The 115343-nt window shown below is 64.3% G+C and carries 113 protein-coding genes, 1 tRNA gene and 2 pseudogenes (1 of these 116 running past the window's edge); 83 read left to right on the top strand and 33 right to left on the bottom strand.

The genetic code is table 11. The features are described from left to right. From E3T31_RS16520 to E3T31_RS16470, 11 genes are all read left to right on the top strand, one after another. On the top strand, positions 1–99 hold the 3' end of the coding sequence (locus E3T31_RS16520; protein ID WP_134470353.1) for an ABC transporter ATP-binding protein. The gene continues 603 nt to the left of window position 1, outside the view; only the last 99 of its 702 coding nucleotides appear in the window; its start codon lies beyond the left edge, outside the window; its stop codon occupies positions 97–99. Next, positions 96–812, top strand: coding sequence for a flavodoxin family protein (locus tag E3T31_RS16515; protein WP_134470351.1), 717 nt, complete (start codon positions 96–98; stop codon positions 810–812). Before E3T31_RS16520 ends, E3T31_RS16515 begins: the two co-directional genes overlap by 4 nt. 1 nt (position 813) lies before the next feature. Beyond that, complete coding sequence (locus E3T31_RS16510; protein WP_206750328.1) at positions 814–2064, top strand: ABC transporter permease; 1251 nt, start codon at positions 814–816, stop codon at positions 2062–2064. 49 nt (positions 2065–2113) lie between these two features. Beyond that, positions 2114–3514, top strand: a complete 1401-nt coding sequence (locus tag E3T31_RS16505; RefSeq protein WP_134470347.1) for a carotenoid oxygenase family protein — start codon at positions 2114–2116, stop codon at positions 3512–3514. Positions 3515–3561: 47 nt separating this feature from the next. Continuing rightward, positions 3562–4461: an ABC transporter ATP-binding protein gene (locus E3T31_RS16500; RefSeq protein WP_134470345.1), complete on the top strand. Its 900-nt coding sequence runs from the start codon at positions 3562–3564 to the stop codon at positions 4459–4461. Beyond that, positions 4458–5336 (top strand): ABC transporter permease, encoded by an 879-nt coding sequence (locus E3T31_RS16495; protein ID WP_134470343.1) that lies wholly within the window; start codon positions 4458–4460, stop codon positions 5334–5336. Before E3T31_RS16500 ends, E3T31_RS16495 begins: the two co-directional genes overlap by 4 nt. Before the next feature lie 2 nt (positions 5337–5338). Continuing rightward, a complete protein-coding gene (locus tag E3T31_RS16490; protein ID WP_134470341.1) occupies positions 5339–7396 on the top strand; it encodes a GNAT family N-acetyltransferase in 2058 nt (685 codons plus the stop codon). Between the two features lie 121 nt (positions 7397–7517). Beyond that, positions 7518–7883 (top strand): hypothetical protein, encoded by a 366-nt coding sequence (locus tag E3T31_RS18805; RefSeq protein ID WP_134470339.1) that lies wholly within the window; start codon positions 7518–7520, stop codon positions 7881–7883. After that, a complete protein-coding gene (locus E3T31_RS18540) occupies positions 7819–8136 on the top strand; it encodes a hypothetical protein (protein ID WP_255454073.1) in 318 nt (105 codons plus the stop codon). Before E3T31_RS18805 ends, E3T31_RS18540 begins: the two co-directional genes overlap by 65 nt. A 718-nt stretch (positions 8137–8854) precedes the next feature. Continuing rightward, positions 8855–9529 carry a hypothetical protein gene (locus E3T31_RS16475; RefSeq protein ID WP_134470335.1) on the top strand — a complete coding sequence of 225 codons (675 nt, stop codon included), beginning with the start codon at positions 8855–8857 and terminating at the stop codon, positions 9527–9529. Continuing rightward, positions 9529–10413, top strand: coding sequence for a hypothetical protein (locus E3T31_RS16470; RefSeq protein ID WP_198417044.1), 885 nt, complete (start codon positions 9529–9531; stop codon positions 10411–10413). The genes E3T31_RS16475 and E3T31_RS16470 overlap by 1 nt, the downstream gene beginning before the upstream one ends. 295 nt (positions 10414–10708) lie before the next feature. Here the strand turns inward: E3T31_RS16470 and E3T31_RS18440 are convergent, their stop codons facing one another. Beyond that, entirely contained in the window at positions 10709–11008 is a 300-nt protein-coding gene (locus tag E3T31_RS18440; protein WP_241978057.1) for a VOC family protein, read from the bottom strand. A 517-nt stretch (positions 11009–11525) separates the two neighbouring features. Between E3T31_RS18440 and E3T31_RS16455 the strand changes: the two genes are divergently transcribed. Continuing rightward, entirely contained in the window at positions 11526–14303 is a 2778-nt protein-coding gene (locus E3T31_RS16455; protein ID WP_134470333.1) for a response regulator, read from the top strand. Further along, entirely contained in the window at positions 14303–15208 is a 906-nt protein-coding gene (locus E3T31_RS16450; protein WP_134470331.1) for a response regulator, read from the top strand. The genes E3T31_RS16455 and E3T31_RS16450 overlap by 1 nt, the downstream gene beginning before the upstream one ends. Here the strand turns inward: E3T31_RS16450 and E3T31_RS16445 are convergent. The 4 genes from E3T31_RS16445 to E3T31_RS16430 form a co-directional block, all read right to left on the bottom strand. After that, positions 15203–15910 (bottom strand): TetR/AcrR family transcriptional regulator, encoded by a 708-nt coding sequence (locus E3T31_RS16445; RefSeq protein WP_134470329.1) that lies wholly within the window; start codon positions 15908–15910, stop codon positions 15203–15205. The genes E3T31_RS16450 and E3T31_RS16445 overlap by 6 nt on opposite strands. A gap of 43 nt (positions 15911–15953) precedes the next feature. Further along, a complete protein-coding gene (locus E3T31_RS16440) occupies positions 15954–17246 on the bottom strand; it encodes an ABC transporter permease (RefSeq protein ID WP_134470327.1) in 1293 nt (430 codons plus the stop codon). Next, positions 17243–17989 (bottom strand): ABC transporter ATP-binding protein, encoded by a 747-nt coding sequence (locus E3T31_RS16435; RefSeq protein ID WP_134470325.1) that lies wholly within the window; start codon positions 17987–17989, stop codon positions 17243–17245. Before E3T31_RS16435 ends, E3T31_RS16440 begins: the two co-directional genes overlap by 4 nt. A 100-nt stretch (positions 17990–18089) precedes the next feature. Beyond that, on the bottom strand, positions 18090–18740 hold the full coding sequence (locus E3T31_RS16430) for an MBL fold metallo-hydrolase (protein WP_134470323.1): 651 nt from the start codon (positions 18738–18740) through the stop codon (positions 18090–18092). Between the two features lie 143 nt (positions 18741–18883). Here E3T31_RS16430 and E3T31_RS16425 point away from each other — a divergent pair. Continuing rightward, positions 18884–18956, top strand: a tRNA-Glu gene (locus E3T31_RS16425). Positions 18957–19010: 54 nt separating this feature from the next. On the opposite strand, the gene E3T31_RS16420 is transcribed toward E3T31_RS16425, so the two are convergent. Beyond that, complete coding sequence (locus E3T31_RS16420; protein WP_134470321.1) at positions 19011–20144, bottom strand: class I SAM-dependent methyltransferase; 1134 nt, start codon at positions 20142–20144, stop codon at positions 19011–19013. 276 nt (positions 20145–20420) lie between these two features. Here E3T31_RS16420 and E3T31_RS16415 point away from each other — a divergent pair, with 276 nt between their 5' ends. The 8 genes from E3T31_RS16415 to E3T31_RS16380 all read left to right on the top strand — a co-directional run bounded on the left by E3T31_RS16415 (position 20421) and on the right by E3T31_RS16380 (position 28932). After that, on the top strand, positions 20421–21446 hold the full coding sequence (locus E3T31_RS16415; protein ID WP_134470319.1) for a TerC family protein: 1026 nt from the start codon (positions 20421–20423) through the stop codon (positions 21444–21446). A gap of 35 nt (positions 21447–21481) precedes the next feature. Beyond that, positions 21482–22273, top strand: a complete 792-nt coding sequence (locus E3T31_RS16410) for a PP2C family serine/threonine-protein phosphatase (RefSeq protein WP_134470317.1) — start codon at positions 21482–21484, stop codon at positions 22271–22273. Between the two features lie 151 nt (positions 22274–22424). Beyond that, on the top strand, positions 22425–23882 hold the full coding sequence (gene leuC / locus E3T31_RS16405; RefSeq protein WP_134470315.1) for a 3-isopropylmalate dehydratase large subunit: 1458 nt from the start codon (positions 22425–22427) through the stop codon (positions 23880–23882). Positions 23883–23887: 5 nt separating this feature from the next. Continuing rightward, positions 23888–24514, top strand: a complete 627-nt coding sequence (gene leuD / locus E3T31_RS16400) for a 3-isopropylmalate dehydratase small subunit (RefSeq protein WP_134442494.1) — start codon at positions 23888–23890, stop codon at positions 24512–24514. Between the two features lie 161 nt (positions 24515–24675). Next, positions 24676–25998 carry a UDP-N-acetylglucosamine 1-carboxyvinyltransferase gene (gene murA, locus E3T31_RS16395; protein ID WP_241978075.1) on the top strand — a complete coding sequence of 441 codons (1323 nt, stop codon included), beginning with the start codon at positions 24676–24678 and terminating at the stop codon, positions 25996–25998. 55 nt (positions 25999–26053) lie between these two features. After that, positions 26054–26794 (top strand): 1-acyl-sn-glycerol-3-phosphate acyltransferase, encoded by a 741-nt coding sequence (locus tag E3T31_RS16390; RefSeq protein WP_241978074.1) that lies wholly within the window; start codon positions 26054–26056, stop codon positions 26792–26794. Next, positions 26784–27935, top strand: coding sequence for an NAD(P)H-dependent glycerol-3-phosphate dehydrogenase (locus tag E3T31_RS16385; RefSeq protein WP_241978056.1), 1152 nt, complete (start codon positions 26784–26786; stop codon positions 27933–27935). The genes E3T31_RS16390 and E3T31_RS16385 overlap by 11 nt, the downstream gene beginning before the upstream one ends. Next, positions 27835–28932, top strand: a complete 1098-nt coding sequence (locus E3T31_RS16380; protein WP_134470313.1) for a D-alanine--D-alanine ligase family protein — start codon at positions 27835–27837, stop codon at positions 28930–28932. The genes E3T31_RS16385 and E3T31_RS16380 overlap by 101 nt, the downstream gene beginning before the upstream one ends. Before the next feature lie 400 nt (positions 28933–29332). Here the strand turns inward: E3T31_RS16380 and E3T31_RS16375 are convergent, their stop codons facing one another. Next, a complete protein-coding gene (locus E3T31_RS16375; RefSeq protein WP_134470311.1) occupies positions 29333–29857 on the bottom strand; it encodes a DUF3515 family protein in 525 nt (174 codons plus the stop codon). Positions 29858–30034: 177 nt separating this feature from the next. Here E3T31_RS16375 and thiL point away from each other — a divergent pair, with 177 nt between their 5' ends. Continuing rightward, on the top strand, positions 30035–31036 hold the full coding sequence (gene thiL, locus E3T31_RS16370; RefSeq protein ID WP_134470571.1) for a thiamine-phosphate kinase: 1002 nt from the start codon (positions 30035–30037) through the stop codon (positions 31034–31036). 50 nt (positions 31037–31086) lie between these two features. Here the strand turns inward: thiL and rsmD are convergent, their stop codons facing one another. Continuing rightward, entirely contained in the window at positions 31087–31668 is a 582-nt protein-coding gene (gene rsmD, locus E3T31_RS16365) for a 16S rRNA (guanine(966)-N(2))-methyltransferase RsmD (protein ID WP_134470309.1), read from the bottom strand. A gap of 80 nt (positions 31669–31748) precedes the next feature. On the opposite strand from rsmD, the gene E3T31_RS16360 reads away from it, so the two are divergent. The 9 genes from E3T31_RS16360 (at position 31749) to mutM (ending at position 41939) form a co-directional block, all read left to right on the top strand. After that, positions 31749–33992: an ATP-dependent DNA helicase RecG gene (locus E3T31_RS16360; protein WP_134470307.1), complete on the top strand. Its 2244-nt coding sequence runs from the start codon at positions 31749–31751 to the stop codon at positions 33990–33992. A 64-nt stretch (positions 33993–34056) separates the two neighbouring features. Beyond that, positions 34057–34545: a pantetheine-phosphate adenylyltransferase gene (gene coaD / locus E3T31_RS16355; protein WP_092449249.1), complete on the top strand. Its 489-nt coding sequence runs from the start codon at positions 34057–34059 to the stop codon at positions 34543–34545. A 134-nt stretch (positions 34546–34679) separates the two neighbouring features. Beyond that, a complete protein-coding gene (locus E3T31_RS16350; protein ID WP_134470569.1) occupies positions 34680–35729 on the top strand; it encodes a MoxR family ATPase in 1050 nt (349 codons plus the stop codon). Positions 35730–35732: 3 nt separating this feature from the next. After that, complete coding sequence (locus E3T31_RS16345; RefSeq protein WP_134470305.1) at positions 35733–37109, top strand: DUF58 domain-containing protein; 1377 nt, start codon at positions 35733–35735, stop codon at positions 37107–37109. Further along, positions 37102–39483, top strand: a complete 2382-nt coding sequence (locus E3T31_RS16340; RefSeq protein ID WP_134470303.1) for a DUF3488 and transglutaminase-like domain-containing protein — start codon at positions 37102–37104, stop codon at positions 39481–39483. Before E3T31_RS16345 ends, E3T31_RS16340 begins: the two co-directional genes overlap by 8 nt. A 37-nt stretch (positions 39484–39520) precedes the next feature. Then, positions 39521–40090, top strand: a complete 570-nt coding sequence (locus tag E3T31_RS16335; RefSeq protein WP_241978055.1) for a DUF177 domain-containing protein — start codon at positions 39521–39523, stop codon at positions 40088–40090. A 2-nt stretch (positions 40091–40092) separates the two neighbouring features. Next, positions 40093–40296 carry a 50S ribosomal protein L32 gene (gene rpmF / locus E3T31_RS16330; protein WP_092108959.1) on the top strand — a complete coding sequence of 68 codons (204 nt, stop codon included), beginning with the start codon at positions 40093–40095 and terminating at the stop codon, positions 40294–40296. A 33-nt stretch (positions 40297–40329) separates the two neighbouring features. Beyond that, complete coding sequence (gene rnc / locus E3T31_RS16325) at positions 40330–41022, top strand: ribonuclease III (protein ID WP_134442479.1); 693 nt, start codon at positions 40330–40332, stop codon at positions 41020–41022. A 5-nt stretch (positions 41023–41027) separates the two neighbouring features. Then, on the top strand, positions 41028–41939 hold the full coding sequence (gene mutM, locus E3T31_RS16320; RefSeq protein WP_134470301.1) for a bifunctional DNA-formamidopyrimidine glycosylase/DNA-(apurinic or apyrimidinic site) lyase: 912 nt from the start codon (positions 41028–41030) through the stop codon (positions 41937–41939). A 29-nt stretch (positions 41940–41968) separates the two neighbouring features. On the opposite strand, the gene E3T31_RS16315 is transcribed toward mutM, so the two are convergent. Further along, entirely contained in the window at positions 41969–43054 is a 1086-nt protein-coding gene (locus tag E3T31_RS16315) for a GNAT family N-acetyltransferase (protein ID WP_134470299.1), read from the bottom strand. Between the two features lie 233 nt (positions 43055–43287). On the opposite strand from E3T31_RS16315, the gene E3T31_RS16310 reads away from it, so the two are divergent. Then, the gene (locus E3T31_RS16310) at positions 43288–46998 is read left to right on the top strand and encodes an AAA family ATPase (RefSeq protein WP_134470297.1); all 3711 of its coding nucleotides are present in this window, start codon (positions 43288–43290) and stop codon (positions 46996–46998) included. A 40-nt stretch (positions 46999–47038) separates the two neighbouring features. Then, positions 47039–47596, top strand: a complete 558-nt coding sequence (locus E3T31_RS16305) for a HutD family protein (protein ID WP_134470295.1) — start codon at positions 47039–47041, stop codon at positions 47594–47596. Here the strand turns inward: E3T31_RS16305 and E3T31_RS18535 are convergent. Genes E3T31_RS18535 through E3T31_RS16260 form a run of 10 tightly spaced genes read right to left on the bottom strand, consistent with a single transcriptional unit; the run spans position 47593 to position 57153 of the window. Further along, positions 47593–47721 carry a hypothetical protein gene (locus tag E3T31_RS18535; RefSeq protein ID WP_255454070.1) on the bottom strand — a complete coding sequence of 43 codons (129 nt, stop codon included), beginning with the start codon at positions 47719–47721 and terminating at the stop codon, positions 47593–47595. The two genes, E3T31_RS16305 and E3T31_RS18535, sit on opposite strands and share 4 nt — an antisense overlap. Positions 47722–47763: 42 nt before the next feature. Beyond that, on the bottom strand, positions 47764–48081 hold the full coding sequence (fdxA, locus tag E3T31_RS16300; RefSeq protein ID WP_105036402.1) for a ferredoxin: 318 nt from the start codon (positions 48079–48081) through the stop codon (positions 47764–47766). Continuing rightward, positions 48078–49478 (bottom strand): FAD-dependent oxidoreductase, encoded by a 1401-nt coding sequence (locus tag E3T31_RS16295; protein WP_134470293.1) that lies wholly within the window; start codon positions 49476–49478, stop codon positions 48078–48080. Before E3T31_RS16295 ends, fdxA begins: the two co-directional genes overlap by 4 nt. A 44-nt stretch (positions 49479–49522) precedes the next feature. Then, complete coding sequence (locus E3T31_RS16290; RefSeq protein ID WP_134470291.1) at positions 49523–50443, bottom strand: ABC transporter permease; 921 nt, start codon at positions 50441–50443, stop codon at positions 49523–49525. Continuing rightward, positions 50433–51218 carry an ABC transporter ATP-binding protein gene (locus E3T31_RS16285; RefSeq protein WP_134470289.1) on the bottom strand — a complete coding sequence of 262 codons (786 nt, stop codon included), beginning with the start codon at positions 51216–51218 and terminating at the stop codon, positions 50433–50435. Before E3T31_RS16285 ends, E3T31_RS16290 begins: the two co-directional genes overlap by 11 nt. Further along, positions 51215–52642: a sulfate adenylyltransferase subunit 1 gene (locus E3T31_RS16280; RefSeq protein WP_134470287.1), complete on the bottom strand. Its 1428-nt coding sequence runs from the start codon at positions 52640–52642 to the stop codon at positions 51215–51217. The genes E3T31_RS16285 and E3T31_RS16280 overlap by 4 nt, the downstream gene beginning before the upstream one ends. A gap of 2 nt (positions 52643–52644) precedes the next feature. Continuing rightward, positions 52645–53706: an ABC transporter substrate-binding protein gene (locus E3T31_RS16275; RefSeq protein ID WP_134470285.1), complete on the bottom strand. Its 1062-nt coding sequence runs from the start codon at positions 53704–53706 to the stop codon at positions 52645–52647. Beyond that, entirely contained in the window at positions 53706–54617 is a 912-nt protein-coding gene (gene cysD / locus E3T31_RS16270; RefSeq protein ID WP_241978054.1) for a sulfate adenylyltransferase subunit CysD, read from the bottom strand. The genes E3T31_RS16275 and cysD overlap by 1 nt, the downstream gene beginning before the upstream one ends. After that, complete coding sequence (locus E3T31_RS16265) at positions 54614–55399, bottom strand: phosphoadenylyl-sulfate reductase (protein WP_134470281.1); 786 nt, start codon at positions 55397–55399, stop codon at positions 54614–54616. The genes cysD and E3T31_RS16265 overlap by 4 nt, the downstream gene beginning before the upstream one ends. Further along, positions 55396–57153: a nitrite/sulfite reductase gene (locus tag E3T31_RS16260; RefSeq protein WP_370304630.1), complete on the bottom strand. Its 1758-nt coding sequence runs from the start codon at positions 57151–57153 to the stop codon at positions 55396–55398. The genes E3T31_RS16265 and E3T31_RS16260 overlap by 4 nt, the downstream gene beginning before the upstream one ends. A gap of 301 nt (positions 57154–57454) precedes the next feature. Here E3T31_RS16260 and ftsY point away from each other — a divergent pair, with 301 nt between their 5' ends. Together ftsY and E3T31_RS16250 are read left to right on the top strand one after the other, a co-directional pair. Further along, complete coding sequence (gene ftsY / locus E3T31_RS16255) at positions 57455–58330, top strand: signal recognition particle-docking protein FtsY (protein WP_104132582.1); 876 nt, start codon at positions 57455–57457, stop codon at positions 58328–58330. Positions 58331–58352: 22 nt separating this feature from the next. Next, complete coding sequence (locus E3T31_RS16250; RefSeq protein ID WP_134442455.1) at positions 58353–58856, top strand: DUF2004 domain-containing protein; 504 nt, start codon at positions 58353–58355, stop codon at positions 58854–58856. A gap of 119 nt (positions 58857–58975) precedes the next feature. Here the strand turns inward: E3T31_RS16250 and E3T31_RS16245 are convergent, their stop codons facing one another. Next, a complete protein-coding gene (locus tag E3T31_RS16245) occupies positions 58976–60451 on the bottom strand; it encodes an MFS transporter (RefSeq protein ID WP_134470279.1) in 1476 nt (491 codons plus the stop codon). Positions 60452–60495: 44 nt separating this feature from the next. Here E3T31_RS16245 and E3T31_RS16240 point away from each other — a divergent pair, with 44 nt between their 5' ends. The 3 genes from E3T31_RS16240 to E3T31_RS16230 all read left to right on the top strand — a co-directional run bounded on the left by E3T31_RS16240 (position 60496) and on the right by E3T31_RS16230 (position 63875). After that, positions 60496–61110, top strand: coding sequence for a TetR family transcriptional regulator (locus E3T31_RS16240; protein WP_166788540.1), 615 nt, complete (start codon positions 60496–60498; stop codon positions 61108–61110). 79 nt (positions 61111–61189) lie between these two features. Continuing rightward, entirely contained in the window at positions 61190–62779 is a 1590-nt protein-coding gene (gene ffh, locus E3T31_RS16235; protein ID WP_134470275.1) for a signal recognition particle protein, read from the top strand. 307 nt (positions 62780–63086) lie between these two features. Continuing rightward, positions 63087–63875, top strand: coding sequence for an LLM class F420-dependent oxidoreductase (locus E3T31_RS16230; protein ID WP_134470273.1), 789 nt, complete (start codon positions 63087–63089; stop codon positions 63873–63875). A 137-nt stretch (positions 63876–64012) separates the two neighbouring features. Here E3T31_RS16230 and E3T31_RS16225 read toward each other — a convergent pair whose 3' ends face one another. Continuing rightward, positions 64013–65149 (bottom strand): glutamate--cysteine ligase, encoded by a 1137-nt coding sequence (locus E3T31_RS16225; protein WP_134470271.1) that lies wholly within the window; start codon positions 65147–65149, stop codon positions 64013–64015. Between the two features lie 201 nt (positions 65150–65350). On the opposite strand from E3T31_RS16225, the gene rpsP reads away from it, so the two are divergent. The 3 genes from rpsP to rimM are packed head-to-tail and all read left to right on the top strand — an operon-like array spanning position 65351 to position 66656. Further along, the gene (gene rpsP / locus E3T31_RS16220; RefSeq protein WP_134442443.1) at positions 65351–65755 is read left to right on the top strand and encodes a 30S ribosomal protein S16; all 405 of its coding nucleotides are present in this window, start codon (positions 65351–65353) and stop codon (positions 65753–65755) included. A 3-nt stretch (positions 65756–65758) separates the two neighbouring features. Then, the gene (locus tag E3T31_RS16215) at positions 65759–65995 is read left to right on the top strand and encodes an RNA-binding protein (protein ID WP_035879344.1); all 237 of its coding nucleotides are present in this window, start codon (positions 65759–65761) and stop codon (positions 65993–65995) included. A 4-nt stretch (positions 65996–65999) separates the two neighbouring features. Beyond that, complete coding sequence (gene rimM / locus E3T31_RS16210) at positions 66000–66656, top strand: ribosome maturation factor RimM (protein ID WP_241978053.1); 657 nt, start codon at positions 66000–66002, stop codon at positions 66654–66656. Between the two features lie 260 nt (positions 66657–66916). Here rimM and E3T31_RS16205 read toward each other — a convergent pair whose 3' ends face one another. From E3T31_RS16205 to nirB, 3 genes are read right to left on the bottom strand one after another with little or no spacing between them, the layout of a single operon-like run. After that, on the bottom strand, positions 66917–68155 hold the full coding sequence (locus E3T31_RS16205) for a uroporphyrinogen-III synthase (RefSeq protein ID WP_134470267.1): 1239 nt from the start codon (positions 68153–68155) through the stop codon (positions 66917–66919). Then, on the bottom strand, positions 68155–68964 hold the full coding sequence (cobA, locus tag E3T31_RS16200) for a uroporphyrinogen-III C-methyltransferase (protein WP_134470265.1): 810 nt from the start codon (positions 68962–68964) through the stop codon (positions 68155–68157). The genes E3T31_RS16205 and cobA overlap by 1 nt, the downstream gene beginning before the upstream one ends. Positions 68965–68968: 4 nt before the next feature. Then, the gene (gene nirB, locus E3T31_RS16195) at positions 68969–71683 is read right to left on the bottom strand and encodes a nitrite reductase large subunit NirB (protein ID WP_134470263.1); all 2715 of its coding nucleotides are present in this window, start codon (positions 71681–71683) and stop codon (positions 68969–68971) included. Positions 71684–71898: 215 nt separating this feature from the next. Here nirB and nirD point away from each other — a divergent pair, with 215 nt between their 5' ends. From nirD to E3T31_RS16150, 9 genes are all read left to right on the top strand, one after another. Then, a complete protein-coding gene (gene nirD, locus E3T31_RS16190; protein WP_241978052.1) occupies positions 71899–72312 on the top strand; it encodes a nitrite reductase small subunit NirD in 414 nt (137 codons plus the stop codon). 32 nt (positions 72313–72344) lie between these two features. Further along, complete coding sequence (locus tag E3T31_RS16185; protein WP_241978051.1) at positions 72345–73163, top strand: sirohydrochlorin chelatase; 819 nt, start codon at positions 72345–72347, stop codon at positions 73161–73163. 9 nt (positions 73164–73172) lie between these two features. Continuing rightward, a complete protein-coding gene (gene trmD / locus E3T31_RS16180) occupies positions 73173–74051 on the top strand; it encodes a tRNA (guanosine(37)-N1)-methyltransferase TrmD (protein WP_134470259.1) in 879 nt (292 codons plus the stop codon). Between the two features lie 9 nt (positions 74052–74060). Next, a complete protein-coding gene (locus E3T31_RS16175; protein ID WP_134470257.1) occupies positions 74061–74603 on the top strand; it encodes an MFS transporter in 543 nt (180 codons plus the stop codon). Between the two features lie 175 nt (positions 74604–74778). Then, positions 74779–75120 (top strand): 50S ribosomal protein L19, encoded by a 342-nt coding sequence (rplS, locus tag E3T31_RS16170; protein WP_092108884.1) that lies wholly within the window; start codon positions 74779–74781, stop codon positions 75118–75120. A 149-nt stretch (positions 75121–75269) separates the two neighbouring features. Continuing rightward, positions 75270–75998 (top strand): signal peptidase I, encoded by a 729-nt coding sequence (gene lepB / locus E3T31_RS16165; RefSeq protein ID WP_134470255.1) that lies wholly within the window; start codon positions 75270–75272, stop codon positions 75996–75998. Then, positions 75998–76642 (top strand): ribonuclease HII, encoded by a 645-nt coding sequence (locus tag E3T31_RS16160; RefSeq protein ID WP_134470253.1) that lies wholly within the window; start codon positions 75998–76000, stop codon positions 76640–76642. Before lepB ends, E3T31_RS16160 begins: the two co-directional genes overlap by 1 nt. A gap of 12 nt (positions 76643–76654) precedes the next feature. Next, on the top strand, positions 76655–76978 hold the full coding sequence (locus tag E3T31_RS16155) for a DUF2469 family protein (protein ID WP_092449218.1): 324 nt from the start codon (positions 76655–76657) through the stop codon (positions 76976–76978). A 75-nt stretch (positions 76979–77053) separates the two neighbouring features. Beyond that, positions 77054–78529: a glyceraldehyde-3-phosphate dehydrogenase gene (locus E3T31_RS16150; protein ID WP_134470251.1), complete on the top strand. Its 1476-nt coding sequence runs from the start codon at positions 77054–77056 to the stop codon at positions 78527–78529. Positions 78530–78734: 205 nt separating this feature from the next. On the opposite strand, the gene E3T31_RS16145 is transcribed toward E3T31_RS16150, so the two are convergent. Beyond that, positions 78735–79178 carry a nitroreductase family deazaflavin-dependent oxidoreductase gene (locus E3T31_RS16145; protein ID WP_134470249.1) on the bottom strand — a complete coding sequence of 148 codons (444 nt, stop codon included), beginning with the start codon at positions 79176–79178 and terminating at the stop codon, positions 78735–78737. Between the two features lie 39 nt (positions 79179–79217). Between E3T31_RS16145 and E3T31_RS16140 the strand changes: the two genes are divergently transcribed. The 15 genes from E3T31_RS16140 to E3T31_RS16080 all read left to right on the top strand — a co-directional run bounded on the left by E3T31_RS16140 (position 79218) and on the right by E3T31_RS16080 (position 90600). Continuing rightward, on the top strand, positions 79218–80357 hold the full coding sequence (locus E3T31_RS16140; protein ID WP_134470248.1) for an alcohol dehydrogenase catalytic domain-containing protein: 1140 nt from the start codon (positions 79218–79220) through the stop codon (positions 80355–80357). A gap of 150 nt (positions 80358–80507) precedes the next feature. Next, positions 80508–80864 (top strand): YraN family protein, encoded by a 357-nt coding sequence (locus tag E3T31_RS16135; RefSeq protein WP_134470246.1) that lies wholly within the window; start codon positions 80508–80510, stop codon positions 80862–80864. After that, positions 80864–81802: an ATP-binding protein gene (locus E3T31_RS16130; RefSeq protein ID WP_134470244.1), complete on the top strand. Its 939-nt coding sequence runs from the start codon at positions 80864–80866 to the stop codon at positions 81800–81802. The genes E3T31_RS16135 and E3T31_RS16130 overlap by 1 nt, the downstream gene beginning before the upstream one ends. 403 nt (positions 81803–82205) lie before the next feature. Beyond that, positions 82206–83108 carry a hypothetical protein gene (locus tag E3T31_RS16125; RefSeq protein WP_134470242.1) on the top strand — a complete coding sequence of 301 codons (903 nt, stop codon included), beginning with the start codon at positions 82206–82208 and terminating at the stop codon, positions 83106–83108. 124 nt (positions 83109–83232) lie between these two features. Then, positions 83233–83655, top strand: a complete 423-nt coding sequence (locus tag E3T31_RS16120) for a hypothetical protein (RefSeq protein WP_134470240.1) — start codon at positions 83233–83235, stop codon at positions 83653–83655. 108 nt (positions 83656–83763) lie between these two features. Further along, entirely contained in the window at positions 83764–84345 is a 582-nt protein-coding gene (locus E3T31_RS16115; protein WP_134470238.1) for a hypothetical protein, read from the top strand. Between the two features lie 8 nt (positions 84346–84353). Then, positions 84354–84521, top strand: coding sequence for a hypothetical protein (locus E3T31_RS17940; protein WP_166788539.1), 168 nt, complete (start codon positions 84354–84356; stop codon positions 84519–84521). Between the two features lie 439 nt (positions 84522–84960). Next, positions 84961–85221: a helix-turn-helix transcriptional regulator gene (locus E3T31_RS16110; protein ID WP_134470237.1), complete on the top strand. Its 261-nt coding sequence runs from the start codon at positions 84961–84963 to the stop codon at positions 85219–85221. Between the two features lies 1 nt (position 85222). Beyond that, on the top strand, positions 85223–85363 hold the full coding sequence (locus tag E3T31_RS17935; protein WP_166788538.1) for a hypothetical protein: 141 nt from the start codon (positions 85223–85225) through the stop codon (positions 85361–85363). Beyond that, the gene (locus tag E3T31_RS16105; RefSeq protein ID WP_206750327.1) at positions 85356–86315 is read left to right on the top strand and encodes a bifunctional DNA primase/polymerase; all 960 of its coding nucleotides are present in this window, start codon (positions 85356–85358) and stop codon (positions 86313–86315) included. The genes E3T31_RS17935 and E3T31_RS16105 overlap by 8 nt, the downstream gene beginning before the upstream one ends. After that, positions 86312–87526 (top strand): AAA family ATPase, encoded by a 1215-nt coding sequence (locus tag E3T31_RS16100; RefSeq protein ID WP_166788537.1) that lies wholly within the window; start codon positions 86312–86314, stop codon positions 87524–87526. The genes E3T31_RS16105 and E3T31_RS16100 overlap by 4 nt, the downstream gene beginning before the upstream one ends. 921 nt (positions 87527–88447) lie before the next feature. Beyond that, positions 88448–88768: a hypothetical protein gene (locus tag E3T31_RS16095; protein ID WP_134470231.1), complete on the top strand. Its 321-nt coding sequence runs from the start codon at positions 88448–88450 to the stop codon at positions 88766–88768. Then, positions 88761–89054 (top strand): hypothetical protein, encoded by a 294-nt coding sequence (locus E3T31_RS16090; protein WP_134470229.1) that lies wholly within the window; start codon positions 88761–88763, stop codon positions 89052–89054. Before E3T31_RS16095 ends, E3T31_RS16090 begins: the two co-directional genes overlap by 8 nt. A gap of 2 nt (positions 89055–89056) precedes the next feature. Next, on the top strand, positions 89057–89722 hold the full coding sequence (locus tag E3T31_RS16085; protein ID WP_206750326.1) for a recombinase family protein: 666 nt from the start codon (positions 89057–89059) through the stop codon (positions 89720–89722). Further along, complete coding sequence (locus E3T31_RS16080; protein WP_134470225.1) at positions 89719–90600, top strand: site-specific DNA-methyltransferase; 882 nt, start codon at positions 89719–89721, stop codon at positions 90598–90600. The genes E3T31_RS16085 and E3T31_RS16080 overlap by 4 nt, the downstream gene beginning before the upstream one ends. Here E3T31_RS16080 and E3T31_RS16075 read toward each other — a convergent pair. From E3T31_RS16075 to E3T31_RS17930, 4 genes are all read right to left on the bottom strand, one after another. Continuing rightward, the gene (locus tag E3T31_RS16075; protein ID WP_134470223.1) at positions 90565–91206 is read right to left on the bottom strand and encodes a hypothetical protein; all 642 of its coding nucleotides are present in this window, start codon (positions 91204–91206) and stop codon (positions 90565–90567) included. The genes E3T31_RS16080 and E3T31_RS16075 overlap by 36 nt on opposite strands. A 179-nt stretch (positions 91207–91385) precedes the next feature. Next, on the bottom strand, positions 91386–92063 hold the full coding sequence (locus E3T31_RS16070; protein WP_134470221.1) for a hypothetical protein: 678 nt from the start codon (positions 92061–92063) through the stop codon (positions 91386–91388). Between the two features lie 141 nt (positions 92064–92204). After that, positions 92205–92954: a hypothetical protein gene (locus E3T31_RS16065; RefSeq protein ID WP_134470219.1), complete on the bottom strand. Its 750-nt coding sequence runs from the start codon at positions 92952–92954 to the stop codon at positions 92205–92207. Positions 92955–93077: 123 nt separating this feature from the next. Then, positions 93078–94652: a recombinase family protein gene (locus tag E3T31_RS17930; RefSeq protein WP_166788536.1), complete on the bottom strand. Its 1575-nt coding sequence runs from the start codon at positions 94650–94652 to the stop codon at positions 93078–93080. Between the two features lie 43 nt (positions 94653–94695). Between E3T31_RS17930 and E3T31_RS18530 the strand changes: the two are divergent. From E3T31_RS18530 to dprA, 3 genes and pseudogenes are all read left to right on the top strand, one after another. Then, positions 94696–94959, top strand: a pseudogene (locus E3T31_RS18530) (ATP-binding protein); the annotation flags it as partial. Beyond that, entirely contained in the window at positions 94936–95307 is a 372-nt protein-coding gene (locus E3T31_RS18525; RefSeq protein ID WP_255454072.1) for a hypothetical protein, read from the top strand. The pseudogene E3T31_RS18530 and the gene E3T31_RS18525, both read left to right, overlap by 24 nt. Further along, positions 95304–96815, top strand: a complete 1512-nt coding sequence (dprA, locus tag E3T31_RS16050) for a DNA-processing protein DprA (protein ID WP_241978050.1) — start codon at positions 95304–95306, stop codon at positions 96813–96815. The genes E3T31_RS18525 and dprA overlap by 4 nt, the downstream gene beginning before the upstream one ends. Before the next feature lie 309 nt (positions 96816–97124). On the opposite strand, the pseudogene E3T31_RS16045 reads toward dprA, so the two are convergent. Beyond that, positions 97125–98083, bottom strand: a pseudogene (locus E3T31_RS16045) (aspartate aminotransferase family protein); the annotation flags it as partial. An 83-nt stretch (positions 98084–98166) separates the two neighbouring features. On the opposite strand from E3T31_RS16045, the gene E3T31_RS16040 reads away from it, so the two are divergent. Together E3T31_RS16040 and E3T31_RS16035 are read left to right on the top strand one after the other, a co-directional pair. Continuing rightward, positions 98167–99111: a phosphodiesterase gene (locus E3T31_RS16040; RefSeq protein WP_370304629.1), complete on the top strand. Its 945-nt coding sequence runs from the start codon at positions 98167–98169 to the stop codon at positions 99109–99111. A 126-nt stretch (positions 99112–99237) separates the two neighbouring features. Next, positions 99238–100266, top strand: a complete 1029-nt coding sequence (locus E3T31_RS16035) for a tyrosine recombinase XerC (protein ID WP_134470213.1) — start codon at positions 99238–99240, stop codon at positions 100264–100266. A 47-nt stretch (positions 100267–100313) separates the two neighbouring features. On the opposite strand, the gene E3T31_RS16030 is transcribed toward E3T31_RS16035, so the two are convergent. After that, positions 100314–100850: a murein hydrolase activator EnvC gene (locus tag E3T31_RS16030; RefSeq protein WP_134470211.1), complete on the bottom strand. Its 537-nt coding sequence runs from the start codon at positions 100848–100850 to the stop codon at positions 100314–100316. Positions 100851–101189: 339 nt separating this feature from the next. On the opposite strand from E3T31_RS16030, the gene rpsB reads away from it, so the two are divergent. The 9 genes from rpsB to E3T31_RS15985 all read left to right on the top strand — a co-directional run bounded on the left by rpsB (position 101190) and on the right by E3T31_RS15985 (position 108056). Next, positions 101190–102134, top strand: coding sequence for a 30S ribosomal protein S2 (rpsB, locus tag E3T31_RS16025; protein ID WP_134470209.1), 945 nt, complete (start codon positions 101190–101192; stop codon positions 102132–102134). A gap of 10 nt (positions 102135–102144) precedes the next feature. Continuing rightward, positions 102145–102972, top strand: a complete 828-nt coding sequence (tsf, locus tag E3T31_RS16020; protein ID WP_134470207.1) for a translation elongation factor Ts — start codon at positions 102145–102147, stop codon at positions 102970–102972. A gap of 122 nt (positions 102973–103094) precedes the next feature. Further along, positions 103095–103856 carry a UMP kinase gene (pyrH, locus tag E3T31_RS16015; RefSeq protein WP_134470205.1) on the top strand — a complete coding sequence of 254 codons (762 nt, stop codon included), beginning with the start codon at positions 103095–103097 and terminating at the stop codon, positions 103854–103856. 30 nt (positions 103857–103886) lie between these two features. Continuing rightward, the gene (frr, locus tag E3T31_RS16010; protein ID WP_092108831.1) at positions 103887–104441 is read left to right on the top strand and encodes a ribosome recycling factor; all 555 of its coding nucleotides are present in this window, start codon (positions 103887–103889) and stop codon (positions 104439–104441) included. An 11-nt stretch (positions 104442–104452) separates the two neighbouring features. Beyond that, positions 104453–105466 (top strand): phosphatidate cytidylyltransferase, encoded by a 1014-nt coding sequence (locus E3T31_RS16005; RefSeq protein ID WP_134470203.1) that lies wholly within the window; start codon positions 104453–104455, stop codon positions 105464–105466. Between the two features lie 46 nt (positions 105467–105512). Continuing rightward, the gene (locus tag E3T31_RS16000; RefSeq protein ID WP_134470201.1) at positions 105513–106232 is read left to right on the top strand and encodes a DivIVA domain-containing protein; all 720 of its coding nucleotides are present in this window, start codon (positions 105513–105515) and stop codon (positions 106230–106232) included. 54 nt (positions 106233–106286) lie between these two features. After that, a complete protein-coding gene (locus tag E3T31_RS15995; RefSeq protein WP_134470199.1) occupies positions 106287–106946 on the top strand; it encodes a lytic transglycosylase domain-containing protein in 660 nt (219 codons plus the stop codon). Between the two features lie 52 nt (positions 106947–106998). Next, positions 106999–107301, top strand: coding sequence for a hypothetical protein (locus E3T31_RS15990; protein ID WP_166788535.1), 303 nt, complete (start codon positions 106999–107001; stop codon positions 107299–107301). After that, the gene (locus E3T31_RS15985) at positions 107298–108056 is read left to right on the top strand and encodes an alpha/beta hydrolase (protein WP_134470197.1); all 759 of its coding nucleotides are present in this window, start codon (positions 107298–107300) and stop codon (positions 108054–108056) included. The genes E3T31_RS15990 and E3T31_RS15985 overlap by 4 nt, the downstream gene beginning before the upstream one ends. Before the next feature lie 14 nt (positions 108057–108070). Here E3T31_RS15985 and E3T31_RS15980 read toward each other — a convergent pair whose 3' ends face one another. Further along, a complete protein-coding gene (locus tag E3T31_RS15980) occupies positions 108071–109120 on the bottom strand; it encodes an AI-2E family transporter (RefSeq protein WP_134470195.1) in 1050 nt (349 codons plus the stop codon). Between the two features lie 23 nt (positions 109121–109143). Then, a complete protein-coding gene (locus E3T31_RS15975; protein WP_134470193.1) occupies positions 109144–110751 on the bottom strand; it encodes a hypothetical protein in 1608 nt (535 codons plus the stop codon). Between the two features lie 244 nt (positions 110752–110995). Between E3T31_RS15975 and E3T31_RS15970 the strand changes: the two genes are divergently transcribed. The 3 genes from E3T31_RS15970 to E3T31_RS15960 form a co-directional block, all read left to right on the top strand. Further along, complete coding sequence (locus E3T31_RS15970) at positions 110996–112822, top strand: hypothetical protein (RefSeq protein WP_134470191.1); 1827 nt, start codon at positions 110996–110998, stop codon at positions 112820–112822. Beyond that, a complete protein-coding gene (locus tag E3T31_RS15965; protein ID WP_134470190.1) occupies positions 112819–113796 on the top strand; it encodes a tetratricopeptide repeat protein in 978 nt (325 codons plus the stop codon). Before E3T31_RS15970 ends, E3T31_RS15965 begins: the two co-directional genes overlap by 4 nt. A 506-nt stretch (positions 113797–114302) precedes the next feature. Further along, on the top strand, positions 114303–115343 hold a 1041-nt coding region (locus E3T31_RS15960; RefSeq protein WP_134470188.1), incomplete at its 3' end, for a DUF222 domain-containing protein.

Here is a 115343-nt window from a genome sequence, read left to right as displayed (position 1 = left end):
GCGCGGGTGATCGCCGCGGCGCGGCGGGTCGTGCACCTTGTCGACGGTTTGGTTTTTTCCGACACCCGTGCAAGCGAGCTTCTCGAAAATCTCACGTGAAGATAATAGCAATCCACTCCAGCCCGCGACCAAAGAACCTCAGTCATACGGCGGTCATGCTTAGCGCGCTACGTGAGCACCTCACGACTCGCCGCCCTGAGTGGGACTACGAAGAGGTGGCATTGTGGGGTCTTGACATCAATGTCTGCGATGGTAACGGGAGGTGCTTCCGCCGTGACGATTGCGTCTTCGAGGATGAAGCCGAAACGCTCATCCAACGGATGCTCGAGGCGGACGGGGTCATTCTGGCAAGTCCCAACTACTGCGCCAACGTCAACTCAACGATGATGAAATTCGTTGAGCGCACCACGAGGCTGAGCCATCGTCGACTTCTCGCTGGCAAAGGAGCTCTCGCGCTGTCCACATCGGCGAGCCCATTCGAGTCTTCGCACGCCGCAGATTACCTCCGCCGGCTGCTCGGCAGCTATGGTGCGAGCGTTGTCGATGCCTGCAACATCGGGAGCCCTATTGTGGTCTACGACTATGGCGACACCAACCACGGCGTTGCCCTCCGCGCGCACGTTGACTCCTTTATTGAGGCGGTCGAAGCGCCACAGGACCACATCCCAGACGGAACCTTCGGTATCGATATCCGGGCGTCGTTGCGAGACCACCCGGAGTTCGCGCGACGGCTGTTCCGCAGCGATGATCGGTATTTCGCCACTCAAGACCGCGAGCAGCAGGAAGCCCAAAAACATGAAGCGAGTGAATGACATGACTCGAGTCACCAAGGCCCCAGAATCTGAACGAGGTGACGGCCTGACATTCGTTTATAAGGTCCACATGGCGACTGCGATGATTCGCACCAACCCACGCAGCGTGCGAACTTTCGTGAGCGTCGCCATCGCAACTTTCGGCCTGCTGCTCTCATTCGCCGCCATCAACGCCATGGCGACGATGATGAGCCAGTCGGCACGCGACATCATTAGTGGCGATGTTTCCGCATTCGCGGAGGGATACCAATACTCGATGCTCAGCCCGCAGTCTGACGTGGTCTACTACCTCGGCGATGCAGACACCTTCGTGTCAGACTTGCAGCAGAGCGAGGATGTGGCTGATGTGCGTCCGCGGATCACTGCCGGAGCGCTACTGTCGACAGTCGATCACGACTCGGGGGTTGTTGTGGTCGGCTCCGATTTCCAAGCCGAAGGGTATTTGCCGCTCGAAGGTGAAGCTCCGCAAGGGTCGGGGCAGATTTGCGTGAACCCGGACCAGGTTGAAGAACTCGGAATTGGCGTGGGGGACACGGTATCTCTTTCCGTGGCTGGGGCGCCTACAGCTACTGCCGTCACCTCCGCCAAGGTGTCCTGCGTGTATGACAACTCGCGATTCGGCTTGTTCCGGTCGAGCTTCGTCCTCATGGACGTGGTCGGGATGCAGGGCATCCTAGACCGACCCGATTCGCTGACCCAGGTACTCATCACCTTGGATCACGGGGTGGACTCAGAGGATGCCGCGACGCACTTGACCGCGCAGTTCCCTGATAGTCGGTTCTCTACTGCTGAGAAGACCGCAGACCTGATTTTCACCATCCAGACAGCGCAACAGGCCGTCATGTGGACGTTTGTCGTGGTTACGGCACTCATCTGCGCTGTCTTGATTGGCAATGTCGTCTTCTTTGGATTGCGCCGCGAACGCGGTGAGATCGCCACGATGCGAACGATGGGATTCGATGCGCGCGCGGTACGTCACGTCTACTCACTCCAAGTAGTCATCATCGGGTCGATTATGGTCGCCCTTGGCACCGTTACTGCTCTCCTCTCGGTTTGGATCGTCGGATCCATCGGAATTCCAATCGGCGCAGGCCAACAGCTCTTCGGTGACGACACTCTGTATCCCCGGCTTAGCGTCTCAAATGTTGTAGTCACTGCCCTTCTGTTGCTGGGTTCCCTCGTCGCGGCCAACGTGCTCTCGACTCGGGCGATGCTCAAGAGATCACCCATCGAGATGTCTCGGGACGATTGAATCTACTGGGGGAGCAAGCCTGAATCAAACGGAATGAAAGGGGGGAATCGTGACCAGACTCGGTGCATATGGCAAGGGAGCATTTACGCGGGTACGTGAAGAGGTCACAGCAATTGACCTCCAGGTGACCGGAGTGATTCCGAACGATCTTGACGGTCGATACCTGCGCAACGGTCCAAACCCTGTTGGAGTCGAACACGCGCAATTTCATTACTACCTCGGCGCCGGCATGATCCACGGGGTGAGGCTGAGGAGCGGCCGAGCTGAGTGGTACCGTAACCGCTGGGTTCGGCAATCCGCGGTTTCGTCTGCGCTCAAAGAGAAGCCCCCCGCATACTTGGTTCTCGGGGGAATGGATGGAGCTTCGAACACTAACGTCATTGGCCATGGCGGACGTATCCTTTCCCTAGTGGAGGGAGGGACCCTTCCCTTCGAGGTCGGCGGCGACCTCAACACGATCGGGGCCCACGACTTCGATGGCGGCCTCCGAAGCGGAATATCAGCGCATCCGAAGCTCGACCCCTCGACTGGCGATCTCCATACCCTCGGCTATTTCGCTGGGTCTCAAGTCGCCGACTACAACGTGATCTCTGCAGCGGGCCAAGTCGTTCGATCCGAACCGATCGATCTGCCCAATCGCCCGATGATGCATGACTTCGCGCTAACGCCGCGCTACATCGTGGTACTTGATCTCCCTGCCGTCTTTAGTCCACTGGCCGCGGCGACTCGGGACCCATTCCCTTTCCGATGGAACGCGAAAAGCAAAGCCCGGCTGGGCTTGATGCCTCGGGATGGCGCCGCGAAGAACATCACTTGGTTCGAAATCGAACCGGTGTGGATCTACCACACGGTCAATGCCTTTGACCTTCCGAACGGTGTGGTCATGGACGTCATCACGCACCCATCAATGTTCGCCAAAGGGCGTGGCTTGATCGAAGGACACGGCATGCCGTCGCTTGAGCGCTTCACCATCGATCTTGTGAAGGGCAGAGTTGAGCGGGCCAGACTCGACGCCACTCCGCAGGAATTTCCCCGGATCGATGAGCGGCGTGTTGGGCTGCCACATCGATTCGTCTACACAGCGAGCGCGCCCGATCTCGTGCAGAGCTGGTCTGCCGGTCCCGAGGATTTCGCTCAGCTCGACGACTCACGGTTCGACAATATCGTGTACAAGCATGACTTGGACCAGGCGCGCTCGACCGGCCGCCGTTTCGGGCGAGACGCCGCAGTGGGAGAAGCGATCTTCGTGCCTCGACGTGAGGGGACAACGGTTGAAGACGACGGCTATCTGCTCTGCTATGTGCACGACCCCGACCGGGGTAGCAGCGATCTGGTGATCCTGAGCGCCCAAGATTTCGAGGGTCCGGAACTCGCCCGCGTTCACATTCCGGTCAGGGTTCCGCTCGGGCTTCATGGCAGCTGGATTCCCGCGGGAGTCGGCGACGAGTGACTATCGAAATTGCATTGTGCCTCAATTAATCGAAAGAAAGAGACCACGTGTCTGTCAAAGTCTTTAATCTAACCAAGTGCTTCGGCGATATCGTCGCCGTACGCAATCTCTCGTTGAGCGTGGAATTGGGATCAGTTTTCGCCTTCTTGGGCGAGAACGGTGCGGGGAAATCTACCACGATCGGGTGCATTACAACCATCCTTAGCGCTACGTCGGGCGAAATTGAGGTGAATGGGCTTAACGTTCGACGAGATTCGCTGAACGTACGGAAAACCATTGGTGCTGTCTTCCAGTCGTCGCTGCTCGATCCGTTGTTGACCGTGCGAGAGAACCTCATGGTTCGCGCCGGCTTCTACGGTCTCAGTAAACATAGAGCCCGGGAGCGCGTCTTAGAGCTCTCCAGTCTGGTCGGCCTGGATTCCTACCTTGATCGGCGTTACGGACCACTTTCCGGCGGGGAGAAGCGTCGCGCCGATATCGCCCGGGCTCTCCTTCACGAACCTGGCGTTTTGTTCCTTGATGAGCCGACCGCAGGCCTCGACCCACAATCGCGTGAGCAGATTTGGTCGGCAATCCATGAGTTGCGTGCGTCTCGCGGCACCACGATTTTCCTGACCACGCACTACATGGAGGAGACAGAGAACGCCGACAAGGTATGCATCATCAACAAGGGCGAGATTGTGTCCGAGGGTACACCGGCCGAGTTGCGAGCTGGGTTCAGTAACAGCATTCTGACCATTCGGGTTGATGCCCCCGCAGAAGCCATCCGGTTGTGCCAAGAACGCGGACTTCGGGTGGAGATGAGCGGCGAATCGCTCGAGATTCCGGTGCACTCGTCGCATGAGGCCTTGGAGCTGCTCAGCATCCTGAGCGTCCGAGACTTCGAATTCCGGCACGGCACCATGGACGACGTCTTCTTGTCACTCATTAAAGGAAAGACAGTATGACGAGCATTATCCTGCTGACGCAGCGCAACCTCCGATTGTTCTTTCGAGATCGTGTCGGAGTCTTCTTCTCTCTGCTGTCTGCTCTTATCTTGATTGCCCTCTACGCTTTGTTCCTCGGTGGCTTGCAGGTGAGCAGCCTAAAGGACCAGCTTCCCGGCGCTTCTGACCACGACATCGGTTGGTTCGTAAATGCTTGGGTTTTCGCGGGTATCACCATGATCACCACGCTCACGACAGCTCTAGCCGCCATGGGGGTGTTCGTGGACGATAACGTCTCGGGGCGATTCAGGGACTTCATCGTTTCGCCAATTCGTCGCACGCACCTTGTTCTCGGCTATCTGATTGCAAGTTTCATCGTTTCCGTGACTATGTCAGCGGTTATCATCGTGATCGGGCAACTCTATATGCTGACGCAGGGAAATGAGCTTCTATCGCTCCCTAACCTGCTGCAAACCGCGGGCTTCGTGCTAGCTTCCAGCGCGGTATTCGCGGCTTTTGCGGCATTTGTCGTAACTTTCCTGAACTCTGCCGGTGCATTCGCGGCCTTCTCCACTGTCGTCGGTTCCCTTATTGGCTTCTTGTCCGGAGCTTACGTTCCGTCGGGAACGCTACCCGAAGGCGTGGTTAGTGGAATGAATGCCCTACCGTTTGCGCAAGCCGCAATGTTGATCCGGATGCCCTTCACCGAGTCTGCGTTGGGGGCCTTGCTCACGGGCGAGGGGCAAGCCTTGTCCAGTCTCCAGGAGTTCTATGGAATCACTGCGTCCGTCGGCAGCTTCGCTATCACCCCCAACATTGCACTCATTGAGTTGGCACTGCTCTTCGTAATCTTCATCGCACTTGGCGTCTGGCGCCTCTCGCGAAAGATTCGCTAACGATGGCTACAATCCGCTCGTTCGAAACCAGCGACGCCGAGAATGTAGCTCAGTTTTACAACAAGCATGGTCTGGGCTCGGTAACCCATGGCATTCCGCTTACCGGTGCGACGCTTCTCGCGACCATCCGCGAAGAAGATGTTCGTCTTCTGGTCATTGCTGAACAATACGGCTCGATCGTCGGCACTCTCGGCTATGCGCGGATGTCCGGCAGGCGCGTATCCGGGCCGGCCGAGTTGTTTGCCACGATGTTCCTCGTCGAGCCATCGCTCAGAGCCGGATTCCTTGTGGGACAGCTCTTCGCCGATTCTTTCGCGAGGTTCTCGCAGTTGGGTGTGCGGACCTTAAGAGTCGAAGTTGACCCAGCAAACAGACGAGCCTTCCCGCTCTATGTGCGAATTGGATTCAGGAACATTGGCTTTTCACGTGCTGACGAGGACGGTTATATGGAGCTGGTGAACCACCTCCCGGGAGTAGCGTCAACTCTCTCTAATCTTGAACTCAGTCCACAGAAGAGCGAGGCCCCTAATCCGCAATACACAGCCCGCACGCTCAAAGATGCACGACGACAAACGCTCACGAGTGGCGTAGTTACAACAGACTCTGGCCAAACGACCATCACCTACGAACTCCAGATCGACTCCCATGCCATCCTTGCTACGGTCGACGCGGTGACTGGCCAGATTATGTCCATAAATGTTGACGGGACTTCCGACCCGCGATACACGGACCAGACGAAATTCTCGGTGTGTGACACACCAACTGTACTGTCGCGAACGATGGGGGAGTTCACAGTTTCGCTAGTGGAGTCGCAAGGTGCATTGAGCGTCTGGCATCCGCGGCACCTCGGCCCGTTAATGATCGATCCGTTTCCGGTTGCCGATTCCGTGCCAGCAGGCTCGAGACGACCGGCCGCATCGTTGGTGACTACTACGGTGACGACTTCGGGGTGGATCTCGACTGACGGAAGGGTGACTCGGGTCATCGAGGTAGGGAACGGCATGGTGACAGCGTCCGTAAGTCACTGCTTTGGTGCGGACGTTACCGTGTACCCCTGGTCGGGTTTCCGCTCGGCAGAGCTTTCACTCCATATAGATGGACAACAGGTCCGTTCTGCTCACTCGATTCGAGGCATATGGCCACCCGATGTAACAGACTTCGAGTCTGCAGCCGATGAAGACTTCGCTTACCGCGCCGACGGTCTCCGGTTGCAATGGTTTGATCGACGAACCGGGATCGGTCTAGAATTCGAAGCTGGATCACCCGGGTCGATTCGAATTGAAGGTCCGCACCTGGCGAGGATTGCCGGTGCTTCAGTCCATTCTTATAAATTCATCCCATTTGTAGAAGCGGAACTGTCCCCTCGAGATCTCACTGTGGTTCCAAAATCGATTGCATCCGGGAACTGGGAACGCGCACGCGTTAGTGGTCTAGATAACCTGCGGATGCAGGACAAGTCCTCCGATTCTTCAGTTGCGGTTTCCCCATCGATTGGGATGACTCGCTGGCGATATCGCGGCAGAAACGTGCTGGCGTCACAAGGCAAACACACTGTTGGGCCCCTCACTGACATCGCCAGCGCTCTTTGGGTAGCCGAACAACACGACAGAACCGATCCTGACCAGGGCGTCGAGTGGGCACAACACGATTCTGACTTCGCCTTTGGGGAAAGGCTTATACCTGGTTGGAGTGTTATTCCGTCAGACGACTTCATGTCACTTGACATTGAGGTGCACGGTAGAAACGAATCGAGTATTGCAAGAGAACTAGCCGTGTACCTGTTGTCGCCGTGGAGTTCAAACCACGTGGAGGTCATGGTTGCGGACAACGAATGGCTCCTCGTCGACTACGTGGGAACACCGTGGAGAACCTGGGTGCGAGCCTTCCGTGTCCCCACGGCCGCTGGATACCTCGAAGTGTGGCCGCTGGAGGCAAGTCATCCGGAAATACTTCTTCGTGCTGACGCATACGGTGTTCTCGCGACGATGCTGGGAAGGATTTCGGCGTCATCTGAAACGACCGTGCGCTGGCGTTTGACGCTCAATGAGATCACCCATTAGCCCTTCAGCGTTCAGTTGTCGAAACAGCATTTCGAGTGGATCCACACCGTCAACGAACTCAGCCTGCATTCGGTTTGCCAATTTTTGGGTGACCGTGAGCTGACCCAGCTCATCCGGTTCGGTGGGGTTCTGGTTCTCCCTCGGGCATTCCACAGTGGTGGTTGGCACAGTCGCGACGCTGGCGGCGGGGATGCACTTCCTGGTCTCGGCCATCGAAGACGACACGTCTCCCGTGCGCCAGGCCACTGGACTCTGGGGCGTTAGCATCTCGGTCGTCTTTGTGCTCGCATTCGGCATGGTGAACCTGCACTCCTTGGTGCGGCTGGTGCAACGTCGCCGAGCAGAGATCGACGGCATCGACGTACCGGTGGCAGGCGGAGGACCGACCGGGCTGCTGTTTCGCCTGTTCCGCCCCATCGCATATCCACCTTGTCGACCGACCGAAACGCATGTATCCGCTGGGCCTGCTGTTCGGCCTCGGCTTTGACACTGCCGCGACCATTGGCATGTTCATCACCGCCGGCACCGCCTCATTCCAAGTGTCATGGGCACTCGCCCTAGCGCTCCCGGTTCTCTTCACTGCCGGAATGTGCCTCTTCGCTACCCTCGACGGGGCCTTCATGGCTCGCCTCTATGGGTGGGCCGCGCAGCACACCGGGCGTAATTTTCGTTACAACGTGGTCATCACCGCGCTGTCGGTCGCCGCTGCCTTACTCATTGCGAACGTAGGATTCTCATAAATCCTCAGTCAAGCCACGTCGTCGGACCTCACTCTCCCCATCGATACCACCTACTTTGGATTCCTTGTGGTCGGTGTTTTCGCGGTCGTGGCCGTGGTGGCCGCGGCCACCCGGGTGCGCGGGCAGCAAACAGACACCGTCAAGGTGTACGTGACCACAAACGAACCATAAACCCCTAAATCTGACCAGATTCAGGCCGTATCTCGCCGTACAGCGCGGACACTAAAGTCCATGAGAACCGCGGAATTCCGCGGAAGTCTGCCCCATATGCAGGTGCGCACCACCACCCCGACGCCTATCATTTGTTCTTGGTTCGAGTCCAGGTACCCCAGCACTAGCCCCTGAGTTTCCGCGGAAACCAGGGGCATTTCTTGTTTCCAGACACCGCACGCTCGAGGAGTGGCGGCAGACTCGCTCGGGACCGCCATATCGGCGCATATGCGTCGTCGCGTGAGATACCTGCGGTACGGAGTCAAGCGTGGACGTTTGAGCAGGTCCTAACCTGGCAGCGTTGAGGATCGAAAGCGGCTAATTTTCCGGACGCGAATCCTGAGCAACGTGAACGGACGCCCCAGCTTTGAGACCTGGTGACCCTCATGTTGTCCATAGGTTGCCCGCAAGCCAGTCTGGGGGGATACTCACAACATCAGTGGCGTTCCGGAGTGAACGCGGCCGGCATCCGCTTCGCTTCGTCGTCACCCTCCACGGGGAGGTTGTCATGGATGCACGACGGACATTTTCAGTCATCGGCGTCGTTCTCGTCGAGATCGCCCTCGTGGGGGCGGCCCTGGCGGGGTGTGCCGTCGCCCAGCCCCAGCCCGAGGTCACCCCGAACGCCCCCAGCGTGTCAGGGCCGAGCACATCGTCGCCGGCGCCGCCTGCTGCGCCGCCTCCCGACACCGGCGGAAGCAAAGTATCGGTCGAGCTCGCGCAGCTCCCAATCGGCGGCAATGTGAGTTTTGACGAAAATACGTTTGCCGACAATTGCGTAACGGTGAACTGGATCGTCGAACAGGATAACTCCAGGATTCCGGAGAATGTGCAGATCTGGATCAGCGGTGCCACCTTCACGGACGACGTCTACGCGCTCGCCGATTCTGGATGCAGCGGCGAGAATCCGCCGTGCATCGGGTTCATCTTCGACGTCGCCAACCAGACCTGCGATCTGGCGATCGCGCCGACCGGCAAGCAGCCGAGTTCGCCGGATGTGCAGCTGGACGTGAGCATCGCCGGCGAGGTCACCTGCACTGAGGGTGAGACCTTTGAGTGCGCGAAATTCCTGTCCGCGTTAGTCACCGAGAGCAACCTCAGCATCCCCCTCGACACGCCTCCCGTCGCCGATGCACCTCCCGCGGATGAGAGCTTGGGAGCGACTATGAGCGGACCCGCCTGATGCCCGAACCGGGGGAGAGGGAGGGTGGTGCACAGTTCGAACGCGGGTTGAACGTTCTCGGCAGCATCATCGCTCCGGCGACGCTTCTGGGCGCCCTGCTTTTCTATTTCGGCTACGTTTCGTCTCGGGCCCAGTACGACTACTTCGGCATCGACGTCGACGTCATCGGCCTGAGCACGCAAGACTACGTGATGCGCAGCCCACAGCCGCTCTTGGTGCCGCTTCTCGTGTTCGCGCTGGTCGGCGCAGCCCTGATCGCCTGGCACGCGCAGATCCGACGCCGCTCGAGCCGAGCCGGCTTCGCGGCTGCGGTGAGGCGGGGCGTCGTCGTCGGCCTGGTCATCCTCGGCGTAGGGGTCGTCCTGCTCCTCGCCTATCCGATCCTGGCTGGATGGGGCTACTACCCGCTCGTCACTCCGCTCGTCCTGGCGTTGGGCGGCGCGATCGCAGCGTACTCCCTGGGTACCGTGCGGTTCCTGGCTCGCACAGTCGGTGCGAGTCACCGCCCGCCGACGGGCGTCGTCGTGCTGCTCTGGGCTGCGGTCGCCGCCTGCGTGTTCTGGGCGACGGCCACGGTCGCGCAGTGGTCGGGCCTGGGTCTCGCCCAGCAACAGGCGCGGCGCCCTGACAACCTTCCCAGCGTCATTGTCGACACCGAGGAGCGGCTCTTCCTCCCGGACGAGGCGCGGGTGAACGAAATCGAGCTGCCCGCGTCGGCCGACGAGACGTTTCGGTTCCGCTATTGGGGGCTGCGACTCCTCATTGTCGGCGGTGATCGCATGTTTCTCATCCCCAACACCTGGGACAACCACAACACAACTCTCGTGCTGCCGCTCGATGGCTCGGTTCGTCTGCAATTCCAGTTCCGCAATCTTGAGCCCTGAACAAATGCTGGACCGAGCCCAAGAAGGTATTTCGCTCGCCGGGTGACGGCGACATCGCCGGCGCAACTCTCGCCGCCGAGGCATCCGCTCTGGATCTGATCGATGAGTACCGGGGAACGAAATGCTCAGGCGTTCTCGAGTTCCGCGATCACAACCTTCTTCTGGCCCCCATCATCATGCCGATCTGCTCGGGTCGGCGAGTCAGATCGGCCATATTCTCGGGGATGATCTGCCAGCTGATACCGAATCGGTCTTTGCACCAGCCGCACTGCTCAGAATCGGGCACGTGGGAGAGCTAGGCCCAGTACGCGTCAATTTCGCCTTGGTCCTTGCACAACACCACGAACGAGATCGACTCGTTGAACGTGAAAACGGGCCCGCCGTCTAGACAAACGAAATCCACTCCGTTCAGGGTGAATGAACCGTTCAGCACCTTGCCGGTCATTCCGGCGAAGTGTTCGTCGAGCGCCGCGTTGGGGTACTCGACGATCGAATTGATCCGCGAATCGGGGAACACGTCAACGTTGTATTCCATTGCCTCGCGGGCCGTGTCGTCGAACCACAGGCACGGCTGGATGGGTAAGAACTCGGCCATCGATACCTTTTATTGGGGTTCCTGCTTCTGAGATTAGTTCGACCCGCGACCGTTGCCAAGACTCGTTCAGGGCTGCCCGGGATGCGCCGGCTGGATGGTGTTTCGGACTAACCGGTGACGGGCCCTCGTCGGTATTCCACCGCGGGAGCGCTGAGTAGTGCGAGTGGACTGACACTGGATTGCACTCGTGGGCAAAAAGTCCGATCAGATTTTCTTGGACTTATCAGGGCAGAGTGAAATTGTGTAATTCAAGCGGATGCCAGATGTGGGTTTCTCGGCGCGTTCTGCCGAAATCGACACAACACCTGGCCGCGACCCGACCAGCTTAACTACCCCCGATGAGGGGTCATTTTGACGATTCGTGATATAGATTTAAGTGAGGGAAATTCCCCCGGTCGACTCGCGGCAATCCAGCGAGGCGAGGTTGCCGACCGCGAGCCTCTTTTGCCATACCGTGAAGCGTTCCAGCACCGCACGCTCACAGCGCACTCTATAGATCACGGAAGGCGTGATGACTATGTCCCCCCACAACCGCAAGAATCATTCCCGGCCGTCCGCCGCCGCTGATTCCACAGCTACGGTCGAGGCGAACCTTCCCGGTGGAGACAGCGCGGTAGCGCAAGAGGCGCTTCTGGCGAAGAATTTGCTGCAGCAGACGGTGAGTCTGCAGGACGCGATCTTCAACAGTGCCAACTTCTCCAGCATCGCCACCGACGCCCAGGGCGTCATCCAAATCTTCAATGTCGGTGCACAGCGGATGCTCGGCTATACGGCGGAGGAAGTGGTGAACAAGATCACTCCGGCCGAGATCCACGATCCGGAAGAGATTATTATGCGGGCGGCCCAGCTGAGCCTGGAGTTCGGCACCACGATCCAGCCCGGATTCGAAGCACTCGTTTATAAGGCGAGTCGCGGTATTGAAGACATCTATGAAATCACCAAGATTCGCAAGGATGGCAGCCGGTTTCCGGCCATCGTCTCGGTCACCGCGCTGCGTGATGAAGACGCCGCCATTATCGGCTACCTGCTGATCGCTACCGACAACACGTCGCGCAAGCAGGTGGAGGTCGCCCAATCCGTGCTGGACCAGCGGTTGCGCGACCAGCAGTTCTATACGCGCTCACTGATCGAGTCGAATATCGACGCGCTCATGATGACCGACACCCTGGGAATCATTTCCGACGTCAATCAGCAGATGATCGAACTGACCGGCCGAACGCGGGACGAACTCATTGGCGCGCCCTGCCGCAATTTCTTCACCGACCCGGCTCGGGCCGACACGGCAATTCAGCGGGCCCTCACCGAGAGCCGGGTCAACGACTACGAGCTCACGGTGCAAGCGCTCAACGGCGATGAAACGGATGTCTCCTACAACGCGGCAACGTTCTACGATCGCGACCGGGTCGTTCAGGGCGTGTTCGCATCTGCCCGGGATGTGACCGAGAGGAAGCGGTTCGAACGGGCGCTTAAGGAGACCAACATCGAGTTGGAACACGCCAGCCGGATGAAAACGGAGTTTCTCGCGACGATGTCGCACGAATTGCGCACGCCCCTGAATGCGATCATCGGGTTCTCCGAGGCGCTCAAAGACGGGCTCATGGGTGATATGAGCGATTCCCAGCGGGACTATATCGGAGATATCTTCACCAGTGGACATCACCTGCTCGATCTGATCAATGACATTCTCGACCTGTCCAAGGTTGAGGCTGGAATGATGGAGATCGAGCTGGAACCCGTTGATGTGCGCTTGTTGCTCGAGCAGAGCCTGCTGATTGTGCGCGACGGAGCGGCCGCGCACGATATCCAGTTGCGCTTCGAGGGTGCAGAAGACCTCGGCGTGCCGCTCCTCGATATGCGCAAAACCAAGCAAATCGTCTATAATCTGCTGTCGAACGCGGTCAAATTCACGCCCGACCATGGGAATGTCACCCTGATGGCCAAACGGGTGCCGCGGAGCGCCGTCGGAAAAATTGCCGGTTCGTGGCCCGTGCACGATTTTCCGCTGCCCGCCAGCACAGTTTTGGACTTCCTCGAAATTCGCGTCGACGACACTGGCATGGGCATTTCCTCCGAGAATATGTCGAAACTTTTTCTCGCCTTCAGCCAGATCGACAGCACCCTGGCCCGACGGTTCGAGGGCACCGGCCTCGGTCTGGCCACGGTCAAGGAGATGGTGGGGATTCAGGACGGAACGGTGGCCGTGGCCAGCGCCGAGGGCGAGGGCTCGACCTTTATCGTGTGGCTGCCGCTGGGAGCCACCGATCAGGTCGCACCGGCCTGGTCGGCGCCGGGAGACGAATTGACGGGGACCACCGATCGCGAGTCGGCACCGGCGAGCAAGGTGGCGGGCGCAACCGACCGGCCCAAGCCGCATCCGTTTAACCCGGCACCGGCTGCCGTCGCGCCAAAGTCGGCCGAGCCGGAAGCGGTAACGCCGGTTGAACCCGACCGGCAGGTGCATTCGACCACGACCGGCCAGCCGGCCGCCAGGTCGCAGGCGCAGCAGGAACATGAAGTGAAGTCGGAGAAACACGTTGCCCTCGTCATCGAGGATGACGCCAAGAGCGCAGAGGTACTGCGGCTGCTGCTCGAGGCTGAGGGGTTTCGCGTCATCGTCGCCCCCAGCGGCGAGGAAGGCCTCGCCCTCGCTCCGCACCAACAACTCAGCCTGATCACCCTGGACATCCGCTTGCCGGGAATGGACGGGTGGGGATTCTTGATTCGGCTGCACGAGTTCGCGGATCTGGCGGCGGTTCCCATCGTGATCATCGCAGGGGATACCGATATGGCCCTGGCCCTGACCCACGGTGCGGCGGCCGTGTTGGAGAAACCGATCAGTCGGGCAGCTCTGCAGAAATCGTTGAACGTGCTGGGTCTCGGCCCGGACGCGCTCCGCACGCGGCGGGTTCTCGTGGCCGATGACGACCCCGAAACCGTTGATGTGATTGCCCGGTTCCTGACTCGCCCGGAGTACGCCGTGGAACGCGCGTTCACCAAGAATGATGCGATCGCGATGGCGCAGCGTCTGCATCCTGACCTGGTGCTGCTCAACCTGATGATGGAAGGGTTTAGCGGTTATCAGGTGGTGCTGGCCCTGCAGAGTGACCCGAATACCGAACACATTCCCGTGCTCGTGGTCACCGGTAAGCGGCTCACCAAGCAGGAGCTGGCCGCCGTCGACAGCGACCCGACCCAGCCCGTGCGCGTGCTGGGAACCGAGAATTTCAATCGAACGGCCTTCATAGCCGAGGTGAAGCGAGCGCTAAATTCGGGCCTGGATCTGGGTGATGAATAGTGGCCAGGATTCTGATTATTGAAGACAACCCGATCAATATGAAACTGGCCAAGCTGTTGGTGCGACGGGCCGGGTATTCGACACTGGAAGCGGTCGATGCCGAGAGTGGATTGTTGCTGGCCCGGGTCGAAGTTCCCGACTTGGTTCTCATGGACATCCAGTTGCCAGGAATGGATGGCTTCGCCGCCACCACCGAGTTGAAGAACGACCCGGTGACCGCCGACATCCCGGTGATTGCGCTGACCGCCATGGCCATGAGCCGAGACCAGGAAAAGGCCCGCACCGCTGGCTGCGACGCCTACATCACCAAGCCCCTGCACTATCAGGAGCTTCAGGACGCGATCAACTGGCTCATGCTGCGGGTGGACGATGAGGTCGCGTCGCACGAAGCGGGATCGCTCACCCGGGATGTTCTCGAGCGCGGGAACGAATTCGAGCAGGCCAGCACAGAAGCGGATGCCTCGCCCTCCCCAGAAAGCCGGGCCGCGGTTCGCGCACCGGGCGCGATCCGCATCCTCGTGGCCGAGGACAACCTGACCAACCAGAAGCTCATCCTGTGGCAGCTGCACCTGCTGGGCTACGAAGCGGATGTGACCGACAACGGTGCGCTCGCGTTCGCGCGGTGGACGAGCGGCGACTACGACCTGGTGATCACCGCTCTGCACCTGCCAAAGATGAACGGTTACGAGCTGGCCTCGGCTATTCGGGGGGCCGAGCTGCCCGGTACGCGGATGCCGATTCTGGCCGTGACCGCGAGCGCGGTGCGCGGCAGCGATGCTGACCAGTCGCGCTCGGTCGGCATGAACGATTACCTCATGCGGCCGCTGCACCTGGCCAAATTGCGCGCGGCTCTCGTTAAGTGGCTACCGGTCGAATCCGACACCGAGCAGGGTCAGCTCCTATAGACCCGGGATGCTCAGCGTCTGCCGGAGGAGAGTGACCGTGCGGTCCAGCGCCTCGGCCGGGGTCAGCCGGGTGGGGCGTTCCCGACCATCCTCCTGGCTCGTGTCGGCCGTCGCTCCGAACTGGGGGCAGGGAATCCACTGCAGCGCCATGAACCGCAGCACGCCCAGCAAGGCGTGCGTGAGCAGCTCGGCCTGGCCGTGTCGAAAGACTCGGTCAGCGTCGGTTTCTGTGTCTGTGTCGACCCCTCGGGCTAGTCGCAGGTAGACGAGCTCAGCGACCTCATCGGTGACCCGAGTCATCCGTTCCATCTGCTCCTGCAGGAGCTGCGGATGCAGGCCGAAGATCTGAATTCGGTCGGTGAAGAGCTGCTCGTCGATGCCGTCCGGCGGCCCCATCGCGCTCATCAGCGCGAGCGCGTCGGGCAACAGATCGTCTCCCGGCGCTGCGATGAACTCGCGAGCGTTTGCCTCGTCAATGGTCGGCGGTTCGGCACCGATAATGGCGGCCGTCTTCGTCTTGAAGTAGTTGAAGAAGGTGCGCTGCGAGATGCCGCTCGCGGTGCAGATCATATCCACCGTGACGTTGTCGAAACCGTGTTCCAGGACGAGGCTGACCGCGCTCCGTTCCACGCGCAAGCTCGTCGCGTGGTGCTTGTCCTCGCGGGAGCGCGTTCGAGTGGAGGTGGTGGGGGTGTCGATCATGACTCGTCCTGGTTCATCGGTGTGCTTTATCGGATTGCCGGCGCTACTCGTAGCGCAGCGACTCGATCGGGTTCTGCTTGGCGGCTCGCTGGGCCGGAAGGGTTCCAGAGAGGAACGCGATCACCATGACCAGCAGAATGACGAAGGCCACCGACATCGGTTCGAACAACAGAATATTCAGCCCGGGCAGCCCGGAGAGGAAGCCCTGCGACAGCACGGCGCTCAGCGCAGAGCCGAGTCCGATGGCCACACCGGCCCCGATGGCGCTGCCGAGGAACCCGATAAAAATGGCTTCGAGGCTGAACAGGGTGTAAACCTTGCCACCGCTCATGCCCATGGCCTTCATCAGACCGATCTCGCGGGTGCGTTCCTGCACGCTCATCAGCAGGGTATTGATGATGCCGAATGCCGCGGCGATCAGGGCGATCACGGCGAAGGCGTTGAGCACACCGACGATGCCGTTGATCACGGTCTGCACAGCGCCGAGCTGGTCCTCGATGGTGCTGGCGGAATAGCCCTCGGTCGCGAGGTCGGCCTTGAGCGCGCTAATGCCCGCGGCGGAGAGCGCGGTATCGAAGTGGGCGACGGCCACGCCGTAGCTCGTGACGGCGGTGTCGATGCCGCCGGACTGCGCCTCCGCCAGTTCGGCGATCAGGGCATCATTGGCTCCGGCCCCGGCAGCGAGCAGACTCTCGAGCGAGACGCCGACGACGGTGGCGTCGACCACGTGCTTCTCGCCGAGAATGTCGGTGATCCCAATAGAAACGGATGCCCCCACCGCGTCATCCGCGGAGGCGAAACCGAGCGGAGTCACAAAGGTGTCCTGCAGCACCAGCTGCGCCTCCTCAGCACTGCCGTCGAGCTGCCCGCCCGCCGTGAGGTCGGCCGTGGTCACCGCCGAGGTGGCGTTGATGCTGAACTCGTACGGTGTGCCCGAGTCGTATTCGACGTAGTCGGGCTGCACCGAGCGGATCGGGTCGACCGACTCGATGCCGGACGCTTCGGCGATCGCCCGGAGGTCGGCATCCGTCAGAGCCTTGGTCGTGGTGCCGGGGGGACCTTGCCGACTGGAGACCGACGCGGAACTCTCGGCGTCATATTCGACCGGGCCGTCGCCGGCGGCGGTCGCATCGCTGGCCTGGGTGATGATGAACACGTCGGGCGAGCCGAGGGCGCCGACCTGGGCGTCGACGTACTGGCTGACGCCGGCGCCGACCGCGTTGGTCAGGGTGAGGGTGAAGGCGCCGACGAAGATGGCCAGCACGGTCAGCGTCGTGCGGAGCTTGCTGCGAAAGGTATTGGAGATCGCGGTGGCGACGAGGTCTTTGGGTCTCATACTGCGCCTCCGGCGGTGTTCATTGCTGCAGTGCTGTGTGCTGCGGGGGCGTGGGTGGCCAGCTGGGAGACGACGAGTCCGTCGCGAATGTAGATCTGGCGGTCGCAGCGGGCGGCGAGATCCTCGTCGTGGGTGACGATGACGAGGGTGATTCCCTGGCTGCGGTTCAGGTCGAACAGGATGTCTTCGACGACGGCGCCGGTGGCGGTGTCGAGGTTGCCGGTCGGTTCGTCGGCGAAGATCACGCGCGGCGAATTGACCAGGGCGCGTCCGATGACGACGCGCTGCTTCTGCCCGCCCGAGAGGGTCGTGGCCTTGTTGCCGGCCTTGTCGGCGAGCTCAAGCTGCGTAAGAACCTGCATGCCGATGCGGCGGCGTTCCTTGCCGCCCATGCCGGCGATCTTGAGCGGGAGGATGACGTTGTCGAGCACGCTCACGTTGGGGGTGAGAAAGAACTGCTGAAAGACGAAGCCGAATTCCTTATTGCGCAGTGCGTTGACGGCGCGCTTGGACAGCGACTTGGCGTCCTGGCCGGCGACCTGCAGCGTTCCCTTGTCGGGTTCGTCGAGCAGGGCGAGCAGGTGCATGAGGGTGGACTTGCCCGACCCGCTCTTGCCGACGATCGCCACGGTCTCGCCCGGCGCGATCTGCACGGACACGCCCTTCAGCGCGTCGAACCGGCTCGTGCCAGAGCCGTAGGATTTCTCCAGGCCTTGCGCATCAATTACCCACTCGGAGTCCATCGGGCGTCCCTCAGTTCGGTGCTAGATACTACAAAATGCAGTAACTGCACTCTAATTTGCAGTAGCTGCAAATTGGCTGACGGGAAGTGCGCTGTCGCAGCTACAGATCGAGGCTGTCTCCCGGTTCCAGCGCGAAGAATTCGCCGCCACCCTGCTCGGTGACACCTTGGATTCGTGCGTTGGACAGGTCTTTCCCGGCCCGGGACAGCAGCATCTCGTGGGTCGTGAAGCTGCGCTTCGGCTGGACGGCCAAAACGTAGTCCATCGCTTCACTCATTTTCATCCAGGGCGCCGCGGCCGGAACGGCGAGTGTGCCGACCGTGACGCCCTCGGGAACCGTGAAGGCGTCACCGGCGTAGTAGAACTCGTCATTGACCAGCACTCCGACGTTGTCAATGACCGGAATCGACTCGTGAATGATCGCGTGCGTCGCCCCGAAGAAGCGCAGGCTGAACGGGGCGACCTCGATCTCGTCCCCGGCCTGCACCGTCGTCACCTCGAGATCGGCATTGAAGGCGGCGATCGCCCGAGCGACTCCGGCCGGCGCGAAGATGCGCAGGTCGGAGTTCATTTCGACGATCCGGCCCAGCTGTTCCGGGGTCCAATGGTCGGCGTGTTCGTGGGTGATAACGACGGCGACAGCGCCCGCCGTGCCGGTGAGCGCCGTGGTGAACGAACCGGGGTCGATGTAGAGCTTCTTGCCCGAGAGCTCGAGGATCAGGGCGGCATGCTCCAGCTTGGTCAGTTTCATGTCCCCGAGCTAACCGCGATTCGAGTCGTGGCGCAACAGCATCCGCTGTCGTGATTGCTGTTTTGCCGCTGTCGCGACGCGCCGTGTGCGCTCAGTTTGGAACTGCGCTGGTCCGTGTGGCATACTCGGTAAGTTGCAAAAACGGCCCCATCGTTTAGCGGCCTAGGACATCGCCCTCTCACGGCGGTAACGCGGGTTCGAATCCCGCTGGGGTCACAATTGCACGGTTCCCTTTTGTTGAAGGGGCCGGGCATTTCTGTTTAACCGGTGCTATTTGGTGCGAAGGCGCCAGAGCGAGGTGACCTCGCTCTGACGCACCGCGTGCAGCGGGTCGCTCGTGTCGGTCGCCCGGGAGTGCACGGCGGCCGCTTCGAGCGCACCGATCACCCGCAGGCCGGCGGTGTCGATCACGGTCATGAGGTCAGCGCGAGTGCGCAGCCCGACCAGTTCAGCGAAATCGGAGAGTACCAGCCACACCTCGCCGTTCGGCTCCAGGTGGTCGATCACGCCGGCCAGGAAGCCCCTGAGCATGCGCGAGCCGGGGTCGTAGACAGCAGCGTCGAGCAGGGAATGCGCGGTCGCCGGTATCCACGGCGGGTTGCAGACGATCAGATCGGCACGCCCCTCGGGAAACAGGTCGGTCAACTGCACCTCGATGCGCCCGGAGAGCCCCAGTCGGGACACCGTATCTTGAGCGGATGCCACGGCGCGCGGCTCGAGATCGGTCGCGATCACCCGTGGTACGCCCCGCGTCGCCAGCACCGCCGCAAGCACTCCGGTGCCGGTGCCGATGTCGAAGGCCACCCGCGGCGCGGCCAGCGGAGCCGTCGCCACGAGGTAGACGTATTCGCTGCGCACCGGAAAAAAGGTGCCGTAGTGCGGGTAGATCGAGGCGTTCAGCGCGGCGACGCGAATGCCCTTGGTGCGCCACTGGTGTGCACCGATCGTGCCGAGCACCTCGTGCAGCGACACAACGGATGCCTCCGCGATGCTCCCATAGGCCGCCACTGTGGCGGCGACCACGTCGGGAGCCCGGCGCAGTCCGATGATGTTGCCGATCTCCAGCGGGACCAGCAGCAGGCTGAGAATGCGCGCCCGGTGCGACCGGTTCTGCCGGTAGCGGTAGAACAGTTCGGCGGTGGGGCGCTGGGTTTTGTCGGGGCGGGGCCGGGTGCGGTGTTCCAGAGCGGTCAGAATCTGGCGGGCGTTCTGAAAATCGCTGGTCCAGAGCAGGGCGACACCCTGTGAGGCCAGCCGGTAGGCGGCATCCGCTGTGATGGTGTCGTCAACCGGCACGACACGTTTCGGGGCCGGGGCGCCGTTGGCCGATCGCCAGAGCGCGGAGGCCGACACTCCGTTTTCGGACCAGTCGAGATACTCGCGCGGGGGGCCAGCGGCCGTCATCGAACCCGGTCCATAGTCATAAGGTCCAACTATAGGTGGCGCCGCGGCGACCGAGGTCGAGTGCTGGGCGCGACCAGCACACTGTTAGAATTTTGCAAGCGAAGGGGAGTATCCCTCTGGGCCCGATCGGGTCCTATGTCGCGATCGTCAATACGGGCCGCACTGGCGGGGCCCCGGTCGCGGTGGTATCGATGGGCTCCCAACGGAAGCTTTCGGTGCGGGAGAGACTTTCGGGTTCTGTAACACCTGACTCCCGTCATTTCTTGAAAGGCCCCCGTGGAACTCGCTCTCCCTCTCTGGTTCGAAGCCGGATCCCTCGTCGTTCTGACCCTGATTTTGGTCGCCGACCTGCTCATCGTCTACAAGCGCCCGCACGTTCCGAGCATGCGAGAGGCCGGACTGTGGGTCGGTTTCTATGTGGGACTCGCGCTGATCTTCGCGCTCCTGATGCTGGTGCTCGGCGACGCCGAACACGCCGGCCAATTCCTGGCCGGCTGGCTTACCGAGTACAGCCTGTCGATCGACAACCTGTTCGTCTTCGTGATCATCATGGCCCGGTTCTCGGTGCCGAGAAAGTACCAGCAGGAAGTGCTGATGGTGGGCATTATCATCGCCCTCGTGCTGCGTGGAATCTTCATTCTGCTCGGTGCCCAGCTGATCGAGAGCTACGCCTGGATCTTCTACATCTTCGGCGCGTTCTTGTTCTACACCGCGGTGAAGCAGGCGTTCTCGTCGGAGGAAGAAACCGAAGAGAAAGAAAACGGCGTCATCCGTTTGCTCCGTCGCCGCATTAGCATGTCCTCGGAATTCGACGGTTCCAAGGTGCGCACGCTGATCGACGGCAAGAAGGTCTTCACCCCGATGCTGATCGTGTTCATCGCGATCGGTACGACCGACCTCATCTTCGCGCTCGACTCCATTCCGGCGATCTTCGGCATCACCCAAAGCCCGTTCATCGTCTTCACGGCCAACCTCTTCGCCCTGATGGGCCTGCGGCAGCTGTACTTTTTGCTCGGCGGACTGCTCGAACGCCTCGAATACCTCAAGTACGGTATCGCCGTCATCCTCGGCTTCATCGGCGTCAAGCTCGTGCTGCACGCGATGCACACCAACGAGGTATTCTTCATCAACGGCGGCGACCCCATGTTGTGGGCACCCGAGATCGACACCTGGACTTCGCTCGGCGTGATCATCGGTAGCATGGCCGTGGCAACGATTGCGAGCCTGATCAAGGCCCGTCACGATGCCCTCCAGCGTGGGCACACGCTCGCCGAAGAGATTTCGGTCAACGCTGGGGAATGATTGAACGAGGCCAGGTGGCGGCGAACGGGGGATTCATGACTCTGAATCAACAGAGCACCATCGAATTTTCCAGCAGCACCGCCCGTCTCGTGTTCAGCGTGCGCAGCGAGGTGGGCAACGTACGCAAGGTCAATGAGGACAGCGTTCTCGCGCAGTCTCCGGTCTTTCTGGTGGCCGACGGCATGGGCGGACACGCCCAGGGTGACGTCGCCAGTCAGACCGTGCTGGGCGTGTTTGACGAGCACATCGCCCGCGACCTGCCGTCCACCCCGGAGCGCATTCTGGATGCCATCCACTCGTCGAACGATGCCGTGCGTGATCTCAGCGCTGACGGCGACTCGGGCACCGCTGTGTCGGGAACGACCCTGGCCGGGATCGCGCTGGTCGATGCCGGCGACGAGGTCGGTTATCACTGGATGGCCTTCAACGTCGGGGATTCCCGGGTTTACACCTGGTCCGATGGCGTTCTGACCCAGTTGTCGATCGACCACTCCGCCGTGCAGGAGATGGTCGATGCCGGCCTGATTTCTCGAGCGGATGCCGAGAAGCACCCGGAACGCAATGTCATCACTCGGGCCATCGGCGCCGACGAATTCGTCGACGCGGATGTCTGGCTGCTGCCCGCTTCGGGGGAGCAGGCGTTCCTGATCTGCTCCGACGGGCTGACCAAGGAACTCGACGACGTGACGATTGCGCGGTTGCTGGCCACGGACATCCACTCGGCTGTTGACGGGCGCAGCATGGCCGACATTCTCGTCGATGCTGCGATCGAACACGGTGGACGTGACAACGTGAGCGTCATCTACGTGGAGTCGACGGTCAGCTGAGCAGCGCGAACCGGGCCGCTGGGGGAGGTGTTACCCTGAATCCGTGGTGCTGAACCGACTTCTTATCTGCCGCGACGAGTCCCTGTACTGAGGCCTCCCTCGTCGCGGCGTTCGGCGTGGCTGCCATCGATTCGTGAGGAAGACGCTCAAAATGACCAACGTAATACCCACTTCGACTATTAGTTCCGACGTCGGCCTGCGCACGCTCGCTGAGAAGGTCTGGGACAAGCACCTCGTCACCAAGGGTGAAGACGGAACCCCCGACCTGATCTACATCGACCTGCACCTGCTGCACGAGGTGACCAGCCCGCAGGCCTTCGACGGACTGCGCCTGGCCAACCGGCCGCTGCGCCGGCCGGATCTGACCATCGCGACCGAAGACCACAACACGCCGACGCTCGCGATCGACAAGCCCATCGTCGACCCGACCAGCCGCACCCAGATCGAGACGCTGCGCCGCAACTGCGCCGAATACGGGGTACGGCTGCACTCGCTCGGTGACATCGAGCAGGGCATCGTGCACGTCGTCGGCCCGCAGCTCGGCCTGACCCAGCCCGGCATCACCGTGGTCTGCGGCGATTCGCACACCTCCACCCACGGAGCCTTTGGAGCGATGGCGCTCGGCATCGGCACGAGCGAGGTCGAGCACGTCATGGCGACCCAGACGCTGCCGCTGAACCCGTTCAAGACCATGGCGATCACCGTCAACGGCGCACTGCGTACCGGGGTCACCGCGAAAGACATCATCCTCGCCGTGATCGCCAGGATCGGCACCGGCGGCGGAGCCGGCTACGTGCTCGAATACCGTGGCGAGGCCATTCGCGCTCTCTCCATGGATGGCCGCATGACCATCTGTAACATGTCGATCGAGGCCGGCGCCCGCGCCGGCATGGTCGCGCCAGACCAGGTCACCTATGACTACCTCAAGGGTCGCGCCCACGCACCGCGCGGCGCCGACTGGGACGCGGCCGTCGCGTACTGGCAGACCCTGGCCACCGACGAGGGTGCCAGCTTCGACGCCGAGGTCATCATCGACGCCAACGAGCTCGAACCCTTCGTGACCTGGGGCACCAACCCCGGCCAGGGCGTCTCGCTGAGCGGATCGGTGCCGAACCCCGCCGAAATCGTCGACGCCAATGAGCGCTCGGCGGCCGAGCGGGCCCTGGAATACATGGACCTGACGGCCGGAACGCTGATGAAGCAGATTCGGGTCGATACCGTCTTCCTCGGCTCCTGCACCAACAGCCGGATCGAAGACCTGCGGGCCGCCGCCGAGATCATCAAGGGCAAGACCAAGGCGGAGGGACTGCGCATGATGGTCGTTCCTGGCTCGGCCCGGGTACGCATCGAGGCCGAAGCCGAGGGGCTCGACCAGATCTTCCTCGATTTCGGCGCCGAATGGCGTTTCGCTGGCTGCTCGATGTGCCTCGGCATGAACCCCGATCAGCTCGAACCTGGCGAACGCTGCGCGTCGACCAGTAACCGCAACTTTGAAGGACGACAGGGCAAGGGCGGGCGTACCCACCTGGTGTCGCCGCTCGTCGCGGCCGCCACGGCCATTCGCGGCACGCTCTCAAGCCCGTGGGACCTCGTTCAGGATGGAGACTAAGTAACATGCAGAAATTCACCACCGTCACCGGCATCGCGGTGCCGCTGCGCCGATCCAACGTGGACACTGACCAGATCATCCCGGCCGTGCACCTCAAGCGTGTCACGCGCACCGGCTTCGAAGACGCCCTGTTTGCAGCCTGGCGCCTCGACCCCGAATTCGTGATCAATAAGAAGGAGTACCAGGGCGGTCGGATACTCATCGCCGGCGCCGACTTCGGCATCGGTTCCTCGCGGGAGCACGCCGTCTGGGCGCTGCGCGATTACGGCTTCGACGTAGTGCTCAGCCCCCGCTTCGGCGACATCTTTCGCGGCAACTCGGGCAAGCAGGGCTTGCTCGCCGGTCAGATCAGCGAAGCGGATGCTGAAACCCTGTGGAACCTGGTCGAGTGCGATCCGGGCGTGGAGTTGACCGTGGATCTGGTCAGTAAAACCGCGCGTGTCGGCGATCTGACGGTGAATTTTGAAATCGATGATTACACTAGATGGCGGCTGCTCGAAGGTCTGGATGACATCGGGCTGACCCTGCGTGACGAAGCGCGAATCAGTGAATTTGAAACCAAACGCGAATCCTGGTTGCCCCGCACCCTTCCCGCCCTTTCCCCCGAATCTTCCAGAATTAATTTGATGTAATTTGCATTTGCACTAATTTGCACCAGGACAGGTAACTTGTGAGCACTCTGCGCGAAACAGATCGTAGCGAAACCGACGAGGCGAAGAAGTTGAACGACGCTCGAAACCACGACGACGCGAATGAGCGGGGGAGCGCTGCAAACCACGGAGCATCTGTCGGCCTGACCGCTGACAAGATCACCATTCGAGGGGGAATTCCCCTGGTCGGCCGCATCGAGGTGAAGGGGGCGAAGAACCTCGTCACCAAGGCCATGGTCGCCGCCCTCCTCGGTGAGACCCCGAGCGTGCTCAAGGACGTTCCGAATATCAGCGATGTTCGGATCGTTCGCGGGCTGCTCGAGGTGCACGGCGTCAAGGTCACCGAGGGCGACGAACCCGGAACCCTGGTCCTCGACCCGGTTGACGTGGAGAGCGCGCACTTCGCCGCGATCGACGCCCATGCCGGTTCCTCGCGCATCCCGATCCTGTTCTGCGGCCCGCTGCTGCATCGCCTCGGCGAAGCGTTCATCCCCGATCTCGGCGGCTGTCGCATCGGCGACCGCCCGATCGACTTTCACCTCGAGGTGCTGCGTAAGTTCGGTGCCGTCGTCGAGAAGCAGCCCAACGGCATCCGCATGTCGGCGCCGAACGGACTCAAGGGCGCCAAGCTCGAACTGCCCTACCCGAGCGTCGGAGCCACCGAGCAGGTGCTGCTCACCGCGGTGCGGGCCGACGGCATCACCGAGCTCAAGGGCGCGGCGATCGAGCCCGAGATCATGGATCTCATCAACATTCTGCAGAAGATGGGCGCCATCATCACGGTCGACACCGACCGGGTGATTCGCATCGAGGGCGTCGAACGCCTGCTCGGCTACAACCACCGCGCGCTGTTCGACCGCAACGAGGCCGCCAGTTGGGCTGCAGCGGCCCTCGCCACCGACGGAGACATCTTCGTCGGCGGCGCCCGCCAGCCCGAAATGATCACTTTCCTCAACGTGTTCCGCAAGGTCGGCGGCGCTTTCGATATCTGTGACGACGGTATCCGTTTCTATCACCCGGGCGGCGATTTGAAGCCCGTCATTATTGAAACGGATGTCCACCCCGGCTTTATGACGGACTGGCAGCAGCCGCTTGTCATCGCGCTGACCAAGGCTCACGGCACGTCGATCGTGCATGAAACCGTGTACGAGCAGCGCTTCGGCTTCGTTGACGCCCTCGTCGAAATGGGCGCGACCATTCAGATTCACAAGGAATGCCTCGGCGGTCATCCGTGCCGGTTCGGTCAGCGCAATTTCAACCATTCCGCCGTCATCACCGGCCCGACCAAGCTGTACGGCGCCGATATCGTCGTACCCGACCTGCGCGGCGGCTTCAGCCACCTGATCGCGGCGCTCTCGGCCGACGGCACGTCCACGGTCAGCAACGTGGGAATCATCAGCCGAGGTTACGAAAACTTCATCGGCAAGCTGCGGCTTTTGGGGGCGGACTTCGATCTCGAAGGATAATAGGCGCGTGCCTGAAAATAACGACGTGCCCGCAATTCCCGAGTCGACTACCAAAATTCGTTCGGAGAAGAGCCGCCCTTCGGCATTCTGGATTCTCGCCGGGTTGATTCTGCCGGTGATGAACCTCGCCGCCCGCTACGAGATTATCGACGCCCACAAGTTTCCGCGGAGCGGCGCGTTCGTGTTCTCGCCGAACCACTACAGCGAGATCGATCCCGTGGTCATGGGGGTCGTGGCCTGGAAGCTGGGGCGGTTGCCTCGGTTTCTGGCGAAGGCATCCGTTTTCAAGATCCCGGTCATCGGCTGGGTGCTGACCAAGTCGGGGCAGATTCCGGTGCAGCGCGGGGGATCGGTGCGCGGGAGTGAGCCGGTCAAAGCCGCCCAGCGTCTGGTCGATAAGGGCCAGATCGTCGTGGTGTACCCGGAAGGGTCACTCACCCGTGACCCCGACCTGTGGCCGATGCGCGGCAAGACCGGCGCCGTGCGCATCGCGCTGGAACAGGGGATTCCGATCGTGCCGGCCGCGCACTGGGGCACGCAGCACCTGATGGAACGGTATTCCAAGAAGGTGCACCTGTTTCCGCGTAAGACCATCACAGTGAAGATCGGCGACCCGATCGACCTCGCGCAGTTTCGGGGACGCAGCCTCGACACGGCGACGCTCAACGAGGCGACCGCCGTCGTGATGCTCGCCATCACTGCGTTGCTGGAAGACTTGCGCGGCGAGAAAGCCCCGGTCAAACGATGGAATCCGTCGGAGCACAACCAGAAAGAGACCGGTCGTTTTGAAGCCTAGAACCCCCCAGCTGCCGAAGATTCAACCAGGCACCCGGGTGGCCGTGCTCGGCGCGGGCAGTTGGGGAACGACCTTCGCCAAAATTCTGACGGATAGCGGTGCCGATGTCGTTCTGTGGGCTCGCCGCCCCGAGTTGGCCCGGGAAATCTCCGAAGCGCGCCGCAACAGCGACTACCTGCCCGGGGTGAACCTGCCCGTCGGGCTGCGCGCCACGAGCCGTCTCGAGCTGGCGCTGGCCGGGGCCGAAATGGTGTTCGTCTCGGTGCCCAGCCAGTCGCTGCGCGAAAACCTGAAACAGGTCGAACCGTATTTGGCCGAGAACGCGATCATCATCTCGCTGATGAAGGGTGTCGAACGCGCAACCGGCATGCGCATGAGTTCGGTGATCGAAGAGGTGCTCCGCATCGACCCCGACCGCATCGCGGCGATCAGTGGTCCCAACCTCGCGCTGGAAATCGCCAAGGAACAGCCGACCGGCGCTGTCGTCTCCTCGGCGAGCCTGGAAACGGCGCAGGCCGTGGCCAAACTGGCGACCAACCGCTACTTCCGCTCCTACGTCAACACCGACGTCATCGGCACCGAGTTCGGCGGCGTGCTGAAAAACCTCATCGCGGTCGCCATCGGCATCGTTGACGGCGTCGGCTACGGCGAGAACACCAAGGCCTCGATCATCACGCGTGGTCTGGTCGAAATGACCGACTTCGCGGTCGCCTACGGCGCTCAGCCCGAGACTCTGGCCGGACTGGCCGGCCTCGGTGACCTCATAGCCACCTGCCAGTCGCCGCTGTCGCGCAACAACACAGCGGGCCGGCTGCTCGGCCAGGGATACAGCATTAACGACGTCGTCAAGCAGATGCAGCAGACCACCGAAGGCCTCGCCTCGGTCAAGCCGATTCTGGAACTCGCACGCGCCAAGGGCGTCGAGATGCCCATCGTCGAACAGGTACGTCAGGTACTCGACGGCACGCTCAATCCCCGCGACATTGCGCCGCACCTCACAACTGACTCCGGCGAACCGCAGGGCGAAAGGACACTTGACGATGGACAAGCTCACGGTGGTGCTTCTCTTTGGGGGGCGTTCCAGCGAACACTCGATCAGCTGCGCCACGGCGGGCGGGGTGCTGGCAGCCCTCGACCCTGATGCGTACACGGTCATCCCGGTCGGAATCACCCGGGACGGTGCCTTTGTGCTCGAAGAAAACGACCCCGCCAAGTTTGCCCTCAACGCCTCAGCGCTGCCGGTCGTTGCGGACAACGGCACCCGCGTGCGGTGGCCGGAGAGCGCGTCCAGCCGGGAATTGACTGTCGTCGACGCGTCCGGTGAGCGAACGCTTGGCCCGGTCGACCTTATATTCCCGATTTTGCATGGACCGTTCGGTGAGGACGGCACCATCCAGGGCCTGCTCGATCTGCTCGGCCTGCCCTACGTCGGGTCGGGAGTTCTTGCATCCGCTTTGGGCATGGACAAACACTTCGCCAAGACCGTTTTTCAACAGGCTGCCCTGCCCGTTGCGCCGTGGCGCACCATCACAGCGGATGACTGGGTAACGGCTCCCGGTTTGGCCTATGCGGCCCTGGAACAGCTCGGCCTGCCCGCGTTTGTGAAGCCGGCGCGGGCCGGCTCGAGCGTCGGCGTCAGCCGGGTGTCGACCCCGGACCAACTGGCCGAGGCCATGACGGTCGGGCTCGCCGAAGACAACAAGGTGCTGATTGAATCCGGGCTGGTCGGTCGGGAGCTCGAGATTGCGGTACTGCAGGGGCGCCCGGGGGAGCCGACGCGCGCCTCCACGGCCGGTGAGGTCGTGGTGACCGGCCGGGACTTCTACGATTTCGCCGCGAAGTATCTCGACGCGCCCGGCGTCGACCTGGTCTGCCCGGCGCCGCTGGCACCCGAGGAACTGGCCGAGGTGCAGCGGCTGGCCATTGCCGCGTTCGAGGCGATCGGCGGCGCCGGCCTGGCCCGCGTGGACTTCTTTCTCACCGCGACCGGCTGGGTGATCAACGAGATCAACACCATGCCCGGGTTCACGAGCATCTCGATGTTCCCGAGCTGCTGGCTGGCCAGCGGCTACACCTATCCCAAGCTGATCGACGAACTCATCGCTGTGGCCATAGCCCACGCCCGCCACGGCTCCTGACCTGCCGAGTCCGTCGGCATCCGTCGTATTAGGCTGCCTGCGCGGGAGGTACGCCAGTGCGCGGGAGTTGTGGCCTGGCCAGAACTCCCGCGCAGTTCGCCGCGCGGGAACTGCGCCAGTACGCGGGAGTTGGGCGTCCCGCGCAGCGGCGCAACTCCCGCGCAGCGCGAAGTGGAGGCAACCAACCCGCCGCCGCGCTCGGAGCAGAGCCATCCAGACGTCGTATTTAGCCGCTTTGCACTTAAGCTGGCCATCGACCAGCGCGACGCGGTCTGCGAAACGGGCCATCTCCGTTGGTCGAAATCTCGACAGGCTCGATCCAAGGCTTGCATACGAGACCACCATCGACCAGCGCGACCCGGTCTGCGGTACGCGGCTTCGCGAGACCTCCGCTCAGAGGCTAGGGTGCGCTCGTGGCTCCATCCGTCGGGAGATTCAAATCTTCCGCGCCGACACAGGCGCCGGTCGCGGGAACATACCCGACCGCGTTGGACACGTCGATGAGCGTCGTCGACCCGCTCACCCGTTCAGAGTCGATCACGATTTCGATGGCCGGATCGCGACCATACGTCGTGTAGCGGTAGGTCGGGGCGTCGGAGTCGTCTTCGATCCAATCGATGCCGTTGATGTTCAGGCACGGCAGCGTCGTGGGTTCCGGCACCGTAACGCCACAGTGCAGCAGCACCGCGGCCGGGTCACCCCAGGCGCCGGTCCCCTGCGCGTTCGTTTCGCGGGCCGCCTCATCGGCGACGCTGGATGGCAGGTGCACGATGACGTCGGCACAGGCCACGTTGGTGGCGTCAGGGGCCGGCGTCAACGGCACGACAGTGGCGCAACCGGCCAGCAGCAGCGAGCTCGCGAGCACGCTGAAGACGGCGACGGAACGTACGGGAGCTGAGCGCAGGAGCAGGAATGGGTGAGACATCGCATTAAGGCTACCGTTTCTTACATGACGACTTCTGCGGATGCCCCGCGTCCAGCCCCTGCGACGCCATCCCGACTGGCCTCGGCAGCGCCAGTTTCAGCATCGCAAGCGCCCAAAATTTCCGTGTCGGAGTCGGCTGCGTCTGCAGCGGTCAACCCGTCGCGTGGGCCCGAGCCGATGGCATCCGCTTCGGAAACGCTCGCCGATCTCAGCGAAGGCGCCGTGCTCGCACGAATCTTTCCCCGGCTGCCGACCGCGGCAGCCGAACTGCTCGGCCCCGGCGACGACGCGGCGGTCATCTCGGCGCCCGACGGACGATTCGTCGTCACCACCGACATGATGATTCAGGGTCCCGACTTTCGCCTGGCCTGGTCGACACCGCACGACCTCGGTTGGAAAGCTGCAGCGACCAATCTCTCCGATGTTGCCGCCATGGGCGCTCGCCCGACCGCCCTGGTCGTTGCGATCGCGGCTCCGCCATCAACACCGGTGTCGGTGCTCGAGGGCATCGCTGACGGGCTGCGAGACTGCTGCGAGGCGCTCGCCCCCGGCTGCGGGGTGGTCGGTGGCGACCTGTCGGCGTCCGACGCGCTGACCCTCGCTGTGACGGCGTTCGGCGACCTCGAAGGGCGCGCGCCCGTCGTACGCTCGGGCGCGCGCCCCGGCGACACCGTGGCGCTCTCCGGGCGGCTCGGCGACGCCGGCGTTGGCCTCGAGCTGCTGTTTCGCCTCGGCGTCGACGACGACGGAGTGCCCAACCTCGCTCGCGCCAATGCGCTCAAGCTCACGCACCCGGCCGAGGTCGCCGCCCAGCTGACTCCCGTGCCGCCCATTGCGAGCGGTCCGATAGCTGCCGTGGCTGGCGCCACCGCCATGCTCGATGTCTCTGACGGCCTCGCCATCGACGCCGGACGCATCGCCCGGGCCAGTGGTGTGACCATCAACTTCGCTTCCGCCTGCCTCGGCGATCGCATCGAGGTCGCGCTCGGCGGCGGCGAAGACCACGGATTGCTGGCCACCTTCGGGCCAGACACGGCACTGCCGCGCGGTTTTCGCCGCCTCGGAATCGTCACCGCGGCTTCCGTTGCACTCCCGGCCGGCTCGATCACCGTCGACGGGGCGCCGCACGACCAGGGTGGCTGGGACCCTTATCGCGGCTGGGACGGTTCCGCCGGCTAGAGCGACTGTGACGGTGCCCGGTACGAGAATCGTGCTGGCCGTCGCTCGAACTACGGCGCAGGCTGCTCGACGGGCGACGCGTACCAGACGGTCGTATCGCCATAGTCCTTGCGGCGTTCAAGCTCGAGTCCCGTACCCCACTCCGGCTCGGGCGAGCGTGAGCTGCGCTCGAGTACCACGAGCGCGTCGTCGGCCAACAACGGGGCGAGCGCGTTCAAATTGTGGCCCAGCTCAACCTCACTGAGGTCATACGGAGGGTCGATGAACACGACGTCGAAGCCCTCTTTCGTAGCGGCCAAGAACGACTGGACCGCCTGCGAGGAGACCGCAATCTTCAGGTCGGCGCCCTTCGGTGCAGACCGCTGTACGGCCTCGCCGTTCTTGCGACACATGGCCGCCGCGCCGTAGCTGTTCTCGACCAGCGTCACTACTCGCGCTCCGCGACTGGCAGCCTCGAGGCCCAGGGCGCCCGACCCAGCGTACAAATCCAGCACACGCATGCCGTAGACGGCGTCCCGCGAGTCGAGGGCCGAGAAAATAGCTTCCCGTACGCGATCACTCGTGGGCCGCGTGCCCGACTTGGGAACGGCCAGGGTCAAAGAGCCGGCAAACCCGGAAATAATTCGCGTCATAACCCTCCCGAGCCTAGCCGCAGCCGTTCCCGTGTGGCCGCACACGACGCAATGTCGGAGGCCCGGTTTACCATGGAACCATGACCGGTTCGAGTGCTGCCCATGGCCCCGAATTCGATGGTGCTTCTCTGCCGACGCCCGAGCTCAAACCGCTCACCCTCGACACCACCCTCAAGATCGCCCTCGGCCCGGCCAGGGCAACCGCGCTGCGCAAGGCCTTCGCCATGGAGACCGTCGGTGACCTGCTGAGCCATTACCCGCGCGACTACGCCGACCGCGAGGTACTCCGGCCTCTGAATCAGGTCACGCCCGGAGCTAACATCACCGTCATCGCCGATATCGTTTCGGTGCGAGAACGTCGCATGTCGTCGAAGCCGGGCACAATCGTTGAGGTGGTAATTTCTGACGGCGGGGGCGAGTTCACCCTCACGTTTTTCGGTAAGAAGAGCCAACAGTGGCGGCTTGACCAATTGCGTCCCGGTCTGCGTGGCAGTTTCTCGGGCAAGGTGGGTAGGCATCAGGGCCAGAGCCAGCTGGCGAACCCGGCGTACAAGACCTTTGAGAGTGAAGAAGAAGAGGCCCGCGACGATCCGTCCGTTCGGCTGAGGCACAAGCCGCTCATTCCGATCTACGCGGCAACGGCCTCGGAGACCAGCTGGAGTCTACAGACCATGATCGACCTTGTCCTGCGGCGCATGGACACTTTGCCCGACCCTGTTCCCGACGATCTGCGGGCCGAACACGGCCTGCTGACCCACACCGAGGCCATCCGCTGGATCCATAGCCCCGACAATCCGGCCGAATGGATGGCCGCCCAAAACACCCTTCGGTTCACCGAGGCCTGGGTGCTGCAGTGCGCCCTGATGCAGCGGCACAGCCTGGCCAGGGAGCGTCGCACCCGTCCGCGGGTACCAACGCCCGGCGGGTACCTCGAACGTTTTGACGCCGCGCTGCCGTTCGTGCTCACGGTCGACCAAGAGATCTGCGCGGTCGAGATCGCAGGCGACATGTCCCAGTCCGGCCCGATGAACCGCCTGCTGCAGGGCGAGGTCGGTTCGGGCAAGACCGTGGTCGCGCTTCGGGCAATGCTCGCCGTGGCCGACAGCGGTGGCCAAACGGCTCTGTTGGCCCCGACCGAGGTGCTGGCCGGGCAGCATCTGCGGTCGATTACGACCCTGCTCGGCCCCGATCTCGCGGCCGAACTCATGCCGACCCTGCTCACCGGCAAACTTCCAGTCGCGCAGAAGCGCAAGGCCCTGTTGCGCACAGTGTCCGGCCAGTCCCGCATCGTGATCGGCACCCACGCGCTGCTCAGCGACACCGTGACGTTTTTCGACCTTGGGCTGATCGTGATCGACGAACAGCACCGCTTCGGCGTCGAGCAGCGGGAAACCCTGCGGCTGAAGGGCGCCGAGCCACCGCACGTTCTCGTCATGACGGCCACCCCGATTCCCCGCACCATTGCCATGACGGTGTTCGGCGACCTCGACGTGAGCACCATCCGCATTTTGCCGGCCGGGCGCCAGGGCATCACGAGCATCGTCGTGCCCCTGTCCGATCACCCAGACTGGTTCCAGCGCATCTGGACCAAGCTCGCCGAAGAGCTCGCTCTCGGGCGACAGGGATTCGTGGTCTGCCCGGCAATTTCGCCCGCCGAGGTTGAAGAAGACGCCGAACTGGCACCCGCGTCTGAGGACGATAGAAAGACTCCGCTCGCCAACGTTGAGACCGTGCACGAGAGGCTGCGTGGATTTGCGCCTCTGGCCGGGTACCGCATCGAGGCCCTGCACGGGCGCATGACGAGCGAGGAGAAGGATCGCATCATGCAATCCTTCGCCGCCGGTGAGATCGACGTTCTCGTCGCGACGACCGTCATCGAGGTGGGCGTTGACGTGCCCAACGCTTCGGCCATGGTCGTGCTCGACGCTGAACGCTTCGGCGTCTCCCAACTGCACCAGCTGCGCGGTCGGGTCGGACGTGGCGGCGTGCCCGGGCTGTGCCTGTTGGTCACCAACTCCCGCACCGGCTCGCCCTCCCGCCAGCGCATCGGTGATGTCGCCGCGACCCTCGACGGTTTTCGGCTCGCCGAACTCGACCTGGCGCTCCGCCGGGAAGGTAATGTGCTCGGCGATATGCAATCCGGCGAGGGAACGTCCCTGCGTTTTCTTCGGGTGGCTGAGGACGGCGACCTGATTGCCGAGGCGCGACAAGCCGCCTTCCATCTCGTTTCGGGGGATCCGGGCATCCGCACCAACCCGGCCCTGCGCGAGGCGATTGCCCGTCGACTGAACGAATCCGAGCGCACCTGGCTCGTGAAAGGCTGAATATGCCCACTAGAAGCGCACGACCAGGCAGCGCACCGTCAGTCTCTGGCAGTAGGGTGTGAGCATGCGCAGGATCGCCGTTGTCCCTGGATCATTTGACCCCGTCACACTGGGCCACTTGGACGTGATCAATCGCGCGGCCGGCCTGTTCGACGAGCTTCATGTGCTTGTGGTGCACAACCCCGACAAATCGGCCCTGTTGCCGATCAGTCAGCGCGTGTCGCTGCTGGAACAGGCCATCAAAGAAGCGGGACTCCCCACCAACATCGTGGTCGCCAGCTGGAGTATGGGCCTGCTCGTCGACTACTGCATGGATGTCGGTGCCAGCGTGCTGGTGAAAGGCATCCGCTCTCAGGTGGATGTGGCTTATGAGACGCCGATGGCGATTGTCAATCGCAACCTGGCCGCCGTGGAGACGGTCTTCCTCTTGCCGGATCCGGCCAACGCCCACGTCTCCAGCTCGCTGGTCCGTCAGGTGGCCGGCCTCGGCGGCGACGTCTCGCCGTATGTGCCGCGGGCCGTGGCGCAGTATCTGGAGCGGTCGCGGGTATGAACCGCCAGCCGGCTCGCTCCTCTGAGGACTTAGCGTCGGTTCCGCCAGCCGACACCGCGCCGCTCCGGACTGCGCCGTTCACCACCGAGTCGGGCGTTGACCTCAGCGAGCTTCAGGCCGCCGGGCGCGCGATCATGCGCAACGTCGAGACGGTCATCGACGGCAAACACGAGGCCGTGCAGATTGCCCTGACCGTGCTGCTGGCCGAGGGACACCTGCTGATCGAGGACGTTCCCGGTGTGGGCAAGACCATGCTCGCCAAGGCGCTGGCTCGTTCCGTGGATTGCACGGTCGGGCGAATCCAATTCACGCCCGACCTGCTGCCCTCGGACGTGACCGGCGTCTCGGTGTTCAACCAGGCCGAGCGTCGCTTCGAATTCAAGCCAGGGCCGGTGTTCGCCAACATCGTCATCGGTGATGAAATCAACCGGGCGAGCCCAAAGACCCAGTCGGCGCTGCTCGAATCGATGGAGGAACGCCAGGTCACCGTCGACGGCGTCACCTACCCGCTCGCGCTGCCGTTCACCGTGATCGCCACCCAGAATCCGATCGAGATGGAGGGCACCTATGCCCTCCCGGAGGCTCAACGGGACCGATTCATGGCGCGCATCTCCATGGGGTACCCCGACATCGGGTCCGAGCTCGCGATGCTCGACTCGCGGGATACCAACAGCCCGCTCGCGCTGATCTCCGCCGTTGTTTCGGGGCAGATCCTGCGCGACATGATGCACACCGCCCGAGCAGTATTCGCCTCCGACGCCGTGAAGGAATATGCCGTCAATCTGGTGCGAGCCACACGCGATGATCGGGACCTGCGCCTCGGGGCCAGCCCGCGGGCGACCCTGCAGCTCATTCGCGCGGCCAAGGCACAGGCCGCCCTGAACGGACGAGACTACGTGCTGCCCGACGACATCGACTCCCTGGCCGTTGCGGTGCTCGGCCACCGGCTGGTTCCGACCAGCCGCGCCCTCGGCCACCACCACCAGGACAGCGGCCCCGTCATCGACGACATCGTGCGCCGAATCCTGGGCGACACTCCCGTTCCGGTGGGAGCAGCAGCGTTCGCTGTCCCGGCATCCGCTGTACCCAAAACGGCCGTGCCGGCATCGGGGCGGTCAGGGCCGGTGCTGCCGGCCGTACGCGGGATTCCGGCCAGACCGGTCGGTTCCACCGGACAGCCGTAGCTCATGGCCGCGCGCGGGGCAGGTGGTTCGGAGCGGTTGGCTTGGCTACAGCGGCTCACCGCTGGGTTGACCTCCCGGCTCACCCTGCGCGGCGGTGTCTGTCTGATGGTCGGAGCCGTGATCTTCGCCAACGCGGTCGTCGTGAACAGCCGGGATCTGCTGTTCGTGGCCAGCATGCTCATCGTGGCGCCGCTCATCGCGGTCGGCTATGTGTCCGTGCGACCGGCGCGGGTGGAAGTGACCCGCACCTTCCGGCCGCCGATCCTGTCGGCCGGCGGCGAGAGCGTCGTGTCGCTGCATCTGCGCAACCTCTCGGCGCGGCCGTTGAGCGGCGCCCGCTGGGCCGATACCCCATCGCCCGGTATTGATACGCCGCCCGGCGCCATCCTGCCGCTGGTGAGTCGGCGAGGCGCGCCCGGTGACAGCGTGCGGCTGGAATACGCACTCTCGCCGCGTCAGCGCGGTGTCTACGCGGTGGGACCTCTCGGGGTGTCCCGCCACGACCCGTTCGGCTTCGCGCACGGCCTACGTCTGTTCGGTGAGCCGCATGACCTGATCGTCACACCGCGGGTCATGCTCATTCCCGGCGGGGGACTGGCCCAGACCAGCAATGACGGTTCGATTCGGGAACTGCTGCGCCAGGCCATCCAAACCTCCGACGAACTCATCGCTCGCGAGTACCGGCCCGGGGATGCTCTGCGCCGCGTGAACTGGCCGGCCACAGCGCGGCACGGCGAAATCATGGTGCGGCAGGAGGAACAGCGCAGCAATCCGGAGGCCCGCATTGTGCTCGATACCACCCTGGCCGGTGCAGCCGGCCTGGGTCCCGGTCGGGTGCCGCCGCATCTCGTGGCCGCATTCGAACTCGAGGTCGAGCTGGCGGCATCCGTTGGGGTGCACCTGATAGACGCGGGCTACCGGCTCGAAGTCATCGAACTCGGCGCGAGCCAGCTGGTGCCGGGCGGCGAACAGACGCTCGGTGGGCTGCACGGCGATGTGCCGGCCAGTTATCGTGCCCCCGGCGGCGATCGGGCCCTGTTGGAGGGCCTAGCGAGCGTCGTTCCGGTGCCGTGGCCAAGTCGCAGCGCACGCCTGGCGGCGTCACGACGAGTGCCGGTGCGTGCGGCCCTGCGCGGCGCAGAGTTGTCGCTGCCGACCTTTGCACTGTTGGTCAGCCTGTCTGAAGCGGATGTCGACGACCTCGTCGCTCTCGCCCGTCACTGCGATCCCGCCATTGCGTTCGTGCAACGTACCGTCGTCGCGGTCGCCCGCGAACGGCTGCAGGAAGCCGGCTGGCGCTGCCTGGAGGTCGCGAGCATCGATGACCTCGAAACCGTGTGGAACGACGTGAATCGGGAGCGAGGCCCCGTTCATGACTAGCCTGGCGACGACGCCGGTCGCTCTGCGCGGAGTCACCCCGGCCCAGCCCCGACCGCGTGCCCGGCGGGGCGGTCGGGGTGCCGCCCGCTGGCCGCTGGCCCTGACCCAGCTCTTGCTGGTGCTCGTGTGCTGCGCGGCACTGGGCCCCCTGCTGCGGGGCACCACCTGGTGGTGGGTCTGTGCAGTGGTCGCCAGCGCCGTGCTGCTGGGTTCTTCCGTATTCCGCCGTCTCGGCCTGCCGCGGACCGTCGTTCCGTTGGCGAACACGGCGGTGTTGCTGGGCGCTCTGACGCTGCTGTTCGGCGACGGATCCGGCCTGTTCTGGCTCATTCCGACACCACAAACGGTGAGCACGTTCAGCGGGTTGATTGCCGCAGGGGGAGAGTCGGTTGCCCAGCAGAGCACGCCGGCGGCGGTGACCGTCGGCATCCTCTTTCTGCTCGCCGGCGGAACGGGACTGATCGCTATTCTGATGGACCTGCTCGCCGTGACCCTGCGCCTGCCGGCCGTCGGCGCGGCTGTGGCGCTCGTGCCGCTGCTTATTCCGGGCTTCATCATCGAGGACGGTGCCGATCTCGCCGCACTCGTGGCGGCGGCCGCCGCCTTTCTGCTGCTGCTGCGGGTGGACGTCTACGTTGGCCGCGTGCGGGAAGCCCGGCAATCACCGGCCGGACCGCACGCGCCCCGCGCCTTTCGGTCGGATCGGCCACGCGGGCCCGGACCGATGAGTGGCTCCATCGTGGTGGCATCGTTGACCATCGTGGGCGCCCTGATTCTGAGCACCGCAGCCCCGGCTTTCACTGTCAGAGGACTGGTCGCCGCCCGGTCCGGCGGCTTGCTGTTCGGCAGCGGCGTCAGCCCGATGATTAACCTGGGGCAGGATCTGCGTCGGCCCAAGGCCGGTCCGGCCTTCCATTACACCTCGACCGGCACCGAGCAGCCCTATTTCACCCTGCTGACCCTCGACGAAGTGATCGGCCTGAATTGGACGGCGCGCATCGACGCAGCCGACGTGCAAAACACCGTCGATCGCATTCCGCGACCCTTCGGTCTCGACGCCAACGTGGAGACCGCCCCGGCATCGACCTCGGTCGTCATCGACGGCGTCAACAGCCAATGGCTGCCAGCGCCGGCCCGCGCCACGAGCATCGACGGGCTGAGCGGCCGATGGTACTGGGATAACCGCACCCGGGCGATTACCAGTCGTTCCGCGAACACCCTCGGCCAGGAATACACGGTGTCGGCGCTGGAGCTCAAGCCAACGGCCGTGCAACTGCGCAAATCGAGCACGAACTTTCCGGCGAGCGTGCAGGGCAACCTGCAACTGCCGGTAGAACCGCCGCCCATCATCGAGGAGACGGCACGGCGAGTCACAGCCGACACCACGTCGAACTATGACGCGGCGGTCGCCATGCAAAAGTACCTGCGCAGCAGCGTCTTCGCCTACGACACCGATGCCCCGGTCGAGGACGGCTACGACGGCGGCGGCGTCGACGTGATCGGGCAGTTTCTAGAAGCCAAGCGCGGCTACTGCGTGCACTTCGCCGCCACCATGGCCGCGATGGCCCGCACCCTCGGCATTCCCTCGCGGGTGTCGCTCGGCTATCTGCCCGGCGTCAAGTCGCAGGATCTTGAACAAGGGCTGGGCCGCTACAACGTTGATTCGCACGACCTGCACGCCTGGCCGGAACTGTACTTCGTCGGCATCGGCTGGGTGAAATTCGAGCCGACGCCCGGCCGCGGCATCGTGCCCAACTACGAGCAGGCCGAGGATGCCGGCACCCCGTCGACCGCGCCCGGTGCGCCCGGCTCCACGAACGCCCCAGGCCTGAGCCCCGATCGGCTCGCCGACGATTCCGCCCTGGAACGCGGCGCGTCGGCGCAAACCGGCGACGCCGGTAACCGGCTCGGCATCGTCGGATTCAGCGCACTGGGTCTGCTCCTGCTTCTGGTTCCGGGTGCGGCGAGACGGATGCTGCGGCGCTGGCGGGTGCGCCGCATCCGCTCCAAAAATGCCGGCGCGAGCCTCGCCTGGCTCGAAGTGCAGCACACCAGTCTCGATCTCGGGGTGCCTGTGCGCGTCACCGAGACGCCGCGCGCGTTCGCCGTGCGCCTGGAGCGGCTCGGCCCCCTCGACCCGGCGTCGGCGGCAGCGCTCGAACGAGTGCTGCTGGCGGTGGAACGGTCCCGGTTTGACCGATCGTCGGGCCAAGCGGAGACCCTCGTCGACGATCTGGCCCTGGTGGTGCGCGGGCTGCACGTCGGCGCGAGTGTCGGCATCCGTTTGCGAGCCCTGTTTGCGCCGCGATCGCTGTTGACCGTGCTGGGAGCGGTGCTGCGCGGGGAACGTCGAGCCGCCCCGATCGCCCCCTGAACGGAGTACCCACGCAGAAAGCGTACAATTTACGACCGTGACTAAGTTCAAGAAGACGCCGTACACGGTCGACGTGCGTGACCTCATTAACCGCCCGGGTACCATGCACGAACGCCACCTCGACATTGACGTACCCGACGACCTCGGCGCTGGCCTCGTAGCGGTGAAAGCCGGGTCGACCCTGTCGACCGAGCTGCGCCTCGAGGCGATGCACGAGGGAATTCTGGTGAGCGTCGAGGTCTATGCGCGGGCGCTCGGTGAGTGCGGTCGATGCCTGAAAGACATCGATCTGCCGGTCCGAGTTCATTTTGCCGAGCTTTTCGGTTATCCTCAGGAGGAAGCCTTCGAGTTTGAGATTTTGGACGACCATGTCGATTTGGAATCTTTGATCCGGGACGCGGTAGTGTTATCACTTCCGTTCCAGCCGGTATGTCGGCGTGATTGCCCTGGTCTTGACAGTGAGACCGGGCAGCCGCTTGCCGAACTGCCCGAACTCGTTTCCGACGAGAGCTACGATCCCCGGTGGTCAGCGCTTGCGGGGTTTACGGCTTCCACAGACAAAGACATGGATGCGGACATCCATGTTTCAGACAGAGAAGAGAAGTAGTCATGGCAGTACCGAAGCGCAAGATGTCGCGTTCCAACACCCACTCGCGTCGCGCGCAGTGGAAGGCCACGCCTCCCACCCTCGTCAAGACTATGGAGGGCGGCAAGGTTGTCTACAGCCTGCCGCACCGCGCCAAGGTTGTCACCGACTCCACCGGCACTCCGTTGTTCATGGAATACAAGGGCCGTAAAGTCGCCGACATTTAAGTCGCCTCTTCTCTCCAGACCGGAACTCGGTCGATGAAAAGAGTTAATACCGAGCGGTCGCCCCTGTTGGCGACCCTCGGCGTGCAGATTGAACCGGTGATTCTGGAGCTAGCTCTGACCCACCGGTCTTTCGCGTACGAAAACGGCGGTATTCCCACCAATGAGCGCCTGGAATTTCTGGGCGACTCGATTTTGGGGCAAGCCGTCACGGTCATGCTCTACCGCAGCTACCCGAACCTCGACGAGGGTCACCTCGCCAAGCGTCGGGCCAGCCTGGTGTCCACGGCCGCTCTCGCGCAGATTGCCCGCGGCCTCGGCCTGGGCGACTACATTCTGCTCGGTCGCGGCGAAATCCTCACCGGCGGCCGCGACAAGGCGTCCATTTTGGCCGACACTGTTGAGGCGCTCATCGGCGCCACGTTTTTGGATGCCGGTGGCGAAGTTGCCACCGCGTTCGTGCTGCGTCTGATCGAGCCACTGCTCGCTGAACCTGGCCACTTCGGTGTGTCAATGGACCCGAAAACGAGCTTGCAGGAGCTCGCCGCGAGCCTGGGCGTCGGCGTCCCGGTTTATACGCTCGAAGGCAGCGGCCCCGATCACTCCAGGGTGTTCGTCGCGACGGTCGTCATCGGCTCGGCCGTGACGGCCGAGGGCGTCGGCCCCAGCAAGAAGTTCGCCGAAATGGCTGCGGCTCGTGACGCAATCGACCAGCTCAACGCTCTCTAACTTCTATGCCGGAGCTCCCCGAGGTTGAGGTCGTGCGTGCCGGTCTCGAGCCGGCCGTCACCGGCGCTCTCGTCACCGGGGTTGAAATCTTCGACGAGCGCTCCCTGCGTCGGCACGTTCCGGTGGCCGGATCCTTCGCCGAGCAGCTCACGGGGCGGCGAATTCTCGCCGCCGTGCGTCGCGGCAAATTCCTCTGGTTGCCCCTCGACAGCGATCGCGCCCTGGTCGTTCACCTCGGTATGAGCGGCCAGGTGCTGCTGCGCACACCGGGTGCCGCGGAGGATCGCATGTTGCGCATCCGCTTGACGCTGGAACACCCGACCCACGGCGAGCTGTGGGTCAATTTCGTCGACCAGCGCATCTTCGGCAGCATGGCCGTCGACGCGATGGGCCCGACCCGTGACAGCCTGCCGGGCGGATATTCGGGTCAGCTCCAAGCGGATGCCGCCTGGCAGAACCGCATTCCCTCGCAGGTAGCGCACATTGCTCGCGACCCGATCGACCCCTCGTTTGCTTCGAGCGCCTTCTTCGCCGCTCTCGCGCGCAAGAACACCGGCATCAAGCGGGCGCTGCTCGACCAGAACCTGATCAGCGGCATCGGCAATATTTACGCGGACGAGGCGCTCTTTGCCGCGCGGATCCACTACGAGCAGCCCGCAGCGTCGCTGTCGGCGGCGAAGGCCAGGACGTTGCTCGCGGCCGTGCGCACCATTCTGCAGCGTGCCCTCGCCGAGGGCGGCACCAGCTTCGACGCCCAGTACGTCAACGTGAACGGGCAGTCGGGCTATTTCGCGCACAGCCTCGAGGCCTACGGTCGGCAGGGCACGCCGTGCTCCCGTTGCGGCACCCTGATCGTGCGCGAGCAGTTCATGAACCGCGGCTCGCACTTCTGCCCCCGCTGCCAGCGTTTGCGCTGACTGACGGTCGAAGCCCTCGGGTTTCCGGATCATTTTTCGGCGGGCACGACCCGCTTCCAGGCACCCTCATAGCCCATCGGCATGAAGCCGAGCGCCTCGTTGACCACGAGCATGTGCCGATTCTCCTCCGCGTTGAAGGTCGTCACCGACGGATGCCCCGGGCTTTCCTGCGCAAGATACTCCAGATTCGCCGTTTTCAGTAGCATGCCGAGGCGGTGCCCGCGGTGTTCCCGCAAGACCAGGGTGTCCTCCTGGCTGACGGACCGCTCGCGTTCGGCCGGTACCGATAGCTGGGTGAAGGCGACCAGGTGACCGCTCGGCTCGTGCAGCGCGGCGGCGGTGAGCATTCTCCGGGGGCTGGAGCCACGGGAGGTCTCCTCGTCGACCAGCCGATCGGCGGTCCAGACGTCTTCGGGTTCCGTAAGACCCGCAGTCGGGGCGTCGGTGCTCATCCGGGTATAGAGGACGGCGAGGTCGTCGCGCCAGCGCGGGGGAGTGCCCGCGCTCCAATAGTGCACGGTGTAGTCGCCGGCGGCGTGCGCCGCTGCATCCGCTTGAAAGCGGCGGATCACGCCCTCGTCCGCGGGCAGTGCGAGTCGGCTGCCGCGCTCGACCTGTTCTAGCCGGTAGCCGCGCGCGAGCAGAAAACGCACCTCGGGGTTGTCTTGTGGGACCGACCCGAAGCCGGTCGGTGCGGTCAGGCGTTCTCCGGGGGTATCCGCAGACACCGTGTACACGATCAGCTCGTGCCGATTCTCGGTCGCGGCAAGGTGTTCGACCCGGTCGGCGAGGGCGGTGCCGATGCCGCACCTGCGCCAGGCTGGCAGCACCTGCACGCCCAGCCAGGCATGGTCGTCGTTTGCGTCGAGCAGGGTTTCATAGCTCGCGCGGGCCACCACCGTGCCCTCAACCCGAGCAACGAACATGCGCTTAGGGTCGTATTTCGGATTGAGCCACCCGGGCAGCAGCTCGGCAGCCGAATAGTTGAGTTCGTTCGTACCAAACCCCTCAGACTCGACGAGGTTTCGCAGCGCGGCCACCGCCACGAAGTCGGGCCAGCTGGGCGCGTGCGGTGTAGCGGGAATGACGAGTTCGTCGATTGAGAAGTCGCTCATGCTGCGCCACAGTAATCCGAGCAGCACCAGTCCGTGCGGCCGGCCCCGTGCAGAACTGCGGATAATTTCGCCCGCAGCCCCGATCGGAGTGCCGAGGCCGCCGAAACGTCTCCGCGGTTCTGCACGCAACTCTTCCCAACAAGCGGATGTCCCGCCCGCTGTCGGTGGCGCAGGGTACCGTTGAATCAGTCCCGAGACCAGGACTCGCGGCCGACCGACCGAAAGGGTGCCCGTTGTATCTGAAGAGCCTCACCCTCAAGGGGTTCAAATCGTTCGCGCAGCCGACGACGTTCGCCTTCGAGCCCGGCGTCACCTGTGTGGTCGGCCCGAACGGGTCGGGCAAGTCCAACGTGGTCGACGCGCTCGCCTGGGTGATGGGGGAGCAGGGTGTGAAAACCCTGCGCGGCGGCAAGATGGAAGACGTCATCTTCGCCGGCACCTCCACCCGAGGGCCGCTCGGTCGGGCCGAAGTCATCCTCACCATCGACAACGCCGACGGCGCCCTGCCGATCGAGTACTCCGAGGTCACCATCTCCCGCACGCTGTTTCGCAATGGCGCGAGTGAATACGCCATCAACGGGCGCACCTGTCGGCTGCTCGATGTGCAAGAGCTGCTCAGCGACTCCGGTCTCGGCCGGGAGATGCACGTCATCGTCGGTCAGGGTCAGCTCGACGCCGTGCTGCGCGCGACCCCCGAAGAGCGTCGCGGGTTCATCGAAGAAGCCGCGGGCATTCTCAAACACCGACGTCGCAAAGAGAAAACGTTGCGCAAGCTCGACGCCATGCAGACCAACCTCACCCGGCTGAGCGACCTCGCCGGAGAGATTCGCCGCCAGCTCAAACCGCTCGGCCGCCAAGCCGACATCGCCCGCGAGGCGCAGACCATCGCCGCCGTGGTGCGCGATGCCCGCGCGCGCTTGCTCGCTGACGACATTGTGCTGCTGCGCACCGCGCTCGACGCCCACAATCACACCGAGAGCGAACGGCACACCGAACGGGTCGTGCTGCAGGAGCAGCTCGCGCAGAAGCAGGGTCGGGTGCAGCGGCTCGAACTGGCCCAGGTCGGCGACGCCGTCGATCTGGCCCGCCGCACCAGTTTTGGTCTGGAGTCGGTGCAGGAACGCCTGCGCGGCCTGTTCACTCTCGCCAACCAGCGACTGGCCCTGCTCGGTTCGCAGGCTGAGCCGACCGGTCCGGCCTTCAGCGTTACGCCCGCCATGCTGACGGATGCTGCTGCCGAGGTTGAACAACTGCGCGCAAGCATCGGGACGGCCGAGACGGCCTGGGGCACCGCCCGGGAGCAGAGCGCGGCGGCACGGTCGCAGCTGGAGGCCGTCGACGACGACATCGCCGCTCAGGCTGTGCTCGTCACCCGGCATGATCTCGAAATCTCGCAGCTGACCGGCCAGTCCGAGACGGCCCGGTCGCGGCTGGCCGCTGTGCGCGGCGAACAACTACGGCAGCAGAACGCCCTCGACGCGGCAAACGATCGCAGCGAGAAGGCACAAAGTCAGCTGGCCGAGCTCGAAACGGCCGTGACCGAGGCCGCCGAAGAACCAGACTCCGACGACCTGTCCGAGGCACTCGAACTGGCGCAGACCGCAGTGCAACGAGTCGAGGCCGAGGTGGAGCGACTGCGCGATGAGCTGCACCAGCACGAGCGGGAACGGGACGCCCAGGCGGCACGGCAGGGTGCATTTTCCCTCGCACTCGACCAGAAAGACGGTTCCTCCGCACTCCTCGGCGCGCAGCTCGCCGGTATCCGTGGCCTGGTGGCCGACCGGGTGCGCGTGCAGCCCGGGTTCGAGGCGGCGATCGCCGCCTCGCTCGGGTCTCTCGCCGACGCGGTGCTGGCCGACAACCGCGAGGCAGCCCTGGAAGCCATCGGCCACGCCGACACCGACGATCTCGGCCGGGTCGAACTCCTCATCGCGGACGGTGACGACACCCTGGCTCCGGGCGTTGATTCCAGCGTTGATCTGGGCGCGGGCATCCGTTGGGCGACATCGGTCGTCGACGGGCCGGCCGGAGTGCGTGCGCTGCTCGCCCAGACCGTGATCGCCGACGATCTCGCCGTAGCCCGCGCCGCCCAGCTGACCGACACCGTGACGATCATTACACTCGTCGGTGAGGTGCTGGGCCCGTGGGTCGTGCGCGGCGGATCCGGCGCCCGGCAGAGCAAGCTCGAACTCGTCGCCGAACGCGACACCGCCGCCGAAAAGCTAACCACCGTCACAGCACTGATCGAGCGGGTGCGCTTCGACCTCGCCGAACAGCGTACCCTGCTGCACGCGCACAAGGAGCAGTCGGTCAGCGCGCGGGCGGCCGTGCGCGCCCTCGAAACCCAGCTCGCCGCTCAGACGGAACGCCGCGGTCGCCTCACCGTGCAGGCCGACGCCGCGACCGCCGACCTCGCCCGGGTCAGCGCCGCCCTGACACTCGCGACCCGCGCCGTCGAAGAGGTCGAAGCCGTCGTCGCCCAGGCGTCCGCCACGCTGGTCACCGCCCAGTCCCGGCCACGACCCATCCTCGATGCGACCGTGCGCGATGCGCTCTACCGTGAGCTGGAGGTCGCCCGGGATCGTGAGGTGGAAGCTCGCCTCCAAGTTGAAACGGCCCGCGAACGGGTGCGGGCCGGTGAGGCACACGTCGTCGCCCTGACCGAGCAGCTCGCGGCCGAGCATACGGCCGCCGAGGCCGCGGCCCGGCGCGCCGTCATTCGCCGCCGCCAAGTGGATGCCGCTTCCCGCGTCGCCGAGGCGCTCCCGGCCGTGCTCGCCGCGGCCGACCGCTCGGTCGCCGAGGCCCGGCTGCGTCTGGCCAGCGCTGAGGCCGAACGCACCAGTCAGAACACCGAACTGCAGCAGCTTCGCCTCGACGAGAGCGCCTTGCGTGAGCGGCTGGCCGCGATCACCGAGAACGTGCACGGTCTCGAACTCGAGATCTACGAGAAGAAGCTGCACCTCTCGGCTCTGCTCGAACGGGCCGGCAGCGAACTGGGCCTGACCGAAGACGTGCTTGTGGCCGAGTACGGGCCCGATCAGCTGATACCGCCCGACGGCATGATCGTCTCTGACGTCTCTGACGTCTCTGACGTCTCTGACGTCTCTGACGTCTCTGACGTCTCCGGCGCCGACAGCACCCCGCACGCCAGTGGGGCCAGTGAACGCGCTGCCGGTGAGCGCGACAGCGACGACCGCACCGCGAGCGATCGCGACATCGCGGGCCGCGCGGCCGACGGCATCCGCTTTAATCGGGCCGAACAGCAGAAGCGGTTCGCGGCCGCCGAACGCAAGCTCGGCCAGTTGGGCAGGGTCAACCCGCTCGCGCTCGAAGAATTCGCCGCGCTCGAACAGCGGCACCGATTTCTCACCGAACAGCTCACCGACCTCACCGAAACTCGCAGCGACCTGCTCACCATCATCGCCGACATCGACGAGAAGATGCAGGCCATCTTCTCCGACGCCTTCGACGACACTCAGGCGGCCTTCGCCGAGGTGTTCCCGGTGCTGTTTCCCGGCGGCAGCGGCAGTATCTGGCTCACCGACCCCGATGATCTGCTGACGACCGGTATCGAGGTGTCGGTGAAACCGGCCGGCAAGAAGATCGAACGGCTGTCACTACTCTCGGGCGGTGAACGTTCCCTCGCCGCGGTCGCTCTGCTGATCGCCATTTTCAAGGCCCGCCCCAGCCCGTTCTACATTATGGACGAGGTAGAAGCGGCCCTCGACGACGCCAACCTCGGCCGGCTGCTGACCATCTTCGAAGACCTGCGCGAAACCAGCCAGCTCATCGTCATCACGCACCAGAAACGCACCATGGAAATAGCGGATGCCCTCTACGGCGTCAGCATGCGGCAAGACGGGGTCAGCGCCGTCGTCGGCCAGCGCGTGGGGACTCGTACTGACCAACGAGAGCGCGACCGGGAACCGGCGGCGTCCTGACCGCTCGGCGACTGCCGTCTGCTAGCCTAAGCCTGAAATCATGCACATTATTCGATATGACTCTCTTCGGCCCGCCCCCTGGCGTAACGGCGGCGGCACCACCCGCGAGGTGGCATCGTTCCCCGCCAGCGCGGTGGACTTCGACTGGCGCATCAGCATCGCCGACGTGACTACGGCCGGCGACTTCTCGACTTTCCCCGGGGTGGACCGCATCCTCACGGTGATCGAGGGCGAGCTGATGGTCATTTCTGTCGATGGCGAAGAGCACGCCATGGAGCAATACCGGCCATTCCGGTTTTCCGGTGACAGCGTGACCAGCTCCGCCTTGCCGGTCGGCAATACTCGAGATTTGAACGTGATGGCGCGACGGGGAGCGTTCAAGGGCTTTCTATCGATCGTCGAGCTGTCGAAGAAACGCCCCCACCCGGTGTTCGACGACCAATTCGCCCTCCTGCTGAAGGGGAACGCCGTCGTGACCGCCGGCGGCGAGGACGCCAAGCTGGGTGCCCTCGATACCGTGCGCGGCGACGATCCAGCCCCGGAGGTGCTCGGACGAGGATTCCTCGCCGTCATCACCCTGGAAGCGGTTCCGACCTAAGCGGATGCTGTTGCGGCATTCGCCACCGCTTCCTTGCCGAGCAAGCCCGCGGCATACAGAAGCACCAGCGCGACGAGAAGTGCGACTGCAATGAGCAGTACAGCTAGCCACAGTGCCGGCCTCAAGCCAGAGCCTTATCCATGGCGTGCAGCGTAGCAGTCGCGCCGCTACCCCTGCGGCGGCAGCGCGGAGATGACGGGGTGGTCCTTGGCGAGCACGCCGACCTTGGCCGCGCCGCCCGGGGAGCCGAGGTCGTCGAAGAATTCGACGTTGGCCTTGTAGTAGTCGGCCCACTGTTCGGGCAGGTCGTCTTCGTAGTAGATGGCCTCGACCGGGCAGACCGGTTCGCAGGCGCCGCAGTCGACGCACTCGTCGGGGTGAATATAGAGGGAGCGTTCGCCCTCATAAATGCAGTCCACCGGGCATTCGTCGATGCAGGCACGATCTTTGACGTCGACGCAGGGCAGCGCAATCACATAGGTCACAGGGTCAGCAACGCTTCCGTGCGAGAGATCGCAACCTGTTCGGCCCGAGAGACGACTTTGACTCGCTCCCGACCGGGAGTGACCAGGTCCTGCGCGCCGAGCAGCTGTTCGTGCGCGTCCAGGGTGCGCCAGCCCGCCCAGGTCGTGAACTCGACGCCGCGCTCCGCCAGCAGGGCCAGAATCGCCTCCGCTGATTCGTTAGCCGTTTCGCCGGCGACGAGCGCGGGCAGGTCGGCCACGAGCCGGGTCACCGTCTCGAGGGCGTCGCCCTTGGTGTGGCCGATCAGGCCGACCGGGCCGCGCTTGATCCACCCGGTGGCGTACAGCCCGGCAAGAGGCTCGCCGGCGGCATCAAGCACCCGCCCGCCGTCGTTCGGGATGACGCCGCGCACGGCGTCGAACGGCACCTCGGTCAGAGCGCTGCCCCGATAGCCGACCGCGCGATACACGGCCTGCACCGGATAGTCGACGATCTGGCCGGTCGACCGCACGCCACCGTCTCCGGTGTGTTCGGTACGTTCAAAGCGGATGCCTTCCACCCGTTCGTCGCCGTAGACCTCGACCGGCGAGTGCAGAAAGTGGAGGTGCAGGCGACGTGAGGCGCCGAGCGGAGCCTTGGTGAGCCATCCGTTCAGCGTGCGGGTCATGATCTTGACCTGATTGTTGCTGGCGACGAGCTGTTCGCTGTGCGAATCGGGAGTGAAATCTTCGGCGTAGACGACGAGGTCGACGTCGGGAATGTCGGCGAGCTCGCGCAGTTCGATCGGGGTGAATTTCACCTGTGACGGCCCGCGGCGGCCGAACACGTGCACGTCGGTCACCGGGGATCCGGCGAGCCCGGCGTAGACCGAGGCGGGAATGTCGGTGCTGAGCAGATCGTCGGCGTGCTTGGCCAGGATGCGGGCCACGTCGAGGGCGACGTTGCCGTTTCCGATGACGGCCACATCGGTCGCGTCGAGCGGCCATTCCAGCGGCACATCGGGGTGGCCGTCGTACCAGGAGACGAAGTCGGCGGCGCCGAACGAGCCGGGCAGGTCGATGCCGGGAATGACGAGCGGTGCGTCGAGAATGGCGCCGGTGGCGAAGATGACCGCGTGGTAGTGCTCGCGCAGATCGGCCAGAGTCAGGTCGGTGCCGTAGGTGACGTTGCCGATGAAACGAATGATGCCTGCGTCGAGCATTTCCTGCAACGACTTGACGATGCCCTTGATGCGCGGGTGGTCGGGGGCGACGCCGTAGCGGATCAGGCCATAGGGGGCCGGCAGCGCATCGAACAGGTCGATGGCCACGGTATGGCCGGCCTCCAGCACGAGTCGGTTCAGAATATTGCCGGCGTAGATTCCGGCCGGGCCGGCGCCGATGATGGCAACGCGCAGTGCAGTGGGAGCGGGGGTCATAAGGAGCCTTTCAAACTACGAGAAGAAGAGTGGATGCGGGCTGGTCAGCGCAGGCCAGCGGCCATCAGTCCGCGGCGGCGCAGCAGGCGACGCTCGATCGGGGCGAAGATCACGAGTTCCACCAGGACACCGACGAACAAAATCACCAGGATCGTTGCGAGCACCCCGGAGAGGTCAGCGAGCACGCGGCTCTGGTCGAGCATCGAACCGAGGCCGAAGCCGATCGTTCCGCCCGTGGTGATGATCTCGGCCGCCATCAGGGAGCGCCAGGCGAAGGCCCAGCCCTGTTTGAGCCCGGAGAAATAGCCTGGCAGAGCGGCCGGCAACACCACGAGGGTGGCCATCTCGAAGCGCGAGGCGCCGAGTACCGTGCCGACGCGGCGCAGCTGCGGTGGAATCTGGTCGACGCCCGAGACCAGCCCGTTGGCGATCGAGGGCACAGCACCCATCAGGATGACGAAGTACACGGTGGCGTCGGTGAGGCCGAACCACATGATCGCGGCCGGCACCCAGGCAACGGAGGGGAGCACCTGCAGGCCGGACAGGAGCGGCCCGACGGCGCGTCGCACCGGGCGGCATTCGGCGAGCAGCAGCCCGATCGGCGTGCCGATGGCGACGGCGACGAGGAATCCGAGCCCGCCGCGTTCGAGGCTTGTCGTCACGGCGAGCTGCAGGCGGTCGCTGTTCCAGGCGCTGGCTAAAGCGCCGAACACGTCGAGCGGGCCGGGAATCAGATCGGGCCGCGGTTTGGCGATGAGAATGTAGATCTGCCAGGCCACCACGAGGCCGATGAGCAGCAAAATCGGCGGTACGACACCGTCGAGGGTGCGGCGAAAGGCGCCGCGAGGCGTTTCGGGAACGGCCTGCAGCGAATCCAAACCGGCTTCGAGACGGCGCAGTTCGTCGTGGCTCGGGTCGTTGGTCGCTCCGCCACGAATGGTGTCGGTTCGAGCGTCAAGCGGCATTGCGGCGGATCTCCTCTCGCAGCTGGTCAGTGATTTCGTCACCGAGGCGGGCGACCTCGGGGGACTCGATCCGGCGGGAGCCGGTGTCGGTGATGGTCCACTCGTTCACGATACGGCCGGGGCGGGAGGACATCAGCAGAATGCGCTGTCCCAGCCGGGCCGCCTCCCGCACGTTGTGCGTGACGAACACGATCGTGCGACCGGTCTGGCGCCAGACCCGTTCGAGTTCCTCGTGCAGCAGATCGCGGGTGATGGCGTCGAGCGCGGCAAAGGGTTCGTCCATCAGCAGCACCTTGCGATCCTGCGCGAGCGACCGGGCCAGGGCGACCCGCTGCCGCATGCCGCCGGAGAGTTCGTGCGGGCGCTTGTCGGCGGCATCGGCGAGGTTGACCAGGTCGAGCAGTTCGAGGGCATCCGCACGGCGGTCCTTGCGCGGAACCCCGCGCAGTTTCAGGGCCAGCTCCACGTTGCGGCCGGCGGTCAGCCACGGAAACAGCGCTGCGTCCTGGAACATGACGGCGGCCTTGCCACTCACCACAGTGACGGCGCCCTCGGTGGGTTTCTCCAGGCCGGCAATGATGTTGAGCAGTGTGGACTTTCCGCATCCGCTTGCCCCGAGCAGGCAGACGAACTGGCCGGCTTCGATCGACAGGTTGATGTCGTCGAGCACGAGCGGTCCGGTGCCGTAGCGCTTGCCGAGGCCGTCAATCGTGATCGCGACCGGTTCGAGCGCGGTCGGGGCCGGGGCGACAGACACGCTGGTCAGGGAGGTCACGGCGACACGTCCGACCCGGCACCCGAGCCGTCGCCGGCGCGGGTGGGCTCGCCCGGCGCGGTGACGATACCGGCGGCCAGGGTTGCGCCGTCCTGCGGGTGAATGACGAGGAACGCCCCGGAGCGACGATTCTGCGCATAGCGTTCCACCGGCAGATCGCGCGACAAACGGATGCTGGCCTGCCCGATATCGTTCACGACCAGGCTGGTGGCGGGTTCGACGCCGAGGGTCGTGAGGTCGAGGCGGCCGGTGACCTCGCTAATCAGGGCCTGCACGACGGTCGTGCCGAACTTCAGGAGCACGCGGGCTCCCGGTGCGAGCGGACGCGGGTCGAGCCAGAACAAATCGGCTTCGAGGGTTCGGGTGACCGGGGGCAGGGTGCCTGCGGCCGCGATGACGGCGCCGCGGGCGATGTCGAGGTCGTCGGCCAGGCGCAGCGCGATCGACTGGGGCGCGAAGGCCTCGTCGAGCTGCACTCCGGCGAAGTCGATACCGGTGACGGTGCTGGTGCCGCCGCCGGGCTCGACGCTCACCATGTCGCCGACCTTGATGCTGCCGCTCGCGACCTGCCCGGCGTAGGCCCGGTAATCGCGGTAGGAATCGGCCAGTTCCGGGGAGACGACGACCGCGCCCTGCGGCCGCAACACGAGCTGAACCGGCAGGCGGAACGCCTCGGTGGCGCGCCCGGACTCGTCGAGGTCGTCGATCACGGTGAGGGTTTCGAGCAGTTCGAGCAGGCTCGGACCGGCATACCAGGGGGTGCGCTCGGAGCGGTCGACGACGTTGTCGCCGACCAGGGCCGACACGGGAATGACGTGGACCTCCGCACGCGAGTCGGAACCGAGGCCGAGTTCGGCGGTGACCATGCGAACGCTCGCCTCCACCTCACGGAAGGAGGCCTCGTTGTAATCGAGGAGGTCGATCTTGTTGACCGCGACGATTACGTGCGGCACGCGCAGCAGGGCAACAACGCTGAGGTGCCGGCGGGTCTGCTCGAGCACGCCCTTGCGGGCGTCGATGAGCATGATGACGGCATCCGCTGTGGTGGCGCCGGTGACCATGTTGCGGGTGTACTGCACGTGGCCGGGGCAGTCGGCGAGAATGAACGAGCGGGCGGGAGTCGCGAAGTAGCGGTAGGCCACGTCGATGGTGATGCCCTGTTCGCGTTCGGCGCGCAGGCCGTCGGTCAGCAGGGCGAAGTCGATGCCACCGCTCTCGCCGCCGAAGCCACGCTCGGTGGAAGTGCGGGTGACGGCTTCGAGCTGGTCGGCGAGGATCGCCTTCGAGTCGTGTAGCAGTCGACCGACCAGGGTGGACTTGCCGTCGTCGACCGAACCGGCCGTCGCGAAGCGGAACAGGGTGCCTTCGACGGCGGCGACGGCGGCTTCTTCGGTTTTCGCTTGGGTGTCAATGGTGAGGGTCATGGTTATTCCGTTCCCAATCCGCCGGCCGAGACCGGGACTTCAGAGCGCTCAGCCAGTACGGCGTTGAGCAGTGCCACGTTGAACAGGCCGTCGAGGCCGCCGTCCTTGCCGATGCCGGCCTTGACCGCCTCCGCGAGCGAGACCGGAAAGGTCGAGGCCAGCGGGTCGACGTTGAACTTCACTTCGGTCAGGGCTCGGGCCAGAACGTCGTCGGCGAGGGCCTTGCCGGTGTCGGCTTTGAGCTTCGCGTTGATGGCGGTGGCAGCATCCGCCGGATTCTGGGTGAGCCAATCAACGGCGCTGACGTGTCCCTCGAGCAGGGCGCTCACAGTGGCGGGATGTTCCTCGAGAAAACCCTTGCGCACGAGCAGCACGGTGGTCGGAAAGTCGCCGTTGTCCCACAGATCGGCTTCATTGACGAGAACGTGGCCGCCGGCCTCGAGCACGAGTCGGGAGACCCAGGGCTCTGGTAGCCACGCGCCGTCGATCTTGCCGCTTTGGAACAGGGTCAGGGTCTGCGCGTTCTCGGTCGGTGACACGTTGACGTCACCACCGCCGGTCGTGCTGGTTTTATAACCCTCATCGCCGAGCCAGGAGCGCAGGGCGACATCCTGGGTATTGCCGAGCTGCGGGGTGGCGAGGAGGGTGCCGGCCAGGTCGGCAGGGCTGTCAATGCCGTCGCGCACGACGAGCGCGGCACCGCCGCTGGCCGCGCCGGCCACGATGATGGCCGACTGGCCTGAGCTCTGGATGAAGGTGTTCACGGCCGGGCTCGGCCCGATGTAGGCGGCGTCGATGGCGCCGGCGCTGAGGGCTTCAACGGCGGCCGGACCGGCGTTGAAGATCTGGGTGCTGAGCTTCGTGTCACCGAGGGCGTCTTCGAAGAATCCGTCCTGCAGCCCGATCAGCGCGGCGGCGTGGGTGACGTTGTCGAAGTAGCCCAGGCGCAGTTCGGCGGCGGGTCCCTGGTCGGTGGCGGGCGCGGTGCTGACCGAGGTTGCGCATCCGCTCAAAAGCAGGACGGTTCCGAGCATGAGTGCGCCCAAACGTAGTGAGGTCTTCATTAGAAATATCCTTCCTTTTTGCGGTCTTCCATGGCGGCCTCTGAAATGCGGTCGTCGGCGCGGGTTGCGCCTCGTTCTGTGATGGTGGAAACGCCCACTTCGCGCACGACATCGGCGACGGATGCTGCGGTCGAGTCGACCGCACCGGTGCAGCTCATATCACCCACCGTGCGGTACCGAACCGTGCGCGTTTCGACGGTTTCGTCGGCACGGGGCAGGCTGACCGGGCTGACCGAGCGCCACATATTGTCGCGGCGGTAGACCTCACGCTCGTGGGCGTAGTAAAGCGGGGGCAGCTCGATGTTTTCGCGTTCGATGTAGCGCCAGACGTTGAGTTCGGTCCAGTTGCTGATCGGGAAGGCGCGCACGTGCTGGCCGACGGTGTGGCGGCCGTTGTAGAGGTTCCACAGTTCGGGGCGCTGGTTGCGCGGGTCCCACTGGCCGAATTCGTCGCGCAGGGAGAGGATGCGCTCCTTGGCGCGGGCTTTGTCTTCGTCGCGGCGGGCGCCACCGAAGACAGCGTCGTGCCGGCCGGCGGCGATCGCGTCGAGCAGCGGGAGGGTCTGCAGCGGGTTGCGGGTGCCGTCGGCGCGCTCGGCCAGACGGCCGTCGGCGACGTAATCCGCGACCTTGGCGACCGTGAGGCGCACCCCGTGCGCTGCTACGGTCTTGTCGCGAAACTCCAGCACCTCGGGGAAGTTGTGGCCGGTGTCCACGTGCAGCAGCGAGAAGGGAATCTTGCCCGGCCAAAAGGCCTTCGCGGCGAGGTGCAGCACCACGACGGAGTCCTTGCCGCCGCTGAACATGAGCACGGGCCGCTCGAACTCGGCGACGACCTCACGAATGATGTGGATGGCTTCGCTCTCGAGCACGTCGAGTTCGGAAAGGCGGTGTGCCGTCGTGGTCGTCATAGGTGGAGCCCGCATTCTGTCTTCTCGAGGGTGGCCCAACGGCCGGAACGGGGATCGGCTCCCGCCGCGACGGGCTGGGTGCACGGGGCACAGCCGATGGAGGGGTAGCCCTGCGACAGGAGTACGTTCACCGGCACGTGATTCTCGGTGGCGTAATCCATCAGTTCGTCGTAGCTCCAGGCGGCGACCGGGTTGACCTTGACCAGGCCATTGCGTTCGTCCCAGGTGACCAGGGGCGTGTTGGCGCGGGTAGGGGCTTCGTCGCGGCGCACACCGGTGAACCACAGTTCATAGCCGCCGAGCGAACGCTGTAGCGGTTCGACCTTGCGCATGGCGCAGCAGGAGTTGGGGTCGCGGGCGAACAGTTCGGCGCCGTGCGCGGTATCCTGCTCGGGCACGGTGGTGAGCGGCAGTACGTCGACCACCGTCACCGGAAGGGCGGCGGCGACGGCGTCGCGGGTCTCGTAGGTTTCCTTGAAGTGGTAGCCGGTATCGAGAAAGAGTACGTCGACGTCGGGCAGTTGCTTCGACACGATCTCGGGGAGCACCGCGTCGGCCATGGAGCAGGCGACGGCCACGGAATCTGCGCCGAAATTACGGGCGACCCAGGCGACGACCTCCGCAGCGGTGGCCTCGCGGCCGTTGGCTGCCGCGGCCGCTTCGAGTTCGGCTGAGCCAGCTTCGGCGAGGGCGTGCAGTTCGGCGGCCGGTCGGCGCGGCGGCAGGTCACGGGCAACGGATGCCGCGGCCTGTTTGACCGCGTTCAAATTGATGGCGCTCATTTGAGGTCTTCCTCGTCGGCGCGGTGCGCCCACTGGGCAAAGGTTTCGTCGTCGGTGCGGGCGGCCAGAAAACGCAGCACGAGGCGCTCGACATAGTCGGCGAGGTTCTCGGCGGTTACCTTGAGGCCGCGCACGGTACGGCCGAGGCCGGCCTCGTCACGGTCAGCGGAGACCAGGCCGCCGCCGAGGTGCACCTGAAAGCCGGGGGTGGACCCGCCGTTGCCGTCGGGCAGCAGCTGGCCCTTGAGCCCGATGTCCGCAGTCTGAATGCGGGCGCAGGAGTTGGGGCATCCGTTCACGTGCAGGCTGATCGGGTGCGGGGCATCGATTCCGGCGAGCCGTTTCTCCAGCTCGAGGATGGCATCCGTTGCCGTCTGCTTGGTCTCGACGATGGCGAGCTTGCAGAATTCAATGCCGGTGCAGGCGATGGTCGAGCGGCGGAACAGGCTCGGGCGGGCCGACAGCCCGATCTCGTCGAGGGCCGCGATCAGGGGTTCGACGTGTTCTTCGGCGATGTCGAGCACGACGAGCTTCTGGTGCGGCGTGGTGCGCAGTCGGCTCGAACCGTGGGCTTCGAGCAGGTCGGCGACCCGGGTAAGGGTCTGACCGGAGATACGACCGACGAAGGGGGCCAGCCCGATGTAGAAGCGGCCGTCCTTCTGCTTGTGCACACCGATGTGGTCGCCCTGCGTCTTCGGGCGCGGTGCGGCGGGGCCGTCGGGCAGGGTATAACCGAGATACTCGTCTTCGAGAATACGACGGAACTTGTCGGTGCCCCACTCGGCGAGCAGAAACTTGAGGCGGGCCTTGCCGCGCAGGCGGCGGTAGCCGTAGTCCCGAAAGATGGAGACGACGCCGCGCCAAACCTCGGACACCTGGTCGGGAGCGACGAAGGCTCCGAGCCGTTCGGCCAGACGCGGGGTGGTGCTGAGCGCGCCGCCGACCCAGAGGTCGTAGCCGATGCCGAGTTCGGGGTGCTCCACGGCCACGAGGCCGATGTCGTTGATCTCGTGCACCACGTCCTGGCTGGGGTGACCGGTGATGGCGGTCTTGAACTTGCGCGGCAGGTTGGCGAATTCGTCGGTGCCGAGATATTTGCGGGCAAGCTCGTTGATCGACTCGGTCGGGTCGATGAGTTCGTCGGCGGCGATGCCGGCCACGGGGGAGCCGAGGAACACGCGCGGCACGTCGCCGCAGGCCTGGGTGGTTTCGAGGCCGACGGCTTCGAGGCGGCGCCAGATTTCGGGCATGTCCTCGATCTGGATCCAGTGCAGCTGAATGTTCTGGCGGTCGGTCAGGTCGGCGGTGTCGCGGCCGAAGTCGCGGGACACCTCACCAATCACGCGGGCCTGTTCGGTCGTGAGCTGGCCGCCGTCGATGCGCACGCGAAGCATGAAGTAGCGGTCTTCGAGCTCTTCCGGCTCCAGGGTGGCGGTCTTGCCGCCGTCGATGCCGGGCTTGCGCTGCGTGTAGAGTCCCCACCAGCGAAAACGGCCGTGCAGGTCGGTGCCGTCGATCGAGTCGAAGCCCTGCTTGGAATAGATCTGCTCGATGCGGCCGCGCACCGCGAGGCCATTGTCGACCTGTTTCCAGACCTCGTTGCCGTTGAGCGGTTCGGTGCCGTCGATCTTCCACTGGCCGTTCGGACGGGTGGATGGCCGCGGTGGGCGGGCTGCTGCCAGCTTGGTGGCTGCCGCGGGCGCGTTCTCGGTCCCGGTCGTGACGGTGGGCACCGTCTCGGTTTCGTTCGGCACGTCGGCTCCCTCGGTTTGCGGCGCCGCCCCGGTAGTTTTCGACCGGGACAACGTCGCCAACGCTACTGCGACCTAGGCACAATGTCGCAGTCGTAGGTCACGTGCTGTCACACACTGTCACGCAGCGTCACACAGACCGCCGGGTACTCGGCGCGCCTTCCGGGTAGTGGATGACGGCTGCGCCTGAGTGGTGTCGCGGACATCCGCTTGGATGGTGCCGCTCACCGGCCGTTGCTGCCACGGGGACAGGCTGGTGCCGCTCGCCGCGCGCAAGGCGGCGCCGCCCCCGTAGGCTAGGGACATGGCTGAACGCACCCCCTGGTCCCTCTCCGGCGCACTGCGCGGAATGTTCACGAAGAAGACCATCGACGCGCAGACCTGGGACGACCTCGAGGACGCCCTGCTGCAGGCCGATTTCGGCCCGAATATCACCGAGTCGGTCATCGCCGACCTGCGTGCCAAGGTCGCCAAGTACAACACGACCGACCCGGCCGATTTACAGCGGATGCTGCGCGAAGGAATTGAAGAGCGGCTGTCCGTTCTCGACTCCACCCTGACCCTCTCCGAACGGCCGGCCATCGTGCTCGTCGTCGGCGTCAATGGCGTCGGCAAGACCACCACGATCGGCAAATTCGCCAAGTTTCTGCAGACCTACGGTCGCAGCGTCGTGATCGGTGCGGCCGACACTTTTCGGGCGGGGGCGGTCGAGCAGCTGGCAACCTGGGCCGAACGAGCCGGGGCGCAGATCGTGAAGCCGCAGATGACCGGCCAGGATCCGGCCTCCGTCGCCTTTCAGACGGTCGAGAAGGCGAAGAACGAGGGCATCGAGATCGTGCTCATCGACACCGCCGGGCGATTGCAGACCAAGGGCGGACTGATGGACGAGCTGACCAAGATTCGCCGGGTCGTCGAAAAGCAGGGACCGATCGCCGAGGTGCTGCTCGTGCTCGACGCCACGACTGGTCAGAACGGGCTTGCCCAGGCCGAGGCGTTCATCGAGCACGCCGGGGTGACCGGTCTCGTGCTGACCAAACTTGACGGCTCAGCGCGTGGCGGCTTCGTGCTCGCCGTGCAGGAAAAGACCGGCATTCCGATCAAACTAGTTGGGCAGGGTGAGGGCATCAACGACCTCACCGGTTTCACCCCGCACGTGTTCGCACAAAAACTCGTCGGCTGATGAAGAATTTAAGAGGAGCACTATGAGCATCGAACACGATTTCTTCGGAATACTCGGCGACGAAGACGAGGGCGAGGTGTACTGGTCGGAGTCGGCTGAGCTCGGAGACCAGAGCGTCGAGATCGACCTCAGCTCGCCCGACGAAGATTCGGTCACCGCCGAAGCGCTCGATATCGCCGCGGCCATGATCGGGTCGATGGAGGACCTCGACTCCCAGGTGCGGGAATCCCTCGTCGCCGATCTGTCGGCCGAGGTCTCCGTGACCAGCCAATACATCGCCGAGCAGCTCGACGAAATGGACCAGGAAGCGATCGAAAACGCCATCATCTGGGATTCCGGCGACCAGCAGATTGACTTCCTGCGCTCGCTGCGCCTGCAGCGTATCGGCTTTCACCCGCACCGCGCCGGCAGCGAAGCGCACTTCGCGGTGCTCGAATACGCCATCAGCCCCGACGACACCGACGGCCTGCTCGTCGTGACAATCGACGTGCACGGCGACACCGTCCAGGTAGCCCTGGACAGCTGACCCATCATTTCCGGGCCCGGGCCCGGAAACCGGGCCCATGATCTATCGTGGGCCCGGTTCCTTAGGGTGGGCCCGGGTGAGCGCCGGCAGCCCCGAACCCGCTACCCGAGGTGTGCGGCCTAACCCGCGCCGAGCAGGTCTTCCTTGCGCGGGCGCACCAGGAAGAAGGCGATGGGCCCCGCCGCGAAGATAATGATGGCCGCCCACAGGAAGGCGGACTGGTATCCGCTCACGAGAGCGCCCAGCTGAACGGCTTCGGCGGGAACCTTGCCGATCAAGTACGAGCTCACGGCAGCGGTATACAGCGCGGTGAACAGCGCCGTTCCGAGCGATCCACCGATCTGCTGCATGGCGGTGACGGCCGCGCTCGCCGCACCGGCATCATGCTCGGCGATTCCCGACAGAGCCACGTTCTGCAGCGGCACGAAGATCATCGCGAGGCCGAGGCCGAGCAGGATGAGCCCCGGCAGCACCTCAAGCGCATAGTTGCCGCTCACCGTGATCTGAGTCATCCAGAGCAGCCCGGCCGCGCCGACGATCGGTCCGACGGTCATCGGAATGCGCACGCCGGTACGCGCCAGAAACTTCGACAGGACGCCAGCACCGATCATGATCGTCGCGGTCATCGGCAGTGAAGCCAGACCGGACTGAATCGGGGTGTAGCCCAGCACGATTTGAAAGTACAGGGTGAGAAAGAGGAGCCCGCCGAGCAGTCCAGCGCCCGACAGCAGCGCAGTGAGGAAGGCTCCGCCGCGTACCTTGTTGGCCATAATGCGCAACGGCAGCAGCGGATGATTCGACCGCTTTTCCACCAGCACGAACAGCACGAGCAACACCAGTCCGAGTGGGAGGAAGACGAGCACGGGCCAGCTGGCCCAGCCATTCTCGGCCTGCGCGAAGCCGAATACCAGGGATCCGAGGCCGAGTGCCACGAGAATAGTCCCCGGCACGTCATATCGGGTGTTGCCGTGTGCCTTGCTCTCGCGAACGACCGGGATGGCGGCCGCAATCGCCACGATGGCGATCGGCACGTTCACGTAGAGGCACCAGCGCCAGCTCGCGTACTCGGTGAGCACGCCGCCGAGGATGAGGCCGACCGCCGCGCCGCCGCCGGCGATCGCGCCGTAGACGGCGAAGGCTTTGATGCGGTCCTTGCCGCCGGGAAAATTGACCGTGAGCAGGGCGAGCGAGGCTGGCGCAAGCAGCGCGGCGAACAGGCCCTGCAGGCCGCGGGCGGCGAGTAGCTCCCAGGTGCTCTGGGCGGCGCCGCCGAGGGCCGAGGCAATGGCGAACCCGGCCATGCCCACGATGAAGGAGCGCTTGCGGCCCCAGAAGTCGGCAATACGCCCGCCGAGCAGCAGCAGCGCGCCGAACACAAGCGAGTACAGCGTGACGACCCAGGTGCGCTCGCCGTCGCTCATGCCGAGCGCGGTCTGCGCCTGGGGGAGCGCGATGTTCACGATGGTTCCGTCGAGTACGACGGTGAGCTGGGCGAGCGCCACGATGGCCAGCAGCAACCACTTTCGTGGGTGGGGCGCGGTGGCCGCCGACGCGGGCGGGGCAGAACTGGACTGGTTTGTGCTGATACCGGGCATAACACTGACTCTATCGTGCAAACCGAACGAACTAGTTCGTTTTTGTGAACTATAGTGAAAACATGGCACGCGACGGAGCAGACCCCCAGACCCGCATTCTCGAGGCGGCGCGCACCGAATTCGCCTTCTACGGCCTGGCCGGGGCCCGCATCGACCGCATCGCCAAGAGCGCCGCGGCGAGCAAGGAACGCCTCTACGCCTACTACTCCGACAAGCAGCAGCTGTTCCTCGAGGTGTTGGAGCTCAACCTGCGCGAGTTCGCGAGCGACGCCGTGCTCACCGACAACGACGTGCCGGCCTTCGCCGGAGCGCTGTTCGATCACGGAATGCTGCACGGTGACCACCTGCGCATGATCGACTGGGCGAGGCTCGAAACCGACGGCACCTGGCTGCCGGCCCTCGAGGTCATGCTCGGCTATCGAGACGAACAGGTGCGGCGCATCCGTCTGGCACAGACAGCCGGACGGGTCGACGCGACGTGGGATCCGGTGCAGCTCATGACGCTCATCTTCGGCATTGCCTCGGCCTGGGTGCATGAGCCCAGGGCGGTGCTCGCGCACGGCGGCCCTCCGGACGTGACGGCAATCGCGGTTCGCCGAGCCAACGTCGTTCGTGCGGTCGAGCGGCTGATTGCACCGAGTGTGGCGGCGCAGAACTGAGGCTCGCCCGAATTTGACGGAACCGCGCCTCAGCATCCGTTTCGAAGTAGCAGCGGCCACCGGTTAAACTAAACGCATCATGGCAACTTTTGGAAACCTCTCAGATCGTCTTGCCGAGACGTTCAAAAACCTCCGCACCAAGGGCAAGCTCAGCGCAGCGGATGTCGACGGCACCGTTCGTGAGATCCGTCGCGCCCTGCTCGACGCCGACGTCGCCCTCGAGGTCGTCAAGGATTTCACCGGCAAGGTGCGCGAGCGCGCCCTCGGCGACGAGGTCAGCAAGGCGCTGAACCCGGCCCAGCAGGTTGTGCAGATCGTCAACGACGAGCTCATTACGATTCTCGGCGGCCAGCAGCGCCGGCTGGAATTCGCCAAGAAGCCGCCGACCATCATCATGCTCGCGGGCCTGCAGGGTGCCGGTAAGACCACCCTCGCCGGCAAGCTCGCGAAGTGGCTCGCCAAAGACGGCCACACCCCGCTGCTCGTCGCCGCCGACCTGCAGCGCCCCAACGCCGTCACCCAGCTCGAGGTCGTCGCTAAACAGGCCGGTGTCGCCGTCTACGCGCCCGAGCCCGGAAACGGTGTCGGCGACCCGGTCAAGGTCGCCCGCGACGGCGTGAAGTACGCCCTGCAGAAGGTTCACGACGTCGTCATCGTGGACACCGCCGGACGTCTCGGCGTCGACGCGGAGCTCATGAAGCAGGCCGCCAACATCCGCAAGGCGATCGATCCAGACGAGGTGCTCTTCGTCATCGACGCCATGATCGGCCAGGACGCCGTCGCCACGGCGAAGGCCTTCCAGGACGGCGTCGACTTCACCGGCGTCGTGCTCACCAAGCTCGACGGTGACGCCCGCGGTGGCGCCGCCCTGTCGGTCGCTTCGCTCACCGGACGCCCGATCATGTTCGCCTCGACCGGTGAGGGACTCGACGACTTCGAGCCGTTCCACCCGGACCGCATGGCCGGTCGCATCCTCGACCTCGGTGACATCCTCACCCTGATCGAGCAGGCGCAGGGCGCCTTCGACGAAGACGAAGCCCGCAAGGTCGCCGAGAAATTCGCGACCGACTCCTTCACCCTCGACGACTTCCTCGGCCAGATGCAGCAGCTGCGCAATATGGGTTCGATCAAGAAGATGATGAGCATGCTGCCCGGCGCCGGCGCCATGAAGGCGCAGCTCGAGAACTTCGACGAGCGCGAGATCGTGCGCACCGAGGCCATCATCCAGTCGATGACCAAGCTTGAACGCACCACCCCGAAACTGCTCAACGGATCGCGCCGCATGCGCATCGCCAAGGGGTCGGGCATGACCGTCACCGAGGTGAACCAGCTCGTTCAGCGCTTCGAACAGGCCGCCAAGATGATGAAGACCGTCGCCAAGGGTGGCATGCCCAATATCCCCGGCATGGGCCCCATTCCCGGTGCCGGCTACGGCGGCAAGCCCAAGCAGGTGGCCAAGAAGAAGGGCTCCAAGTCGGGCAACCCAGCCAAGCGCGCCGCCGAGAACGCCGCGATTGCCTCGGGCGTTAAGCCTGCCGGTGAGTCTTCCAAAGCGGATGCCGCCGGCTCCGGTTTCGGCCTCGGCTCCGGCTCCCAGCCGGGCAAGGGCAAGGCCGGCGGCCCCACCGAAGAGGAAATGGCCGCGCTGCAGAAAATGCTCGGCCGGTAGCATCCGTTTGAGGAAAGCCTTTGGTGGGCCGGGTCCACCAAACGGAAGCGAGCCCTTGATGGACCGTGGGCCCAGTTTCCGGGCCCGGGCACGGTCGCAGAACGTGGGCCCAATCTGCTCATTGAGCCCGTGGACCGCGCGTAACTCCTGCAAATCGTGAGCGCCAGAAGGCCGTTCCCTGCAAATTACTGGGATCTGCGGAGATCGCCGAAGAAATTGCAGGAGTTGTGCGCGTGCAGTGGCCTTCGGTCGGCGCTGGGCGCCTGGGCGCCTGGGCGCGAACCGTGGGCGGTCCTAGGCTGGACGCATGACTTCGACGACGAACCACAACGTGCGCATCGGTGTGCAGATTGCCCCGCAGCACGCCCAGTACTCCAAGATTCGCGACACCCTCACCGAGGTGGAGGCGCTCGGCGCCGACATTGCCTTCAACTGGGACCACTTTTTTCCGCTCACGGGTGAGCCCGATGGTCTGCACTTCGAGTCGTGGACCATCCTCGCCGCCTGGGCCGAGCAGACCACGACCCTCGAGTTCGGCGCCCTGGTCAACTGCAACAGCTACCGCAACGCCGACCTGCAGGCCGACATGGCGCGCACGATCGACCACATCAGCGGCGGTCGCTTCATCTTCGGTACCGGCGCGGGCTGGTTCGAGCGCGACTACCAGGAATACGGCTACGAGTTCGGCACTCCCGGCACTCGGCTGAACGCCCTCGATGCCAGCCTGGGCCGCATCGAGGCCCGCTGGGCTAGGCTCAACCCGCCGCCCACCCGCGACATCCCGGTGCTGATCGGCGGTGGCGGTGAAAAGAAGACCCTGCGCATCGTCGCCCAGCACGCCGATATTTGGCACTCGTTCTCCAACCCCGAGGTGCTCGAGCACAAGCTCGGCGTGCTCGGCGCCTGGTGCGCCGAGGTCGGCCGCGACCTGAGTGAGATCGAGATCTCCACCGAGCTGCGCGGCCGCACGGTGGACGACGCCGATGCGCTCTACGACCTCGGCACGCGCCTGTTCACCGTAGGAATCTCCGGCCCCGACTACGACCTCGCCAAGGCCACCGACTGGCTGGCCTGGCGCGACAGCAAGAACGCCTGACCCGAGCGGATGCTGCTGGCGCGGCCCCGCGCTGCTCGCGCGGCTGGTGTGCGCCGCGCGCGAGCCACGAAGGGGCGCCCGTACAGCGAACCGGGGCGTGGCGACCGCACGGCGTGGCCGCGCGTGCAGCCAACAGGCTAGCTCCCGAGCCCCTCCGCGAGCTCGTGGCTGAGCGCCGCAACCACCGCCGGCAGGCTGCCGTCATGCGCGGCCGCGACGGCGAGCTGCCGCTGGGAGCTCCCGCCCTCATCGATGATGCGGTGCAGTCCGAGCAGCTCCAGCAGGCAGCCGAGCCGCTCGGCAACGGGGGAGAGGGTCTCGATGAGGCGACGCACATCATCCGTTACCAGACATTCGGCGCCCGCAGCATCGAGGATGATCTCGGCGTCGAGCCCGTAGCGGGCGGCCCGCCACTTGTTCTCGCGCACGAACCACGGATGCATGCGCGGAACGTCTTCCCCCGCGTCGAGGCGGGTGGACATCCATTCGACCAGGCACTGGATGAACGCGGCGATCGCGCCGAGCTCCACGGCCGTAGAGACGCCGTCGCAGACTCGAATCTCGATCGTTCCCCAGCGCGGCGACGGGCGAATATCCCAGCGCACCTCGGTGACGTCCTCGATGATGCCGGTCACGGCCATGTCGTCGACGTAGCGCTCCCAGGCTTCCCAATCGGGCAGGTCCCAGGGCAGTCCGGCGGTCGGCAGCTGCTGGAACATGAGCGAACGGTTGCTGGCATAGCCGGTGTCGACGCCGGCCCAGAACGGGCTCGACGCGCTCAGCGCCTGCAGGTGTGGCACGTAGGTGAGCAGGCCGTTCATGATCGGGATGACCTTGGCCTTGTCCTCGATGCCGACGTGCACGTGGATTCCCCAGATCATCATGTTGCGGCCCCACCACTGGGTGCGGTCGATGAGCTTGTGATAACGGGCTTTGTCGGTGACGGTCTGGTCGAACCACTGCGCAAACGGATGCGATCCGCTGCAGATCAGGTCGACCTCGCGTCCCGAAAGCACGCGGCGCACCTCGCCGAGCTGGCCCGCGACATCCGCTACCGCACCGCCTACGGTGGTGTGCACGCCCGAAACCAGCTCGACCGTATTGAGCAGCAGCTCGCCGGTGATCGTTGGGTGGGCCGAGCCGTCGGGGCCGCGCAGGGCGTCGAGCACTTCGTCGGCGACATTGACCAAATCGCCGGTCGAGCGGTCGACGAGGGCGACCTCCCACTCGATGCCCACGGTGGATCGGGCGGATCGGGCGAATTCCAGTGGCACGGGGGCTCCTTGGGTGGGCCGGTAAAAGTCGTTGAGGTTCGATTATCACAATGCCCGCAATCTCTGACAGAATGATTAGTCGCGATCCGTTGTGCCCGACCCTCTATCTCGGTGCAACGTGATCCTATAGAGCTTATGCCGAGTGTGCCCCCACGCTCACGGCCCAAGGTTCGCCAAACAACGAATTAACACTGGAGAATTGTGGCTGTCAAAATCCGTCTGAAGCGCATGGGCAAGATCCGTGCACCGTACTACCGCATTGTCGTTGCCGACGCGCGCACCAAGCGCGACGGTCGTGTCATCGAAGAAATCGGCATCTACCACCCCACGGAGGAGCCCTCGGTCATCGAGGTCAAGTCCGAGCGTGCGCAGTACTGGCTGAGCGTCGGCGCTCAGCCGACCGAGCAGGTTGCTGCACTCCTCAAGCTCACGGGCGACTGGGGCATCTTCAAGGGCGACAAGAACGCTAAGAACACCGTCAAGGTGAAGGAACCGAAGGTCGCTTTCGTCGCTGACGAGAAGAAGAAGCCCGTTCTCAAGCCCAAGGCCGAGAAGCCGGTCGCCAAGGCCCCCGAGGTTGCTGCCGAAGCAACCGAAGAGGCGTAACTGTTGCTTGCTCCCGCGCTCGAACACCTCGTCAAGGGGATCGTTGATCACCCCGATGATGTGCACGTTGCAGAAAAGAACTCGCCCCGAGGCGAGGTGCTCGAGGTTCGTGTGAACCCCGAGGATCTCGGCCGGGTCATTGGTCGTGCCGGTCGCACAGCCAAGGCCCTGCGCACCCTCGTTGCGGCTCTGGCCGATGGTCGACGCGTACGCGTCGACGTCGTCGACACCGATTTCTAGTTCAGTGAACGACACGACGGTGAACGATAGCGACAAGGACCGCACCCAGCAATTACGGGTGGGGCGCCTGACTAAGGCTCACGGCCTCAAGGGAGCAATCAAGCTCGAACTGTTCACGGATGACCCGGGACGACGTTTCGTCCCGGGCGCCGTGTTCACCCTGCAGGTTCCGACCGGGTCGGCCTGGCACGGCAAGACGATTGAACTCGTCGAGCTGCGCTGGTACAACCAGCACGCGGTCGGTTTTTTTAAGGATGTTCCCGACCGTTCCACGGCAGAAACGCTCGCCAAGGCGATCCTCTGGATCGACGCGGACGTCGCCGAACAGTCGGATGAAGAAGACGCCTGGTACGACCACCAGCTCGTCGGGCTCGCCGTCATGCGTGACGGTGTGCGCATTGGCACCATCGGTCGCCTCGAGCACATGCCCGCGCAAGATCTGCTGATCGTGAAGACGCCCACCGGCGACGTCATGATCCCCTTCGTCAAGGCCATCGTGCCGAGCGTCGACGTGAAGGCCGGCATCGTCACCATCACCCCGCCGCCCGGACTGCTCGAAGAGCTGCCCGAGGACCCGGCCGATGCTGTAGCCGACGCCGTGGTCGAACCGGTCCCTGAAACGGATGCCGCGGCATCCGCTCTCGAGACCGACCGCCCGTAACGCGCTCCATTCACGGCGCGCGGGACTTGCGCCGCTGCGCGGGAGGCGCAACTCCCGCGTACTGGCGCAGTCCCCGCGCGACGCGTAGCGCTGGAGTTCTGGCCACTCCGGAACTCCCGCGTATTGGCGTAACTCCCGCGCAGCGTAACCTCACCGAGTGGATGTCTGCGGCTATAACTCCCGCGTATTGGCGCAAGTCCCGCGTACTGGCGCAGTTCCCGCGCAGGGCGAGGCGCCGGTCACGAATGGTACCGCCCGGCCTACACGTTGAGCCGGTAGCCTCGCTTGACCACGGTCGCAACCAGCCCGGGCGCGCCGAGCGTCTGCCGCAGGCGGCTGAGCGATACCTCCATGGCGTGATCGTCGGAGTAGCCGGCCAGCGCGAGGTCTTCGCGGGAGACGACCGCTCCGCGCGCCCGCACGAGAGCGCGCAGAATGGCGAGTGCCGTCGGGGGAAGCTGCACGCGTTCCTCGCCGATCTGCACGATCGAACCACGCAACTGCACGAGTCCGTTCTGGGTTTCGATGCGCTCGACCATGTTCTGTTCCAGGTGTTCGCAAACCAGGCGAACCAGCGCGCCCATGCGAAACCGGGTCGGTTGAATCGGCGCGACCCCCGCGGCAATCAGCGGCGCACTGGTCACCGGTCCGACGGCGGCCGCGCAGACCTGAGTCTGTAACGCTGCAATCAGCTCGGGGTAGACATCCATTCCCTCTGCCGCGGTGAACAGGGCGTGCACGGCCGGGGCGCTCGTGAAGGTGACGCAGTCCAGTTGACGGGAGCAGATGGCCTCGACAAGCTTGTAGACGCGCGCGTCGCTGTCGTCCATGGCAATCCAGCGGTACGGCGCTACGACGAGCACACGCTGATGCACGGCGCGCAGCCGGTCGAGTTGCACCTCATCGGTGGCCCCGTGCACCTGAATGCCGATGGTCAGCCCCGGCGGATACTCGGCCAAAACCTTGTCAACGAGCGAGGCGGTCGTCTCTGAATCGCTCATGCCAGAGTCATTGAGCCCGGTTGCGCGAATGCCGCCGCGGGCCTTGGGTCCCCGCACCAGAATCGTGGTGTCGGCGAGCGCATCGGTCAGTTCGGAGCCGATTCCGTCGGCCTCGGCCACCTCGAACCAGCGCCGTACGCCGTAGCCGGTCGTCGCGAGCAGTAGATCGGGCCGCGCGGCGATCATGGTGCGGGTATCGTCGAGCAGCGGACCATCCTGCTGCGAGTGGGCGATGCGCAGCGTCGGTGCGTGCACGACCCGCGCGCCGCGTCGTTCGAAGGCGTCGATCAGGTCGCTCGAGCGGCGATCACTCGTCACGCCGATGCGAAATCCCTCGAGCTGGTTTGGCTGCAGGAACGGGGCAGCGACCTCAATGGGCTCGGTCGCTCCCGGCAGGCGTACGTGGTGCGCCTGCCGGTCCGGTGCCGGCAGCTGTGAAGCGGATGCCGCCGGCTCGGCTCCCGAAGCAGCCTCGGCCCCGTCGTTCGTCGCCGCCATCAGTCGGTCACCGAAAATTCGGCGGCGCGGGCCACGAGGTCGTTCGCGGCCGCGTCACCGCTGAACGCGAGGCGTACGACCTCGCCGACGACAAGCACGGCGGGGCTGCGTACGCCGGCCGCGGCCGCATCGGCCAGCACCGTCGCGAGCGTGCTCACGGTCGTGCGCTGGGTGGCACTGAAGCCGCGCTCGATAATCGCCACCGGCATGCCAGCTGGCATGCCGTGGCGGAGCAGGCCCTGGCTCAGGGTCGGCAACGTGCCGACTCCCATCAGCACGACGATGGTGCTGCCGAGCAGAGTGAGACCCTCGAGCTCGTTGTCAGTGAGCGGCGCGTGGCCGCTGATCACGGTGAACGCATGGCTGATGCCGCGGTGGGTGAGCGGGATTCCCGCTGCCGCCGGCACCGCGATCGCACTGGTGACGCCGGAAATCACGGTCACTGGAATGCCGTAGCGGTGGCAAGCCAGAACTTCTTCACTGCCGCGCCCGAAGACATAGGGGTCGCCTCCCTTGAGCCGCACCACGCGCTTGCCGGCCAGGGCATGTTCGGCAATGAGTTCTTCGATGCCGGTCTGCGAGACCGGATGGCTGCCGGCGCGCTTGCCGACGTCGATGAGGACCGCGTGGGGCGCGAGCAGGGCGAGTTCGTCGTTCGGGGCGAGGCGGTCGAACAACACGACATCCGCTTGAGCGATGGCCGTCACTGCTGCGACGGTCAGCAGTCCGGCGGCGCCGGGGCCCCCGCCCACGAGTGTGACTGATCCGGTGCTGACTGACCCAGCCGTTCGGGAATTCTGGGCTGTCATTTGCTTACTCTTTTCGTACAGGAATGCGGCTTCCACTTAGGAGAACAGTACCCGAGGAGGCTCGCTCGGCCGGGGTCGCCGGCCGGATTTGGTCACGCTCCGTAACGAGCGCGATGCTCGGGTCGGGTTCGGTCGGCGCGTTCACGAAGGAACGGAACCGGCGCAACCGCTCCGGATCAGCGAGCGTCGCCGCCCACTCGTCCTCATAGTTGTCGACGTGGGCGAGCATGGCCTGTTCGAGTTCCTCGGCCAATTCGAGCGAATCATTGATAATCACGTCGCGCACGTGCTCCAGGCCGCCCTCGAGGTCTTCCATCCAACGGGCGGTGCGCTGCATCCGATCGGCCGTGCGAATGTAATACATCATGTAGCGGTCGATGTACTTGATCAGGGTTTCTTCGTCGAGGTCGGTCGCGAGCAGCTGCCCGTGGGCCGGCTGAAAGCCGCCATTGCCGCCGACATACATGTTCCAGCCGTTGTCGCTCGCGATGATGCCGACATCCTTGGCGCGGGCCTCGGCACACTCGCGGGCGCAGCCCGAGACCCCGAACTTGAACTTGTGCGGCGCGCGCAGCCCGCGGTAACGCAGTTCAAGGCGGATCGCGAGGCCGACGGCATCCTGTACTCCGAATCGGCACCAGGTTGACCCGACGCACGATTTCACGTTGCGCAGCGCCTTGCCGTAGGCCTGCCCGGATTCGAATCCGGCGTCGACCAGGATACGCCAGATGTCCGGCAGCTGCTCCAGCCGGGCACCGAACAGGTCGATTCGCTGGCCGCCGGTGATCTTGGTGTAGAGGTCGAAATCGAGAGCGACCTGCGCGATCACGGCGAGTTTGGTCGGAGTGATCTCGCCGCCCGGAATGCGCGGAACGACGGAGTAGGTGCCGTCCTTTTGCATATTGGCCATGGCGCGGTCGTTGGTGTCCTGCAGGGTACCGCGGCCGGCATCCAAAATGTAGGCGGTGTTCTGACTGGCCAGAATCGAGCCGACGGCGGGCTTGCAGACATCGCAGCCGCGGCCGGTTCCAAAGCGGGAGAAGATCTCATCGCTCGACGTGAGGCCGAGCACCCGCACAGATTCGAACAGTTCCTGCCGGCTCAACTCGAAGTGTTCGCACAGCGCGTGCGACACGGTTTGACCGGATGCCGTCAGCTCGGCCTCGAGGATCTTCTTGACCAGCGGCACGCACGACCCGCACTGGGTGCCGGCCCGGGTGCACACCTTGAGCGCGCCGAGTTCGGTGCAGGCTTCGGTTTGGTGTTCATTGTTCACATCGTCGCCGCGCACGGCGCTCCGCACCGTTCCGGCCGAGACCATGTTGCAGGAACAGACCAGCGCGTCGTCGGGCAGTTCGTCGCCGGCCGGAGCCTCGGCGCCGGCGGCCGAGAGGTAGGCGGCGGGTTCGCTGCTGAGCTCGCGGCCGACCATGGGGCGCAGGGCCGAGTAGGGCGTGGCGTCGCCGACGAAGATGCCGCCGAGCAGGGTCTTGGCGTCGTCGGTCATGACGAGCTTTTGGTACAGGCCGCGGGCCGGGTCGGCGTAGACGATTTCGAGCGATCCCGCCGTGGTGGCAAGCGCGTCGCCGAAACTCGCGACGTCGACGCCGGAGAGCTTGAGCTTGGTGGCATCGTCGACGGTTGTGAACTCGGCGCTGCCGCCGAGCAGCCGGTCGGCCACGACCTCGGCCATGGCGTTCGCCGGGGCGACGAGGCCGACGCAGCGGTCGTTCCAGCTGGCAACCTCGCCGATGGCCCAGATATTCGCATCGCTCGTGCGGCAGTCGTTGCCGATCGTGACGCCGCCGCGGGTGCCGACGGCGAGTCCGGCGTCCCGGGCGAGCTCGTCGCGCGGGGAGATGCCGATCGCGTAGACGACCATATCGGCGGCGATCGTACGGCCGTTGCCGAGTTGCAGGCCGGTTACTGCGGTGTTGTCATCGTTCGTGAGAATGGTGCGGGCCCGGGTGCCGAGGTGCAGCTCGATGCCCTGGGCCACGATGAGCCGGCCGAGGGCCTGTCCGCCGCCCTCGTCGAGCTGGGCCGACATCAGCCAGCCGCCGGAGTGTACGATGGCGGATTCGGCGCCGAGCTTGTGTAGTCCGCCGGCCGCTTCGAGGCCGAGCAATCCGCCGCCGGCCACGACGACCTTGGGGGTGCGGCCGAGTGAGGCCGTGAGGGCGGCGAGTTCGTCGACGAGGGCGTCGACGTCGTCGACGGTGCGGTACACCCGAATGTGATCGCGACCGGGCATCTCCGGAACGGGCGCGCTTGACCCGGTGGCGAGCACGAGGTCGTCATACTCCAGCACGGCTCCGGCCCCGGTTGTGACTGTCTGGTTGACCCGGTCGATGCGGGTGGCGCGTTCGTTGATGCGCAGGGCGATCCGTTCGCTGTCCCACGGCGCGGTGGGCTCCAGGGTGAGGTCGATCATTCCGGCGAGCCGCTGGCTCAGCGCGACCCGGTCGTAGGGGCGGTGGTTCTCCTCGGCCAGCACGACGATCGACAGGGTGTGCTCGGTGTCGCGGGAGTGCAGGGCGTCGGTGAGGCGGTGGGCAGCGGGTCCGCCGCCGATCACGATGACCCGGCGCGGCGTCTCGGCAGCGGGAATGGCGGCATCCGCTTTGCTCGTCGATGTGACGGCGTGTGTCGCAGTCCCAGCGGTTGTTGCAGGGTCTGGGGCAGAATACGCGGAAGCGGTTTCATTCGAAGCTGGCATCAGCATCCTTTCGAAGCGGGGCAATTGTGAGCGTAGTTCGGGGCAGTTTCCCCCTCGTGTCGCTCGTGTGTCCCGTACTGGTCGAAAGCCACACAGCGGCGCACCCCCGCTGTGAGGCGAGTTTCACGGCGAGGAAACATAGGGGGCGTCTGGTCGAAATATGGCCCGCCTACCGTGGGACCAACGCACAAACGCGACAACCCAGGGAGCGCACCATGACGATGACAACCGCCGAGTCCCGCCCTACCGCTGCACTGGCCCGCCCCACCCTGGTCTGGGAGCGCGCCTGCGCCGTGGCCGATCTGGAACCCAGCTGGGGCGAAGCGGCCCTCATCCGCGAAAACCAGATCGCCCTGTTTCTGCTCTCGCCCACCGAGATCTACGCCGTCGACCACCGCGACCCGCACACCGAGGCCCATGTCATGGCCCGCGGCATCGTCGGCTCCAAGGGCGACCGCCCCACCATCGCCTCCCCGCTGCACAAAGAGGTCTATGACCTCGGCACCGGGGAGTGCTTCACCAACCCGACGCTGGTGCTGAACACCTACGAAACCCGCGTGGTCGGCGGTTTCATCGAGGTCGCCGTCGATACTGGACTGCACGCCCCTGAACTACTCAGTGCCGCATGACCTTGCTCGGCGAACGACTCAGGACCGACCAGGTGCGAACCATTCCGGCTCGTACCCCACAGGCTCGCACCGACCAGGTGCGAGCCGATCGACCCCGCAGCAATCAAGCGGATGCCGCGCCCCAGACGGCGCTACCCGCCGCGCTCGTCGCCATCTCGCACGGCACGAGTTCCGCTGACGGGCAGGCCGCCATTGCCGCCCTCGTCGATGCCGTCGCGCTCGCGCGCCCCGATCTGAGCGTGACCGGCGGTTTCGTTGACGTGCAACAACCGGATGTCGCGGCCAGCCTCGGCGCGCTGCGCCCGAATCGCGCCGCAGTGGTGGTACCCCTGCTGCTTTCCGCCGGCTACCACGTGCACGTCGATCTGCAACGCGAGTCCCGCGTGCCAGGCCGCGTGACCACCGTCTCCCGGGCCCTCGGCCCCGATGATCGCCTCATCGATGTGCTCGAGCACCGGCTCGCCGCCGCCGGATTCACCGCCCAGCCCGGCCGCGAGGTCGTCCTCGCCGCTGCCGGTTCCAGCGACACACGCGCGGTCGAGGACTGCCGCCGCATCGGCGAGATGCTGGCGCAGCGCCTCGGCGTGCGCGTCACGGTCGGGTTTTTGTCCGCCGCCTCGCCCCGACTGGCGTGCGCCGTCACCGAGGCCCGCCTGCGCAGCGACAGCGTCACCGTGAGTACCTACTTGATGGCACCGGGATTTTTCTTCGACCTGACCCGCACACAGAGCGCCGGTGCCGAGTCGGTAACCGCTCCACTGCTGGTGCCGGGCGAACCAGCCCCCGCTCCGCTGGTCGATTTGGTCGTCGACCGGTACCTCGAGGCGAAAGCACGCGCCGGACTCTTCTAGAATTTGACCATGCGCATCGACATTGTCACCATTTTTCCCGAATTCTTCGATGTGCTCGATCTGTCGCTGCTCGGCAAGGCTCGCCAGAGCGGACTGATCGAACTCGGCGTGCATAACCTGCGCGACCACACCCACGACCGGCACCACTCGGTCGACGACACGCCCTATGGCGGCGGTGCCGGCATGGTCATGAAGGCCGAACCGTGGGGCGCAGCCCTCGACGCCATCCTCGGCGCCGCTCCCGAGGCCGTAGCGACCGAAGCTGTAGCGACCGACACCGAAGCCGCAGCGACCGAGGCTACCGCGACCGAAGCAGCCGCAACCGAAACGCCGACCGCCGACCAGGCCGAAACCGAAGCGCCGACCGCCGTCAACGCCGCCGACGACGGCCCGATCCTCATCTTTCCCTCCCCGGCCGGCGATCAGTTCACCCAGGCGATGGCCCGCGAACTCTCGCTCGAGCAGCACCTCGTTTTCGGCTGCGGCCGGTACGAGGGCATCGACCAGCGCGTCGTCGACCACTACTCACAGCGCGGCCGGGTGCGCCTGGTTAGCCTCGGCGACTACGTGCTCAACGGGGGAGAGGTTGCCGTGATGGCCATGATCGAAGCCATCGGACGCCTCATCCCCGGCGTCGTCGGCAACCCGGAAAGCCTCGTCGAGGAATCCCACGAAGACGGCCTGCTCGAATACCCGAGCTACACCAAACCGTCCAGCTGGCGCGGCCTCGACGTACCGCCCGTGCTGCTCAGCGGCAACCACGGAGCCATCAGCACCTGGCGCCGTCAGCAGCAGATCGAACGCACCGAACGGGTGCGCCCCGACCTGATGTCACCCGATCTTCTGCCGCCAGCGAACGCCAAGCAAAGCCTCAGCCGCCGTCGATAAACTGACCCGGTGATCATCCGCCGCGCCTTCTACCACTGGCAATTCATTGCCGCCGGAGCCCTGCCGCTCTGGCTCCTCGTCGGGTCCTCGATCTTTGGATCGGGCGCCTGGGCCGTTCTGGGCATCTTCTTCGGAGCCGTGCTCATCGGCCTCGGGCTTCTCCTCGTCGCCCTCCTCTTCTATGCGCGCAAAGAGGTGCGCGAAACCCGCGCCGTCTCCTACGCCGACGTCGGCGTCCTCACCCTCTGGCACACCCTCATCATCGCCATCCCCTTTTCCACGGATGCCGCCGGCTGGCTCAGCGTGTTGGTCATCGTCGGCGGGCTGGCCGTGTTCTGGTTCGCACTCTGGGAGCTGTTCGACTCCGCCAAGCGTCGAATGCGCGCGATGGTCGACCTGGTGGAGCAGACGGCACGCGGGCAGTCTGCACCGGCCGCGCCGGGACATCCACTGCCCTATGCGTCGCCGAAGACGACCAGGCCAACGCCCGGCTTTGGCCGTCCGGGCACCCCCGAGGTCATCGTTATCGAAGAAAAGCGCGACCGGATCTGAGGCAATCGAGCCCGACTTTGCAGCCGGGCCTCGTTCATGGCAGAATAGGCGACTGTGCCGCTGCAGGACTCTGCCACAGGGGAACCTGCTTTGTGCGGCGCACAACTCATACTGATTGCTTCGAATGAAGCACCTAGCGTAGTCGACCTGTGGCGGGTACAGAGAGCGAAACAACATGCATATTCTCGACGCGGTAGACGCCCCATCACTGAAGAAAGATCTTCCTGACTTCCGTGCCGGCGACACCGTCAAGGTTCACGTCAACATCATTGAGGGAACCCGCTCTCGTATCCAGGTCTTCCAGGGAGTCGTCATCGGCCGCTCCGGCGAAGGCGTGCGCGAAACGTTCTGCGTTCGCAAGGTCAGCTTTCAGATCGGCGTCGAGCGTACCTTCCCGGTGCACTCCCCGGTCATCGACCACATCGAGATCGTGACCCGCGGCGACGTTCGTCGCGCGAAGCTGTACTACCTGCGCGACCTGCGTGGCAAGAAGGCCAAGATCAAGGAAAAGCGCTAACTTTCGCGCTAACCCAAGGTTCAACCGGATTCTTACTGAGCTCCCCATCACCTAAACTGATGGGGAGCTCAGGCGGTTAAATGACAGATGAAGTGCTCGCCTCCAGGTCCGATCATCGGGTGTCAGAGTCGAAGAGGTCCCGAAGCAAAATGGCACGAAGTACCAGGGCGCCCAGCAAGAAGCGCAGCGTCTTGCTGTTTATTCGCGACCTGTTGATCATTTTCGTGGTGGCTCTGCTGATCTCGTTTTTAATCAAGACCTTTCTGATTCGGTCGTTCTACATCCCGTCCGGGTCGATGGAGAACACCCTGCAGGTGGACGATCGCATCATCGTGAACCAGCTCGAACCCGAGCTCATCCCGATCACGCGCGGCGATGTCGTCGTATTCAAAGATCCGGGCGGGTGGCTGCTGCCGCAGGCCGAGATCGTGCAAAATCCTGTTGTTGCCGGCGCCGACTGGCTGCTCTCGGTCGTGGGCCTGTCTGCCCCCGACAGTAACGACCACCTGATCAAACGGGTCATCGGCCTGCCCGGCGACCACGTCGTCTGCTGCAACGCCCTCGGCCAGATGACTGTGAACGACGTTCCGCTCGACGAATCCGCCTACGTGCTGCTGCCGGCCGGCGAGGCCAAGGTCTCCGACATCGACTTCGACGTGACCATCCCGGACGACTCGCTCTGGATGATGGGGGACAACCGCTACAACTCCAAGGATTCCCGGTTCAACGGCGAGACCGCAGGTCAGGGCTATGTGCCCGTCGAGAACGTCGTCGGGCGGGCTCTGGTCGTGAGCTGGCCGCTGGCCCATTGGGCCTGGCTCGACGACTACCCCGACGTCTTCCGCGAGGTCGAGCAGGCCGAGCAGGGCACCGAGTAGTGGCAGTATCTGATCCCACCCTCGAGGTGGAGTTCGACCTGCTGCACCGCGGAGCGAGCTTCGTCATCGGGTGCGACGAGGTCGGCCGCGGTGCCCTCGCCGGGCCGGTGGCCGTCGGATTCGCCGCGGTGAACGCATCCGTTCTGACCATGCCCGTTGGACTGCGCGATTCGAAGATGCTCAGCGAGCCGCGCCGCGAACTTCTTGCGCCGCTCGCTGCGGCCTGGGCGACGTTCTCGGCTGTCGGACTCGCCTCGGCCGCGGAGGTCGACGAACTCGGCATCATTGCCTGCCTCGGCCTGGCCGGCAAGCGTGCCCTGTCCGACCTGTATGCGCAGGGCGTCGACGTGGCCGGCAGCATCGTGCTGCTCGACGGCAGTGACGACTGGTTGAATAAGGCGCTGGCCACCCCGCTGAACGTCGTGACCCGCATCAAAGCCGACCGGGATTGCGGGTCGGTCGCGGCAGCATCCGTTATTGCGAAGGTATACCGCGACCGTCTGATGATCGCGGCGCACGATGACGAACCTGGCTACGGCTGGGCGTCGAATAAGGGCTATGGCAGCGCGGCGCACATGAGCGCGATCGACCTGCTCGGACCGAGCCCTTTACATCGAAAATCGTGGCTGAAAATCTCATTGTAAGATGGGGTCACCATGGAAGAAGACGAAATCGAGGACTACGACCGAGAGGTCGAGTTGGCCCTGTACCGGGAATATCGAGACGTCGTTGGCCAGTTCCAGTACGTTGTCGAAACCGAACGACGCTTCTACCTCGCAAACGAGGTCGAATTGGTGCGCCGTGACACTGAGCACGACTTTTATTTCGAACTGACCATGAAGGACGTCTGGGTCTGGGACGTTTACCGCTCCGACCGGTTCGTGAAGTCGGTACGCGTGCTGACCTTCAAGGACGTCAACGTGGAAGAGCTCGCTTCGAAAGACTTCGAACTCCCCAAGGAACTTGCGCTCGACGAGTAAGGAATGACTCCGGGGCCGTGGGTGGCCGGACATGCTCCGTCTAACTGACTAAAGATGGTTTAGGAAGGCAACCCTGTGATTCAGGACGCTGATCGTGCCCGTGCAACGTGGAGTAACCGCGAGGCTCTCGCCGAGGCGATGATTCCCCTGATCGGGCGCCTCTACCGCGATAACAATGTGGTGACGAGCGTCTACGGGCGCGGCCTGGTCAACCGGTCGGTCATTGGCCTGCTCAAGGCGCACCGCTTCGCGCGTCATATAGCGGATGTCGAGTTGCCGCTCGACGAGACGCTGCCGATTCTGCAGGCCCTCGACGGGTTGGGTCTCGGTGCTGCCTCGGTCGACCTGGCCCGCCTGGCCCTCGGCTTTCGCGAGCAGAACGACCGGGTCACCCTCGAGGAATACCTGCGCGGCGAACTCGCCGATGTGGTCGGCCAGCACGGACGGGATGGTCGCTCCAGCACCGACGTGGTGCTCTACGGGTTCGGCCGGATCGGCCGACTGCTCGCGCGCATCCTGATCGAACACGCCGGTGGTGGCCAGGGGCTCCGTCTGCGGGCCATCGTCGTGCGGCGTGGATCCGCCAATGACCTGGTGAAGCGCGCGAGCCTGCTGCGCCGCGACTCGGTGCACGGCCCCTTCGAGGGCACGATCACGATCGACGAAGAGAACAACACCATCCTCGCCAACGGCACGCTCATCCAGGTGATCTACTCCGGCGACCCGGCCAGCGTCGACTACACGCAATATGGCATCCACGACGCCATCGTCGTCGACAACACCGGCAAATGGCGCGACGAAGAAGGCCTCTCGCAGCACCTGAAATGCCCCGGAGTGTCCCGGGTGCTGTTGACCGCGCCGGGCAAGGGCGCGCTCAAGAACATCGTGCACGGCATCAACCACGGCGACATCCTGGCGAGCGACCGCATCATCACCGCTGCGTCCTGCACCACGAACGCGATCACCCCGGTGCTCAAGGCGATCAATGACCGCTACGGCATCATCGACGGCCACGTCGAAACGGTGCACTCCTTCACCAACGACCAGAACCTGATCGACAACTTCCACTCCGGCGACCGCCGTGGTCGCTCGGCCGCGCTCAACATGGTGATCACCGAGACCGGTGCGGCGAAGGCCGTCGCCAAGGCTCTGCCCGAGCTCGCCGGCAAACTCACCGGCAACGCGATTCGCGTGCCCACGCCCGACGTGTCGATGGCCATCCTCAACCTCAACCTGGCCGGAGCCACCGATAAGGACGAACTCAACACCTACCTGCGCACCATGTCGCTGCACTCCTCGCTGCACCGGCAGATCGACTACATCGACTCGCCCGAGGTCGTCTCCAGCGACTTTCTCGGCTCACGTCGCGCCGGTATCGTCGACGGGCTGGCCACCATCGTCACCGAGCAGAAGGCCGTGCTGTACGTCTGGTACGACAACGAATTCGGCTACAGCTGCCAGGTCATCCGGGTCCTCGAGGAGATGGCCGGCGTGCACGCGCCCATCTTCCCGGCCATCCTCTCCGCTGAGGCCCTCGAGCCGGTAGCCTAGTAATTTGATTTGCACCGGGCCCGGGCCCGGAAAGTGGGCCCATGATCTATCACGGGCCCAGCTTCCTAAGGTGGGCCCGGGGATGTGCCCGCGTTCCGCAGGCGGCCCGCGGAGTCGGCGGGTCACTCGCTCCTCGCTCAGACATCGAGGGTAAGCAGGGAAGCCCGCCGCCGCTGCTTTCGCGTAGCGTAACCTCAACACCGGGTTAGCGCGGCTCGCAGATAACCACGGGAATGTCGCGGTCGGTTTTTGCCTGGTAGGCGCCATAGCCGGGGTAGGCGGCCACGATGCGCGGCCACAGCGCGGCTTTCTCAGCGGATGTCGCGGTGCGCGCCCGAAAAGGCCGCGTCACCCCGCGAATGGTCAGGTCTACGTCCGGCTGCGCCACGAGGTTGCTGTACCAGAACGGATGCCGGTCGTCGCCGCCCTTGGACGCCACCAGCACGTACCGCCCGCCCTCATGAATCGGCGCCGTGAGCATCGTCGACCGAGGGAACCCGCTGCTGCGGCCGATCGTGTGCAGTTCAACGGTCTGCATGGTGCCGATGGTCCAGCCGAGGCGTCCGCCCGAGAGGGCCAGCAGCATCCGGTGCACACCATTCATGGCGCGCATTGTGAGATCGGTCACCCGGTTGCGCAGCGTGGTCATAAGCCCAGCGTACGTGGCCGCTGGCGATAGGTTGGAGGAATGACTCCAACAATGATGCTCAGCACGATTCTTCGCGAAGCGGGCTCGGCGCGCCCCTACGCTGACAGCCGCCCGCTGACGTTTGAGCAGATTCCGGTGCCGGTCCCGCGCGCCGGCGAGGTGCTCGTGCGCATCGAACGGGCCAGCCTCTGCCACTCGGACCTGTCGGTCATTGACGGTTCGCGCCAGCGCCCCCTGCCGATGGCGCTCGGCCACGAAGCCGCGGGAACCGTTGCCGGGCTCGGCGACGGCATCGATGATCTCAAGCTCGGCGACCGGGTCGTTCTCGTGTTCGTGCCGAGCTGCGGCGACTGCCGCGCCTGCCGGGCCGGGCGGCCAGCACTCTGCCACCGTGGCGCCGAGGCCAATGGAACCGGCGACCTGCTGCACGGCCCGGCCGTACTGGTGAGCGGAGCGGGGGAGCGCATCAACCACCACCTGGGCGTCTCGGCGTTCTCCCAGTACGCCGTCGTCGCCCGCGAATCCGTCGTGGTGATCGACCAGGACGTTCCGTTCGAGGTCGCTGCAATGTTCGGCTGCGCGGCCCTGACCGGCATCGGCGCCGTGCTGGGCACCGGCGCCTTCGCGCCCGGCCAGTCGGTGATCGTGTTCGGTCTCGGCGCGGTCGGCCTGATGGCGGTCATGGCCGCCGCGCAGGTCGACGGCACGACCGTGATCGCCATCGATCCGCTGCCCGAAAAACAAGCCCTCGCCGTGCGGTGCGGCGCCGACCACGCCGGATCGCCCGAGCAAGCAGCGGAGCTCGTGAACACGCATGCCGGCGACGGCGTTGATCTCGCCATCGAGGCGGTCGGCAGCGCCCGGGTCATGGAGGCGAGCCTCGCCCTCCTCACCCGCGGCGGCGCGCTCGTCTCGGTCGGCCTGCCGCACCCCGAGCAGACCATCACAACGCCCGCGCTGCAGTTCGCGGGGCTCGGTCGCCGGCTGCTCGGCTCCTATATGGGCGACTCCGTGCCGAGCCGGGACATTCCGGCCTACCTGCAGCTCTGGCGCGACGGCAAGCTGCCGGTCGAGCTGCTGCACACCGATACGCGTCCGCTCGCCGACCTCAACGAGAGCCTGGATGCGCTCGTCGCCGGCGAGGTCGTACGCCGCTTGTTCGTGCTGCAGGACGAGTAGCCGCCCCGGTCTGTTCTGCACCCCGACGCAGCCTGCTCCTGCTGCGGGTAGCCTCCTCCACAGCGCCCGGATCGCCGCATTCTGTTCCAATTCGGGGGCGGCCCGGCCACGGCGCCCCGCGAGCGGTCACTCTGGTTCTCGGAGGCACTCGTGGCGCGCAAAGACGAAGTCGGCAAACTCGGTGAAGAGCAGGCCGCTCGCTTTCTGGAGGGTGCCGGCTACACAATTCTGACCCGCAACTGGCGGTGCGCCGAGGGAGAGATCGACCTCGTCGTACAACGCGGTTCTGCGGTGGTTTTTGTCGAGGTGAAGACGCGCAGCAGCCTGAGCTTTGGGCATCCGTTTGAAGCCATCACCGTGAAAAAACTTGCCCGCATGCGCCGCCTCGCCGCGGCCTGGTGTGTGCAGGCCGAGCGGTGGCCGCGCCAGATTAGGCTCGACGTCATCGCCGTGATCGCCCCGCGGGGCCGCGAACCGGTCATCGAACACCTCGAGGGCGTGTTCTGATGGGCATCGCCCGCACCCATGCCGTGGCGTTGCTCGGCCTGACCGGGGCGCTCGTCGAGGTCGAGGCCGATATCTCGGCGCAACTGCCCGGCATGATTCTGATCGGCCTGCCCGACGCTGCCCTGTCTCAGGCGACCCAGCGGGTGCGTGCTGCGGCTGCAAACAGTGGATGCCCCCTCACTGTTCACCGCCTCACCATCAATCTGTCGCCGGCCGCGCTGCCCAAACACGGTGCCGGGTTCGACCTCGCGATCGCCCTGGCTTGCCTCGCCGCCGACAGCACCATTTCGCAGGTGTCGGTGGGCAAGGTCGTGCACTTCGGCGAGCTTGCCCTCGACGGGCGGCTGCGACCGACCCCGGGAATCCTGCCGGGCGTGATGACCGCCGCCCGCCTCGGTCACACGACGGTGATGGTACCCATCGGCAATGAGGCAGAGGCGCGGCTCGTTCCCGATATTCGAGTGATCGGCGTCGCATCGCTGCGCGAGGCGGCGATCTGGCATGGGGCAGACCTCCCGCCGATTCCGGTCGAGCCGATCCTGGCGGCGACCGTACCGAGCAGTCTGGCTGCCGAACCCGACCTGGCCGACGTGATCGGCAACGACGACGCCATCCTGGCGCTGCAGATCGCCGCCGCCGGTGGGCACCACGTTTTTCTGCTCGGCCCGCCCGGCGCCGGCAAGACCATGCTCGCGGCCCGACTGCCCGGGCTGTTGCCCGATCTCGACCCGGCCAGCTCGCTCGAAGTCAGCTCCCTGCGCTCGCTCAGCGGTCTCGGACTCGGCGATGCCCTGATTACCCGGCCGCCATGGGAAGCGCCCCATCACACCGCAACGGCCGCAGCCATGGTCGGCGGCGGCAACGGGCAGATTCGTCCCGGTGCTGCCTCGCAAGCCTCGCACGGAGTGCTGTTTCTCGACGAAGCGACAAATTATTAATTCACCCAATAGTGCATCAAAGTATCGAATGTGATATCTATTGAAACAACGGCAATATCAGTGATGTTCCGCAGCCTTCTGAGCGTTGAGTGTTAGAGGTTCTCTCCACTCCGCAAGTCAGGCAGCAGTCAGCGTCGACCAGTGGTCACGCGCCATCCATTTTCACTGACCGTTAGGAGTTGCCATGGACCTTCAGTTCCGTGACATCATCGGAGCCGATCGAGGCTTCAACGTCGGGAGTGACATCCTCTCGACAACGGCTGACGGCGTTTCGCTCCAGACAATCTGGGATGAGTTCCAGAGCGCACTCTCCGCGTGGAACTCTGGCCGTAGCGCATTCACCGCCCTGTTCACCTTCAACACGACAGCTTCTTCCGACCTTGTGCCGCTCGACGGTGGCCGCATGGACCTTGAGCTGGCATCGGAGTTCGGCGTGCCTGTCGCCGGCCGCGCCACCCCGAACTACGGTCGCGTGGGTTACTACCTAGACTGGCACGACACCGCGAGCCGGTTCACGTACAAGTTCCTTCGCGACGCCAGTGCCTCACAGGTTGCAGCCGTGCAAATCGCAGCGCAGGAGGCCGACAACCGCCTCATCTTCAAGTCGATCATGTCGGCAATCACGACCCCGACTGGTGGCTTGTTCAGTCCTCGCGATGTGAACGAGTTGGGTCAGACGATCTACTCGCTCTATGCCGGTGACGCTGACGACAAGCCGCCGATGGCACCTGATGGAACAACCTTCTCTGCCAGTCACACTCACTATCTGGTGTCAGGTGCCGCTACCGTTGATTCTGGCGACCTTGACGACCTGATGGCGAAGCTGACCGAGCACGGTCGGGGTCTGAAGTCGTCGGGTGAGCGAATTGTGATCCTTGTCAACAAGCAAGAGAGCACAGTCATTCGCACCTTTCGCGCTGCGCTCGGTGCCAGCTTCGACTTCATCGCGACAGCCGACGAGCCTGCGTACCTCACCGACCTCTCGCTGGTTGGTTCGCGCCCGCCGTCAACATTCAACGGTCTGGATGTTCTTGGCTCCTACGGAGACGCGCTGATCGTTCAGGACTCACTTGCGAAAGCGGGCTACGTGATCGCCGTCGCAGTTGGCGGCGCCAACGTACTTGGCTTCCGTGAGCACCCGGTTGCTACCAACCGTGGTTTCCGCCTCGTCCAGGACAAGAACATGCGCTACCCACTGATTGACTCCGTGTACATGCGCGGCTTCGGTCTTGGCGTCCGCAACCGCGAAGGTGCAGCGGTCACCCAGATCAAGGCCAGCGGGGCATACACGGCACCGATCTGGTAACAGACAGGGCGCTGGGGACTTATCACCCCTTTCACCTCAGCGCCCAACATCTGGGCGTCGTCGCCTGTGGCCCTCGCGGCGACGTCCTTTCCAACCACAGAGGGCCGATTGGAAGGGCCACACCATGCACGCAAGCACTGACACTTTGGTCAACGCGATGACGGACCAGCTTGAGGCCGAGACTGCCGAAGCGCGGCGACTCGCCCCACAAAACCGCTTTATGCGAGCGCACCCAGTCATCGGCCCGATGATCACCGACGCTGTGACTCACCTCGACGGCGAGATTGAAGCTCACGGCACTGTGCCGATCATCCGGGCCCGCGATGCCCTCAGCGCGCATACGACGGAGCTGACCCGAACAGGCACATTCCCCATTGCATCCCGGGCATGCGTCCGATACTGCGATGTCTGCCGGAACGCTCAGGCGATTCTGGTGCCGTTCTGGGTTGCGTTCGGCCGTTACGTTGTGCAGATCGAGATGTGCGGTTCGTGCGCGGACGAATACATCTTCGAGCACGGTGCGACTCCGCAGACCGCGTCGGAGTGAATCATGGCTGCTAAGCGACAATGTAGAGGCACAGTCGGTGGGGCAAAGAATCCGCATAAGGGTGACCCATGCCGTAATTGGGCTATCTCTGGGAGCGACTTCTGTGGCGTGCATGGAGGTTCGATCAAGATTGCCAACGCGACAGCGGCCGACCTCCAGAACCGCTGCAAGGCTCACTCAACTCGTAGTGGCGAACAGTGCAAGAAGGCGGCCATCAGGGGCGGCACGGTCTGCAAGACGCACGGTGGCAGCGCTGGACACGTCGCGAAGAAGGCCCGCGAGCGTCTGCTTGAGCTCGCCGAGCCTGCTGTCATGCAGCTAAATCGCATCCTCAGCGCCCAGGGCACATCGGACAGTGACCGCCTGCGCGCTGTCCAAATGGTGCTCGATCGCACAGGCCTTGGCCCGGGGGTGAACGTGGAAGTGGAGGTGAAGCCATGGGAGATCACTATGCAGCACGTCTTCACGCAGGGCACTGGCGTGCAGATCAACCGTGCCGTGCCTGAGGACCTCGTCAAGGAGATGGGTGAACTTCCCGCCTACACCACGACAGACGCAACCTTTCTGAACGTCGAGGATGCCGAAGTGGTCGAGGACGAAGACGATATTCCTCGCATCATTCCGGGGAAGCTTCTTGGTGAGAAGGCTCACGTTCGAGGCTCAGCTGAGCCGCCCCGACGCAAGCAATAGGAGACACCGTGAACGAACCGCGCTTACCCGCTGGCCGCCAGTCGGGCGAGTTCTCGCCCGACCCCAACCGCGAGTGGAAACCTCTTGTCGATCCGAACGCGCCGCCGAGCGAGACACGTCGCAACATCGAGGAACGGTTCACGGAACGATCCGTCGACAGACGGCGTCGGCTGTGAGCGAGGACATCAGCACGTGGCGGCATCGAACGATCGAGGCGCGGCACGTCGCAACAGCACCGGGCTGTCCAAACAGTCCACAAGGAATGGCGCATTGCAGATGCCGCACGTTCAAGTCGCGTCGAGTCTGCCGCGACTTCATCGAGGAACAACAAGGCGTTGACTCGTAGCGCGCCCGCAGCGATCCCAGGATGCCCGCTGAGGCCCTAGCTTCGCGAGGTCGATAACAATATCGACCGCGCTTGTTAGCGCCGCAGATGTCGATTCCGTCAGACAGTCGATTACCCAGATCAAACGCGATATATTGAATCTATTACTCGCGCATCGCGTTGGTATTCGCTGGAGGGCCGACCTAAGACGGCACCAGGTACAACAGCCCGGAGGAAAACACACCGGGGGACCAAAGTACCGGCGATAGGACTACCGAAAGGTTCCTGTCGTGGCTCTCCCACACAGTCGGCAACCACTTGTCCGGCATATCAAGGTTCATGACCTCACCTACAAGAAGGTCGCGCAAGCGCTCGGAACGAACGCTGTCCGCATCAATAATCTTGCCCACGGCCATACGTACCCAACCCCGCGAGAAATCGATGCGCTGGAGCGGTTGTTTGGTCTGCCCGCTGAAGTCCTTCTAGACGAAGCCTCGCTGGAGTATCGGCACAGTTGGCCGCCGCGCTATGGCGACACGGTGGGTGAGTGACATGGCCGCCGCCGACAACGCGGCCGAAGATCGCCTCGCGCCGTTCTACGAGGCTGTCGCAGAAGCGAAAGTCATCTCAGACGCGACAGTTGATCGTGTCATTGCCTTCCTGTACTCGCTGGAGGTCGAAGATGATGCCTGATAACGCAGAAGGGGCCGCTTCACTGGCCAGCCAGCAAAACAGCCCCTCCCCGAAGGAAGAAACGCCCGCTCAAAAGTGTTTCGATAGCGATTATATCGCTGATCAGGGCATTAGTACATTATTGAGGTTCTTGCCTCTTCGGCCTGGAACTAACCGCCCATGGCTGACCGAATGGCCAAAGCGTGCGAGTGCCGATCACGACGTCATACAGGCATGGCGGCATGAGTTCCCTCGGTGCAACTGGGGGATTTTGACCGGGGATGGCATCGGCGTGCTTGACGTCGACTGCAAGCCGAATTTAGAAGAACCATGGAGCTTCCAAGGGTTCGCCTCGCTGATCGACGTAGAAGAACTGTTGGGCATCGACCTCAGCAACCTGCCATTGGTGCAGACCGCGAGTGGTGCCCACCTGTACTTCCGGTACAGCGGTCGCCTCGACAGTAAGGTCCCTTGGGTTCCTCACCTCGATGTGAAGGCTGACGGCGGCCATCAAGTCGCGGCACCGGGCACCATTCGCGACGGTGTCGATGGTGAGAGGGTCTACACCCTGCTTCGCGGTGACCTGAGAGACATCCCTTTCGCGCCCGAAGCCTTACTGCGGGCAATTCAAGGGTGGCGAATCAACCGTTCAGGCCTTGGAGGAGGGTCACCCTCTCCCCGCGCTGATCTTCCGTCGACAGAGGAGGCGATCACGAATGGACTGCCGCTCAGTTCCCGGAACGACTACATGCACCGGCTGGGGTGTCGTTGGTGGCTGAAGCTAGGTCTTGACGCCGAAGCGGAGGTCTGGGTGTTAGCTCGATTGGTCTGGGAGGCAACGCCTGGACAAGACAGCTTCCCATGGTCAGAGGTCGAGAAGGCCGTGCACAGCGCTCGGGGCTTCATCGACAGGGAGGACTACATCAACCGGCAGTTCATTACTGCCTGGCTCTACAGGGAGGGCTTGGCATGAGCCAGGCATTTGACAACAAGCGAATCGCAGAGTTGCTCGGAAAGGTCAATGACAAGCCGCGTGTAGCGGACAACCGTAGAACAGTTAGAAGGAAGGCGTCCGACATGATGCCCAGAAAGACATGGTGGGCGTGGCACAACTACGTCCCAATGGGAGCGCTTACGATCATCGCCGGTACAGCCGGCGTGGGAAAGTCAACGATCCTCACGCGCATGGCAGCCGACTGGTCAAATGGCGCAATGGCTGGTGACCTCGCTGGAAAGCCAGTCAACGTTCTGATGGCCGCTGGCGAAGACGACTTTGAACGACAAGTAGGCCCAAGACTGCGTGCGGCTGGTGCCGATCTTGAACGCATTGAAGAATTCATTGTCGAGATGGACACCACCACCGTAAAGGGCGTCGAGACGATGTTCCGTCTCGGTGACGACCTTGACTCATTGAGGGGCGACATCGAGGATTCTGGCGCTCGGATCGTGATTCTCGACCCGATAATCAGCTTCATGGATGGCAGCCCAGATCGTCCCAAGGAAGTTCGCATGGCTCTTGACCCTGTGGCGAAGCTCGCGCAGGAGTTGAACGTGGCGATCATCGCAGTAATGCACTGGCGAAAGGGTCACGGCTCGATTGCTGAAAAGCTGTCTGGTGCTCACGCTTGGCGAGACATTTGTCGGTCATACATTGCAGTGGCAAGAGATAAGCAAACTGGCTACACCATCGCCCAGCAGGATAAGAACAACTATGGTCCGGACGGTGACTGTTGGGCCTATGCAATGACTCAGGCACCAGTCAGGGTGCTGACTGGTGAGTTTGATGCCCACGGCGTCGAACAGACCGTCGAGCAGGAATTCGGCGTGGCGATCTACCTCGGGCCTAGTGACACATCTGTGGATGATCTACTTGCTCGTGAGAAACGCGCTCAGGATGGCCGGAGCACAGGTGACCCTGTCCGTGATGCGATCCTCGAATTCCTCAAGGGCACTGCACAGCCGCAATCCGTAACAGATATCCGTGAGCATGTGAACAGCATCGACGGCGCTGGCATCGGGCACAACCAATCGGTGCAGAACGTAGTCAATAAACTGATGCGAATGGTCAAGGCCGGTGACATCGACAGGCCTATGAGAGGGCATTATTCTTTCAAGTCGAGTGCCTCACCGTTCGCAACGCCAGCATCCAGCACAGGGGTCAACCTCGATGGCTGGGGCGAGTAATACACCCGCCTCGCGGGTAAATAAATATCGGGTGTACGGGTGTATAAGTCGCCCTAGAAGTGACTTATACACCCTATAAACCCCATTTTATATATACGCGCGAGGTGATACCTCGGGAGGGCAGATAGTCCTCGCGACCAACTGAAAGGGAGAACACGAACGATATGAAAGACACGAAAACCGTCACTTGCCCGAAGTGCCACACGCCGTGGGCAGGTGAGGTTATGAAGGGTGCTCATGGCCAATGCGCCGGCTGTGGAACATGGCTCGTAGCGGACTACCCGAGCACGCAGGGCAAGCCTCTCCGCATGTACGCGTACAAGACGCGCTATTTGGCTAATCAAGAAGTCGGAATCACCCATGCCATCAGGCACAGCGAGCCGACTGTAGTGATCGAGTGCCCTTACTGCGGTGAACTGCACTCACATGGCGGCTTCGGGCATCGCTACAGTCACTGCAGCCCCGTGACGGTACCTCGACACGGAATCGTTCAACTGCTGAAGCAAGACTCCGGAAAGGGCTATTGGATCATCGAGCGTAATGGCGTACCAGTCGCATTGACTTCGGAGCCGTAACAAGCTGCTCAAAGCCATGGATGGAAACAGCCGTAGAAGGCGCTTTCGAGGCGCATTTCAACAGTGAGGCACAGATCGAAGTACCTCGCGCGATGTCCATTCCGCGCCAGCGCCGCAGAGGCTTGCGGTAGGCCACACGATGCCTACCGAGGCGACGTAGGTGCGAGGTCGAAGATCGATATCACCCTGCCTGTCGATGCCTCAGATGCGCCCACGTCGCATGGAGTAAAACCCCAGATCAAACCCTATGTACAACAAACCGAGGGGTTATTTGACAAGAGGTGCACGATTGATATTGTCAACTTTGTAATCGAACAAATCTTCGAGACTCAAGGATGGAAAGACAATGACCGTTGAAGAACTTATCGAGGCGCTCCAAGGCCTCAACCCCAGTGCCGAAGTCCGCATGGCCTACCAGCCGAACTACCCGCTATGGTCGCTCGCCCAAAGCGTTGCCGAAGGCGACGAAGACGGCATGGCTGTTCACGCCTCGCCCGAGTGCAGCGAGTGCGGCGAAGACTCCGAACACCTTGCCGGTTGCCCTGCCGAAAGGGAACCGATCTCCGAGGCGGTGCCGGAAGGCGAAGCCGGATACGTGTACCTCACCGCGAGCGACGCTCGAAACGGCTACGCCTCGCCGTCGCTCTGGGAGGCTGCGAATGTCTAACCTCGATGCCTATTGGAGCCTGTACGATGTGACGCTCGCACGAATCCGTGCCGAAAAGCCGGACACGTTCGCGGCGTTGAAGGCGATCCTGGATACCTTCGAGCCTTCAAGCAGTGGCGACGCCTTCTTTCCAGATGGTGCCGACGACACGCTTGCCGACGCACTGGATAACGCAGGTTGGCGAGTGGAGTTCCGCGAGGCCTCATATGTCTACTACGCAAAGCACTCCACGACAGGTGCTCGTCTGTCCTACTTCGAGGGTGATCTATTCGAGGGCATCCGATGAGGGTGATCGGCTACCTCAGAGTCAGCACCATCACTCAGGAGCATGGCCTCGACGCACAGCGTGCAAGCATCACCGCCGAGGCGAAGCGTCGAGGTTGGCAGGTGGAGTGGATCGAGGATGCTGGAAAGTCGGGCAAGGACATCGACCGTCCTGGCATCACGGCTGCGCTCGCCATGCTGAAAGCGCGTGAGGCCGATGCTCTGGTCGTCGCGAAGCTGGATCGGCTGTCGCGTTCACTTGCCGACTTTGCTCGATTGCTGGAGTCTGCTGCGAAGCAAAACTGGAGCGTTGTGGCGCTTGACCTCGGCATCGACACGACAACGCCGACAGGCAAGCTGGTGGCGAATGTCATGGCAGCCGTTGCTCAGTGGGAACGCGAGACTATCGGGCTTCGCACCAAGGAAGCGCTCGCAGCCGCGAAAGCAAAGGGCGTGCATGTCGGCCGCCCTCAAGGTCAAGACCCTGCCGTTGTGCGCCGAATTCGCAACCTTCGCTCGCGAGGTCACACCTATCGCGCCATCGCAGATCGCCTCAACGGTGATGCTGTGCCGTTACCGGGCGGCGGCGTGCAATGGCATCCAAATAGCGTTCGCAGCGCCGAGGGTGTAGCTAACCTGTCGGTGGTCACGCCTAGGCTTGTCACTATGGAGTCAAGGGTTACCGCATGAGCAAGAGCATCGCGATGCTGCCAAGTTTTACCACTGAGCACGGGCAGCTCTTTCAGGGCGACTGCCTTGATCTAATGTCTCAGATGGAGTCTGGGTCAGTCGACCTCATTTTTGCCGACCCACCGTTCAACCTCGGGAAAATGTACGGCGATCACTACGATGACGCTACGAGCGAAGTCGAGTATTTGCGCTGGTCCAAAGAATGGATCGAACGAGGGTGTGAATTGCTTTCACCCGGGGGAGCGTTCTTCCTCTACAACATTCCGAAGTGGAACATACATAACGGCAAGACGTTTATGGAGCTGGGGATGAACTTCCGTCACTGGATAACCGTTGACATGAAGTTCGGATTGCCAATCCAGGGGAAACTGTACCCGGCTCACTACTCGATGCTCTATTTCACGAAGGGCAAGCCTCGGACATTTACTCGGCCTCGTTTGCCCATCCAGGTCTGCCGTCACTGCGGCGGGGACGTCAAGGACTACGGCGGGCACAGGAACAAGCTGCACCCCGACGGCATCAACGTTTCGGACGTGTGGAACGACATTTCGCCAGTGCGTCACAAGCGCACGAAGAATCGCGGCGCGAATGAGCTGAGCGAGAAGATGCTTGAGCGCGTCCTAACGATCGCCTCGAACCCTGGCGACACGGTCTTTGATCCGTTCGGTGGGTCAGGTACGACATACTCTGTCGCAGAGCGAATGCACCGGGAATGGATCGGCGTCGAACTTGGCGACGTAGAGCCAATCATCAATCGGCTGGATGGAACCGGGAACGACGTTGCGTTGCCGGACCTCGGTGATGGTGGCCGGAAACGGGCTAAGTCATTGAAGCCAAGGCCCCTAGATGAGAGCGCGCCCGTCCTTTCCCTTTGGTAGGCGGAGTACGTCAGTCGATGTGCGGTCATGCTCGACAGCGACAATGGCGAAATAGCTCAATGGAGCCAGCCGCCAGTCTGCCCATAGCTGTCGGTATGGCTGCAATTCCGGTTCGTTTCCGATTCGGTCGGTGAGAAAAGGCGCAAGCTTGCTGCTGGGCAGTATCAAGATGCCTCCGGAGATATAGCCAGATTTGATTCCCAAGGCGATGCGATTGATTGCACGGTGGCTAGACGAGATATTGCCCGTCTCCCATTCAGCGACGAAGGGAGCCATTTCACTATCATCGAAGGTTAGGTGTGCATCGAAGGCACCGGGGCGGGACCCTTTGATCGTTTCAGTGACGGAGCCGTCTCGTGGAGCATTCTTCTCAAGCTCCCAGCCGCGCGCCAAAATTGAGCGTGCAAAGCCGTTCTTGATCGGAACGACACCGTTGCCTTCGCCCCGCTTCTTGCCCGACTCCGGGTAGATCGCAAAGTCGACTGCTCCGACGGGCCAGACGACGCCAGTGATCGCGGCTTCGAGGTCTGCTTCGGCTTGGGCGAATTCCGCGGTTTGGGAGTAGCCACCTTCGTCAACAAGTGTGTCCCAGTTAGTTATCTTCATTTATTAAGCGTAACGAGCACTGGTGGTCGTTGCGCTACGTCGTAGTCCTCTCGGCATAAGTGCCCCCCTCACTGGGGTCTACAGATAAAGGTGTAGCAAAATTATCACTACAAGTTCAGGTACCGACTGATGACAGGCTCATTCGAAAATTACAAGGCGTCGACTACTCAGTAAGGCGCTCAAAAGGGAGCGGACCCCTCGATTCCGTCTTTGGTGAGTGACACCTTTACAGTCTTTCGCCGCAGTGCCTCATCGAGCCACGTAACGGACATGTTTACGCCTTGCGAGTAAGCACTCGAAGACAATTCGCCGATAAATGGGCCGGTTGAAGTTCCAGATAAGTTTTCCCAATGTCCAGCGTCCATAATTGTTAGGTTCGCGTCTGTTTCAATACGAACTTCCCGGGCGACGCTGCGAGGAACGGTGTTTACGAGCTGGAACTGGTCAAAGGTGCCTGGTTGAAGCCGAACGGCCCAGCGGGGTTCTGGAAGCGGCTTGGATGCGCCGATCGCGGCTGCGGCCTGCACCTGCTCCGCGCGCACCAGGGCGTCAGCATAGATCCTTCTGTCTGCTGCTGTAGATCTGTCGAAATCATCACTTTCGAGCTTTAGCCTCCTGACAGCATCCTCGGCGACGTCGTTCATCTCGCCTCGTAGCGCCTTGACCTCACAAGAATGTCTGCGCGCACTCACAGGGTGGAAGGACCAAGTCCAATTCAGGAACTTGCCGATGTGCGGGCCAATCTTTGGGATGAAAGACAGAAGTTTGAGGGCACCCAACAGGATGGCACCACCGATTACAGTAGCGGCGAGTTGGTTCTCATTCGCCCACGTCCAGAAGCTGTTCCATGTGTCCACGCGATAAACTTACCGAATTGGAAGTGATCGAGAAATACCTCTCTCCCATGCTGCCTTGGCCCTAGGCGCTGTCTGCCCGACCTCAAGCGGGCGCGGGCCGAGTCTTAACCTGCAAAGGTACCTATCCGCTCGGCTACAGCTCTAACCCGAAATCCCCGCGAGCAAATCCGTCGTCACGCGGTTCATGTGCTTGAGGGCTACTTTGTTGCGTTCAATGATTTCGGCATCGACGAGACCGTTTCCAGCACGCCGCTGTTTTTCGAATTTCGCTATCGCTCGTCTGAATTCCGCGTCGTGTTTCCAGATCTGGGCGAGAATCGCATGGTTCGATTGGCTCTGGATACGCTGTTCAGTGGTCCAGCCATGCCGGTCATTCTTAATCTCCAACGGGATGATCCCGATATATACGTCCGCCAGAGCCATCAGACTAGAGATTCGACGCCCCCGCACGAAGCGAATAGCTTCGGCGTGCAAAATGTCGCCTTGGCGGACGGTGCGCCGAAGCGTGTTTATGGCTGACCATGGGAACATATCCCCCAGCAATTGCAAGAGGTCAGTTAACGCAACGCTTAGTAGGCGCCACGCCGGAATGTAGGCCACGAGAAAGATCGCCGCGCCGATCCACAGCGACACGAGAAGACTCCCGATTCCGCTGGTGCTCTCTTCGGCAGTATTCGCGAGCGATAACATCAACACGTTCGGGAGGGGCACCACTACCAGCGAATAGGCAATTCCGAGGAACCATCGGCTCTTCCTATTTTTCTTGAATTTTTTCTTGCGCCAGCGTCCGGCAATGAATCGCGTTTCAATTACAAGGGCCAAGGCGAGTATCGGAACAATTTGGGCAGCTGCACCCCAGAACGCACGGCTTTCATCCCCAACTAGATCCACCCCTGGATACTATCTGGCCTCTCAGACGATGGCCGCCGATCAGGAAGCATCCCGAATGGCGCGTTTGCTATGCACGCTCGAGGAGTTCACTTAGATCTTTTCAAAGCCAGTCGCCTGATCGAATCACTCGTCACGCCATTCAATTCGAGTTCTCGCCTCGACGGCCGCCATTAGGCGTACTCTTTCGCGGTTCTTGTAATCCCTATCGGATTCGCTTGGTAGCTGGAAGGTGTTGCGTGGCACGCCCGAAGGCCAGTCGTCAATGACGACACGCTCTATGAAGAACTTCAAAAACTCTCGACGCTTGCCCGGAGTCCATTTTGGCCATGCTGCCAATATTCGATCTAGCTTTCCGAAGACTTCACCAACCGAGGGCTTCCCGACCAACTTAGCGATGTCCCTGCTGATCTGTTCGATCTCGGCGGTGATGCTGTCTCGCGCCGCTTTCAACTTCGCCTTGCTGATCAGACCGTCCAACGCGAAGTCCTCAGTGCGGTCAAGCTTCTGAGCCAGAGCCGTGCGTTGTTCGTTGAGGGCCGCGATCTTCGCATCGACGGCGGGGTCCTTCTCGGACTTGCGCGAGTGCCATTGCTCAGTCGACTTCAGCCGTGCTGTCGCCTGGCTGAATACGTACTCCTCAAGGAGGTCGTGGGCTACGGCGACTCGTCCGGTGTCTTGCCAGACCTCGACTTTCTTGCCATCGCGGGTAACCATCCGCTGCACCTGAGGGTGATGCTCGCTCGGGCCGTGTACGCGCCGAAGACACGAGAGGGAGGGGCGCTTGCCTTCGCCTCCACCTGACTTGGTGCTTGTAATGAGGGGCTTGCCGCACTTGCCGCAAACGGTAAGGCCTCCACCCATGCTGTATTTCCCACCTTTGACGCCGGGGGAGTGAGTGACCTTGCGGGAGGGATCGGTGAGCAATGCTTGGAGGCGGTCGAAGGTGTCTTGTTCGATGATCGGCTTCCAACCGACTTTGCCTGCCTTGGTCTCTCCGAGCATTGCACGGTTCATGAGGATGTGCCGCAGATTCGACTGCCTCCAGTGATGACCGCCTCGCGTCTTGTGTTTCGGTACTGAACCGCCGGGAACTTTCGGACTGTTCCAATCAGTGATGATTGCGTGCATCGGCTCGTAGTTTTCGAGCAAGCGTTTCGCGGCATCCTTGATCAGCTTGACCTCACTCTTTACTTCAACGAGCGCACCATCTTTGGCGCTGTAACCGTAGGGCGGTATCCCTCCGTGCCATTTGCCTGACTCGCTTGCATGCTGCTTCGAGCGCTTCTGACGCTCCGACGCGCGGCGTGACTCGAACCGAGCAATGCCAGCAAGCATCGTGCCTCGGAACTCACCGTCTGCTGTGCTGAGGTCGATCTCGCCATCGACGGTGACGACCCGTGCGCCAAGATCAATCAGCGTGTTGAGATCGCGGGTGTTCCTGAGCAAACGGTCGAGGTCCACCGCGATGACAACGTTGAAGTCATTGCCGATGCGGGGGAGCATCTCACCCCAACCTGTCTCTGGGCCGCGGGGCTTGGACGCTCGGATCTCGTTGTCCTTGAAGGTTGCGACGATATTCCAGCCGCGAGCTTCAGCAAGCTTGGTGCAACGAATGAGCTGGCTGTCGATGCCTTCTGCACGATCGAGCGATTGCCTGAGGTATAGGGCCGCCCTCTTCGGGGTCGATGATTGACTCATAGTTGACAATATCACAAGGGTGTATAACTGATTCTTTGCTGAAGCCCCCGAATTCGCTTCGCCGGTGCTTGACGCGCTGCGCCAACCGTTGGAATCCGGCTGGATCAGCATTCACCGAGCCAATGCCGTCGCCCACTTTCCGGCCAGTTTCCAACTGGTGATGGCGGCCAATCCTTGCCCCTGCGGGCAGTACGGGGCCGGCGACCTGAGCTGCACCTGCCCGCCGAACGCGCGCCGCCGCTATCTTGCGCGCATCTCCGGTCCGCTGCTCGACCGCATCGACATCCAACTCAACGTCAAGCGCATTACCGCCGCCCAGCTGCGCTTCGCCGCCGGCACCCAGCGCGTCACGAGCATTAGCGCCCGGGATCGGGTGGTGGCCGCTCGGGCTGCAGCAGCCGAACGGCTGGGCAGCACGCCGTGGACCGTGAACTCCCAGGTGCCCGGCCCGTGGCTGCGCGGTGCCCCGGTGCGGCTGGCCCCGGCATGCACGGCGGGCCTGGATCGCGCCCTCGAACGTGGCGGAATCACCATGCGCGGCTACGACCGGGTGCTGCGCATCGCCTGGACCCTCGCCGACTACGACGGTCTCACCAGTCCCGGCGCCGACCAGGTCGGTCAAGCCCTTTACCTACGCAAAGGAATGACATCATGAAGCTGTTTGGTCTCGACGAATCCCGGGTCAGGGCACTCGCCGCCGGTGTGCGCGGTGGGATGCCGGCGGCCGGTGACGGACCGCAGACCTGCGATGGCACCGCGGCTGCAGGCCAGAACCTGGTCCCGATTTCGAGCGCCAGGAAACCAGGTCTGGCCGGCAGCGCAGGCGTTGCTGATGGCACGGATCGGGCCGACGGTGCAGACGGGAGCGGCACGACCAACGGCGACGCCATGGAAATCGAGACCGCAATGGTCGCCGAGGTGTTCGCCCGCGCCGCGTGGTCGGGCATCGCCGAGCCGGGCGACGGCACGGCCGGAGTGCTCGTGGCGAGCCTCGGTGCCAGCGTCGCCCTGACCGTTATTCTCGAGGCGTGGAGCCCGGTGCGCCTCGGTGCCCTGGTGCGCGACGCGCTCTCCGGCGATACGACCGTCGGCCCGAGTGTGCTGTTCGCCGTGAGTCCGTCCATCGATTTCAGCGAAGCGGATGCCGACACCAGCGCCGAACTCGAGGCCGCGTTAGACCAGGGGCTGCAGCGCTGGCGCCCGCGGCTCAACTCGACCGAGGTCATCCGCTCGCTGCAACAGGCGGCCCGCGTCGAGGCTCGTTTGCTGCTGGCCACGGATTCCCTCTGGCCGGCGGCTCTCAATGACCTCGAGAAACACGCCCCGCTTGCCCTGTGGTGGCGTGGCGAACCCGGTGCCCTCGCCGCGCTGCCCAACTCCATTGCACTGGTCGGGGCGCGGGCAGCCACCGGATACGGCGAGCACATCGCCATGGAAGCTTCGGCGGGGCTGGTCGACCGTGGCTTCGCCATCGTTTCCGGTGCCGCGTACGGCATCGATGGGATGGCCCACCGGGCCGCCCTGGCCAGTGACGGTCTGACCGTGGCCTTTCTCGCCGGGGGAGTCGACCGGTTCTACCCGAGTGGCCACGACTCCCTGCTCACCCGCATCGTGGCCTCCGGCGCGGTCGTCTCCGAGCTTCCCTGCGGCGCAGCACCCACGAAATGGAGGTTTCTGCAACGAAACCGGCTCATCGCCGCGTCCAGTGCGGCGACGGTCGTGCTTGAGGCCGGCTGGCGGTCCGGCTCGCTCAACACAGCCGGCCACGCCTCCGCGCTCGGTCGCCCGCTTGGCGCGGTGCCCGGCCCGATCACGAGCCCGACCTCGGCTGGCTGCCACCGCCTCATCCGGGAGTTCGCCGCGGTGTGCGTGACCAACCCGACCGAAATGGCCGAACTGGTCGGCGATCGGTCGGTTCAGGTGCCCTTGGCCAATTTCCACCTGGAAGCGGGGCCCGAAACCGACACCGGCCCCGGGCCGATACCCCGCACGAGCGACCAGGTGCGCGTGTTTGATGCCCTCAGCGGTCGCTCGCCGCGCACGGTCGCCGACCTGTCACGCCGAGCCGGGCTGTCGAGTGCGGCCGTGCGCGGCGCCCTGGGCGGCCTCGACCTCGACGGCGCCGCCCAGGAACGCGAGGCTGGCTGGGTGCGCCGCGCGTAAGGCGCGTATGGGGCTACCAGGAACCAGCTGGAGCGGCGCTCCCGTGGCCGGGCGTGCGGCGTCACTGGATGGTGGTCGGATGCGGCCGTTAGATCCGCAGGGTCAATTTCGATCGTCCGTTGCGGGGCTATGGATTGCGTGCGCGTGCGCGTGCGCGTGCGGGTGCGGGTGCGGAGCTGAGCACGTGGCGTCCGGCCAGCGCTCCACTATGTCGTTGGCTGCGTCCACAACTGTGCCCATCGCTGCCTCCAAGTCTGGGACCACAGCTTTGTCCTCGGCCCCGTCCATGGCCGCGCAGGCCCGCTTCACGGCGGCGAGGGAGGACGCGACGTCCGCGGCATCCATCGACCAGTTGCTCACCGAGATGCGCAGAATGTCCCGGTCGTGCCAGCGCGACCTCGACATCCACGCTGAGCCGTCGGCAATGAGCTGTTGCGTCACCCGCCGGGTGCGATCGTCGCTGCCGAAACTCACGCACACCTGCGTGAACACCACCTCGTTGAGGACCTCGACCCCGGCATCGACCGTAGCCCATCGGCCAGGGCACGCGCATTGGCCGCGAGCCCGTCGACCAGCGCGATCGTGCCATCACGACCGAGGGATCGGAGCGCAGCCCAGACCGGAACGCCTCGCGCCCGACGGGACAGCTCCGGCACCTTCTCGAACGGGTTGCCCGGGCCAATGTTGCCGGAGTGCCGTCGGCCGCTACCCACAGGCCGAAAGCCCCGTCCACGTGTACCCAGGCTCCCTGCCGCTTCGCCACGTCGATCGCTGCACCCATCGGGTCGGATGCTCCAGAACCCACTGCCGACCGGCGGCAAGACCGACGAAATTGGCCATCGTCGCGCCCGTCGTGAATCCGACATCCGTTCCGGAAGGAAGCCCGAGCAGATCAAGGAGCCAGCCCGCAGCGGCCTCCTCGAGCACGGCAGTCGCGGGAGTGGCGAAGCGCATTCCGGCGTTCTGGTCCCACGCGGTCACCAGCAAGTCGTCGGCGAGGGCTGCTGGCAGGGTTCCCCCAATCACCCAGCCGAAGAACCGACCGGACGGCATCGCCATCAGACCGGGTTCCGCAAAGGGCCCCAGCTCGTCAATGACGTCGGCCGCAGCGGTTGGAGTCGGGGGAATGGGGCCGGTCGACAGCGCGGCCAGAGTATCAGCGTCGACGCGGGGCCGACCGGGCGGATAGGGAGCGACGCAAGCCAGGCTTGGGCGTGCAGCAGTGCACGGTCCAACGCCTCGGTGTAGGCGTCCGGCTGGGCAGACATGCAGCCATGATAGCCCCGGGTGACCGGACTGTCGGTGGCAGCCCGTAGGGTGGATCCCAACGACGGGACGGGAAATGGCGAGCATGCAGTGGGGCCAGTATGCGCCCGCCGACAAGATTCTGGTTCACCTCAGCGACACCCATTTTCTAGCGGATGCCTCGGCGCTGTACGGCACCGTCGACACCGACACCACGGTGCATCGTGCCCTCGAACAGCTGCACCGGTCGGGCATCCGCCCCGATGCCCTCATAATCACCGGTGATGTCGCCGATCGTGGCGAAGCGGATGCCTACCGCCGCATCCGCGGCATCGTCGAAGCCGCCGCGGCCCAGTGGCAAGCGAAGGTCATCTGGGTGATGGGCAACCACGACCAGCGCGCCGCATTTCGGAGCGTCCTACTCGGGCAGGATCAGCCGGGCGAAGCTGCGCGCGCAGCTGATCAAGGCACTCTCGACCAAGGCCGCGTCGACCAGGACCCTGTCGACCAGGTGCACGACCTCGACGGCTTGCGAATCATTGCCCTCGACACCAGCGTGCCGGGCTATCACCACGGTGAGGTGACCGACGCGCAGCTGGAGTGGCTGCGCACGGTGCTCAGCACGCCCGCCCGTCACGGCTCCATCCTGGCGCTGCACCACCCGCCGATTCCCACCCCGCTGCCGTTGATGAGCGTGCTCGAACTGCAGGAACAGCCGCGCTTGGCGGCGGTGCTGGCCGGCAGCGACGTACGCGCGATTCTCGGTGGTCACCTGCACTATGCGACCCAGGGTCTGTTCGCCGGAATTCCAGTCTCCGTGGCCGCGGCCACCTGCTACACGATGGATCTCAGCGCTCCCGAGCGTGAACTGACCGGCGTCAAAGGCGGCCGCACCGTCAACCTGCTGCACGTCTACGCCGACCAGATCACGCACTCGCAGGTACCGATCGGCGCCTTCGATACGGCCACCCATTTTCCGGCCGACTACGTCGATCGACTGGCCACCCTGTCACCCGAAGCCCGACTCGAAGCCTTTTCCCGCCAACAATGATCACGCGAAGCGCCCCAGCGCCAGCAGACCAACGCGACCACGAACGGATGCCGTTCGGCCCGCCAATTCTGCCCCCGTGCCGCGGGTTGCGCGCGGCACGCTCGCTGCCGAGACGAAACTGAAACCGTGACCCTGACCGACGACATCGACGCGTTTCTGCGCTACCTGAGCGCGGAGCGTGGCTACTCGGCGCACACCGTTCGGGCGTACCGCACCGATCTGGCGCAGCTGGCGGCGTTTGCTGCGGAACGTGGTGCCGCGGCATCCGCTGATCTGACCCTGGAGCTGCTGCGGGAATGGCTGTGGGTCGGCACCCAGGCCGGCCTGGCCCGCGCGACGCTCGCCCGTCGGTCGGCGTCAGCGCGCAGCTTCTCCGCCTGGCTGGCGCGGGCCCGCGACGACAGTGTGGATCCGGCCGCTCGCCTGCGCTCGCCGAAGCCTGGCCACACCCTTCCCCGCGTGATCACCCACACCCAGATGAACGAGTTGCTCGAACTGCTGACGGCCCGCGCGCACGGGGGAGTGGAGGCCAGAGGTATGCCAGATGGCGCTGAATCCGGGACCCGCATCGATCGCGAACCTGCCGTGCGTGATCTGGCCGTGCGTGATCTGGCCGTGCGCGACCTGGCAATCGTCGAACTGCTCTACGCCTCGGCCCTGCGTGTTTCCGAACTCGTCGGACTCGACGTCGCCGACGTCGACCTCGACCGGCTGACCGTGCGGGTCACGGGCAAGGGCTCCAAGGAGCGCGTGGTACCGTTCGGCGTGCCGGCGCAGCGTGCGATCGTGCACTACCTCGGCCTGGCCCGCCGCTCGCTCGTGGAACACGCGTCGAGCTCGGGCCCGACGTTAGCGGTCGGCACCACAGCACCCGGCACCACAGCGTTGTTTCTTGGCCGCCAGGGTCAGCGTCTGGGCACACGCGGGGTCTACCGACTGGTTGCCACGCTGCTCGCCGAGGTTCCCGGAACCGGTCCGGCGGGTCCCCACGCCTTGCGACACACCGCGGCCACCCACCTTCTCGACGGCGGCGCCGACCTGCGGGCCGTGCAGGAGCTACTCGGACACGTCAGCCTCGGCACCACCCAGATCTACACGCACGTCTCCGCCGAACGGCTCAAGGCCAGCTACGGACTGGCCCACCCCCGCGCCTGACCGCCGGCGTTGCTATGGTCGCGCTGACACGTCAGTACGGCGCACCGTCACGGGCCGGCCGGAAGCAGAACTGCCCGCTGTAAGCCGCCGAGATAGAGCAGCGGCGACACGTAGTTCCCGTGCAGGCGTATCCCCAGGTGCAGGCAGCCCGGCGGGCAATGGCCGCCCGTCGCCACAGTTCCGATCTGCTGCCCGGCCTGCACCCGGTCGCCCTCGGCCACGAGCGCCAGCACCGGCTCCACCGTTGTGATCAGATCACCGGCCTGGGTGAGGGAGAGCACCGGTCGATCAACGACCACTCCGGCGAACGATACGACGCCGTCGTGCGGAGCCAGCACGGTATCGCCGGTCTGCGCCGTCAGGTCGATGCCTCGATGACCGGCAGCATAGGGCGTGACCGGCGCAATGAACGGGGCGATCACCCGGTGCGGCTCCGGAAGCGGCCAGCGCCAGCCATCCGCTGCCGGCGTCACGACCGCCGGGGGAACCGCGCTCGCCGTGGCAACGGGACTCCCGAGAAGAATGAGCAGCATCACAGCGGATGTCGCCAGGCGGCGAATCGCGAGATTGCGTACCGTATGCATGGGGCCAGCCTGGCCGGGTGGCGCCTCGGGCGAACAGCTCGTGGGCGCAATCGTGCAGAGGACATAAGGACCGCGGCGGTGGAGGAGCCGTTCTCCTGCGGTCCGGTCTCGACCACCCGGCCGACGGTGGTACGCTATCCCCAGCAGCGCTTTGTGCGCTGACTACGCGTGCCCATTTGGCCGCCATGTTCAATCGGTCCCGTACAGCCAGATTCATGCACAGCGAATCTTGCAGGTACAGGGCGGACATGTGCCGGGCACCAGGAGCGATGATCGACCGATCATCGCACAAACCGATTGGTGTGCGTGCGAGCGCGCATCAGAACAGGAGTACGGCACATGGCCGTCGTAACCATTCGCCAGCTGCTTGACAGCGGCGTGCACTTCGGGCACCAGACCCGCCGTTGGAACCCGAAGATGAAGCGCTTCATCTTCACCGAGCGTTCCGGCATCTACATCATCGACCTGCAGCAGTCGCTCGGGTTCGTCGACAAGGCCTATGACTTCGTCAAGGAGACGGTTGCCCACGGCGGCACCATCCTCTTCGTTGGCACCAAGAAGCAGGCCCAGGAATCCATTTCAGAGCAGGCGCAGCGCGTAGGCCAGCCCTACGTCAACCAGCGCTGGCTCGGTGGACTCCTCACCAACTTCCAGACCGTTTCCAAGCGTCTGGCCCGCATGAAAGAACTCGAAGAGCTTGACTTCGAAGACACCGCGAAGAGCGGTTTCACGAAGAAGGAAATGCTCATCAAGAAGCGCGAACTCGTCAAGCTGCACAAGAGCCTCGGCGGAATCCGCAACCTCACGAAGACCCCGTCTGCGCTGTGGGTTGTTGACACCAACAAGGAGCACCTCGCTATTGACGAGGCGCGCAAGCTCGGCATCCCCGTCATCGCCATCCTCGACACCAACTGCGACCCCGACGACGTGCAGTACCCGATCCCGGGCAACGACGACGCCATCCGCTCCGTTGGCCTGCTGACCCGCATCATCGCGGACGCAGCAGCCGAGGGCCTGATCCAGCGCCACGCCAAGCCGGAGGCCGAAGTTGAGCCTCTCGCCGCGTGGGAAGCTGAACTGCTTCAGGCCTCCGACGCCGAAACCACCCCCGCGCAGTCCTCTGCCGAGACCGAGAAGGTTGCCGACGCTACCGTCGCCGCCGACGAGGCCGTCGTTGCAGAGCCCTCCGTCACCATCGCCGACGCTGTCGCCGACTCCGACATTGCCGCCGTACTGGCTGCTGTCGCCGACGAGCCGACCGTTGCCGCCGAAGAGACCAAGTAAGGAACCCGGTATGGCAAACTTCACACTCGAAAACGTCAAGGCTCTCCGCGAAAACCTCGGCACCGGAATGGTCGACACCAAGAACGCCCTCGTTGAAGCCGACGGCGACATGGACAAGGCCATCGAGATCCTGCGTCTCAAGGGTGCAAAGGGCAACGCCAAGCGCGCTGACCGTTCCACCTCTGAGGGACTCGTCGCTGCCAAGGAAATCGGCACGACCGCGTACATGATCGAACTCGCCTGCGAGACCGACTTCGTCGCCAAGGGTGACAAGTTCGTCGTTCTGGCCGACAAGGTGCTCGACGCGATCGCCACCGCTGGCGCGACCACGGTTGAGGCTGGACTGGCCGCGACGGCCGGCACCCAGACCGTTGCCGAGCTCATCGACGGCGAAGCGGCCATCATCGGCGAGAAGTTCGAACTTCGCCGTGTTGCCGCCGTCACCGGCGAATCGTTCTCGATTTACCTGCACAAGACCAGCAAGGACCTGCCCCCGCAGGTCGGCGTTGTTCTCGGCTTCTCTGGAGCCGACGTCGAGACCGCTCGCAGCGTCGCCCAGCACATCTCGTTCGCCAACCCCGAGTACCTCGCGGCCAGCGATGTTCCTGCTGACCTGGTGGAGACCGAGCGCAAGATCGTCACCGAGATCTCAAAGAACGAGGGCAAGCCGGAAGCGGCACTGCCCAAGATCGTTGAGGGACGCGTCAAGGCGTACCTCAAGCAGGTCGCCCTGCTCGAACAGGACTACGCCAAAGACAACAAGGTGTCCGTTGCGAAGGTCCTCGACGATGCAAAACTGACCGTGTCGGGTTTTGCCCGGTTCAAGGTCGGCGCCTAACAAAAAACGACGGAGGTCGGATTGCGAAAGCGATCCGGCCTCCGTTTTTGTGTGTGCCCCTGGGGTACGCGCGCGCTCTTGGTAGTTTGGTAACACCCCCACTTCGGAAGGCCCCGCACGACATGACTGACACGGCCAGCAACCCCACCCATAACAGCCCAGTGAACCTCACCGCTATCGTCAAGAAACGACGAGTGCTTCTGAAATTGTCGGGTGAGGCTTTTGGCGGCGGAGCCGTCGGAGTCAACCCGGATGTTGTCAGCTCGCTGGCCCGTGAAATCGCCGAGGGCGCCAAGCAGGTCGAGGTCGCCATCGTCGTCGGCGGTGGCAACTTCTTCCGCGGCGCAGAGCTCTCCCAGCGCGGCATGGACCGTGGCCGCGCCGACTATATGGGCATGCTCGGCACCGTCATGAACGCTCTGGCCCTGCAGGACTTCCTGGAGCAGGCCGGAGCTGAAACCCGGGTGCAGTCCGCCATCTCGATGACCCAGGTCGCTGAGCAGTACATTCCGCGCCGCGCCGAGCGTCACCTCGAGAAGGGCCGCGTCGTCATCTTCGGTGCCGGCGCTGGCCTGCCCTACTTTTCCACCGACACCGTCGCTGCCCAGCGCGCCCTCGAAATCGACGCTGACGTCGTGCTCGTGGCAAAAAACGGTGTCGACGGCGTGTATTCCGACGACCCGCGCACCAACCCCGATGCGCAGAAGATCCACCACATCACCTACCTCGAGGCGCTGCAGCGCGGCCTCAAGGTGGTCGACTCCACCGCTTTCAGCCTGTGTATGGACAACCACATGCCGATGCAGGTCTTCGGCATGGCCCCGGAAGGCAACGTCACCGCCGCCATTCTGGGCACCGATCTGGGCACGCGCGTCTCCAACTAGAATTATTCCACCACCAATAAAGGAGTCACCGTGATCGCGGATGTTCTTTCCGACGCCACTGCGCGCATGAACCGGGCCCTCGAGGCCGCCAAAGATGATTTTGGAACCGTGCGCACTGGGCGCGCCAACCCGCAGATGTTCGCGAAAATCCTGGTGAGTTACTACGGCACCTTGACCCCGCTGGAGCAGCTCGCTTCCCTGCAGAATCAGGAAGCGCGCACCATGCTGATCGGCCCGTACGACAAGGCGGCCCTGCGCGACATCGAGATCGCCATTCGCGACACTCCGAACCTGGGCGCCAACGTCGGCAACGACGGCACTACCATTCGCGCGACCCTCCCAGAGCTCACCACGGAACGCCGCAAGGAATTCGTGAAAATCGTCAAGGCCAAGGCAGAGGATGCCCGCATCTCGGTGCGAAACATCCGTCGCAAGGCCAAGGATGAGCTCGACGCGCTCAAGAGCGAGGTCGGCGACGACGAGGTCGGTCGGGCCGAGAAAGAGCTGGAGCTGATCACCAAGAGCCATGTGGACGGCATTGATGACGCGTTCAAGCGCAAGGAAGCCGAACTCCTCGAGATCTAGGAAGCCTTCAGATGACCGAGAAACCCGGGAACGACCAGCCGCACAAGCGCGGTCACGGTGTCAGTCGTGCCGAGTTTCGGGCGCAAGTGAAGACGACGCGGGCCGATTTTGAACGTCAGGTGCAAACTACCAAGGCTGATTTCGAGCGGCAGGTGCAGGCGACGCGTGCCCAGCTTGATGCCACCAACGAGCGCATCGAAGCCCGTACCGGGCGCAACCTCATTCTCGCAATACTGATCGGGCTCGTGCTCGGCGGTTCGATGCTGGTCAGCCTCATCATCGTCAAGCAACTGTTCATGATCTTCGCGGTCGTGATCGTCGCCTTCTGTGCCTTCGAGCTGGCCCAGGCGCTGCGGCACGCCGGACGTAATGTTCCGCGCATCCCGGTCGTCATCTCTGCCGTCGCGATCGTCCCGGCCGCGTTCTACGAAGAGGCGACCGGCCAGTGGCTCGTGATGCTCGGCGGGATCGTGCTGATCGCCCTGTGGCGGCTGGCGCTTCTGGTGATTCCGTCCCATCGCGCCCCGGCCCGGTCCATTGTCGGCGACGTGGGCGGCGGCATCCTGATTCAGGTCTATGTCGTGTTCCTGGCGAGCTTCGCCGTGCTGCTCGTCGCCCAGCCCGAGGGGCAGTGGTGGGCGCTTGCCTTCCTGATCCTGGTTATTTCCGCCGATACCGGGGCCTACGTCAGCGGGCTCAATTTTGGCAAGCATCCGATGGCACCCTCGATCAGCCCCAAGAAAACCTGGGAAGGCTTTATTGGTGCCGGCCTGATTTGCATGATCGCCGGCGTTCTGCTGTCCATCTTCATGCTGGATCAGGAGTGGTGGTTCGGGCTGGTCTTCGGCGTCGTGATTCTGCTCACGGCGACGTTCGGCGATCTGGCCGAATCGCTGATCAAACGCGACCTCGGTATCAAGGACATGAGCTCCTGGCTGCCCGGGCACGGCGGTTTTCTGGACCGGCTGGACTCGATCCTCCCGTCGGCCGCCGCGGCCTACGCCCTCTACCTGGTCTTTGCGTGAGCCGAACCGATTCGCCCCCCGTCAGCACAACCGAGACAATGAGGCTATGAGCACCATATTTCCCCGAGTGGGCAAGAAGACTCTCGGCTACAACGTGAGCCAGGTCGATGCCTTTCTGGCCGCGGCCCGACGCGCCTACGATCGGCACGACCTGACCGACGATGAAACGGATGCCGACACCCGCGTCGTCGAATCCGTGAACGAGATCACCGCCCGCAGTAGTGCTGACCGCCACGGGAGCCCAGTATCGGGAACTGTGCCGGACGGGACGGAGGCCATCCACGCCATCGTCGGCGTCAAGGCCGCCGCGGAAGCCGACCGCACTGGCGCGACCTTGACGGCCGAAGCCATTCGACACACCGCCTTCGCCATGCACAAGGGCGGATATTCGCCGGAACATGTCGACGCTGCACTGGAGCGACTCGAGGACGCCTTTGCCGCCCGGGAACGCGATGACGCCACGCGCACCGGGGGAGAGCAGGCCTGGATGGTCGACGCCGAGAAGACCGCCACGGTACTTGTTGCCCGCCTCAGCCGTGCGCCCGGGCACCGATTCACCCGTACCAGTGTGCTCGCGGTCGGCTACAAACGGGTCGATGTTGATCGGTTCGCAAACAAACTGGTGAAGTATTTTCTGGACGGTCGTGAGCTCACCGTCGACGAAGTACGAACCGCCGTTTTTCGCCCTGAACGGGGCGGATACCGCGAAGGCCAGGTCGACCTGGTGCTCGACAGCGTCGTCGACGTGATGCTGGCGGTACGTTGATTTGGTGACCGTTATCTGGCCGTTACCAAAGATGTGGGCTAGGGTCATCTAGTAATGGGTAGGCATCTGCAACTAATCGAATCCGTCCCGGCCAAGGCGCGGCCGTCGGTTCGTCGAACTCGGCGTCGGGCCAAGCCGACTCACTTTCTGTTCGGATTCACCGCCGCCTTCGCGTTCGTGCTCGTGACCGTCGTCGATCCCTACTCGGGTGCCACTGCATCCCCCTACTTTCAACTCGCCGGCAGCACCACCGACGAGGGGCCGGCCCAGGCCGTGCTCGTGGCCGGCAGCTACACCAATACCATCACTCGCGACGGCTTCACCGTCACCGAGAAGCCCAAACCGGTACCGGTGGTCGTCGCCGTGGAAAAGAAGCGAAGCGTCACCGCCCCGTCCGCCGCAGTTCCGGATCCCGGTTCCGCTCAGGCCTACGCGTACGACGCTGTCGCGGGTCGGGGCTGGGGCGAAGACCAGTACAACTGCCTGGTCTCGCTGTGGCAGAAAGAATCAGGCTGGCGAGTGAACGCCGAGAACAGTTCGAGCGGAGCCTACGGCATCCCGCAGGCGCTTCCCGGCTCCAAAATGGCCACGGCCGGTGACGACTGGGCGACCAACGCCGGCACCCAGATCGAATGGGGCCTCAGCTATATCACCGGCCGCTACGGCACCCCGTGCGGCGCCTGGGCCAAGTCCCAGGCTTCCGGCTGGTATTAGCGCTTACCGTTCTCATTTACGGTGTCGTCGGGCAGCAACCTAGACTGTTGTGATGGCGCGCAGCAATCGACCCCGAAGCCGCAAGAGCGCTCCGCGAGACGATGGCGCAGGCGCTGACCTGAACGACCTGCTGGCGGGCTGGCGCCGCAGCGAGGTGCGCCGCGACGGACTGTGGCACGTTCAACCGGTGCCGGCCAAGCAGGCCGCGAAGACCTATCTGTGTCCTGGCTGCACCCTCGACATCGTGCCCGGCACGGCGCACATGGTCGCCTGGCGCGGCGATGGAGTGCTTGGCGATGCGGCCGACCTAGCCAACCGGCGGCACTGGCACACTCACTGTTGGAGAATCAAATGACCGAGGAGACGTCCGTGACCCTGCCGGTCGACATTCGTGGCGGCATCGAACTGCCCGCCAGCATCGAGCACATCGAACTCAAAACCAGCGATGGCCTCACCCTGGTGGGGGAGTTGGCGACCCCGATCGGGCGTACGCCGGTGGCGACGCTCGTGACGCTGCATCCGCTGCCCACGGCCGGTGGATTCATGGACTCGCACATTCTGCGCAAGGCGGCCAACCGCCTGCCGGCGATGGCCGATCTGGCCGTACTGCGCTTCAACACCCGCGGGACCTCGTCGCCGCGCGGCACCAGTGGCGGTGACTTCGGGGAGGGCGTCACCGAACGCGCCGACGTGGCCGCGGCGATGGCCTTCGTCGCCGAACGCCATCTGCCCAATCCGTGGCTGGTCGGCTGGTCCTTCGGCACTGAGCTCGCCCTCAAGTACGGGCTGGAGCACCCGATCCGCGGCGCCATTCTGCTGTCACCGCCGCTGCACCGCACGACGAAGGCCGAACTGGCCGCGTGGGCTGGGAATGAGCGGCAGCTGGTCGCGGTCATTCCCGAATTCGACGATTACCTGCGACCGGATGCCGCTCGCTTGCGGTTCGCGAGTGTGCCCAGCCTTCGGTTCGTCGCCGTCGAGGGCGGCAAACACCTCTGGGTCGGCGAAAACCTGACCCGGCGGGTTCTCACCGAGATCGTCGCCACCGTTAACCCCGCCGCGGTGCCACTACCCATCGAATGGACGGACGGCTTGCGCGACCCGTCCTGAGCCGGTTGTAGCAGCTAGAGCTCGTTCTGGCGGGGGATGACGACCTGCTTGACGATCATGATGACCGACGCGGCGACCGGGATGGCGATCAGCGCGCCGAGAATGCCGAGCAGGCTGCCGCCGGCCAGGGCCGCAATCACCACGACAGCGCCCGGAACCGACACGGCGCGGCTCATGATGTTTGGGCTGAGAACGTATGCTTCCACCTGCATATAGATGAGGTAGTAGATGGCGGCGGCCAGCGCGGTCTGGGGTGAGCTGCCGATCTCGGGAATCAAACAGGTCAGCACGATGATGACCGAACCGGAGATGGTACCGACGAGCGGAACGAGCGAGAGTAGAAAAGCGATGAAGGCGAGCAGCGCCGGGAACGGTGCGCCGATGATCGAGAGAAAGATGAAGCTCAGCACGCCGTTCACCGAGGCGAGCGCGGCCTGTCCCACGATGTAGCGGCCGACGGCCGTGGTGATCTGCTCGCTGATATCGGTGAACCGCTCACGTTTCGATGCGGGAACCAGTTGGTAGGTGGCGCGCTTCATGCTGTTGAGGGAGGCGGTGAAGTACAGCGTGAGAATGAGAATGATGAGGGCACCGAACAGGCCACCGACAAACGCGAGCCCAGACTGAACGATGGTGGTGGTGATGTTGGTGAGGTTGCCGCCCACAGAGTCGGTGACGGTCTTGGTGATCCCCGTGATGTCGAGGCCGGGAAACTGCTCCTGGAGATCACTCAGAAACGTAGAACTGTTCACCGCCTTGACCAAATCCGGAATGAGCTGGGCCAGCTTGGAGACCTGGTCGACGATGATCGGAGCGATTGCGAAAACGACGCCGGTGAGCACACCGAGCACGGCGGCGACCACGGTGAGAATCGCGGCCCAGCGGGGAAATCGCTTCTTCTCCAGCCAGGAGACGGCCGGATCGAGACCGAGCGCAATGAACAGCGCGGCGCCGACGTAGATGATGATCGTCTGCAGGGTGATCACCGAGGTGATGATCAAAAGGCCGAGGCCTACGCCCAGAGTCCCGACGAGTCCGAACCGAAACGCATTCTGAATTTTCACGGGTCGTCTCCAGGAGTAGGGAATTACTCGGCTGCGACCCGTTCGGCCTGGGTCAAAACGCTGCGCAGGCTTTCAAAGTACCCCGCTACGGCATCGCGCTCAATTCTAATCTGCGCCATGCGATCTTCGGCGTCAGCGACCAGGGCACGCGACCGTGTCGTCGCGTCCTCGACGAGGGCCGAAGCGCTGGTCTGGGCGTCGTGCAGAATGCGCGCGGCAGTCTCGTCGGCGAGGTCCTTGTTGGCCTTGGCCTCCGCCCGGGCTCCCGTGTCCAGCTGCTCGTTGAGCGCACGTAGTTCGAGCGTACGCTCAGTGGTCTCGGCGAGCTGCCCGGCGGCATCCGTCTGGAATTTCTGCGCCAGTGCCACCGCCTCCTGGTGCCGGGTGAGGTGTTCCTGCTCTGCTTCGTCGCGGCGGGCTTTCAGCTCGACATCGAAGTCGGCTCGGGCCTGGTCGATTTCTCTGGCCAGCTGGGCGGCCTCGTGCTGGCCGGTCTTCCGGGTCGCGGCGAGCTCGGTTTGTACGTCGATGCGGGCCTGCTCGGCCTCGGCCTCGGCCTCGAGGCGGGCTTGCTGGTTGTCCCTGGTCAGGTCGGCGCCGGCTTGTTCCACGTCGGCGGCCAGGGTTGCACGTGCCTGCTCGATCTCGCGATCGGCCGTGACGCGCTTGCGGTCGAGGTCGCGGGCGAGGTCAGTCTGGGCCTGCGCGCTTTCGACCTCGGCGACTGCGCGGGCCTGCTCGATCTCGCGGGCCACGTCGATGCGGCCCTGTTCCACCTCGGCGGCGAGCAGGGTGCGGGCCTGCTCGGCTTCGTGAGCGCGGCTCAGGCGGGCTTCTTCGGTGTCGCGCGCGCGATCCACACGAGCCTGGTCGGTTTCGGCAGCCAGCGTTACGCGGGCCTGGTCGGTTTCCTGTTTGAAGGTCGCGCGCTGCTGGTCGAGTTCCAGCGCTACTTCGGCGCGAATAAGTTCTGTTTCGCGCGTCAGGCCGGCCGCTTCTTCGCGAGCCTCGGTGGCCTCACGCTGTGCGACGACGCGCACCTCGGCGGCTTCGCGATCCGCTTCAGAGCGGATGGCTGACACCTCACGTTTCACCGTGGCTCGGGCCTCGGCCGCCTCGGTGGCGACAGAGCCGCGAATCAGCGAGGCGTCCCGGGCAGCGTCCTGCATGACCCTCGCCTGCTCGTCCTGGGTACGTGCGCGCAAATCATCCGTTTCAATGCGAGCATCGTCGAGCAGTCGGCGAGCTTTGACGGCGGCGTCGGAAAGGGTGCGCTCGGCCTGCTCAGTGGAATTCCGTCGCAGCTGCTCGATCTCGTCGCTGGTCGTGGCGCGCAGTTTCTCCGCGTCGATATCGGCCTGGGCGATGACGCGGGTGGACTGTTCCTCGGCGACGCGAAGGGTGTTTTCCAGCTTCGTGCCCAGACCGGAGAACGTGGGACTGCCGACCTCTTCGATCTCGGCGGTGAGGTCATCGATGCGGGCGGCCAATCGTTTGACCTCGCGGCCGGCCTCAGCATTTTGGGTATTGGCCTGGATGAGTTGTCGGCGCAGGGATTGAACAGCCTTGGCGACCTCATCCTTGTCATAGCCACGAAATACCTGGGTGAAATCGGCGTCGTCGTCAGACACTTGTACTCCTTACACGCGGGGCCGGGCCCATCAATGGATCGTGCATTACGGGTCACCCGGTCAATTTTAGTGTGTTGGTGCCCCGTACGGTACGCGCCAGCTGCCAAATGGAGGCTGGACGGCTATTAGGCTCCTTTCAGGCGAACGGAGTAACGTTGAAAATCGTGTCTGAGGACTTTCAGTCACGTGGTTCAGCCAAAGTGACTGAACGGTACCAACCAGCTCAATTGCTGAAGGGTGATACGTGCGTTTTGTTCTAGCCATCGTGGCATTCGTGCTCGCCGCCGTGATGATCGTGCTCGGCATCGCGCAGCGAACTATCCTGCTCGAACCGGCCTTCAGCTCACTAACCTCGACCGCCACCGGCGAGACTTTGTACACCGTGATCGACCCGAGCGCCCTCGCGGCCTCCCCGGGTAGCCAGACGATCAACGTACGCGGCGAGGGACCCATCTTTTTGGCCTACGGGCGCTCCGAAGACGTGGCCGCCTGGATCGGTGATGACGCCTATGCCACCGTGGCGCTGAGCGAAAAAACGGGCGAACTGACCTCCACTGTCACGGCTGCCGTCGAACCCGACACGGACGACGACAGCTCGGATGCGCCGGTTGCCGCCGATGCTGCCGAGCCCCTGATCGTCAATCCGGCCGGTTCCGACCTGTGGCTCGAGGAGATCAGCGACACGGATTCGTTGACGACCACGCAGACCCTCCCGGAGGGCATCTCGGTGCTCGTTGCTTCGGACGGGGTCGAACCGGCGCCCGCGAACATCCGTTTGTCGTGGGCATCGGATAATTCCACCCCGTGGGCCGGCCCGCTGCTCGCCGGCGGCGCCCTGTTGCTGCTGTTCGGACTCGTGTTGTACCTGCTGGCCCTGTTGCACCTGCGCCGGTCCCGGCGACCGCGCCGCAACGTTCCGCGCGGACCGCGCCTGCCGCGGCTGCCGCGCGCACCCCGGCCGAAGGCCATCAAGGCCAGTCAGATCACCTCGTCGCGCCGCGGTATTGCCCGTCGCACCGCGATCCTGCCGATGATTTTGGTGTCCGGTCTCGCTCTGAGCGGATGCTCGGCCGATCTCTGGCCGGATTTCAGCGCAACGACGACGGAAACGGCGACTCCGACCCCGACTCCGGTGTCTACCGACTCGGTCGAAGCGGCCGCTGAGCTGGCACCGCCGGCCGTCACAGTCCCGCAGCTTGAAATCATCATGGGCGAGATTTCGCTCCTGACAGCGGATGCCGATGCGACCCTCAACGCGGACACTCTCGCGACCCGGTTCACCGGACCCGCGCTGGAACAGCGCCTGGCCAACTACGCGATTCGGGCGGTCGACGCGACAGTGCCGCCACTGCTGGCCTTGCCGGGAGCCCCACTCAGCTTCACGCTGCCGCAGCAGACGAATTCCTGGCCGCGAGTGGTGATGACGGTGATTCAGAACGAAACGGATGCCGAGATTCCACCGACCGCAATTATTCTGCAGCAGGAATCACCGCGGGCGAATTACCTCATTGAGTACGCCTTTCAGCTTGAGCCGGCTGCGCGGGTGCCCGAAGTTGCTCCGGCCCTGATCGGGGCGCCGGCGATCGCCCCCGACAACAAACTCCTGCTCTTGCCGCCGAACGAATTGGCAGCGGCCTACGCCGATGTGCTCCTGCAGGGCGCTGCGAGCCCGTCCGTCGACCTGTTCGAAGACGAAGTGGATGCCTTCCGCGCCCAGTTCGACGCCAGTCGCGCCGACCGGCAGGCGACCCTGCCCACCACCGCATCGATCGAATTCGGCACGGCGGCGGGGGACGGCAGCACTGTCGCCCTGGCCACCAACGACTCGGGCAGCATCGTGGCGGTCAGCGTCAACGAGACCGAGATCGTCAAACCGATCAACGACGGTGCCACGGTCAGCCCGAGCGGGGCCGCCAGCAAGGCACTGTCGGGAATCTCGTCGTCGTCCAAGGGCATTCTCAACACCTACAGCGACCAGCTGTTGTTCTACGTGCCGACGGCCGGATCGAGCGACAAAATCATCCTCCTGGGCTTTGCCCAGGGCCTCACCCAATCTGCGGAGCTTCCATGACCAACCTGCCCCCGTCCGGATCCAACCTGCGCGGAGCGGTTGACCTTTCCTCGCTCGTCAACCGTGGCCAGGCGGCAGCGCCCGAGACACCCGGTGCCGCAGCGGCACCAGCGGCTGCTGGCGCGCCCGCCGGCGTTGTGCCGGTGCCGAGCCTCGTGCTCGACGGCACCGACACGAACTTCGGTGAGCTGCTCGAGCTGTCCTCGCGCGTTCCGGTTATCGTCGGTCTTTGGGCCTCGCGGAGCGAACCCTCCACGGCACTGATGACCGTGCTGGAGAAGCTGATCATCGATCTGGCCGGCCGGTTCGTACTGGCCCGCGTCGACATCGACGCCAACCCCCAACTCGCCCAGGCGTTCCAGGCCCAGTCGGTGCCCACGGTCGCCGCCGTCATCACCGGCCAGCCGGTACAGCTGTTCAACGGCCCGCTGGCCGAGGAGCAGATCAGCGACGTGCTCGGCCGCGTGCTCGAACTCGCTGCCCAGCAGGGCGTGACCGGCACGGCCGAGGCGCCGGCCGCCGCCGCAGACGGAGAACCGGCCGAGGTCATCGAAGAGCCCCTGCCGCCGCACCACCTCGAGGCCTACGCCGCGATCGAGGCCGGCGATTATGCCACCGCGCAGAGCGAATACCGCACGGCGATCGCCCAGAACCCGAATGACACCATGGCCGTCGCCGGCCTTGCCCAGGTCAGCTTGCTGGCCCGCCTGCAGGGCAAAACGATCGACCAGATTCGGAACGGTGCCGCGTCTTCTCCCGACGATCTCGACGCGCAGTTGCTGGTCGCCGACCTCGACCTGTCCGGTGGGCACATCGAGGACGCCTTCGACCGACTGCTGAGCCTGTTTCCGGCCCAGCCAGCCCCCGGCCGCAACGCTATTCGCGAGCGCATCCTCGAACTGTTCGAGGTCATCGGCCAGGACGACCCCCGGGTCCCGCCGACTCGCTCTCGGCTGACCGCCCTGCTCTACTAGCGTCCTGCGGCGAAAGCCTGTCGTTTCACGGATTCGGGTACCTGTTTCAGATTAAGGACCTGACGATCGCGGCGACTGCTGCACGAACGGATGCCGCCGCCTCGGCCGCCGCCGACGTATCAGTCGGAGGCGCCGGTCACCTGCTGCGCGAAGCAGGTGACCGGCTGCCGGTCAGACGCGTCGAAACCGCCTTTGACCAACGCGGGTGGCCTGCGAAACCCGGCCATCCCCGTTGGTCGAGCCTACCGAGATCCCCAGGGATCAACGATGGCAACCTGCGAATCCCGGCGACTTCCGTTGGTCGATCCCGTCGAGACCGCCGTGGACTGGCCGGAGCGGTCTGGAGAACCCGGCCATTTGCCGTTGGTTGAGCTTGCCGAGACCGCCGTGGACTGACCTGAGCGGTCTGGAGAACCCGGGGTCTGCCCGAATGCATATTCGCACATAAATCCAAACATATCTGAGAATCTCTCGACTTGGACCTCGGGTTTTGGTACACTTCTTCTATGAGCCAGAGCGGCGACACTCCCCAGCCGGGCCGTGTCGATCCGTTCTTCGCGGCTCACGGCTACTTGCCTTCCACGCCCGAAGAGCGTGCCGAGTTCGAGGTATTCTGGGCGCAGTGTCAGGCTGATTGGCGCTTTGAAATTGCCGAGGGGCTCGGAGAATTCGCCCCATATGAAGACCTCGACCTGGAACTGGAACTGGTCAACCCGGCATCGGTGAGCGCGGAACCGGTCAACTGGGAATCGGTGAGCGCGGCGGCTGACCGGCCGGAGCTGATTGACGGCCCGCCCATTCCGGCTGACCTCGACCTGTCTGAGGTGTTCGCTGCGGTGCCGCCCGAGCACCTCTTCGATGAGGACCTCCGCGAAGCGTTCCTTTATACGAACTACCTCGCGGACAATTTCCTCCCGGACGATTTCATCCCGGACGAATGCACCGCGGACGAAGGCACCGCTGACGAGCGTCACACTGACCGTGCCGAGGCTGATCCGGCTGACGCTGACCCGGACCAACCCGGCCTGGCCCCTGGTGGTCCCGCGGACGTGCTGAGTTCGTTCCAGCGGCACCAGGCGCAGTTCGTCGACCGGGTGGTGTTCCTTGAGAAGGTGATCGCGTGGGCGCAGGCGAGTAAGGCCGAGGTTCTGACTGAGGCGTGGGATTACACCACCAACAGTGCCGAGACCGGTCGCCCCCAGGCCGGTCCGCAACACGAGCACGACTGGGATGCGACCTTCGCCGCTCAGCAGGGCCTGGTCGCCGAAATGGCCTGTGCGCTGCGCATCCCGGCCGGCACCGCCTCTGGCCTGTTGCGGGAGAGCCGGGTGCTGGTCGAATCCCGCCCGCAGACCCTTGACGCCCTCCGCACCGGGGAGATCTCCTTGCGGCATACCCAGCGGCTGCTCGAACAGCTCGATTCCGTCTCGCAGCCCGCCCGGGCCGAACTGGAGGCGGTGCTGCTGCCGCACGCGAAACGCCTCACTCCGGCGCAGTTTGATGGCAAGGCCCGCAAACTGCGGGAGCGGTTCCACCCGGACAGCATC

It is taken from the genome of Cryobacterium sp. TMS1-13-1, from assembly GCF_004403125.1.
GTDB classification, from domain to species: Bacteria; Actinomycetota; Actinomycetes; order Actinomycetales; family Microbacteriaceae; genus Cryobacterium; species Cryobacterium levicorallinum.
The sequence above is the reverse complement of the archived record's forward strand: the minus strand, read 5'-3'. Positions and strand labels throughout refer to the sequence as shown.

Bases quoted from the DNA above. Each gene is read 5' to 3' on its own strand.
- E3T31_RS16510 (WP_206750328.1), top strand. From the start codon at position 814: ATGACTCGAGTCACCAAGGCCCCAGAATCTGAACGAGGTGACGGCCTG.
- E3T31_RS16495 (WP_134470343.1), top strand. From the start codon at position 4,458: ATGACGAGCATTATCCTGCTGACGCAGCGCAACCTCCGATTGTTCTTT.
- E3T31_RS16490 (WP_134470341.1), top strand. From the start codon at position 5,339: ATGGCTACAATCCGCTCGTTCGAAACCAGCGACGCCGAGAATGTAGCT.
- E3T31_RS16475 (WP_134470335.1), top strand. From the start codon at position 8,855: ATGGATGCACGACGGACATTTTCAGTCATCGGCGTCGTTCTCGTCGAG.
- E3T31_RS16470 (WP_198417044.1), top strand. From the start codon at position 9,529: ATGCCCGAACCGGGGGAGAGGGAGGGTGGTGCACAGTTCGAACGCGGG.
- E3T31_RS18440 (WP_241978057.1), bottom strand. From the start codon at position 11,008: ATGGCCGAGTTCTTACCCATCCAGCCGTGCCTGTGGTTCGACGACACG.
- E3T31_RS16455 (WP_134470333.1), top strand. From the start codon at position 11,526: ATGTCCCCCCACAACCGCAAGAATCATTCCCGGCCGTCCGCCGCCGCT.
- E3T31_RS16445 (WP_134470329.1), bottom strand. From the start codon at position 15,910: ATGATCGACACCCCCACCACCTCCACTCGAACGCGCTCCCGCGAGGAC.
- E3T31_RS16440 (WP_134470327.1), bottom strand. From the start codon at position 17,246: ATGAGACCCAAAGACCTCGTCGCCACCGCGATCTCCAATACCTTTCGC.
- E3T31_RS16435 (WP_134470325.1), bottom strand. From the start codon at position 17,989: ATGGACTCCGAGTGGGTAATTGATGCGCAAGGCCTGGAGAAATCCTAC.
- E3T31_RS16430 (WP_134470323.1), bottom strand. From the start codon at position 18,740: ATGAAACTGACCAAGCTGGAGCATGCCGCCCTGATCCTCGAGCTCTCG.
- E3T31_RS16420 (WP_134470321.1), bottom strand. From the start codon at position 20,144: ATGACGGCCGCTGGCCCCCCGCGCGAGTATCTCGACTGGTCCGAAAAC.
- E3T31_RS16410 (WP_134470317.1), top strand. From the start codon at position 21,482: ATGACTCTGAATCAACAGAGCACCATCGAATTTTCCAGCAGCACCGCC.
- leuC (WP_134470315.1), top strand. From the start codon at position 22,425: ATGACCAACGTAATACCCACTTCGACTATTAGTTCCGACGTCGGCCTG.
- leuD (WP_134442494.1), top strand. From the start codon at position 23,888: ATGCAGAAATTCACCACCGTCACCGGCATCGCGGTGCCGCTGCGCCGA.
- E3T31_RS16380 (WP_134470313.1), top strand. From the start codon at position 27,835: ATGGACAAGCTCACGGTGGTGCTTCTCTTTGGGGGGCGTTCCAGCGAA.
- E3T31_RS16375 (WP_134470311.1), bottom strand. From the start codon at position 29,857: ATGTCTCACCCATTCCTGCTCCTGCGCTCAGCTCCCGTACGTTCCGTC.
- thiL (WP_134470571.1), top strand. From the start codon at position 30,035: ATGGCATCCGCTTCGGAAACGCTCGCCGATCTCAGCGAAGGCGCCGTG.
- rsmD (WP_134470309.1), bottom strand. From the start codon at position 31,668: ATGACGCGAATTATTTCCGGGTTTGCCGGCTCTTTGACCCTGGCCGTT.
- E3T31_RS16360 (WP_134470307.1), top strand. From the start codon at position 31,749: ATGACCGGTTCGAGTGCTGCCCATGGCCCCGAATTCGATGGTGCTTCT.
- coaD (WP_092449249.1), top strand. From the start codon at position 34,057: ATGCGCAGGATCGCCGTTGTCCCTGGATCATTTGACCCCGTCACACTG.
- E3T31_RS16350 (WP_134470569.1), top strand. From the start codon at position 34,680: ATGCGCAACGTCGAGACGGTCATCGACGGCAAACACGAGGCCGTGCAG.
- E3T31_RS16345 (WP_134470305.1), top strand. From the start codon at position 35,733: ATGGCCGCGCGCGGGGCAGGTGGTTCGGAGCGGTTGGCTTGGCTACAG.
- E3T31_RS16340 (WP_134470303.1), top strand. From the start codon at position 37,102: ATGACTAGCCTGGCGACGACGCCGGTCGCTCTGCGCGGAGTCACCCCG.
- rpmF (WP_092108959.1), top strand. From the start codon at position 40,093: ATGGCAGTACCGAAGCGCAAGATGTCGCGTTCCAACACCCACTCGCGT.
- rnc (WP_134442479.1), top strand. From the start codon at position 40,330: ATGAAAAGAGTTAATACCGAGCGGTCGCCCCTGTTGGCGACCCTCGGC.
- mutM (WP_134470301.1), top strand. From the start codon at position 41,028: ATGCCGGAGCTCCCCGAGGTTGAGGTCGTGCGTGCCGGTCTCGAGCCG.
- E3T31_RS16315 (WP_134470299.1), bottom strand. From the start codon at position 43,054: ATGAGCGACTTCTCAATCGACGAACTCGTCATTCCCGCTACACCGCAC.
- E3T31_RS16305 (WP_134470295.1), top strand. From the start codon at position 47,039: ATGCACATTATTCGATATGACTCTCTTCGGCCCGCCCCCTGGCGTAAC.
- E3T31_RS16295 (WP_134470293.1), bottom strand. From the start codon at position 49,478: ATGACCCCCGCTCCCACTGCACTGCGCGTTGCCATCATCGGCGCCGGC.
- E3T31_RS16290 (WP_134470291.1), bottom strand. From the start codon at position 50,443: ATGCCGCTTGACGCTCGAACCGACACCATTCGTGGCGGAGCGACCAAC.
- E3T31_RS16280 (WP_134470287.1), bottom strand. From the start codon at position 52,642: ATGACCCTCACCATTGACACCCAAGCGAAAACCGAAGAAGCCGCCGTC.
- E3T31_RS16275 (WP_134470285.1), bottom strand. From the start codon at position 53,706: ATGAAGACCTCACTACGTTTGGGCGCACTCATGCTCGGAACCGTCCTG.
- cysD (WP_241978054.1), bottom strand. From the start codon at position 54,617: ATGACGACCACGACGGCACACCGCCTTTCCGAACTCGACGTGCTCGAG.
- E3T31_RS16265 (WP_134470281.1), bottom strand. From the start codon at position 55,399: ATGAGCGCCATCAATTTGAACGCGGTCAAACAGGCCGCGGCATCCGTT.
- ftsY (WP_104132582.1), top strand. From the start codon at position 57,455: ATGGCTGAACGCACCCCCTGGTCCCTCTCCGGCGCACTGCGCGGAATG.
- E3T31_RS16250 (WP_134442455.1), top strand. From the start codon at position 58,353: ATGAGCATCGAACACGATTTCTTCGGAATACTCGGCGACGAAGACGAG.
- E3T31_RS16245 (WP_134470279.1), bottom strand. From the start codon at position 60,451: ATGCCCGGTATCAGCACAAACCAGTCCAGTTCTGCCCCGCCCGCGTCG.
- ffh (WP_134470275.1), top strand. From the start codon at position 61,190: ATGGCAACTTTTGGAAACCTCTCAGATCGTCTTGCCGAGACGTTCAAA.
- E3T31_RS16230 (WP_134470273.1), top strand. From the start codon at position 63,087: ATGACTTCGACGACGAACCACAACGTGCGCATCGGTGTGCAGATTGCC.
- E3T31_RS16205 (WP_134470267.1), bottom strand. From the start codon at position 68,155: ATGGCGGCGACGAACGACGGGGCCGAGGCTGCTTCGGGAGCCGAGCCG.
- cobA (WP_134470265.1), bottom strand. From the start codon at position 68,964: ATGACAGCCCAGAATTCCCGAACGGCTGGGTCAGTCAGCACCGGATCA.
- nirB (WP_134470263.1), bottom strand. From the start codon at position 71,683: ATGCCAGCTTCGAATGAAACCGCTTCCGCGTATTCTGCCCCAGACCCT.
- nirD (WP_241978052.1), top strand. From the start codon at position 71,899: ATGACGATGACAACCGCCGAGTCCCGCCCTACCGCTGCACTGGCCCGC.
- trmD (WP_134470259.1), top strand. From the start codon at position 73,173: ATGCGCATCGACATTGTCACCATTTTTCCCGAATTCTTCGATGTGCTC.
- rplS (WP_092108884.1), top strand. From the start codon at position 74,779: ATGCATATTCTCGACGCGGTAGACGCCCCATCACTGAAGAAAGATCTT.
- lepB (WP_134470255.1), top strand. From the start codon at position 75,270: ATGGCACGAAGTACCAGGGCGCCCAGCAAGAAGCGCAGCGTCTTGCTG.
- E3T31_RS16155 (WP_092449218.1), top strand. From the start codon at position 76,655: ATGGAAGAAGACGAAATCGAGGACTACGACCGAGAGGTCGAGTTGGCC.
- E3T31_RS16145 (WP_134470249.1), bottom strand. From the start codon at position 79,178: ATGACCACGCTGCGCAACCGGGTGACCGATCTCACAATGCGCGCCATG.
- E3T31_RS16140 (WP_134470248.1), top strand. From the start codon at position 79,218: ATGACTCCAACAATGATGCTCAGCACGATTCTTCGCGAAGCGGGCTCG.
- E3T31_RS16130 (WP_134470244.1), top strand. From the start codon at position 80,864: ATGGGCATCGCCCGCACCCATGCCGTGGCGTTGCTCGGCCTGACCGGG.
- E3T31_RS16125 (WP_134470242.1), top strand. From the start codon at position 82,206: ATGGACCTTGAGCTGGCATCGGAGTTCGGCGTGCCTGTCGCCGGCCGC.
- E3T31_RS16120 (WP_134470240.1), top strand. From the start codon at position 83,233: ATGCACGCAAGCACTGACACTTTGGTCAACGCGATGACGGACCAGCTT.
- E3T31_RS17935 (WP_166788538.1), top strand. From the start codon at position 85,223: ATGGCCGCCGCCGACAACGCGGCCGAAGATCGCCTCGCGCCGTTCTAC.
- E3T31_RS16105 (WP_206750327.1), top strand. From the start codon at position 85,356: ATGCCTGATAACGCAGAAGGGGCCGCTTCACTGGCCAGCCAGCAAAAC.
- E3T31_RS16100 (WP_166788537.1), top strand. From the start codon at position 86,312: ATGAGCCAGGCATTTGACAACAAGCGAATCGCAGAGTTGCTCGGAAAG.
- E3T31_RS16095 (WP_134470231.1), top strand. From the start codon at position 88,448: ATGACCGTTGAAGAACTTATCGAGGCGCTCCAAGGCCTCAACCCCAGT.
- E3T31_RS16090 (WP_134470229.1), top strand. From the start codon at position 88,761: ATGTCTAACCTCGATGCCTATTGGAGCCTGTACGATGTGACGCTCGCA.
- E3T31_RS16080 (WP_134470225.1), top strand. From the start codon at position 89,719: ATGAGCAAGAGCATCGCGATGCTGCCAAGTTTTACCACTGAGCACGGG.
- E3T31_RS16075 (WP_134470223.1), bottom strand. From the start codon at position 91,206: ATGAAGATAACTAACTGGGACACACTTGTTGACGAAGGTGGCTACTCC.
- E3T31_RS17930 (WP_166788536.1), bottom strand. From the start codon at position 94,652: ATGAGTCAATCATCGACCCCGAAGAGGGCGGCCCTATACCTCAGGCAA.
- dprA (WP_241978050.1), top strand. From the start codon at position 95,304: ATGAAGCTGTTTGGTCTCGACGAATCCCGGGTCAGGGCACTCGCCGCC.
- E3T31_RS16040 (WP_370304629.1), top strand. From the start codon at position 98,167: ATGCAGTGGGGCCAGTATGCGCCCGCCGACAAGATTCTGGTTCACCTC.
- E3T31_RS16030 (WP_134470211.1), bottom strand. From the start codon at position 100,850: ATGCATACGGTACGCAATCTCGCGATTCGCCGCCTGGCGACATCCGCT.
- rpsB (WP_134470209.1), top strand. From the start codon at position 101,190: ATGGCCGTCGTAACCATTCGCCAGCTGCTTGACAGCGGCGTGCACTTC.
- tsf (WP_134470207.1), top strand. From the start codon at position 102,145: ATGGCAAACTTCACACTCGAAAACGTCAAGGCTCTCCGCGAAAACCTC.
- pyrH (WP_134470205.1), top strand. From the start codon at position 103,095: ATGACTGACACGGCCAGCAACCCCACCCATAACAGCCCAGTGAACCTC.
- E3T31_RS16005 (WP_134470203.1), top strand. From the start codon at position 104,453: ATGACCGAGAAACCCGGGAACGACCAGCCGCACAAGCGCGGTCACGGT.
- E3T31_RS16000 (WP_134470201.1), top strand. From the start codon at position 105,513: ATGAGCACCATATTTCCCCGAGTGGGCAAGAAGACTCTCGGCTACAAC.
- E3T31_RS15995 (WP_134470199.1), top strand. From the start codon at position 106,287: ATGGGTAGGCATCTGCAACTAATCGAATCCGTCCCGGCCAAGGCGCGG.
- E3T31_RS15990 (WP_166788535.1), top strand. From the start codon at position 106,999: ATGGCGCGCAGCAATCGACCCCGAAGCCGCAAGAGCGCTCCGCGAGAC.
- E3T31_RS15985 (WP_134470197.1), top strand. From the start codon at position 107,298: ATGACCGAGGAGACGTCCGTGACCCTGCCGGTCGACATTCGTGGCGGC.
- E3T31_RS15965 (WP_134470190.1), top strand. From the start codon at position 112,819: ATGACCAACCTGCCCCCGTCCGGATCCAACCTGCGCGGAGCGGTTGAC.